Origin of the sequence: Comamonas jiangduensis (assembly GCF_030162955.1) — a bacterium.
GTDB classification, from domain to species: Bacteria; Pseudomonadota; Gammaproteobacteria; order Burkholderiales; family Burkholderiaceae_C; genus Comamonas; species Comamonas jiangduensis.
In genome coordinates this window covers 57,672-170,379 of record NZ_JARXOV010000006.1, presented here as the reverse complement: position 1 = coordinate 170,379, position 112,708 = coordinate 57,672, and the positions used below count along the sequence as shown (strand labels likewise).

Below are 112,708 nucleotides of genomic sequence, written 5' to 3'. Positions count from 1 at the left end.
GTGATGGCGGGCTTGCCCACAATGCGGTCTTTGCGCTCTGCCTTCCACGCAGCCAGCGTGCCGCCTTGGGGGTCAAAGTGGTTGCTGTAGGCCGCGTAGTAAGCCGCCATATTTTGCTGCTCCCACGCTTTGGCCCATGCCAGCACCGCTTTTTCTACCGCTGCCACGGCATGTTGCTGGCGGTCTGGCTGGGCGGTTTCTTTGGCTTTGACGGGCTCTGCAGGTTTGGCAGCTTCTTTGTCCTTGGCAGGCTCTGCAGGCTTGGCGACCGGTGCCGGCTTGGCATCTGCCACCGGCGCTGCTGCGGTTACCACCACAGGGGCGGATGCGGCCGGTGTGGGGGCGGGCGCGGTGGACACGGCTACGGGCTTGTCGGCGGGCGTCCCTGCCGGCGCGGCGGGGGCTGCCACCGGTGCAGCCACGGCAGGTGCTGCAGAAGCAGCCGCCGTGGCCTTCGCGGTTGCAGTAGGTGCTGCGGCAGGGAAAATCTGCTTGATCAGCGACAGCTTGGGCTGCATCGCTTTGCCACTGCCATCCAGTTGCAGCGCCTTGGCATAGGCATCGCTGGCCATGCGGGCATACAAGTCGCCCAAATTCTCATGCGCGGTGGCGTAGCTGGGGTTGGTGCGAATGGCCTGCTCAAGCACTTGGGCAGCTTTGCGCTCTTCGCCCTTGGCCGCGTACACCACCGCCAGGTTGTTATACGGCTCAGGCAGCCCGGGGTAGTCCTGGGTGAGTGCGGTGAATATCTGAATGGCTTGATCGTACTTGCGCTGCTCCGTGGCAATCACGCCTTGCAAAAAACGCATTGGCACATCGTTGGCGTTTTGCTTGAGGTGGTTTTGAGCCCGTTGGGCGGCTTCGGAGAGCTTGCCCTGCTCCAGCAGCTTGGCCACTTCTGCCGTCGGTGATGGCTGCGCCCATGCGCTGCCCACAGTGAACGCCAACGCACAAATCATTCCTGCGGTTGTAACAGGGCGAACGAGGTGTAATGGATTGTTTCGATGGACGAGCATGGAAAGCACGGACGCGAGAGACATGTAGGTACTTTCAACGAACAGTCGAGGGTGTACGAAAAAGGCATTTTCGCCTGTCAGCGCCAGATGCCAAAGTTGAAAATTTTATGCGGAATCAGTGCGCACACCTGCTGTCAGGGGGCTTTTTACGAGTGTGGGGGTGCGTTAAAGCCCGATTGCTGCGGGTGCGCAGCATGGGAAGGGTGGAGCGGTGCTTGAACAACTTGTTACCAGGCGGTTGGCTTTCTGACTGCCAGCACCTTTGATGGACCGTGACAGCCTTCCTTCGTGGCTGGAGGGGCAGGTGGTTGCCCGTATGCGCTGTGCCATGGAGCGGCGGCGCGCAGGCCCCCCAGTGGGTTTATTGCGCGGTGAGCAAGGCGGTTATTTTTTGCAACCCACAGTACACCGCTTGTGCGCGGACTGCCTCGCGGCTACCGCTGAAATGAAACAGCTGGGCGTAGCAGTGCTGCTGATATTTCCAGGCGATCCACACCGCTCCCACCGGTTTGCCGGCCGTAGCACCCCCGGGCCCTGCAATCCCTGTGGTGGCAATGCTGACCTGTGCGTGTGAATGCGCCAGGGCGCCAGCGGCCATCGCTTGAGCCACCTCTTGGCTGACCGCGCCATGCGCTGTAATCAATGCGGCAGGCACGCCCAGCATCTCGGCTTTGGCGGCGTTCGAGTACGTCACAAACCCCCGGTCAAACCAGGTGCTGGAGCCGGGCAGATCGGTGCAGGCGGCGGCCAGCATGCCGCCGGTGCAGCTTTCGGCGGTAGCCAGCATCCAGCCGCGTTGCTGGAGTGCAGCGGCCAGTTGTGCGGTCATTGCACGCAGGGACAAGGCGGTGGTATCCGTCATCGCATCAGTGTTGTCGTCAGCCAAAGAAGTGGCGCCACAGCGCCATGACCATAAGGGTGCAAAACGCGGCTACCAGGTCGTCGAACATGATGCCCCAGCCTCCCCGGGGGCCAAAGCCTTTGAACAGACGGTCGGCCCATTTCACGGGTTCGGGTTTGACTGCATCAAAAAAGCGGAACAGTGCAAAGGCCACCAGCTGACCCCAAAAGCCCATCGGCATGGTCAGCCAGAGCACGATCCACATGGCGACCACTTCATCCCAGACGATGTGGCCCGGGTCGGCCACACGCAGGTGGCGGGCTGTCACGGTGCAGGCCCACCAGCCTGCCATCAGGCTGGCGGCAATCAACCCGCCCATTTGTACGGGTGTCAGCCACAGCTGCAGCACCAAGAAGGCCAGCCAGGCCCACAGCGTGCCCACGGTGCCGGGGGCAACGCGGCCTAGGCCCGAGCCAAAGCCCAAAGCGATGAGGTGGGCGGGGTGCTGCAGCATGAAACGCACGGTGGGGCGCACGGGCGCGGTGGGCGTGGCTGAGGCAGTGGAGCCGTCGCTGGCGCCAGCGCGGTCTGTGAAGCGCTTGGGCTGCACATCGGTAATGGGTTCCATGGCTGGAATTGTAGAAGTCGAGAAGATGCGGGGTGGGGCGGTGCGTGCTGCGCGCCTCAGGCGAAGTGCTCAAACCCGGCAAAGCGCAGCGGCAGTTGCTGGCCGCCGGGCGCCATGACGCGCACACCGCGCTCAGCTTCGATGCGGCCGATGCAGGTCACGGGCACACCTGCCTGGGCGGCGGCTTCGCGCACGGCAGATTGTGCGTCCGGGGGGGCGGTAAAGCACAGCTCATAGTCATCGCCACCGGCCAAGGTACAGGCGTCGATGCGGCTCATGGCCAAGGCCGCCATCATGGGGTGGCGGCGCGCGCGCATCAGGCCTCGGGTGATGTTGGCATCAATGCGTGCGCCGACCTGGCTGGCTTCCAGAATGTGGTTCAGATCACCGAGCAGGCCGTCGCTGATGTCCAGGCAGCTGGTGGCAATGCCGCGCAGCGCCAGCCCTAAAGCCACACGGGGGGTGGGTTGCTCCAGCCGCTGGCGTGCCTGGGCCAGCACGGCAGGCGGCAGCGCGTGCTGGCGCAGCAGGGCATCCAGTGCAATGCGCGCATCACCCAGGCTGCCGCTGACCCAGATGTCGTCATGCACTTGCGCGCCACTGCGCAGCAGGGCTTGGCCTGCGGGCACTTCGCCAAACACGGTGATGCAGATGGTGAGGGGGCCTTGGGTGGTGTCGCCGCCCACCAGTTCGCACTGGTGCTGCTCGGCCAGCGCAAACAGGCCGTCGGCAAAGGCTTGGCACCAGGCGGCGTCTGCGCGCGGCAGCGATAAGGCCAGCGTAAATGCCAGGGGCTTGGCGCCGCTGGCGGCCAAGTCGCTGAGGTTGACGGCCAAGGCCTTGTGGCCCAGCAGCTGGGGGTTCACATCCGCAAAAAAGTGGCGCCCTTCGACCAGCATGTCGGTGGATACGGCCAGTTGCATGCCAGGGGCGGGTGCCAGCAGCGCGCAGTCATCGCCCACGCCCAAGGGCGAGCGGTGCACGGGGCGCTGGAAGAATTTGCGGATGAGTTCGAATTCGCCCATGATAAAAAAGTAGCTGTTAGCGCTTGTGTTTAAAGCATTTCAGGTGCAAATGATGCTGAAGTGATTGTTCTACAAGCGCAAGCAGCTATGCTTTTGGTAAGGTTTAAATGGCTTCTCCACGGAAGCGCCGTGAGGCCTGGCGGCTGACTTCGCCCAGCAACTGTTCTTTGGCCTGGCGTTCGCGCAGCCAACGTGCGTCATTGTGACTGTTTGCCACATCATTGCGAAGCGCTTGCAGCGCGGGGGCTGCGCCGTAGCGTGCGGCGTACGGCGTGATGTGCTCCATGGTTTGCAAAATATGGTCGGACAGCGGCATGTGCTGGCCGCTGCCAGGCTCCACATACACCGCATCCAGCCCAAAGCGGCAGGCTTGAAAGCGGTTGTAGGTGTAGACTAGGTAGTCGTCTTCGGTGGGGGTAAAGGGCTGGGTGTCCAGAAACCACGCGGCCAGCGCTTGCACATAGCCCGCCAGGGCGGCGGCGCGCTCGATGGTCAGCGGGGTGTCGCAGACGCGGATTTCAATGGTGCCGAATTCTGGCTTGGGGCGGATGTCCCAGTAAAAATCCTTCATGCTTTTGACCACGCCGGTGGCGGTCATTTTGTCGAAGTACGCCTCAAATTCTTTCCACGTCAGCACGCAGGGTGCGCGGCCCGATAGGGGAAAGGCAAACACCGAGTTCAGCCGGGCAGAGTCAAACGCCGTGTCCTGCCCCTGCACATAGGGGCTGGAGGCCGACAGCGCAATAAAGTGCGGGATGTAGCGGCTCATGCGGTGCAGCATCAGCAAGGCGGCGTCGGCGTCGGGGCAGCCGATGTGGATGTGCTGGCCGAAGATGGTGAACTGCTTGGTCAGATAGCCGTACAGCGCAGACAGCTCGTGAAAGCGGGCCTTGTCATAAATGCGCTGCTGGTGCCATTGCTGGAACGGGTGGGTGCCGCCGCCCACCACGGCAATATTGAGCTTGTCGGCGCTTTTGACCAGCGCATCGCGAATGGGGCTGAGCTGGCCCAGCACCTCGGCAGCGCTGCGGCAGATGCCGGTGGAGATTTCGATCATGCTGCTCGTCATCTCCGGCACCACGCTGCCGGGCAACTGGTATTTGTCCATCAGGCGCAGCATGTCGGTGGCGTAGGGGGCGAGGTCGTAGTCGTTGGTGTTGACGAGTTGCAACTCCAGCTCAACGCCCAGCGTCAGCGGCTCGGAGTGTTGAAAGGCTTCCAAAGGCATTTTCAGTCTCCGTGGGTGGTTTGAGAGGGAGATGTGCTGACCGCATGCACCGCGCCTTCACCAGCGCGGCGCAAGGCCAGCGTGGCCAGCACGGCACCCAGCAACTCCAGCAGCAAGATGGCCGGCAGCGCCGTGCCTGCAATCGCTTGCGCTGCTTCAGGCGCTGACTGGGCAAACTGTGACGTGATGAGCAGAGCCACGGCGGACATCGGCGTCATCGCACAAGCCACCCACACCGCTTGTCGCCAGCTGGCGCCGGAGCCGATGTTGCCCAGTCCCACGCCCACCGACTTGGCCAGCAAGCGCGCCACGACCAAGGCGATGACGGCCACGGCAATCGCACCACTCCACGATGCCTGCGCCGCCGTGGTGGACACCAGCACGAACATCAGCATGGTCAGCAGTGAAGACGCGGTACCCAACTGGCGCGGCCACGCCCAGGGGCGCTGGTGCAGCTGTTTGAGCAGCATGCCGCCCAGCAAAGCCGCCAGCGGTGCAGAGCCGCCCAAATGTGCGGCGATGACGGTGGCCGCCGCAATCAAGGCCAGCATGAAGATGGAGGTGTTTTCGCTGGTGGGGCTCATCCATTGCAAGGCCAGGCGCATGGCCAGGCACAGCAAGGCGGCCACCGCGACGGACACGCCCAGTACCACCAGCACTGGCGTGATGTCTTGCCACAGTGAGGCGGCAGGTCGGGCAAAAATCTCGGCTTTGGCGCTGCCCAAGGTCAGCGCATACAGGGTGGAAAGGGTGGCCAGCACCATGGCGCGATCGGTGACGGGGCCTACGGCGCGCGTGTCATTGATCACGCGTGCCAGCACCACGGGTGACGCGGCCATGGCAATCAGCGCCAGCGGGGTCGCCGTGGTGGCTGGCACGTCCAGCCAGCGCAAGGTGAAATACACCGCGCCATAGGTTAGCGCGGCTTCTGCCAGGCTTTGCACCAGCACCATCGGGTTGTGGCGGAACCAGCGCAGCGTAATGCGCCCGCCACATTCAAACAGCACGATGGAAACCCCCAGCTCCAGCAGAAAAAGTGCGGGGCCTTGCAGGGGCCAGGCCGTGGCGCTGAAGCCCAGAAAACCTGCCAGGGTGCCTACGGCGGCATAGCCCAGTACCTTGGGCATGTTGAGGTGGCGCTGCAGCAAATAGCCGACCAGCGAGGCCACTGCCAGCAGCAGTGACCAGTGCAAGGTGTCAAAACCTGCGGAGGGTTTGAGCCATTGGGCCCAGAAGTTTGGATCTTCGGTCATGCCTTCATCCTTAGGGGTCTCTCCTTGCGGTGGAGCAGCGCAAGCGCTGGATGGGCACCGCCTGAGTGCCTTAAGGCTTGAAGAAGCTCAAGGGACGTTTGCGCAGACGGTGGCGAATGGCCGCGTAGATGCGTGAACGCTCTACGCCATTGATATTGTGCGCACGCAATGCCATGCGGAATGCCAGATAAAAGCTCACCATCACATTGATGGCGCCGTTGAAGGGCAGCATGGCTACGGCCCACCAGAAGGCGTCGTCATGGATGACGGACCAGCCGAAGGTGGCCCCGGCAACGCCCAATTGGCCGGAGGACAGTGTGACATGTCGCACCTCCAGGCCCAAGCCGAAAAACCCTGCAATCGCCGGCGCAAGCCCCAGCATCAAACCGAGCGAAATATTGGCGGCAAACCCGGAAATATTGTTGCGCCAGAAGATGCTCCAGCGCTTGGCGCGCTGGTTGCCCAGCAGGCGCGTGATGGCGGGGTTGTAGCGCATGGCAGAGTCCAGCCGGTTGAGCACAAACCAGTTTTCCACCCCGCCGGCAATCAGGCTGCTCAAGAAAAGCAAGACGCCTGTAAACGCCGCAAACAGCAGCGATGGGCCCAACAAACTCAAAGCGTCCAGTACTTGGGTGGCATGCGCCGTGTCCAGCGGCGGGCTGCCAAACGCGTAGCGGTAGAGCAAGGCCAAGCCCAGCGCAGCAGGAAAGACGATGAGTACGTTGCCCAGGATGGCCGCCACTTGCGTGCGCGTCAGGTTGGCCACTTCGTCGACAAAGCTGTCTACTGCACCTTGCTCGTTGATGTCTTTGAGCTTGGCGGCCATGGCGGGCGCCGTCATGGCCGGCTGTTTGGTGGCAACGGTGAAGTGCAGCAACTGAATCAGCACAAAGCTGATGGCGTAGTTGATGCCCGCCCAAAAGCCGCCCCAAAACGCCGAAAACGCCAAGGCAGCCAGGCCAAACTTGACCATGGTGGTGACCGACATCACCAAGCCACCGCCCGCAGCTTGGCGCAGCATTTGCAGGTATTCCTTGCTGTTGCGTGTGATGTAGTGCTCACCGGTTTCGGCGCTGCGTTCGGTCACTTTGGCGGCCAGCAGCGAGGTGTTGTTGGCAATCAAGGAACGCAGGCTGCGCCGCTCACGCCCGACGCTGACAAAGCCAGCCAGCAAACGCATGGCATCTTGCTCGGGGTGCGTGGAGGTTAAGCAGTCGAGCAGCTGGCGGATGCGCACAATCCGCGTGCGCAGCTGGCGCACACGGAATACCAGTCCCACGGAGATGCCGTCATCGCCAAAGTGGTTGTACACCGTGCCAATAGCGGCGCGGCAGGCATCCAGGCGCTCGCGCAGGCGCTTTTCGGCGGCGTCCAGGCGCTCGGTGGTGCGCAGCCCGTGCAGCACTTCCACGCGCAGACTTTCCACATCGCGGATCAGGTCATGAAACGCGCGCTGATCGCGGGCTTCATCACTCATGCGCAGGCGCAACTCGGGCGCAAAACCATTGGCCAGAATTTGTCCCGCGCAATAGGTGATGGCATTGAGCAAGGCATGCTGCCAGAAGCTGGCACCTTGGCTGTCGGCAGGCGCCAGCAGTGCGGCCAGGCGCTGCAGCAAAGCATCGGGCAACGCCACCAGCCAGCGCGCATCAAACTCGCGCGGCATGGAAATGGAAAACAGCTCCGAGGCGTCGATGGTCTCTGGCGTGCCGGGCAGCAATTTGTGGCGCAGGCGCTCTGACAGCTCGGTAATCATGGCCGTGCGCGGGGCAAAACCAAAATCGGCCAGCAGGGTGGTGATGTCTACGCGGTCAATAAAAACCAGCCACCACGCGTGCAGGCGCTGGCGCAGTTCGCTGTTGCTCTCAATCGCTTGCACCAAGGCGTCGACACGGCCTACGGCCACCTCGACAGAGGGTTCTGCAGCGCCGATCCACTCCAGCACATGGATCAGCCAGAGATGGCGTTCTGCCAGCTCTGCCTCAGGATTCAATTCCGCGAGCAGGCGCGGCAGGTCATGGGCTTTTCTTGGCATTCAGTGCAATGTGGGGGAGGAGGGCTGGGGAATGGCGTCGGCACTATCGCCGGTGTGGTCGGCATCGAGCACAAACAGCGCGATAGGGGCATCAAAAGTTTCGCCCTCTTCGCTAACGCACACATAGCGCCCTTGCATATGGCCTTGGGGGGTGCGCAATTCGCAGGCACTGCTATAGGTAAAACTCTCGCCGGGCTGCAGCAGCGGCTGACGGCCCACCACGCCCAGGCCATGGACTTCCTGCTGCGTTTGGTTGCCATCGGTGATGAGCCAATGGCGCGCGATGATTTGGGCAGCCATGCGCCCGCTGTTGGTGATCGTGATCGTATAGGCGAAGCGATACAGCCCCTGGTGGGGCATGGATTGCTCGGCGTCGTAGTGCGCTTGCGCTTGGATCAGAAACTCATACATCGGCATATGGCTATGGTAACTGCGACAATTACCCCTCATGAACCCCACCTACCGCATCGCTCCCTCTATCTTGTCAGCTGACTTTGCCCGTTTGGGCGAAGAAGTTCGCAACGTTGTTGCTGCTGGCGCAGACTGGATTCACTTTGACGTGATGGACAACCATTACGTGCCAAATTTGACCTTTGGCCCCATGGTGTGTCAGGCGCTCAAACCCCATGCTGTCACCCCCGACGGCCGTCCCGTGCCCATCGACGTGCACCTGATGGTGCAGCCTGTGGATGAACTGGCCAGCGCGTTTGCCAAGGCCGGCGCGGACTACATCAGCTTTCACCCCGATGCCTCGGCCCATGTGCACCGCAGCATCCAGAACATCAAGTCGCACGGCGTCAAAGCCGGCTTGACTTTCAACCCTGCCATGCCGCTGGATGTGCTGGACTGGGTGATTGAAGACCTGGATCTGATTTTGCTGATGAGCGTGAACCCCGGCTTTGGCGGGCAAAGCTTTATTGATAGCACCTTGCGCAAGGTGGAAGCCGTTCGCAAGCGTATTGATGCCTGCGGCAAAGACATCCGCTTGGAGGTGGACGGCGGCATCAAGGAAGGCAATATCCGTGCGGTCGCCAATGCTGGTGCCGACACGTTTGTCGCCGGTAGCGCGATTTTTGGCAAGCCGGACTACAAGGCCGTGATAGACCAGATGCGTGCCAATTTGGCGGGATGACAGCCCAGCCGGTGGTGAGAGCTGGGGCGTGAGTAGCGCTGGCGCTGCCTAGGCCCTTCTTCCAAGCACCAGCCGCCAAGCCTTCCCGCCGCGTGTGGGAAGGCTTTTTTTACGCCTGCCGTTGTCGGGGCCGCCCGCTAGCGGTAGAGATAATGTGCCGGGCAAGGGCAAGCTGCCCCCATAGGCCGCCGTAGAGTACGGTGGATTTTGAGTGTTTTTGGCCTCTAGCGCTTTCCATTGCTGCGCTAGAAGCTATGGAATTTGAAGTTTATGCGCGTGCAATTTCCCGCAGGGTCCACCTGCAAATTCGTCGAAGTGGATGCAGCCATCGTGGACCTGGATGGCACCATGGTGGACACCATTGGTGATTTCGCAGAAGCCATCACCCGCATGTTGGCCGACCTGCAACTGCTCAACTTGCCCGCCAGCAAGGTCGAACACATGGTGGGCAAAGGCACGGAGCATTTGTTGCGCAGCGTGCTGGCCTATGTGTTGACGCAGTCTGGCCACCCCGCGCAGGGTTTGGAAGAGGCCGTGCAGGCGCTGTTTGCGACGGCACTGGCGCGCTACGAGCACCATTACATCGCGATCAACGGCGCGCACTCTGCCGTGTATGTGGGCGTGAAAGAGGGCTTGCAGGCGCTCAAAGATGCAGGGCTGCGCTTGGCCTGCGTGACCAACAAGCCCATGTCTTTTACGCGCCCCTTGCTGGCGGCCAAAGGGCTGGACGGCTTGTTCGAGCAGGTGTTTGGCGGCGATTCTTTTCCCCGCAAAAAACCAGACCCCATGCCGTTGCTGAAAACCTGCGAGGTGCTGGGCGTCGCGCCCGCCCGCACGTTGATGGTGGGTGACTCCAGCAATGACGCGCAAGCTGCCCGCGCAGCAGCGTGCCCGGTGGTGCTGGTGACCTATGGCTACAACCATGGGCAGTCGGTGCAGGCGGTGGATGCCGATGGCTGGGTCGACAGCCTGGTGCAATTGCAGGTGGCTGCGCAGTAGCTGTTGCGCGCACCGTGTCAGCAGGGCGCTTCAAGCCACGTCACTCTGGGGGTGACTGCTGATAGATGCTATTGATGCTATAGCGCATTTCGATGCAGATGCGGTGTATATGCCGCTGGAACGATGCGGTTTCGTGGGTGTTGCCCGGTATTTTGATTAGGATGTCTGCCTTTCTTCAATGAAGCGGAACTTAATCCAACAACAGCGCCAGTGGGGGAAGCTTTTCGCCCCGGCGCATGCCTTACCGGGAGGAAAACACCATGCAAGGCTTGCACCTGACAGCCGATTTGTACCAATGCGCAGGCGATAGCGCATTGATGCTGGATGCCGATGCGATTGCGTCACTGTGCCAACACCACACCGAGCGTGCGGGGCTCACTTCGGTGGGGGACAAGTGGGTGAAATTCCCGGACTGGCAGGGCCACCCAGGTGGTGTAACGGGCACGATCTTGCTGGCGGAGTCGCACCTGGCAATTCACACTTGGCCAGAGACGGGCAACGTCACCCTGGATGTGTATGTGTGCAACTTCTCGGACGACAACGCCCCCAAGGCGCAGGCGTTGCTGGATGGGGTGATTGCCGCTTATGCCCCCCGGCATGCGGTGCGCCAGCAGTTGTGGCGCGGCGATATTGCGACCGATGGCGTGGGGCAATATCCGTGGGTGATGGAGCAGCTCACTCCCGATACCGCCTTTGGTTTTCGGGCCACCCATGTGCAGCGCCAGCAAACGCGCTACCAAACCCTGGAGATGATGGATACACCCAGCTTTGGCCGCGTGATGCGCTTGGACAACTGCTTCATGACCAGTGAGCGCGATGAGTTTTTCTACCATGAGTGCATGGCGCACCCCGCCGCGGTTGCGCACCCGCACCCCAAGCAGGCGTTGATCATTGGCGGCGGTGATGGCGGCCTGGCCGAGGAGCTGCTCAAACACCGCACCCTGGAGCGGGTGGTGCTGGCGGAGTTGGATGAGGGTGTGATTGCCGCCAGCAAAGCAGGGCTGGAAGCGGTGCACCGCAATGTGTGGGAGGACCCCCGCCTGCATGTGGAGATTGGCGATGGCATGGCCTTCATCGACCACACGTCAGAGCAGTTTGATTTGCTGATGCTGGATTTGACTGACCCAGATACACCGGCCGGCTCTTTGTACGAGACCGCAGCCTTGCAGCGCATGCAGCGGGTATTGGCGCCTGGTGGGGCCTTGGTGCTGCACCTGGGCAGCCCGGTCTTTCACCCCCAGCAAGTGCAGGCCTTGAGCCAGTGCCTGCACGGGCTGTTCCAGCATGTGCGTTGTTATGGCGTTTATGTTCCCTTGTACGGCGCGTACTGGGGGATGGCGGTGTGCTCCGATACCTTGGATGCACAGGCTATTTCCACGCAGGTGGTGCAGCAGCGTTTGCAAGCGCGCGCGGTGGCAGACTTGCAGTACTACAACCCTGCCGTACATGGCGCGCTGTTTGCGCTGCCCACGTATTACGCCCAGCTGGTGAGCGCGGCGTAAAAGGCCGCAGGCCGCTTGGTAGGTGTCGCATGGCCCCTTTGCGGCAGGGGGCCATGCAGTGGCGGATGGTTAGAAGTTTTCCCAGTTGTCGGCGTGCTGCGCAAGCCCCTTGCTGGCGGGGGCTGTAAGTGCTCGTCGCTGCGGGGCAGAGGCGGACACCGGTGATGGTGCTTGCGCCGCCGCTGCGGGCAACGCCAAAGACGACGCCGCGTAATGTGCCAGGCGGAACACCGAGACGGCCTGTACCAACTGCTCTGCCTGGGTCTGCAGGCTGGAGGCTGCCGCCGCACTTTGCTCGACCAAGGCGGCGTTCTGTTGGGTGTTTTGGTCCATCTGCGTCATGGCCTCACCCATTTGGTGAACGCCTGCACTTTGCTCGGCACTGGCTGCGCTGATTTCTCCCACGATATCGTTGACGTGGCGAATGGAGGTCACGACCTCTGCCATGGTAGCGCCTGCGCGATCCACCAAGGTTGAGCCTTGTGCCACGCGCTCCACGCTGGTGGAGATCAGCGTTTTAATCTCCTTGGCGGCTTCGGCGCTGCGCTGCGCCAGGCTGCGCACTTCGCTGGCCACAACGGCAAACCCACGGCCTTGTTCGCCAGCACGGGCCGCTTCTACGGCGGCATTGAGTGCCAAGATGTTGGTCTGGAAAGCGATGCCATCAATCACGCCAATGATGTCGGCAATGCGCTGGCTGGCCTCGTTGATGCCGCGCATGGTGCTGACCACTTCTTGCACCACATGGCCGCCTTGCTGGGCCACCTGGCTGGCATTGACGGCCAGCTGATTGGCTTGGCGGGCGCTGTCAGCGTTTTGGCGCACAGAACTGCCAAATTGCTCCATGGACGCCGCAGTCTGCTCCAGAGCGCTGGCTTGCTCTTCCGTGCGCAGCGACAGGTCGTGATTGCCTTGCGCAATTTCTTGGCTGGCCATGGCCACGCGCTCTGCGCCGCTGCGCACGCCTTGGACGATGTGGGCCACGTTGGTGCGCATCTCCTCCAGACCCCATAGCACGCTGTGGGTGTGGCTGGTGGCCGTCAGCGCGGTGCTGAGGTCTCCTTGTGCCATTTTGTGCGTGATGGCCAGCAGCGCAGATGGCTCGGCCCCCAGCTGCTGCAGGATGCTGCGAGAAATGGCCAACCCGGCGCCCAAAAGCACAAGGGTGGCCAATACCGTGCCACCCAGCACCCATTTCAGGCGGCTGGCGAATGCGGCATGTACGGTGTCGATATACACGCCGGAGCCGATGACCCAGCCCCAGGGCTCAAAGCCCATGACATAAGAGACTTTTTCGACAGGCTCGTCACTGCCGGGCTTGGGCCACAGGTAGCGATGGAAGCCAGCGCCGTCTTTTTTGACAATATTCACAAAGTCGACAAACAGCTGGCGTCCAGAAGGATCGCGATTGCTGGTGACGTCTTGCCCGTCCAGTTGGGGGCGTACGGCATGCATCACCATGCGCGGGTGCATGTCGTTGATCCAGAAGTATTCGCTGCCGCTGTAACGCAGCTTGGAGATGGCCTGCAGCGCGCTGCGCTGTGCTTGCTCTTGGCTGATTGCGCCTTGGACGGCCTGGTCGTGGTAGTTGGCCAAGATGCCGTGGGCGACTTCCACGGTTTGGCGTACGGCACTTTGACGCTCCTGGGTCAGCATGTTGCGTTCGGAGTAGCTCAATCCCAGTGAGATGCTCAAAATGAGTAAAACAGCCAATCCAACCAGCCCTCCCAGCCGGCGGGATACGGTGATGCGATGCAGCAGCGACATGAAATCTCCGAACAGTGTGTGTCAAGGCTGCTTGGCATGGTGGGCAGCTTGTGGTGAAAGTGCGGGTGCACTATGTATTTTTTCTGTGCCCTTGTGTTTGCGCAGACGCAAAACGCGGGGCGAGCGTTTCTAAAAGTCAACAGCCACAGCCCCGTTGTGGGTGGTGGTGAGAGGTGAGGGGCGGCCCTAGTTGCGGTCTTCGCCCAGCAGGGCTTGCTTGAGCTTGGTATCCGCAGGCTTGGGCCCCAGCCAAATGCCCAGCATCGCTTGGTAGAAGGCGGGCTCTGTGAATTCAGACGGCTCGGGTGTGCCATTCACGCTCAAAAGCATGCCTTTGCCAGGAATCCAGTCCAGCGTAAATTTGTCGCCGGTTTTGAGCTCCTTATGTCGGCTGAAGACATCGCTCATACGCATCACACCGGGGATGAGCTTGGAAAACTGCTGCTTGTCCATGTTGTCTTCCATGCCGTGGGCAAACAGCTTGCCGAGTTCGCTGGCGTTGATGTTGCGCAGCATGCTGACACTGACGCGCTTGGCGCCCGGGAGTGCGGCAATTTCTTCCAGCGTGGAGGCTGGTTTTTCCAGGTAGAGCGCAGCGGAATACACCTTGAAAATGGCTTTGGTGCGAATACCCACGCCATTGCGTTGCAGTGCGTGGCCCTGAATTTCTACCGTTTTGGGGTGTACAGCCAGCTCGGCGGGCTCTGTAGCTTGTGCCCAGGCAAGGTTGCCCAAAGCGAGCACTGCAGTGAACGCGCTTGCAATTCCTGAGCGAAACCAGCGCAATGCGGGGGCTGTGGTGGCAGTCTGCATGAGTGTCTTCGTGGGTGGTTGTAATGCGCACGGACGTGCTTTTTGTGAGGGCATTGTGGTAGCTATGCCGGTGCAGTTCAACCGCCGCGCCCCGCTTTCGCGGGAAAACCACTCTAGGGCTTACACCGAGCGACGAAGGGCGCCATCGCCAGCCTTGGTGGCTGCTGGTTGGGGGTGCCAAAAGCATGCGCTACACTTGGGCGCTATGTTCATTCACTACGTGTTCATCACAGGTTGCGCAGACCGGGGAGCCTGGCCCTGGCGTAAGCCTATTGCCATGACCGTTTGATCGCGCCCGCCAAGATGGGGTGCACCCTTGTCCGCCACTGCTGCGGACGGTTTGAATGAATCGCAGCGCCTGCCCACACGATGCCTGCGCAGTGCGTTGCCCCAACCGGGAACCCTGCTCTGTGATTACAGAACTTGAATTCAAAAGCCTGGCCAGCCAAGGCTACAACCGCATTCCTTTGGTGACCGAGGCGTTTGCCGACCTCGAAACCCCACTCTCGCTCTATCTGAAACTGGCCCACGCCCAAGGCGATGGCAAGCACAGTTTTTTGCTGGAATCCGTTGTGGGTGGCGAGCGCTTTGGCCGCTACAGTTTTATTGGGCTGCCTGCGCGCACCTTCTTGCGCGCCAGCGGTTTTGGGGCCCAAGCCAAAACCGAGATCGTGACGGACGGCACGGTGGTGGAAACCCATGCCGGCAATCCGCTGGACTTTATTGCCGAGTACCAAAAGCGCTTTCAAGTGGCGCTGGTGCCGGGCCTGCCACGTTTTTGCGGCGGGCTGGCCGGGTACTTTGGCTATGACGCGGTGCGCTATGTCGAGAAAAAGCTCGAAGCCACCTGCCCGGCCGATACGCTGGGCACGCCCGACATTTTGCTGCTGCTGTGCGAAGAGGTCGCTGTCATCGACAACCTCTCGGGCAAGCTGTACTTCATCGTCTACGCGAACCCCGCGGAGGCTGAGGCTTACAGCAAGGGCAAAAAACGCATGCGCCAGCTCAAAGAGCAGCTGCGCTACTCGGTCAGCGTGCCGCAGATCAAGGGCGGCGACAGCCACCCCGCCGAGCGCAGCTTTGCCAAGGACGACTACCTCAAGGCCGTGGAGCACGCCAAAGAGCTGATTGCGGCGGGCGAATTCATGCAGGTGCAGGTGGGCCAGCGCATCCACAAACGCTATACCGAATCGCCCCTGAGCTTGTACCGCGCGCTGCGTTCATTGAACCCATCGCCCTACATGTATTTCTACAACTTTGGTGATTTCCAGGTGGTGGGCTCCAGCCCCGAAATTCTGGTGCGCCAGGAGCAGGTGGAAGAAGGGCAGAAGATCACGATTCGCCCCTTGGCCGGCACGCGCCCGCGCGGTGCAACGCCCGACAAGGACAAGGCCACCGAGGCGGAGCTGATTGCGGATCCCAAAGAGCGTGCCGAGCACGTGATGCTGATTGACTTGGCGCGCAATGACATTGGCCGCATTGCCAAAACCGGTAGCGTCAAGGTGACCGAAGCCTTTGTGGTGGAGCGCTACAGCCACGTCATGCACATTGTGAGCAACGTGGAAGGCATCTTGCAGGACGGCATGACCAGCATGGATGTGCTCAAAGCCACCTTCCCGGCCGGTACGCTCTCGGGCGCGCCCAAGGTGCATGCCATGGAGCTGATTGACCAGCTGGAGCCGACCAAGCGCGGTATCTACGGCGGCGCGGTGGGGTACCTGAGTTTTGCCGGGCATATGGACATGGCGATTGCCATCCGCACCGGCGTCATCAAAGATGGCAACTTGTATGTGCAAGCTGCGGCGGGGGTCGTTGCGGACTCCATTCCCGAGATGGAGTGGAGAGAGACAGAGCACAAAGCCCGCGCCGTGCTGCGCGCGGCAGAACTGGTGGAAGAAGGGTTGGAGTGATGCGAGCGATAGACAAAGTGAACCACTGCCAGAACATGCAACAAGTGCGTGATGGCGTGAATGCGCTGGACGATATTTTGGTGCCCCTGCTGGTGGAGCGCAGCGGCTACATGACCCAGGCTGCCCGGGTGAAGAACGACGAAAACCTGGTGCGCGATGAAGCCCGCATTCAAACCATCATCGACCGCGTGCGCCCGATGGCGCAGGCGCAGGGCGGCAACCCCGACCTGATGGAGCGCATCTACCGCGCCATGATGGAGTGCTACATCGACTACGAACACCAAGAGCTGGCGCGTTTGCGTGCCGAAGGTCTGCAGCCCCGGAGCCGCGAAGGAGAGCAGGCATGAAGCTTTTGATGATCGACAACTACGACAGCTTTACCTACAACATCGTCCAGTACTTTGGCGAGTTGGGCGCCGACGTAACCGTGGTGCGCAACGATGAAATCACGCTGGACGAAGTCATCGCTTTGGTGGCCGACAAAGGCATTGAGCGCATCGTGATCTCGCCCGGCCCCAGTTCCCCCAAAGAGGCGGGTATTTCGGTGCCTGCCATTGAGCACTTTGCGGGCAAGCTGCCCGTGCTGGGCGTGTGCCTGGGGCACCAGAGCATTGGCGCGGCGTTTGGTGGCGACATCATCCGTGCGGGCCAGCAAATGCATGGCAAGACCAGTGTGATTACGACCGACCAAAAGGGCGTGTTTGCCGACTTGCCCCAGCAGTTCACGGTGAACCGTTACCACTCACTGGTGATCGACAAAAACACCTTGCCCGATTGCCTGGAGATTACCGCCACCAGCGAGGACGGCGAGATCCAAGGTGTGCGCCACAAAACGCTGGCGGTGGAGGGGGTGCAGTTCCACCCGGAAAGCATCTTGACCGAGCACGGTCACGCCATGCTCCAAAACTTTCTGGAGCAGAAATAAGCGATCAGGCCGCGCTGCTTTTCAAGCAGGCGGCTTTTGTTTTTGATAGCTGCAAGCGCTCGCAGTTATTGGTTTCCTAAGCAATAAACATCAAAAACCATTAATTGCCAAGCGCAAGCAGCTTCTGAAAAAGTAGCAAAGGATTTGTCATGACCCAACTCACCGCCCAAGAAGCGCTGCAGCGCACCATCGAGCACCGCGAAATCTTCCACGACGAAATGCTGGAGCTGATGCGCCAGATCATGCGCGGCGAGCTCTCGCCCGTAATGACCGCCGCCATCCTCACCGGCCTGCGCGTGAAGAAGGAAACGATTGGCGAGATCTCCGCCGCCGCCGAGGTGATGCGCGAGTTTTCCAACAAGGTGCATGTGCACGACAAGACCCATCTGGTGGACATCGTCGGCACCGGCGGCGATGGCGCCAACACCTTCAATATCTCCACCTGCGCCACCTTTGTGATTGCGGCGGCCGGCGGCAAAGTCAGCAAGCACGGCGGGCGCAGCGTCAGCAGCAAATCCGGCAGTGCGGACGCGATGGAAGCGCTGGGCGTCAACATCAATTTGAAGCCCGAACAAATCGCTGATTGCATCCGCGATGTGGGCATTGGCTTCATGTTTGCCCCCAACCACCACCCGGCCATGAAGAACGTGGCCCCTGTGCGCAAAGAACTGGGCGTGCGCACCATCTTCAACATCCTGGGGCCGCTGACCAACCCGGCGGGCGCGCCCAACATCCTGATGGGCGTGTTCCACGAAGACTTGGTGGGCATTCAGGTGCGGGCGCTGCAGCGCCTGGGGGCTGAGCACGCGCTGGTGGTATACGGCCGCGATGGCCTGGATGAAATCAGCCTGGGCGCGGGCACGCTGGTGGGTGAACTCAAAGACGGCGTGGTGCGCGAGTATGAAATCCACCCCGAAGATTTTGGCCTGCGCATGGCGGGCACACGGGGGCTGAAGGTGGAGACACCGGAAGAGTCCAAAGCCATGCTGATGCGCGTGCTGCAGGGCGAGCCAGGCCCGGCGCGCGACATCGTCTGCCTGAACGCCGGTGCAGCGCTGTACGCGGCCAATGTGGCGAGCAGCATTGAAGATGGCCTGCAGCGTGCGCAGGCGGCGATTGACAGCGGTGCAGCCCTGAAGAAGTTGGGTGAACTGGTGGCTTACAGCAGCAAGCTCCGCGTCTGAACGCCTGCGCCATGCCGCGTCATCCCCATCCCCCTCTGCGAGATTTGCTGCAGCAGGCACGGACTGAGGCTGAAATCTGGTTACCCGCTTTGCTAAAAAGTGGGCGATCAAGCTGGATCTGGCGAGGTGTACAGCACATAGAGGATGTGCAACTTTGGCTCTATGTGCTGATGGGTCTGAGTGCCGTGATGGCATTCTGGCAGGCATGGTGGCTGAGCGTTGCCCTGGCTGTGGTGACGGTGCTTGTCTTTCGGCGCTGGTATTTGAAAGACCCTGCGCAAGACCACGGCCTGCCGCTGGAGTGGAATGGTTGGCGTATCGTTATCCCGCAGCGTTCGCTGTCGCGCATCGGAGCACCACAGGTTGAAGCGACGCAGCAGATTGATACCTTGTGCCTGGAGCCAGTGGACGCCTGGAGCCTGGGCGTTTTGATGGGGGCTCCACAGGAGCGGCAGGCTATTTATGCCTGGTGCATTGAGTTGCGCCATCGCAGCCGTGGGCCTGTGGCCACGCTGTGTGTGCTGCACAGCGCATCGGCGGCACACGTCGTGTTGCAGGACATCGATGCCCTGGTTGATACGCTGGCACAGCGCCTGGGCATTCGCCGCTCGGGCTCACGACTGCTGCCGCCAAAACGCCGACAATAGACTGCAAGGCGGTCTGCCGCCGTAGCAGGCCTGCCACCGAACACAAGGAAAACACATGTCTGACATTCTGAAAAAAATCTGCGAAGTCAAAGTGCAGGAAGTGGCTGCCGCCAAAAAGACCACAGCGCTGGCCGATGTGCGCCGCGATGCGGAAAGCCGTATCTCCACGCGCGACTTTGTGGGCGCCATCCGCGCCAAGATCGCCAAGGGGCAGGCGGGCGTGATTGCCGAGGTGAAAAAAGCCAGCCCCAGCAAGGGCGTGATCCGTGCCGACTTTGACCCGGTGGACATTGCCCAGAGCTACATGGTGGGCAACGGCAAGATCAGCGCGGCCTGCCTGTCGGTGCTGACGGACCGTCAGTTCTTCCAGGGCGAGCCTGATTTTCTGAAGCAAGCCCGTGCCAGCACGCTGCTGCCGGTGCTGCGCAAGGATTTCATGATCGACCCCTACCAAATTTACGAGTCGCGCGTGATGGGGGCCGACTGCGTGCTGCTGATTGCGGCGTGCCTGGACGATGCACAAATGGCCGAGATGGAGCACATCGCCCACAGCCTGGATATGGCCGTGCTGGTGGAAGTGCACGACGGGGAAGAGCTGCAGCGCGCGCTGAAGTTGAAGACGCCGCTGGTGGGTATCAACAACCGCAATCTGCGCACGTTTGAAGTGGATATCCAGACGTCGATTCAGCTCAAGAAAGATGTGCCGGCCGATCGCTTGCTGGTGACCGAGTCCGGCATCTTGACCCAGGGCGATGTGAAGACCCTGCGCGATGCGGGCATCAACGCATTCTTGGTGGGCGAAGCGTTCATGCGTGCGCCAGAGCCTGGTGAGGCGCTTGCGCAGCTGTTTGCGTAAAGCTTGCAAAATCCCAGTCGGGGTGTGCCATCGGCAGCCGCAGTACGATCAAGGCGGGTGCAGTGCTTCCAATAAAGAAGCGCTTAGCGCTCGCCTTTTCTGGTTTTGAGAGAGAAAGTGTTTTGAAATGACCGATTCATCAGCGCCAACTGCTACGCAATTGATGAGTGCCAACCCCAGCGACTGGCCGGTGGCCCCCAGCTGGCAAGCCACGGTCGACAGTTTTTTTGCCTCCGCCACGGGCGCACAATTGCTGGCTTATTTGCAGCAGCGCTTGGATGCGGGGGCGGTGATTTTCCCCCCGCAGCCGCTGCGCGCGCTGGAGCTGACCGCGCTGGAAGATGTGCGCGTCGTCATCTTGGGCCAAGACCCGTACCACGGCCGTGGGCAGGCGGAAGGGCTGGCGTTTTCCGTCGCGCCCGGTGTGCGGCTGCCGCCTTCGCTGCAGAACATCTTCAAGGAAATGCAGCGTGACCTGGGGGTGCCGTTTCCACCTTTTCCGCAGCCCGGTGGCTCCCTGGCGAAGTGGGCGCAGAACGGCGTGCTGCTGCTCAACACCTGCCTGACGGTGGAGGAGGGGCAGGCTGCGAGCCACAGCAAACAAGGCTGGGAAGTGCTCACGGATGCCATCATTCGCCAGGTGGCAGAACAGGGTCGCCCTACGGTGTTCATGCTCTGGGGCAGCCACGCACAATCCAAGCGCGTGCTAATTCCTGCCGACCGCGGCCATCTGGTGCTGATGAGCAACCACCCTTCCCCGCTGTCCGCGCTGCGCCCGCCGGTGCCTTTTATCGGCAATGGACACTTTGGGCAGGCCAAGGCGTTTCGTGCACAGCATGGCTATTGAGTGGGAGGTGGAACATGTCTGAACCCCAATCTGCTTACATCGTGGGCCCCATCCCCAAGTTGCCACCCAAGTTTGCGCTCATCGTGATGCCATGGCTGATGTCGGGCATGATGTCCGGCATCATCAGCATGGTGAACTTGGTGCGCAGCCTGGGCTTGAGCCAGCAAGCACTGCACGCATGGCCCGGCACATGGCTGCTGGCGTGGGCAGTGGCCTTTCCGACCGTGATGCTGGTGATGCCTGTGGTCAAGCGCATCACGCAAAGGCTGGTGCGGTTGTCTTGACCATGGCTAAGCGTTGAACATCCACGCTTACTCAATACTGGCTAGCAACGGTGTATTGGGCGCTTGCCCAAAGAAGTACAGACGGCCCATGGGCAAGGTCAAACCAATTGGGCTGTACATAAAATAAAAGATGGCACCACGAGCGGCGTGGCATGCTGCGCCAATCCCCAAGGATTGAGCGCGATGCTACCTTTGCATGAGCCTTTTTGGCAGGCGAAGCACTTGCGTGGGCTGCGGCTCTATTGCCGCATTAAAAAAGCGCCCGAAGGCGCTAGGTTATTGACGGTACATGCTTAGTGTTTGAGGCCGAGAGATTGGCGAATTTTTTGGAGTTTGACGGCTTGATCTGGATGCTGGCTGGCGCTACGCAATGCATGGCGAACAAATATAAAAATCAAGATGAGTAAACCGCCAGCCAGTGCTGCCGCAATTGCAATCAAGCTTTTATTAGGTTTGAGCGGTTGTTCTGGTAATGATGGGCGCTGGATAAAACCTGTTTCAGTCAATCCCTCCTCCTGCGCTTGCAAGCCTGAAATCACACTCAAGCGTGTACTGTTAGAAGAGAGTAGTTCGCCGTACAAGCGGGCGTTGCTTTCGCTGCTATTGCCATTTTGCAGGCGTTCGGCAATTTCTTGCTCCAACTTCAGGCCAGAGGCCAGGCGCTCTTTCTCTGCAGCCATACGTGTCTGCAAGCGTTCCATATCTTTGCCCTGTGGGATGGTGAGCGGAAGGGCAATCTGCCAGAGTGCTTGATTGAGTGCTTGTGCGGCCTCAGCGGAATTTCCTTGCGTGGTGAGTGTGAGCAACTGGTCTTGTCGGCCAATACTTACGGCGACCATTTTTTCTAATTTTTTGATCAAACGCCCATCACTCATTGAAGGGTCAATTTGGAGTGATTTGCCTGCTTGGTGTAGCACTGTGGGTGAGCGCAAATAGCTGGCGAGCAAGTCTGGAGCAATGTTTTTTTCTTGTGTTTTAGTGGAATAAACCGATTTGCTTTCGTATGTCGGGGTGAGCAAATAGGCTGCTGCCAGCCCTAACAGGCCACAGAGAACGGGGGTGATTATTAGCAGTTTGATGTTGTCTGCAAGGACCACAAGCAGGTCTAAGAGATCAATTTCATCGTCGTTGCCTAAGCTGGGAGTTATGTCAGGAGTATTCATAGACGTGCCGGGAAAAGTTGGTTGGAATCTATCATTGATCTGGCGAGAAGACTATTTACTTGCCGCGCACGCTCAACCCAATGCTGACCATGCCACACGCAAAAATCACGGCAATGCCGGTCAGCGACAGTTTGTCGGGCACTTGTCCAAAAAACAGCCAGCCCATCAGCATCGCAAAACCAATCTGGCTGTACAGAAACGGCGATACCACCGAGGGTGTGGCATGGGTGTAGGCCTGTAGCAGCAACAGGTGTCCCACGCCGCTGCATGCGCCCATCAGGGCCACGGCCAGCCACATCTGCGTGTGGGGCACACTTTGCCAGACCCAGGGAACCAGCGGGGCGCTGGCCAGAACGGGTAGCCAGGTGGTGTACAGCTGCGTGGTGGTGGGTGGGTCCAGGCGGGCCAAGCGACTGCCCAGCAACTGGTAGGTGGTGCCGCACAGCAGGACGCCCACGGGCGCCAGGGCCATCCAGCCCAGGGGCATGCCGTCTCGCTCAGGGCGCACAATGGTGATGACAGCAAACAGCCCGATGACTAGCAGTGTCCAGCGTGCCGCGCTCACTTTTTCGCCAAACAGCAGGGCGGATGCGACGACGATGAGCAGCGGCCCTGCAGACCAGATGGCCGTGAAGTTGGCCAGCGGCATGCTCTGGATGCAATAGAAGGCAAAGACGGTGGTGAGCACGCCGCTCAGGGCCCGGCCAATCTGAAACTTGGGGTGTTCGGTACGCAAGGCGCGCAGGCCGTGGCGTGGCAGCACCAGTGCGGTGGTGACCAGGGCCTGGGCCACAAAACGCAGCCAGACCACCATCAGCATGGGCAAAAACTGCCCGGCAAATTTGGTGCCGCTGTCCAGCAGGGCAAAGAGTGCGCAGGCGCCGATGGTCAGTGCAATGCCAGTGAGCGCGGCGCGCGCGGGAGAGGTTTGGGGCACAACCCCGGTGGCGCTGGACATGCGGTCCACCCACTTTCTGCAACCAACACATGCCGCTGCACTGGCGGCTCAGTCGAAGCGGCAAGGGGTTGGTGCCCCGCGGTGTCCGGCACCCGCTTGCACCATGCAAGGCGTGCGCGATGGATTGTAGGCAGTGGCACGGTCGCTTGCCGGAGCAAAACGACAAGTCTGTCTTCGGAGTTGGCGCAACGGAACATGACCATGCGGCAAGTATTGAGAATGATTCTCATACAATGCAGCCATCTTTTGACATTGTGCTGGGCCGAACCTCTGACTGCAGAGGCGGCCAAGGAAAGGGAATATGACTGCTGTATGGACGCGCCGCCAAACATGGGGCGCACTGGTGCTTGCTGTGACACTGCCTTTTGCGGCGGCCCAGGCGGCCAGCACGATCAAGGTGCAGGACAACACGGGCGATGTGCAAGTGCCCCTGCAGCCGAAGACGGTGCTGGTGTATGACCTGGGTGCGCTGGACATCATCCAGTCGATTGGCGGTGATGTGCAGGGTGTGCCCAACCAAGCCATTCCCGCATCGCTGGCCAAGTACCGCGATACCGCCAAGTACCCGCCAATTGGCAGCTTGTTTGAGCCTGACTACGAGAAGGTCAAGGTCATGAAGCCCGACCTCATCATTGCAGGCAACCGCACCCTGCCCAAAATTGAAGAACTCAAGAAGTTCGCCCCGGTGTTGGATGTGACCGTCGACAACCAAAACCAGATGGCCCATGTATACCGCAACATTCGTAGCATCGCGGCCATCTATGGCGTACCTGACAAGGGGGAGCAGCAGATCCAGTCGATTGATGCAGCCATTGCCGGGGTGAAGGCCAAGGCAGCGGGCAAAGGTGGCGCGCTGTTCCTGATGACCAATGGCGGCAAGCTGAGCGTCTACGGCCAGGGCTCGCGTTTTGACATGCTGTATTCGGTATTTGGTGTGCCAGCCACCAAGAACAAGATTGCAGTGTCCAAGCACGGGCAGGCCGTGTCCTTCGAATACCTGCTCAAGGCCAATCCTGACTGGCTGCTGGTGCTGGACCGCGATGCCGCCATCGGCAAAGAAGGCGATGCGGCCAAGAGGTTGCTGGACAACAAGCTGGTGCACGCCACCAAGGCCTGGCGCAACCAGCAGGTGGTGTATTTGAATGCCGCCAACTGGTACACGCTGTCCAACTCCGGGCCCACCGCGCTCAAGGAGAACTTGAAGCAGTTGTCCGATGCCTTCTCCCAGTAATCGCACGCCCGCCGGGCGCACTGCGCTGGCGTGGACAGGGGCCCTGGTGGCCCTTTTTGCATTGGCGCTGTGGAGTCTGTCGGTGGGTGTGAGCGATGTGGCGTGGAACACCTGGTGGAGCGACAGCGATGACGCCATGGTGGCCCAGGTGCTGATGTATTCCCGCGTGCCACGCACCCTGGCGCTGATGCTGGCGGGCAGTGCCATGGCGGTGGCAGGCTTGCTCATGCAAATGCTGGCACGCAACCATTTTGTCGAGCCGTCCACCATGGGGACGGTGGAGTCGGCCACGCTGGGCATGCTGGTGTGCATGTTGTTCGCCCCCGATTTGCCCGTGTTTGCCAAGATGGGTATCTCGGCCACCACCGCCATGGCGGGCACGGCGCTGTTCATGGCGGTGCTCTCGCGCATCCGTTTGCGCTCTGCCTGGATTGTGCCGCTGGTTGGCTTGATTTTGGCGGGCGTGATCGAGGCCGCTACCACCTTCTTTGCCTACCAGTACGACATGATCCAGTCGCTGCGCGCGTTCTCTAACGGAGATTTTTCTGTGATTGTGGAAGGTCGGTATGAAATGCTCTGGCTGTCGCTGGGCGTGACGGCGCTGGCCATGCTGGCCGCTGACCGCTTTACGGTCGCAGGCTTGGGTGAAACGTTCGCCACCAACCTGGGCTTGAATTACCAGCGCTTGGTGCTGCAAGGGTTGGTGGTGGTGTCGGTGGTGACAGCCTGCATTGTGGTGACGGTGGGTGCCATCCCCTTTGTGGGCTTGATTGTGCCGAATGTGGTGCGCCTGGTGCTGGGCGACAACGTCCGGCGCAGCGTGCTATGGGTGGCTGCAGCCGGGGCTGCCATGACGCTGCTGTGCGATCTGCTGGGGCGCCTGATCATTGCGCCCTACGAAATTCCCGTGGGTACGGTGATGGGCGTGGTGGGCAGCGCCTTGTTCTTGGTAATTTTGCTGCGCCGCCGTGCGCGGCAGGGGTAAGTGATGGCGCAAGACAATGCTTTGCCCATGCTGTCTGCACAGCCAGTGCAGACGTGCGCATGGTGGTCACGCAGCAGCACGCGCCTGGGGGTGCTGGTGGTGCTGGCCGTCTTGTCCGTGGTGGCGTTCATGACGGTGGGTGTGCAGGCCGACTGGACCTTTGTGCTGCAGCACCGGGGCACCAAGGTGCTGACCATGGTGATGGTGGCCTGTGCGCTGGGCATGTCGACCGTGGTGTTCCAGACGGTGACGCACAACACCATCCTCACGCCGGCGGTGATGGGGCTGGATGCGCTGTACCTGTTTTTGCAGGCGGTGCTGGTGTTGGTGCTGGGCTCGGTCGGGGTGGTGGGCTTGGGCGTGTACCCCAAGTTTGGGCTGGAGATTGTGCTCATGGTGGCGCTCAGCGTGGCGCTGATGCGCTGGCTGTTCACAGGCAACAGCCGCAGCCTGCACCTGATGCTGCTGGTGGGCATGGTCATGGGTATTTTGTTTCGCAGCATGACCAGCTTTGTCATGCGCATGATTGACCCCAATGAGTTCGCCACGCTGCAAGACCGCATGTTTGCCAACTTCAACACCATCCATAGCCAGCTGCTGTGGCCTGCGTTGCTGCTGCTGGCTGTTGGCGCTGCGTATTTCTGGCAACGCCGCCATGTGCTGGATGTGCTGGCGCTGGGGCGCGATGCGGCGGTGAATTTGGGCCTGAACTACCAGCGCCAGGTGTTGCGCCTGCTGGTGTTGATGTGCGCCATGGTGGCCGTCTCTACCGCGCTGGTGGGGCCGGTGACTTTTTTTGGGCTGCTGGTGGCGAATATGGCTTACCAGTGGATGGGTACGCGCCGCCACCAGTGGGTGCTGCCTGCGGCCGTGCTGTGGGGTTGTGTGCTGCTGCTGGCCGGGCAGGTGTTGCTGGAGCGGGTGCTGGGCTTTAACTCCGCCCTGTCGGTGGTGGTGGAATTTGTCGGCGGGTTGGTGTTCATCTACCTGCTGGTGCGCAAGGGTAAGCAATGATTGAGACACGCCAAGTGGTCAAGCGCCACGGTCGCCATACGGTGTTGCACGGGGTATCGGTGCAGATTCCGCAGGGGCAGTTCACGGCCATCATCGGCCCCAACGGCGCGGGCAAAAGCACGCTGCTGTCGATGGTCAGCCGTTTGGATGTAATCACCTCCGGCAGCGCCCTCGTGGCGGGTCAGGATGTGGCCAAAACAGCGAGTGATGCACTGGCCAAGGTCATGGCCATCTTGCGGCAGGACAACCAGTCTGCCCTGCGCCTGACGGTGCGTGATCTGGTGGGGTTTGGCCGCTTTCCGCACAGCCAAGGCCGCATGACGGCGCAGGATGTGCGCCATGTGGATGAGGCACTGGCGTTTCTACAACTGCAGGCACTGGCGGACCGTTATCTGGACGAGCTCTCGGGGGGCCAGCGCCAGCGTGCCTACATTGCCATGGTGCTGTGCCAGGACACGCCCTACATCCTGCTGGATGAGCCGCTCAACAACCTCGATATGGCGCATGCCGTGCGCATGATGCAGCTGCTGCGCCGCATGGTGGACGAGCGCGGCAAAACCGTGGTGGTGGTGCTGCACGACATCAACTTTGCCAGTTGCTACGCCGACCACATCATCGCCATGAAAGAGGGGCGTGTGGCCCACGAAGGCCCGCCCGCCCAGGTGGTGCAGGACGAGGTGCTCAGTGGCCTGTACGAGATTGACGTGAGCGTGCACGAGGTCAGGGGCCAGCGCTTGTGCCACTACTTTGCGTGACGTTGGATGGATGCATGCTTTTTGAAAAAATGAGCGCCTAGCGCTCATGTAAAAAGGACTTCAAGGTGAAAACACTTTGAAGTCCTTGATTGTTAAGCGCTGGAGGCTATGTTTTTTAGCAGGCCTGCATGGAGGCCAGCATTGCTTAGCGGCGGCGCTCCAGCAGCATGGAGTCGCCATAGCTGAAGAAGCGGTACCCGTGGGCAATGGCGTGCTGGTACACATCCATGATGTGCTTGTAGCCCGCAAACGCACTCACTAGCATCATCAGCGTGCTCTTGGGCAGGTGGAAGTTGGTGATCAGGCAGTCCACCACGCGGAACTCAAAACCGGGGGTGATGAAGATGTTGGTGTCGCCCGAAATCTGGCCGGTGCGCGCCCAGGACTCCAGCGTGCGTACGCTGGTGGTGCCCACGGCAATGATGCGACCGCGACGCTGGCGGCAGCGCTCCAGCGCGGCCAGGGTTTCGAGGGGAATGTTGTACCACTCGCTGTGCATCTGGTGCTCGGCCAGGTTCTCGGTCTTCACCGGCTGGAAGGTGCCCGCGCCCACGTGCAGCGTCACGGCGGCGGTCTCCACACCTTTGTCTTTCAGCGCGGCCAGCACCTTGTCGTCAAAGTGCAGCGCAGCCGTGGGTGCGGCCACTGCACCGGGGTGGCTGGCAAACACGGTCTGGTAGCGTTCGGTGTCTTCGGCTTCGTCGGGGTCTACCTCGGCGTTCTGGTTGCGCTCGATGTAGGGCGGCAGCGGCAGGTGGCCAAACTGGTCCATCAGCTCCCAAGGCGTTGCACCGTTGGCACCGTGCAGCGCAAAGCGAAACAGCGGGCCATTCTCATCAGGCCAGCGGCCCAGCAAGGTGGCATCAAAACCACCCTTACCCAAACCGCCGTGCAGGTGCACCTTGGCACCGGGCAGCGGTTTTTTGCTGACCTTCATGTGGGCCACGACTTCGTTGTCTTGCAGCACACGCTCAATCAGCAACTCCAGCTTGCCGCCGCTGGCTTTCTCGCCAAACACCCGGGCCTTGACCACCTTGGTGTCGTTGAACACCAGCAGGTCGCCTTCATGCAGCAGATCGGGCAAGTCTTTGAAGATGCGGTCGACCAACTCCGGCGCCCGCGCATCCAGCAGGCGGGAGGCGCTGCGTTCGGCAGCCGGGTGTTGGGCAATCAGGTGCTCGGGGAGCACAAAGTCAAAATCACTGAGGGTATGAGCGCGGGGGCTGAGAGACATGCGTGTTCTTGAGGGCCTGACAAGCCCGTTCCAAGGTAAAACCAAAGGCAAGGATTCTCGCAAATCTGTGGCTGTGGTTGCAGCAAGTCGCAGCGAATGTCCCTGCTGGTACTGGGTAACCCTAGTGTCTGTGCCGACAACCTTTGATGCGCATCACGACCGGGTGCAATCGGCGTTCTTACACTTGATTACATACCACGGCCTGTCGTTTTTTTATTTATCCAAGGCATTGAGCATGGACACCGCATTTGTATGGGATCAGCATTTCGTCACGGACCTGGATTCCGTGGATGAGCAGCACCATGCGCTGGTGGACTTGTTCAATGAACTCAGCCGGGGCCTGTTCTCCAAGCGCAGCGATCGTGAAGTGGTGCTGGCCGATACCTATGCCCGCTTGCTGGCCTACACCGAGCATCACTTCCAGGAAGAAGAAGCGTTGATGCAGACATTCGGCGTGGATCCCCGCCATGTGGAAAGCCATCGCTGCATGCACCAGCAGTTTGTGGAGCAGGTCATCATGCTGTGGGCGCAGCGCACCACCATGTCCGACCCCGCCACCACCTTGGTGGGCTTTTTGACTTCTTGGCTGGGGCTGCATATTTTGGGTATTGATCAGTCCATGGCGCGGCAAATCAAATCCATCCAGGACGGGATGCTGCCCGCAGATGCCTACGACAAAGAGCGTGGCAACCACGACAACGGCACGCAGGCCTTGCTGAAGATGATTGGCAAGCTGTATACGGCGCTGACATCACAAAACGCCCAACTGGCGCTGGCCAACCAAACGCTGGAAGCGCGCGTGGCGCGCCGCACCAAAGAGCTGGAAGCAGCCAACACGCGCCTGAAAGCGCTGTCCAATACCGATGCTTTGCTGGGGATTGCCAACCGCGCGCACTTCAATGAGCGGCTGGAGCAAACCTGCGCCATGGCGCGGCGCAGTGGCCGACCGGTGGGCATGGTGCTGATTGATGTGGATTACTTCAAGCGCTACAACGACCGCTATGGGCACCTACAAGGTGATGCCTGCTTGCAGGCCGTGGCCAAGGCCATTCAAAGCGGCGCCCACCGCGAGACCGATCTGGTGGCGCGCTATGGCGGGGAAGAGTTTGCCGTGATTTTGCCGGACACCACCATGGAAGGCGCGATGGCCGTCGCACAGCGCATGGTCGATGCGGTGCAAGCGCTGGGGCTGGAGCATGAGAGCTCGCCCATCGCGAAGGTAGTAACCATCAGCGCGGGGGTGTTTAGCCAGGTGCCCACGGGTGCCGGCGCCAAATTGCTGGTGCGTGAGGCCGACGAGGCCCTGTACCGCGCCAAAAGTGCCGGGCGCAACTGCGCCATGCAGGCAGAAACGGCCGCCGCTGGCGAAGCCTATGCGCCCTGAGCAGTGCTGGTAGGGCTATCGGTGGGGCGTTGCCCAGGCTGGTGAGTGCTTGCGCAGGCAGGCGGTTCGCGCTGCGCTCCATCTGCAACGCTGCAATCCCCCATGCCTGACATGATGGGCTTGTGCTGATGACGTGGGCGTGTGCACAGCCGCCGTATGCGCATGCCCGCAAGGCGATGGAGGGCGTTAGGCCGCGCTGGCTGCGGCTTTTTGCCACAGGGCTTCCAGATTGGTGAAAGGCCATTGTGTGGGGTCTTCGCTTGCCACGATGCGTTCCTGGGGCAGTTTGTTCAGGTCCAGCAGCTTGGCAGGCTGCAGCATGCGCTGCGCGGTGATGTCATAAAACGCCACCACATGCGGGGTGGAGATGCTGTTTTCCGCAGGCGCGCAGACCACCCCCAGCAAGCCCGAGTGCAGGCGCACCAGACTGCCGATGGGATACAGGCCAATGGTTTTGACGAAGGTTTCGAAAATGTGCGCATCCAGGTGGGCGGGGCACCACTGCGCCATACGCTGCAGGGCCACACCTGGCGACCACCCTTGTTTGTACGGGCGGTTGGAGGTGATGGCGTCGTACACATCGCAAATGGCTGCCATGCGGGTAATGGGGCGCAGGTCTGGCGCGGACAGCCCATGGGGATAGCCTTTGCCGTCCATGCGCTCATGGTGGTGCAGGCAGGCTTCCAGCACCTCTTCGTCTTCCACCACGCCCTGCAGCATGACGTAGCCTTTGACCGGGTGCTGCTGCATGTGCTTGAACTCTTCGTCGGTCAAGGCACCAGGTTTGTTCAGAATTTCCAGGCGGGAATGTGACTTGCCCATGTCATGCAGCAGCCCGGCCATGCCGGCTTGCCGCACTTGCGCGGCATCCATGCCCATCTTGCGGGCCAGCGCCACCATCAGGCCGCACACGGCCACGCTGTGCATATAGGTGTAGTTGTCGGCGGTTTTCAGCCGGGCCACGCTGATGAGGGCATTCGGGTGGCGCTCCACCGAGTTGCATACGGCGCTGACCAGTGTGTCTGCTGTATTCAGGTCCACGGCCTGACCCATGCGTGCTTCGCTGAACATGTGCAGCACGGCGTCGCGCGCCTCCTCGCACAGGGCGGCGGCACGCTGCAACTCCTGCCCCAGCGTTGCCGGGGTGGTGTCGTATGTGAAGGCTGCAGGGGGCGTGCTGGCAGTGCTGCTGTCGGGCACATCTAGCCCACGGCTGGTGTCAATCCACACCTCTTGCACGGCCCCGGCGCGCAGCTTGTTCAGAATTACCGGTTTGTCGACGATAAACGAGGTGCGCCAGAAATCATGCGACAGCCATGATCCACACAGGTCGTGGACATACATACCGATCTGCAGATGCTCTATAGGAATTTTTTTCAGCATAAATGCGCGCTTGACAGGGAAAGCAACGTTTAGAAACGTCTTGGCGCATGTTAGCCTTTTCGCCGCCGACAGGTGTTTTGCAACCCTCAAAGATTCATGCCGTCCTCAACCTCTCCCTCTGCCAAAAAGGCTGCGCCCAGTCCCGCTCAGCAAACCATGCACAAGCTGGGGCTGGTGCGGGACATCGACTTGGTGCTGCATTTGCCGCTGCGCTATGAGGACGAAACCAAGATCACCTTGCTGCGCAATGCCCGCGATGGCGACACGGTGCAAATCGAAGCCACGGTGACGCAGTGTGAGGTGCAGTTGCGCCCACGCCGCATGCTGAAGGTGACCGTGGACGATGGCACAGGCACCTGCGTGCTGACGTTTTTCAGCTTTTACCCATCGCAGCAAAAGACCATGGCGGTGGGGACACAGCTGCGCATTCGTGGCGAAATCAAAGGCGGCTTTTGGGGGCGGCAGATGATGCACCCGGCCTTCAAAGTGGCTGGGGGAGAGCTGCCCCAGGCCTTGACGCCGGTCTACCCCACAGCGGCAGGGTTGCCGCAGCCGTACTTGCGCCGTGCCATTGCCAGCGCCATGCAGCGTGTGCAGTTGCCGGAAACCTTGCCACCAGATACCCCTCCGCCGGTGATGAACTATTGGGGTGAAAATGGGCTCCAGCCCTTGATGGGATTGCGCCAGGCGCTCGCTTTCTTGCACCACCCAACACCCGATGTGGCTTTGGCGACCCTGGAAGACCATTCCCACCCCGCGTGGCAGCGGCTTAAGGCTGAGGAGCTGCTGGCACAGCAGTTGTCGCAATACCAGGCCCGGCAAGAGCGCGCGGCATTGCGGGCCCCCGTGTTGCAAGTGCCTGTGGCAGAGGCGGGGCATTCGACACTGGTGGAGCAGTTTTTGCAGCAACTGCCGTTTGGATTGACGGGCGCGCAGCAGCGTGTGTGCCGTGAAATTGCCCAGGACATGGCACGCCCCATGCCCATGCACCGCTTGCTGCAAGGCGATGTGGGCTCGGGCAAAACCGTGGTGGCAGCCATGTCGGCCATGGTGTGCATTGCCTCGGGCTGGCAGTGTGCCTTGATGGCGCCCACCGAAATTCTGGCGGAGCAGCATTTCGCCAAACTGGTGGGCTGGCTGGAGCCGCTGCTGGAGCCTTTGGGCAAAAAAGTGGCCTGGCTGTCGGGGGCACAAAAAAAGAAAGAGCGTGCTGCCATGCTGGAGCTGGTGGCCAGTGGTGAAGCTGCCTTGGTGGTGGGCACGCACGCCGTTATCCAGGAGCAGGTGCGATTTCACAACCTGGCGCTGGCCGTGATTGATGAGCAGCACCGTTTTGGTGTGGCGCAGCGCCTGGCCTTGCGCCAGAAGCTGGCGCACCAGGGGCTGGAGCCGCATTTGCTGATGATGAGTGCCACGCCCATTCCCCGCACGCTGGCGATGAGCTATTACGCCGACCTGGATATCTCGGTGATCGACGAGCTACCGCCGGGCCGCACGCCCATCGTCACCAAGGTGATCTCCGACAGCCGCAAAGACGAAGTCATTGCCCGCATCGGTGCGCAGGTGGCCGCCGGTCGGCAGGTGTATTGGGTGTGTCCGCTGATCGAAGAGAGCGAGACGCTGGACTTGTCGAATGCCACGGCCACGCACACCGATCTGAGCGAGGCACTGCCCGGCGTGACAGTGGGCCTGCTGCACTCACGCATGCCACAGGCTGAGAAAAAGGCCGTGATGGAACTGTTCACGGCCGGCATCATGGGCGTGCTGGTGTCAACCACGGTGATTGAGGTGGGTGTGGATGTGCCCAATGCTTCACTCATGGTGATTGAGCACGCCGAGCGCTTTGGCCTGAGCCAGTTGCACCAGCTGCGTGGGCGGGTAGGGCGTGGGGCTGCTGCATCTGCCTGCGTGTTGCTGTATTCCGTCAACGACAACGGGCGCTTGTCCGATACCGGCAAGGAGCGCCTGCGCGCCATGGCTGAGACCAACGATGGCTTTGAAATCGCGCGGCGTGACCTGGAAATCCGTGGCCCCGGAGAGTTTTTGGGAGCGCGTCAATCGGGCGACGCTTTGCTGCGGTTTGCGGATTTGGACAAAGACATTGCTCTGCTGGAATGGGCCAAAGCGCTGGCGCCCCACATGCTCCAGCGCTATCCCCATTTGGCGCAGCAGCACATCCAGCGCTGGCTGGGGACCAAAGCAGAGTTCCTCAAGGCGTAGGACAAGCGCGGAAATGACCCATGCCCCAGCATGTGCATGCAGCGGATTCGGTACATTCGATTACACCCATGCAAAATAGCTGGTTGTTCACCGGTAGACATATTCAACATCCATGACGCTCACTGAACTGAAATACATTGTCGCCGTCGCGCGCGAAAAGCACTTTGGGCGTGCCGCAGAGGCTTGTTATGTCTCGCAACCCACGCTGTCGGTGGCTATCAAGAAGCTGGAAGAGGAACTGGACGTCAAGATTTTTGAGCGCAGTGCCGGGGAGGTGTCGGTGACGCCTTTGGGCGAATCCATTGTGCGTCAGGCGCAAAGCGTGCTGGAGCAGGCCGCGGAAATCAAAGAAATTGCCAAGCGTGGCAAGGACCCGTTGTCCGGCGTGCTGACCTTGGGTGTGATCTACACCATTGGCCCCTATTTGCTGCCGGAACTGGTGCGCCACTCCATCAAGATGACGCCCCAAATGCCGCTGATGCTGCAAGAGAACTTCACGGTCAAATTGCTCGAAATGCTGCGCACCGGTGAAATTGACTGCGCCATCCTGGCTGAGCCATTCCCCGATACGGGATTGGCGATGGCGCCGCTGTACGACGAGCCCTTCATGGCAGCGGTGCCCAACACCCACCCTTTGGCGCAGCAGGAGTCGGTGACAACCACCGAGCTGAAAAACGAAACCATGCTGCTGCTGGGCGCAGGGCATTGCTTCCGCGACCATGTGCTGGAAGTCTGTCCCGAGTTCGCCCGTTACGCGAGCAACGCCGAAGGCATTCGCCGCACATTTGAAGGCTCATCGCTGGAAACCATCAAACACATGGTGGCTGCGGGCATGGGCGTGACGTTGGTGCCGCGCCTGTCGGTGCCTGCGGATGCATTGACCACCCAGCGCCGCCGCACCTCGGATGACCCGCACATCCGTTATTTGCCAATTCGCAGCGAAGATGGCGTACCCACACCCAGCCGCCGGGTAGTGCTGGCCTGGCGTCGCAGTTTTACGCGTTATGAAGCGATTGCTGCATTGCGCAACGCCGTCTATGCCTGCGAGTTGACTGGGGTGCAGTTGCTCACCTGATTCAGCACCTTGGGTTGCTCAGCCCCTGAAACCATCGCGGCGGCCGACTGCAGTTTGAACGCAGGGTCATGCGCTACATTAGTTATTACGGCGTAACCATGTGATGCGCCAACTTGTTTGGCTGCATCGGTTTGTATGACTGAGGAGAAGTACTATGGCGAAAGAAGCGAAAAAGCAAACGGTCAAAATTGCACCCGCAGCAGCGGCCATGCCCATCAAAATTGGCATCAGCGCCAAAGACCGAGAGCTGATTGCGGAAGGTCTGTCGCGTCTGCTGGCAGACACGTACACACTCTATCTGACCACGCACAACTTCCACTGGAACGTGACCGGCCCCATGTTCAACACGCTGCACACCATGTTCATGGGGCAGTACACCGAACTGTGGAACGCCGTCGATCCTGTGGCCGAGCGTATTCGCTCGCTGGGCCACTTTGCGCCCGGCTCGTACGGTCAGTTCGGCAAGCTGACCAGCCTGCCCGATGTGCCCGCAACGCCGCCCAAGGCCAACGAGATGATCCGCATCTTGGTCGAAGGTAACGAAGCCGTGGCGCGCACGGCGCGTGAGCTGTTCCCGCTGGCCGACAAGGCCAACGACCAGCCTACGGCCGACCTGTTGACCCAGCGCCTGACCGTGCACGAGCAAAACGCCTGGATGCTGCGCTCCCTGCTGGAAGAATAAGCAGCCCGACTGTCCCGCGCGCTCTGAAGGCGCGGGCAGCTTCAGCCACCCACCACAACGCCCGCCGCCAGCGGGCGTTGTGCATTTCGCGCGACAATTTGCCCATGACCACTTCGACCACCCATTCCGCAGCCAGCGCTGCACTTCGCTCCAAGCTCGCGCTCTACCTGGACCTCATCCGCTGGAATCGTCCTGCTGGCTGGCTGGTGTTGGTGTGGCCAACCCTGGCGGCGCTGTGGGTGGCGGCTGAAGGTTTTCCGGGCTGGCATTTGCTGCTGGTGTTTGTGTCGGGCACGGTGCTGATGCGCAGTGCGGGCTGCACCATCAACGACATTGCAGACCGTGACTTTGACAAACATGTCAAGCGCACCACGCAGCGGCCCATCACCAGCGGGCAAATCAGCGTGAAAGAAGCTGCACTGGTGGGGCTGGTGCTGACCTTGGTGGCGTTTGCGCTGGTGCTGACCACGCGCTGGGAGGCTGTGGCCTGGTCGGTGCCTGCGGTGATGTTCACCATCCTCTATCCGTTTACCAAGCGGTTTTTTGCCATGCCGCAGGCCTTTTTGGGCATTGCATTTAACTTTGGCATCGTGATTGCTTTTGCCGCAGTGACGGGCGATGTCGGGGTTACGGCGTGGGTGCTGTGGCTGGCCAATATGTTCTTGGTACTGGCTTATGACACCGAATACGCGATGGTGGACCGCGATGACGATTTAAAAATTGGCATGAAAACTTCCGCCATCACGCTGGGCCGTTTTGATGTGCTGGGCATCATGGCCTTTTTTGTGCTGTGTCTGGGGCTGACCATTTTGGCTGTCTTGCCCTATGGCCTGGGCTGGCCTTTCTGGCTGGGCATGGCCCTGGCGACGGCGCAGGTGGTGTGGCACTTCACGCTGATCAAGGCGCGTACCCGCGAAGGCTGCTTTGTTGCCTTCAGCAAAAGTCACTACATTGGTATGACGATTTTTGCCGGAATTGCCCTGGGTTTTGCCCTGCGCTGAGGCGCTGCAGCAAAGGTACCTGAGCGCAGTGGCGCAGTTTTTTAGGGACGCAGGACGATGCAACGCAGACATTGGCTGGGCGCAGCGGCAGGGGCCACAGCGTTGGCGGCCACAGGAGCCAGCATGACCATCAGTCAGACATGGGATAGCGCGGCCGCGCAAGCGGGTATTACGGAGCTCAGGCCTTCGAGCCGCATGCCGGTGCTGTTTGTGGGGCATGGCAGCCCCATGAATGCGATAGAGGACAACGCTTACCGCCAAAGCTGGCAGCAGTTGGGCCAGAAGTTGCTGACCCAGGTGGAGCGCCCGCAACTGGTGTTGTGTATTTCTGCGCACTGGATCACGCAAGGCAAGGGCGCATGGCTGACCGGCATGGCGCAGCCCAGAACCATCCATGACTTTGGCGGTTTTCCGCATGCGCTGTTTGACCAGCAATACCCCGCACCGGGCGCGCCCGTCGTGGCCCGGCAGCTGGCAGCCGAGCTGCACCACCCGCATAACCAGCAGCCGCTGGGGGTGGACACCGACGAGTGGGGGCTGGACCACGGCACTTGGAGCGTGCTCAAGCCCATGTTTCCCGATGCCAGCATCCCCGTGGTGCAACTGAGCATCGACTACAGCCGCCCGCCTGCCGAACACTTTGCGCTGGGGCAGCAGCTGCACACGCTGCGCGAGCGTGGCGTGCTGATTGTGGGCAGTGGCAACGTGGTGCATAACCTGCGCGCCTTGCAGCGCACCCAGTCACCGTTGCAGGCGTATGACTGGGCCATCGAGTTTGACCAGATGGTGGCGGAGCATGTGGACCAGGGGAACTTGGCGGGGCTGAGCGACTTTCAGCAGATGGGGGCGGTGGCGCAAATGGCCCATCCCACGTACGACCATTATTTGCCGCTGCTGTATGCCGCAGGCGCGGTGGGCAAAGAAGAGCGTGCACAGCATTTCAACGCTGACTTTCAGATGGCAGCCATTTCGATGCGTTCGATGCTCTGGGGCGCTTGAGCCCATTCCCCGCAGGCCTGTACCAAGGTGCCGGCCACGGTCATGAAAAAGCCCTGCAGCGTTTGCTGGCAGGGCTTTCGTGATGCGGCAGATGGCTTACTTGCCGAACTCTGCGGCCAGTTCCTTGGCGCGGGTTTCGGCCTTGCGCAGCGCGGCGATGAAGTGCTGGGGCAGCCCAGCCTGCTGCATGTGGGTGATGGCCGCGTAGGTGGTGCCGCCCTTGCTGGTGACGCGCTCGCGCAGCACGCTGGCAGGTTCGTGCGAGCGGGCCGCCAGCTCCGAGGCGCCCTGGAAGGTGGCAATCGCCAGCTGGTAGGACTGCGCAGCGGTCAGCCCCATATCGACACCGGCTTGCGTCATGGCTTCCAGGAACAAAAACACATAGGCCGGGCCAGAGCCTGACAGCGCGGTCACCGCGTCCAGCTTGTCTTCAGCATCTACCCACACCAACTGGCCCGTGGTGCCAATCACGCGCTCGATCAGGGCTTGGCCTTCGGCGTCCACCTCGGGGCGGGCAAACAGCCCCGTCATGCCTTTGCCCACCAGCGCGGGCGTGTTGGGCATGGCGCGCACGATGCGGCCCGTGCCCAGCCACTGGGCAATGCTTTCGGTGGTGATGCCGGCGGCCACGCTCAGGTGCAGGGCGCTGGCGGTGTGGGGCGCTGCAGCGGTCGCCGCTTCTTTGAAGGTTTGGGGTTTGACGGCCCAGACCACCAGATCGTGGCCCGCCAATGCGGCGGTGGCGGCGGGCAGGGCGTCAATGCCGAACTTGGCCTGGAGGGCAGCGCGCGCGGCGTCGAATGGTTCGACCACGGTGATGCTGTCGGAGGGCAGGCCGCTGGCAATCAGGCCGCCGATGATGGCGCTGGCCATATTGCCGCCGCCAATGAAAGCGATGCGGGGTGAAGGTGCTTGGCTCATACAAATGCTTTCTAAAAATAAGAGCTGCTAGCGCTTGATTGGTAAGGATTTCAACGTGTTTTCTATCTAAAACTCTTTGAAATCCAGCGCTGGCAGCTCTTTTTAGGGGAGTGGTTGGGCTTATGGCGTGGTGGTCTGGCGCACGGCACGCTCCCAGCGCGCCATCAACTCATCGGCGCGGGCTTTGTCCATGGTAGGCACAAAGCGTCGCTCTGCCTTCCACAGCGACGACAGCTCTTCCGTGCTTTGGTAGACGCCGCTGGACAAACCAGCCAAGTAGGCCGCGCCCAGGGCGGTGGTCTCCACGCAGGCCGGGCGCACCACGGGAATGCCCAGCAAATCGGCCTGGAACTGCATCAGCAGGTTGTTCACGCAGGCGCCGCCGTCCACGCGCAACTCGCTCACCGCCGCGCCGCCGTTGGCGACCGCATCGCGGCTCATGGCCAGCAGCAGGGCAGCGCTCTGGTAGGCGATCGACTCCAGCGCCGCACGTGCAATGTGCGCCAGGGTGGTGCCGCGCGTCAGGCCGGTGATGGAGCCACGTGCATCGGGCTCCCAATACGGCGCGCCCAGACCGGTGAAGGCTGGCACCAGCATGACGCCACCGCTGTCAGGCACGCTCTCGGCCAGTTGCTGCACCTGGCCGCTGTGTTCAATCGCCTGCAGGCCGTCGCGCAGCCACTGCACCACGGCGCCACCGACGAACACGCTGCCTTCCAGCGCAAACTGGGGCGTGGCGCTGGGCTGGGCGGCGCTGGTGGTCAGCAGGCCGTTGGCCGAGGTCTGGAATTGGCCGCCGGTGTGCATCAGCATGAAGCAGCCCGTGCCATAGGTGTTCTTGGCCATGCCCGCTTTGAAGCAGGCCTGACCAAACAGCGCGCTTTGCTGGTCGCCGGCCACGCCGCCGATGGTGATGGGGCCACCCAGCACGTCCTCGGCCGTGCGGCCAAAGTCGGCGGCCGAAGGCAGCACCTCGGGCATCAGGCTGGCGGGAATGTGCAGCAGGGCCAGCAGGTCGGCATCCCACTGGTTGGTGTGCACGTTAAACAGCATGGTGCGGCTGGCGTTGCTGACGTCGGTGACGTGGCGCTGCCCGCCAGTGAGCTGCCAGATCAGCCAGCTGTCCACGGTGCCAAAGGCCAGCTCGCCACGCTCGGCGGCTTCGCGCGCGCCGGGCACGTGGTCCAGCAGCCACTGCAGCTTGGTGCCTGAGAAGTAGGCATCGATGCGCAGGCCGGTTTTCTGCAGGATGGTGTCGCTGTGGCCGGCTTCACGCAGCTGCTGGCAGGTGGGTTCGGCGCGGCGGTCTTGCCAGACGATGCCGTGGTGGATGGGCTGGCCCGTCTTGCGGTTCCAGACGATGGTGGTTTCGCGCTGGTTGGTGATGCCCACGCTGCGGATGTCGCTCGCCTTGAGCCCAGCCTTGGCCAGTGCGTCGCGCGCCGTGCCCAGCTGCGTGCGCCAGATTTCGTGGGGGTTGTGCTCTACCCAGCCGGGGCGAGGGTAGATCTGGGGCAGCTCCTGCTGGGCGGAGGCGACGATGCGGCCTTGCGTGTCAAACACGATGGCGCGGGAGCTGGAGGTGCCTTGGTCCAAGGCGAGCAGGTAGTTGGTCATAGGAGGTCTTGTGCAATCACAAATTCAAGACAAAGCGTGTCGGTGACTTGGCGCGCAGCAGCGGTTTACTCGGCCACCACGCACTGCACTTCGGCCTCTTGCAGCAGATGGGCAAAAGGCTCGGGAGGGGGAGTGTCCGTAAACAGGCGGTCAATCTGCGCAAGACTGGCCAGCTCCACCATGGCTTGGCGGCTGAATTTGCTGTGGTCAGCGGCCAGCCAGACTTCACGGGACTGCTGAATGATGGTTTGAGCCACTTTCACCTCGCGCAGGTCGTAGTCACGCAAGGTGCCATCGGACTCAATGGCCGAGATGCCAATGATGGCAATGTCAACCTTGAACTGGCGCATAAAGTCCACGGCCGCTTCGCCGATGATGCCGCGGTCACGCGTGCGCACCACGCCGCCCGCCACAATCACTTCGCAGTCGGCATTGCTGCTCAAAATCGCAGCCACGTTCAGGTTGTTGGTGATAACGCGCAGGCCTCGGTGGTGCAGCAGGGCTTTGGCGATGGCCTCGGTGGTGGTGCCAATATTCAAAATCAGCGAGCAGCCATTCGGAATGGCTTGGGCAACGGCTTTGGCAATGCGCGCTTTGCCGTCAGCGTTGAGCGTTTCGCGGCGTGTGTGCGCGAGATTCTCTACCGTGGCACTGGGGACGCGCACGCCGCCATGAAAACGCACCAGCAATCCTGCTGCGGCGAGCTTTTGTACATCGCGGCGCACGGTTTGCAGCGTCACCCCCAAGGTGTCTGCCAGCTGCTCCACAGTGGCCGATTGCAAATTGCGTACTTCTTCCAGTAATTGCAGCTGGCGGGGGTTGTTGTTGCTATTCACAGAGTGCCCAGAGTGAAAAAGAGAAGGTGAATGATCGTAAAACCGAAATCAAAATAATGGAAATCGAAAAAAACCAATCACAAACGAACAAAAAAGATGACAATGTATGCTAGTGCTGGCATTAGCTTGCTGGCAACACGGCATAGCCTTGCGCTGACGCGCACTGTGCCAACTATTGACTACCCTCAGACACTTGCCCTGTCCTGAAGCACTATGACGATTGCCACTACGCCTTTGACCACAGATCGCGCCGAGTTGTTGGCCCGTTTGTCCCAGTCTGAAACTTACGACCTGCTCATTATCGGCGGTGGAGCCACCGGTTTGGGCACCGCAGTGGATGCCGCCGCACGCGGCTTCAAAGTGTGCGTGCTGGAGTCGCATGACTTTGCCAAGGGCACCTCCTCGCGCGCCACCAAGCTGGTGCACGGAGGTGTGCGATATCTGGCGCAGGGCAACGTCGCGCTGGTGCGCGAAGCGCTGCATGAGCGCACTACGCTGCTGAACAACGCGCCGCACCTGGCGCAGCCGCTGGCTTTTGTGATGCCGTCGTACAAACTGCTGGATACGCCTTTCTATGGCGCGGGCCTGAAGATGTACGACGCATTGGCCGGCAAAGATGGCCTGGGGCGCACCGAATTTCTGAGCAAGGACAAGACTTTGCGGCTGCTGCCGACGGTGCGTACCGACCACCTCAAGGGTGGCGTGAAGTACTGGGATGGACAGTTTGACGATGCCCGTTTGGCTTTGGTGCTGGCGCGCACCGCAGCGGCCAAGGGCGCGCTGCTGGTCAATTACTGCCCTGCCAAGGAGCTGCTGCATACCGATGGCAAAGTCTCTGGCGTGGTCTGCGAAGACGCAGAAACCGGCACCCGCTACGAAGTCCATGCCAAGTGTGTCGTCAACGCTACTGGCCCTTGGGTGGACTTGTTCCGCCAGCAAGATGCGCAACTGCTGGGCAAGCCCGTCAAGCCCATGGTGGCGCCCAGCCAGGGTGTGCACGTGGTGGTGGATCGTGAGTTTCTGCCCACTGACCATGCGCTGCTGGTGCCCAAGACAGCCGATGGCCGCGTGCTGTTTGCCGTGCCATGGCTGGGTAAAGTCATTCTTGGCACCACCGACACCCCCCGCCACGACCTGGCGCGCGAACCCCAGGCGTTTGAGGAAGAGATTGAATTCATCCTCAAGGAAGCGGGCAACTACCTGTGCCGCCGCCCCACGCGCGCCGATGTGCGCAGCATCTGGGTGGGCATGCGTCCCCTGGTCAAGCCTCAAGACGATGATGGCGAGAACACCAAGAAAATCAGCCGTGAACACACGGTGATGACCAGCAAGTCGGGCCTCGTCACCGTCACGGGTGGCAAGTGGACCACTTACCGCGCCATGGCCGAAGATGTGCTGCAAGAGTGCTTTGAGCAGCGCCTGCTGCCCGCGCGTGCAGGGGGTGTGACCGTGCACATGCCGCTGGTGGGAGCGCCCAAACCTGCGCAGGTCAAGCATCGCCTGAACGCCGCGCAAGGCGAGCACATCTACGGCACCGAAGCTGCGGCGGTGCACAGCCTGCCCGGGTCCGACAAGTTGCTGGCCGAAGGCTTGAGCGAGGCCATGGTGCGCTTTGCAGCGCGCTATGAATATGCACGTACGGTAGAAGATGTGCTGGCACGCCGCAGCCGCCTGCTGTTTCTGGATGCGCGCGTGGCCGCCAGCGTGGCGCCCCGCGTGGCAGAAATCCTGGCGCAAGAGCTGCCCGGCGTCGATGTCAAACTGCCCGACTTCTTGGCGCTGGCGCAGCAATATCTGCTGACTCCCGCCTAAATTCGAGGGCATGGGTGCAACGAACAAGCGCTAGACACTTCGGAAAAAGAAGCTGTCAGCGCTTGTTTAATAGTACATTTAAATAAAAAATTGTTTGAAATCAAGGTGCAGTCTGCGTAAGTAGCTATCCTTTTAGATGTCCGTGAAGGCTTTGACGCATCCCTTGCGAGGTGTGGTGGTTTTTGTGGGCTAAGCAGTTGACGCGCAAGGAAATTCTTGCGATAATCTTCCTCTTCACGTGTAAAAGCGTGGAACTATCTGCCCAGCGGGAAGCCTTTTGGAATGGTCCAGAAGGTGGACGACGGGCCCAAGACTGACCGGCTGCTTGTTCGGCCCTTGAGAAGTTCTCTGGGGCTGTCCGTGTCTGCTGGAGCAAGTTGGGAATATTGAAATGATCCAAACAGAATCTCGTTTAGAGGTTGCCGATAACACGGGCGCGAAGTCTGTTCAGTGCATTAAGGTACTGGGCGGTTCTCATCGTCGCTACGCTAGCGTTGGCGACATCATCAAAGTGAGCATCAAAGAAGCCGCTCCCCGTGGCCGCGTCAAAAAAGGCGAGGTTTACAGCGCAGTGGTAGTTCGTACAGCCAAGGGCATCCGCCGTGGCGACGGCTCTTTGGTGAAGTTCGATGGCAACGCTGCCGTTCTGCTGAACGCAAAGCTGGAGCCTATCGGCACTCGTATTTTTGGCCCTGTGACACGTGAACTGCGTACTGAAAAGTTCATGAAGATCGTGTCCCTGGCACCTGAAGTTCTCTAAGGAAGCACCATGAACAAGATTCGCAAGGGCGACAAAGTCATCGTGCTGACCGGCCGTGACAAGGGTAAGCAAGGCGTAGTTGCTTCGCGCAAGGATGATTCGCACCTGGTGATCGAAGGCGTGAACCTGGTGAAGAAGCACGTCAAGCCAAACCCCATGAAGGGCACCACCGGCGGTATCGTGGAAAAGGCTATGCCTATCCACCAATCCAACGTGGCTATCTTCAATGCAGCGACTGGCAAGGCTGATCGCGTGGGCATCAAGGTGAACGCCGACGGTACACGTGTTCGCGTGTTCAAGTCCAATGGCGCTGAAATCACCGCCTAAGGAGTAACACATGGCACGTTTGCAAAAACTGTATCGCGAAAAAATCGCGGCAGAACTGAAAGAAAAGTTCGGCTACACCTCCGCTATGGAAGTGCCCCGTCTGACCAAGATCACCCTGAACATGGGTGTGAGCGAAGCCGTGGCTGACAAGAAGGTGATGGACAACGCTGTGGCTGACCTGACCAAGATTGCTGGTCAAAAGCCCGTGGTGACCAAGGCCAAGAAGGCTATCGCTGGTTTCAAGATCCGTGAAGGTCAAGCAATTGGCTGCATGGTGACCCTGCGTGGCGTTCAAATGTACGAATTCCTGGACCGTTTCGTCACCGTGGCTCTGCCTCGCGTGCGTGACTTCCGTGGTATTTCGGGTCGCTCGTTCGACGGCCGCGGCAACTACAACGTTGGCGTTAAAGAACAGATCATCTTCCCTGAAATCGAATACGACAAAGTGGATGCTCTGCGTGGTCTGAACATCAGCATCACGACAACGGCGAAGAACGACGAAGAGTGCAAGGCACTGCTCGCAGCGTTCAAATTCCCCTTCAAGAACTGAGGTAGCGCATGGCTAAGAAAGCTTTGATCGAGCGCGAACTGAAGCGCGAAAAACTGGCTGCGAAGTACGCTGCCAAGTACGCTGAATTGAAGGCAATCGCCGGTGACGCTAAGCGTTCCGACGAAGAGCGTGATGCAGCCCGTCTGGGTCTGCAAAAGCTGCCCCGTAATGCCAACCCCACTCGCCAACGTAACCGTTGCGAAATCACAGGTCGTCCACGTGGCACATTCCGTCAATTCGGTCTGGGTCGCGCAAAGATCCGTGAATTGGCCTTTGCTGGTGACATCCCCGGTGTCACCAAGGCTAGCTGGTAAGCAAGCAGGAGAGATACAAGATGAGCATGAGTGATCCTATCGCCGACTTGCTGACCCGTATTCGCAACGCCCAAATGGTGTCCAAAGCCACCGTGTCGGTTCCTTCCTCTAAGGTGAAGGTTGCCATCGCACAAGTGCTGAAGGACGAGGGCTATGTTGACGGTTTTGAAGTCAAGACCGAAGACGGCAAGTCTGAACTCGTTATTACCCTGAAGTACTACGCCGGTCGCCCTGTGATCGAGCGTATCGAACGTGTAAGCCGTCCTGGCCTGCGCGTGTACAAGGGCAGCAACGCAATTCCTCAAGTCCAAAACGGCTTGGGTGTGGCCATTGTTACCACTCCTAAGGGTGTGATGACAGATCGCAAAGCACGTGCTACCGGCGTCGGTGGCGAAGTGCTGTGCTATGTGGCCTAACGGACATTAAGGAGAAATACTGAAATGTCTCGCGTAGCAAAAGCAAATGTGACCATCCCCGCTGGCGTGGATGTGTCTTTGACTGCTGACACCATCAAGGTGAAGGGCAAGGGCGGTGAACTGTCTTTGGCTCTGAACGCTTTGGTAGCAATCAGCAACAACGACGGCAAACTGTCGTTCGCACCTGTTAACGATTCCCGTGATGCTGATGCACTGGCCGGTACTTTCCGCCAGCTCGTCAACAACATGGTGAAGGGTGTAACCGAAGGCTTTGAAAAGAAGCTGAGCCTGATTGGCGTGGGTTACAAGGCCGCTGTGCAGGGCGCTAAGCTGAACTTGAACGTGGGCTTCTCGCACCCTGTGCACTTTGAAGCCCCTCAAGGCATCACCATCACTACCCCCACTCCAACTGAAGTTGTGATCAAGGGCGCAGACCGCCAAGTGGTAGGTCAGCTGGCCGCTGAGATTCGCGCCGTTCGTCCTCCCGAGCCTTACAAGGGCAAGGGCATCCGCTATGTGGATGAGAAGGTCGTGATCAAAGAGACCAAGAAGAAGTAAGGAGCTGCAATATGTTGACCAAGAAAGAGCAGCGTCTGCGTCGTGCACGCCAAACACGTATCCGCATTGCACAGCAAGGCGTGGCGCGTTTGAGTGTGAACCGCACGAACCTCCACATCTACGCCAGCGTCTTCTCCGAAGATGGCACCAAGGTGTTGGCCACAGCTTCGACAGCCGAAGCTGCTGTGCGCGCACAACTGGGCGCCGCAGGCAAGGGTGGCAACGTGGCTGCCGCTACACAAATCGGCAAGCTGATTGCCGAGCGTGCTAAGGCTGCCGGCGTTGAGAAAGTGGCTTTCGATCGCGCTGGTTTTGCATACCACGGCCGCGTGAAGGCTTTGGCAGAAGCCGCTCGCGAAGCGGGCCTGCAGTTCTAAGCGGAGCGGACAAAAATGGCAAAGTTTTCCCCCAAAGTGCAAGACGAAGGTCGTGACGACGGTCTGCGCGAAAAAATGATTGCGGTAAACCGCGTCACCAAGGTTGTGAAGGGTGGTCGTATTCTCGGCTTCGCAGCACTGACCGTAGTTGGCGACGGTGATGGCCGCATTGGCATGGGCAAAGGTAAGTCCAAGGAAGTACCTGTGGCCGTGCAAAAGGGCATGGAAGAGTCCCGTCGCAACATGATGAAGGTGTCGCTCAAGAGCGGCTCCATCCACCACTCTGTGATGGGTCATCATGGTGCAGCCCGCGTGGAACTGCACCCAGCTCCCAAGGGTACCGGTATCATCGCCGGCGGCCCCATGCGCGCTGTATTCGAAGTCGTTGGTATTACCGACATCGTGGCCAAGAGCCACGGTTCTTCGAATCCTTACAACATGGTTCGCGCCACACTCGATGCTTTGAAGAATTCCACAACCCCTTCGGAAGTGGCTGCAAAGCGCGGCAAGTCGGTTGAAGACATCTTCACCGCCTGATCGGAGTCCAGCACATGACAACACAACAAACTGTCAAAATTCAGCTGGTTCGTAGCCCCATTGGCACCAAAGAGTCGCACCGTGCGACTGTGCGTGGCCTGGGTCTGCGTAAGCTGAATAGCGTCAGCGAACTGCAGGACACACCTGAAGTACGCGGCATGATCAACAAAATCGCCTACTTGGTGAAGGTTCTGTGAAAGGATTGATGATGGAACTCAATAGCATCAAGCCAGCAGCAGGCGCCAAGCATGCTCCACGTCGCGTGGGTCGTGGTATCGGTTCTGGTCTGGGTAAGACCGCCGGCCGTGGTCACAAGGGTCAAAAATCGCGTTCGGGTGGCTACCACAAGGTAGGCTTCGAAGGCGGTCAAATGCCTTTGCAACGTCGCTTGCCTAAGCGTGGCTTCAAGTCCATGACTCTGAAGTTCAACGCCGAAGTGACTTTGGCTGCTTTGGAGCAACTGGGTCTGGCGGAAGTCGACGTCGCAGCACTGAAGCAAGCAGGTCTGGTAGCTTCCAACGCCCTGGTGGTGAAGGTTATCAAGAGCGGTGAGTTGACCAAGGCTGTAAAGCTGAACGGCATTGGTGCCACAGCTGGCGCCAAGGCTGCCATCGAAGCTGCCGGTGGCAGCATCGCCTGATTAAGTTCTGAAAGAGACATCCGTGGCTACTAGCGCAGCTCAAATTGCAAAAACCGGCAAGTTTGGTGACTTGCGTCGCCGACTGGTTTTTCTGTTGCTTGCGCTGGTCGTATACCGCATCGGGGCCCATATCCCCGTGCCCGGCATCGACCCAGCGCAGCTGCAGCAGCTGTTCAATGGCCAGCAGGGCATTCTCAACCTGTTCAATATGTTCTCGGGTGGAGCGCTTTCGCGCTTCACAGTGTTCGCACTGGGGATCATGCCGTACATTTCGGCATCGATCATCATGCAGCTAATGACGTATGTCGTTCCTACATTTGAACAACTGAAGAAGGAAGGTGAGGCGGGGCGTCGCAAGATTACCCAATACACCCGCTACGGCACTTTAGCCTTGGCACTTTTCCAGTCGTTGGGTATTGCCGTGGCTTTGGAAAGCTCTCCAGGACTGGTGCTGGATCCAGGTTTCGGCTTCCGCATGACTGCGGTGGTGAGCCTGACTGCTGGCACCATGTTCCTGATGTGGCTGGGCGAACAGATTACTGAACGTGGTCTGGGCAACGGCATCTCCATCCTGATCTTTGCTGGTATTGCCGCAGGCTTGCCCAGCTCGATTGGTGGACTGCTGGAGCTGGTTCGTACCGGTGCCATGAGCATCCTGGCTGCGATCTTCATTGTCCTCGTTGTGGCAGCCGTGACGTATTTCGTCGTGTTTGTCGAGCGTGGTCAACGTAAGATCTTGGTGAATTACGCGCGCCGCCAAGTTGGCAACAAGGTGTACGGTGGTCAGTCTTCGCACTTGCCACTGAAGTTGAACATGGCGGGTGTAATCCCTCCCATCTTCGCTTCGTCGATCATCTTGCTACCAGCAACCGTGGTGAATTGGTTCAGTGCAGGGGAATCCATGCGCTGGTTGAAGGACATTGCAGCGACGCTGACCCCAGGTCAGCCGATTTATGTGATGCTCTACGCCGCCGCAATCATTTTCTTCTGTTTCTTCTATACAGCACTCGTGTTCAATAGCCGCGAGACAGCTGATAATCTGAAGAAAAGTGGTGCTTTCATCCCAGGCATTCGTCCCGGTGACCAGACTGCCCGCTACATTGACAAGATTCTGGTGCGTTTGACACTGGCTGGCGCCGTCTACATCACATTCGTGTGTTTGTTGCCAGAGTTTCTGATCCTGAAGTACAACGTTCCGTTTTACTTTGGTGGGACATCGCTACTAATTATTGTGGTGGTGACTATGGACTTCATGGCGCAAGTGCAGAACTACATGATGTCGCAGCAGTATGAGTCCCTTCTCAAGAAGGCTAACTTCAAGGCATCAGGTCACTGAGATATGAAGGCCATTCCTTTTGGGTAAAACCAGAAGGAATCCAACAACAGCAAGTATGAGTGCTCTACATTTTTTCGCGGTCACAGGCAGTGCCCAGGTCGAAAAAGTGAATACGGATGCAAAGTTTTAGGAGAATGAAATGAGAGTTTCGGCTTCGGTCAAGAAAATCTGCCGCAACTGCAAGATCATCCGCCGCAAAGGTGTGGTGCGCGTGATCTGCACAGACCAGCGTCATAAGCAGCGCCAGGGCTGATTGAAAGTATTAGAGGACTAATATGGCACGTATTGCTGGTATTAACATCCCGCCCCACAAGCATGCTGAAATCGGCCTGACCGCCATTTACGGCATCGGTCGTACGACTGCTCGCAAGATCTGCGAAGCTTGCGGTATCGAGTACTCCAAGAAGGTTAAAGACCTGACTGATGCTGATCTGGAAAAGATCCGTGACCAGTTGAACGGCATGACCTTGGAAGGCGATCTGCGTCGCGAAACCACCATGAACATCAAGCGTTTGATGGACATTGGTTGCTACCGCGGTTTCCGTCATCGTCGTGGTCTGCCTATGCGCGGTCAACGTACACGCACCAATGCCCGTACTCGCAAGGGTCCTCGCAAAGGCGCAGCGGCACTGAAGAAATAAGGGATTGAGAGATCACTATGGCTAAGGCACAAAACAACGCTGCTGCGCGTGTACGTAAGAAAGTTCGTAAGAACATTTCTGACGGTATTGCACACGTGCACGCTTCGTTCAACAACACGATCATCACCATTACCGACCGTCAGGGCAATGCTCTGTCGTGGGCTTCCTCGGGTGGCCAGGGCTTCAAGGGTTCGCGCAAGTCGACTCCTTTCGCAGCCCAGGTTGCATCGGAAGTGGCAGGTCGTGCTGCTATCGAACAGGGCATCAAGAACCTGGACGTAGAAATCAAGGGTCCCGGTCCTGGCCGCGAATCCTCGGTTCGCGCCTTGGGTGCTCTGGGTATCCGTATCACTTCCATCGCGGACGTGACGCCGGTACCACATAACGGCTGCCGCCCTCAAAAGCGTCGTCGTATTTAATTTTTGTAAGCCCACCGCCACCCGGGTTGTTTTTGGCACCCCGGGTGGCTCCCGTGTGTAAGCACGGTAGATGAATCAAAGGAAACTCAAGTGGCACGTTATATCGGTCCTAAGGCCAAACTCTCCCGCCGTGAAGGCACCGACCTGTTCCTGAAGAGCGCTCGTCGCTCGATCGCGGACAAGGCCAAGTTCGACACCAAGCCCGGCCAGCACGGTCGCACATCCGGTCAGCGTACGTCTGACTACGGTCTGCAACTGCGTGAAAAGCAGAAGGTCAAGCGCATGTACGGCGTGCTGGAAAAGCAATTCCGTCGTTACTTCGAAGCTGCTGACCAGAAGAAGGGCAACACCGGTGCGAACCTGCTGGGTCTGCTGGAAACTCGTCTGGACAACGTGGTCTACCGCATGGGCTTTGGCTCTACACGTGCTGAAGCGCGTCAGATGGTATCCCACAAGGCAATCACTGTGAACGGCCAGTCCGTGAACATCCCCTCCTACCTGGTGAAGGCTGGTGACGTGATTGCTGTGCGTGAAAAGTCCAAGAAGCAAGCCCGTATTGTTGAAGCCCTGCAATTGGCTCAGCAAGTGGGCTTCCCCGCTTGGGTGGAAGTGAGCCTGGACAAGGCTGAAGGCACCTTCAAGCAAGTGCCTGACCGCGATCAATTCGCAGCCGACATCAACGAATCCCTGATCGTTGAGTTGTACTCGCGTTAATCGTAGTTTCGGTTGAGCGATCAACCATCCCGTTCCTAAACCGCGAGGCATCGCGGTTTAGGTGCTTCACCAGCCTTACCGGTGTAACGAGCCGGGGGTATTGAGAGGAAGTCTGCATGCAAACAAATCTGCTGAAACCCAAGACGATTAATGTTGAGCAGCTTGGCCACAACCGTGCCAAGGTGACGCTGGAGCCTTTTGAGCGTGGCTATGGCCATACGCTGGGTAACGCCCTGCGCCGCGTTTTGCTCTCGTCCATGGTGGGTCATGCAGCGACGGAAGTCACGATTGCTGGCGTGCTGCACGAGTACTCGTCCATCGATGGCGTGCAAGAAGATGTGGTGAACATCCTCCTGAACCTGAAGGGCGTGGTGTTCAAGCTGCACAACCGTGACGAAGTGACTCTGAGTCTGCGCAAGGATGGCGAAGGCGTAGTGACTGCGCGTGACATCCAGACTCCCCACGACGTTGAGATCATCAATCCTGACCACGTGATCGCCAACCTGTCGCAAGGCGGCAAGCTGGATATGCAAATCAAGGTGGAACAGGGCCGTGGCTATGTGCCAGGTAACGTACGCCGCTATGGTGACGAGTCGACCAAGTCGATCGGCCGTATCGTGTTGGACGCATCGTTCTCGCCCGTTCGTCGCGTGAGCTACACCGTGGAATCTGCACGTGTGGAACAGCGCACCGACTTGGACAAGCTGGTTGTCGAAATCGAAACCAACGGCGCTATCAACGCTGAAGACGCAGTGCGCGCATCCGCCAAGATCTTGGTGGAGCAACTGGCTGTGTTCGCTCAGTTGGATGGCGAGTTTGGCGAAGGTGGCATCTTGGGTGGTGGTAGCAACAGCCGCGCTAACGCTCAGACGTTCGATCCGATCTTGCTGCGTCCTGTGGATGAGCTGGAACTGACCGTACGCTCCGCCAACTGCCTGAAGGCAGAGAACATTTACTACATCGGTGATCTGATCCAGCGCACCGAGAATGAGTTGCTGAAGACGCCTAACTTGGGTCGCAAGTCGCTCAACGAAATCAAGGAAGTTTTGGCTTCCCGTGGTCTGACCTTGGGCATGAAGCTCGAAAACTGGCCACCAGCAGGCTTGGAAAAGCGTTAATTCGCTAGCCAAGCTATAATCGCTGGCTCTTGACCTGAGAAGGTTAGGAGCCAGTTATTTTTACACAAGTGCACCGAGCGGTACCTGATCCGGCCACTCGACCAAACTATCTGAAAAGGAAAGCACCATGCGTCACGGAAATGGCCTGCGTAAACTGAATCGTACTTCTTCGCACCGCAAGGCGATGCTGCAGAACATGATGAACTCTTTGATCGAACACGAAGCGATCAAGACCACCGTGCCTAAGGCCAAGGAACTGCGCCGCGTGATCGAGCCCATGATCACTCTGGCCAAGGTGGACACCGTGGCTAACCGCCGCTTGGCGTTCGACCGTCTGCGTGACCGCGACAGCGTCACCAAGTTGTTCAACGTGCTGGGCCCCCGCAACGCAAAGCGTCCTGGCGGCTACACACGCATCTTGAAGATGGGTTTCCGCGTGGGCGACAACGCTCCTATGGCGTTTGTTCAATTGGTGGAACAAACCGAAGAAACTCAAGCAGCAGAATAAATCTGTGCTATAATTTTTGAATACCGCGAGGTGGAGCAGTCTGGTAGCTCGTTGGGCTCATAACCCAAAGGTCGTTGGTTCAAATCCAGCCCTCGCAACCAAATCAAAAACCCTGTTGAAGCAATTCAACAGGGTTTTTTGTTGGCGAATTTTTGAATCATTCAAGCTGGGCTTGGCATTCATCCTCCTAGCGAATGAATACTGTGGCCCGTATGCGGGTTTCTTCTGGCTTTTGCAGCGCTGCACGCCAAGGGCGCGCTATAATTGATGCATATCGCGAGGTGGAGCAGTCTGGTAGCTCGTTGGGCTCATAACCCAAAGGTCGTTGGTTCAAATCCAGCCCTCGCAACCAAATTAAAAGCCCTGTTGAAGCAATTCGACAGGGCTTTTTTGTATGCTGCTTTAACTGTTTTAATAAAAATATAGAGCGCTTAGCGCTTGCCCCACAAGGCTTTCAATGCCAAAACCTATTGAAAACCTTGTAAATCAAGCGCTAGTAGCTCACGAAAATTCAAGTTCGCTGCGTCTGGCTCAAGGCCTTGCATTGCTCAGCAGCTTCTCCAGCACATCACGCAAGCCGAACATGGCCTGTTGAAAGCAGGAAATGTCGCGCTGCAGGCGTGCGGTAGGGACCAGCAGCATCAGGGCGTAAGGGCCGCGGTAGGTGTTGATGGCGACGGCAATCGCGCTGACGCCCAGCACCACATCATCCATATCTTGTGCAAAACCTTGTGCCCGCACCTGCGCCAGCTCTTGCAGCAGTGCTTGGGGTGTCGTGGTGTGGGGCTGCTCTTCGCGCGCCAGCCACTCCAATACGGTAGCGTCGTCCATGCGCGCCAGCAAAGCTTTGCCCGCTGCGGTGACGTGCAGCGGCGGTGCGATGCCAATTTGCGGCACCACGCGCAAAGGCTGCTCTCCCACAAAGGATTCGATGATGCGCAGCTTGTTCAGGTTGAGGCTGGCGAGGCACACCGTTTCCTGCAGTGACAGCGACAACTGCTCGGCATAAGGCTTGATGACGGACACCACATCGGCATTGCTTTGATAGAGCATTTGCCCCAGTGCGGGGCCCAAGCGAAAACCCGAAGCCCCTGCGGGCTCTACCAGGTGCTCTGCCGCCAGCGCATTGATGATGCGCTGCACGGTGGAGCGCGGTAAATCCACCGCGCTAGCAATGGCTGCCAGGCTCATGCCGCAGGGCAGGCCATGCGCGCTGAGGGTGCGCATGATTTTGCTGCTGCGCGCAATCACTTGGATGCCGCCGTGTTGGCGTTCATCCGCGTCGTCGACAGGGTGATCGGTCATGGGCTGTCTTTGTTCAGAAGTCGGAGGAATGGTCAAGTTCCGAGCTTATCGCCTTCGGTGCCAGCAGGGTTGAAAGAGGACAGTTGCATCGATTCTTAACCATATATTGATACACTGAACCGCAATGCAATACAAAGGACGGCGTTTTTGCCTGAAAACGCCGTCCTTTTGTCGTCTCAACCTATATCTGCCAGCAATTAGCTGGCGTTGGCAAGGAGTGTGATTTCATGAGCGTGAAGCTTTTCAATGCAGCGCGTACGGCATGGACCGTGGCGGCTGCGGCCATGTTGGTGGCCTGTGGCGATCCTGCGGGGCCGCAACCGGGCGCGCAAGGGCCAGCAGCCGTGGGTGTCTATACCGTGCAGGCGCAGGCCGTGGCATTGACCACCGAGCTGCCCGGCCGTGCAGTGGCTTCGCGCGTGGCGCAGGTGCGTCCGCAGACCAGCGGTATCGTGCAAAAGCGTTGGTTTGAAGAGGGCAGCATGGTCAAGCAAGGCCAGGCGCTCTACCAAATTGACCCGGCCACCATGAATGCGCAGTTGGCCAAAGCGCAGGCACAGTTGCTGAGTGCAGAAAACTTGGCCCGGCGCTATGAGGTGCTGCGTGCCAAAAATGCCATCAGTCAGCAGCAATACGACGATGCCATGAGCGCATGGCGCAATGCGCAGGCGGATGTAGAGCTGGCGCGTATCGATACCGTCTATGCCAAGGTGCTCTCGCCGATTGCAGGGCGAATTGGCCGCTCCCTCGTGACGGAAGGCGCACTGGTCACCCAGGGACAGTCGCAAGAAATGGCCACGGTACAGCAGCTGGACCCGATCCACATCGATATGCAGCAGTCCATGGCCGACATCCTGCGTTTGCAAGCAGAGAACGCTCAAAGCGGCGCCAAGGGCAATGCCAAGGTGCGCCTGGTTCTGGAAGACGGCAGCATTTATCCGCTGCAAGGCACGCTCCAATTCAGCGAAATGCAGGTGGATGAGAGCACAGGCTCTGTCACCTTGCGCGCGACGTTTGCCAACCCCGATGGGCTGCTGCGACCTGGCATGTTTGTGCGTGCACAGGTGCAAACCTCCACACGGGATGCTGCGCTGCTGGTGCCCCAGCAAGCCGTATGGCGCAATACCCAGGGCCAGGCCATGGTGTGGGCGGTGGGCGACGACAAGATCGCCAAGGCACGCCCTGTGAATGCAGTGCGAACCGTGGGCAATACATGGCTGGTCGAAGGCGGTTTGCAAGCCGGGGAGCAAGTGATTACCGAAGGCCTGCAAAAGCTGCGTGGCGAAATGCCTGTGAACCCGGTGCCAGCCCAGAATGTGGGCATCGTGACGGACTTGTACGCCCCTGCGCCTGCTGTAGCGCCTGCGGGCCAAGGCGCCTAAGGAAACGCCATGTCCAAGTTTTTTATCAACCGTCCCATTTTTGCGTGGGTGCTGGCGATGGTGGTGATGCTGGCAGGTGCCTTGGCCATCAAGGCTTTGCCCGTCAGCCAATACCCCGATGTGGCACCACCTGCGATTGCCATTTCGGTCACTTACCCCGGTGCTTCCGCCCAAACCGTGCAAGACACGGTGGTGCAGGTGATTGAGCAGCAGCTCAACGGGCTGGATAACCTGCGCTACATCACCTCGTCCAGTGAGTCGGACGGCTCCATGCAAATCGTGGTCACCTTTGAACAAGGCACCGACCCCGACATTGCCCAGGTGCAGGTGCAAAACAAGCTGAATCTGGCCACCCCCATGCTGCCGCAGGAAGTGCAGCAGCAAGGCATTCGTGTCGCCAAATACCAGATGAACTTCATGCTGGTGGCCGGCTTGGTGTCGGAAGACGGCGCCATGAACAGCGAAGACTTGGCGGACTACATTGCCTCCAACATCCAAGACCCGGTCTCGCGCACCAAGGGTGTGGGCGACTTCACCTTGTTCGGCTCGGCCTATGCCATGCGCATCTGGCTGGACCCGGCCAAGCTCAATGCCTACCAACTGACCCCCACTGATGTGATAGCTGCCGTCCAAGCCCAGAACGTGCAGGTCTCGGCAGGGTCTCTCGGCGGGCTGCCCACCCTCAATCACCAGGTGCAGTTGCAAGCTACGGTGCTGGGCAAAACGCGCATGAAGACGGCGGATGAATTCCGTGAAATCATGCTCAAGGTCAACCCCAATGGCGCGCAAGTGCGCCTCAAAGACGTGGCCGATGTAGCGCTGGGAGGCCAGTTCACGGCCATCTCCAGCAAGTACAACGGCCAGCCCTCTGCAGCTTTGGCATTGCGCTTGGCGACGGGTGCCAACGTGCTGGAGGCCGTAACCGCTGTGCGTGCCACGATTGCCAGCCTGGAGCCCAACTTCCCGCCTGGCGTGAAGGTGGTCTACCCGTATGACACTGCGCCGGTGGTGCAGGTGTCTATCGACTCGGTGGTGAGCACCCTGGTCGAAGCGATTGTGCTGGTGTTCCTGGTCATGCTGCTGTTTTTGCAGAGCGTGCGCGCCACCCTCATTCCTACGCTGGCCGTGCCCGTGGTGTTGCTGGGCACTTTCGGCGTGCTGCTGGCAGCGGGCTTTACCATCAACTTGCTGACCATGTTTGCCATGGTGCTGGCAATTGGCCTGTTGGTGGACGATGCGATTGTGGTGGTCGAAAACGTCGAACGCTTGATGCACGACGAGCACTTGTCCCCCAAGGAGGCCACCCTCAAATCCATGGGCCAGATCTCCGGCGCGCTGGTCGGTATTGGTGTGGTGATTTCCGCCGTTTTTGTGCCCATGGCGTTCATGGATGGCTCCACCGGTGTGATTTACCGCCAGTTCGCCATCACGATTGCGGTGGCTATGTCGCTGTCGGTGCTGGTGGCGTTGGTATTTACGCCCGCGCTGTGCGCCACCATCTTGAAAGCACCTGTGCCGGGCAAAAAGCCCGCCAAGTTTTTTGCATGGTTCAACCGTGTGTTCAACGCAGGTGCCAGCGGCTATGCGATTGGCGTGGAAGGCATCTTGAAGCGCAGCAAGTTCTTCTTGGTGATCTATGTGCTGCTGCTGGCCGCGCTGGTGGCCTTGTTTGCCCGCATTCCCACGGCCTTCTTGCCCGAAGAAGACCAGGGCACGATGTTTGTGCAAGTGCAACTGCCACCGAACGCCACCGCCGCGCGCACCGATCAGGTGCTGCAAGCCGTGACTCAGCATTTGCTGGAGAACGAGCAAGACACGGTCCACAGTGTCATGTCGGTGAACGGCTTTAACTTTGCGGGCCGTGGCCAAAACTCGGGTCTGCTGTTTGTGGAGCTGAAACCGTTTACCGAGCGCACCAGTGCACACCAGCACCTGAAGGCATTGCATGGCCGCACCTGGGGCTTTGTCAGTCAGTTGAACGATGCGATGGTCATCCCCGTCATTCCGCCGGCGATTGTGGAGCTGGGCAATGCCACGGGCTTTGACTTTTTCTTGCAAGACAACGGCGGTGTCGGCCACGAGGTGTTGATGCAGGCGCGCAACCAGCTGCTGGGCATGGCGGCGCAAACGCCGCAACTGGCGATGGTGCGCCCCAATGGCTTGTCGGATGAGCCGCAGTACCAAATCGAAATCGACGAGGAAAAGGCCCGTGCGCTCAAGCTGAGCCTGAGTGACATCAATGCCACCATGTCGATTGCCTGGGGATCGGCCTATATCAACGACTTTATTGACCGTGGCCGTGTGAAGAAGGTGTTCCTGCAAGGGCAGGCCGCATCGCGCGTGGGGCCGGACGACTTTGCCAAGTGGTTTGTGCGCAATAGCGACGGCAAGATGGTGCCCTTCAGCACCTTCGCCACGGGCAAGTGGGTGTACGGCCCGGCCAAGCTGGAACGCTACAACGGCGTCTCGGCGGTGCAAATCGTGGGGGGCACCGCGCCCGGCGTGAGCACGGGGGAGGCCATGAAGATCGTGGAAGGCCTGGCCCAGCAATTGCCTCCGGGTGTGGACTTGGTGTGGACGGGGCTGTCGTACGAAGAAATCAAGGCCGGCAACCAAAGCACGTGGATCATGGCGCTGTCCATGTTGATTGTGTTCCTGAGCTTGGCGGCTTTGTACGAGAGCTGGTCGATTCCCTTCTCGGTGATGCTGGTCGTACCCCTGGGTATTTTGGGCGCGGTGCTGGCAACGCTGGGCCGCGGGTTGACCAACGACGTGTTCTTTCAGATTGGCATGATTACCACCATGGGCTTGGCGGCCAAGAACGCCATCCTGATTGTGGAGTTTGCGCGGGAGCTGCATGAGCAAGAAGGCAAGCCATTGTTTGAAGCTGCCGTAGAAGCCGCCCGCCTGCGTCTGCGCCCCATCATCATGACCTCGATGGCCTTTGTGCTGGGCGTGGTGCCCCTGGCTTTGGCTACGGGCGCATCCAGCGGCAGCAAGCATTCGATTGGCACCAGCGTGGTGGGCGGTACCTTGGCGGGCACCTTCCTGGCCATCTTCTTTGTGCCTTTGTTCTTCTATGTGGTGGCCAGCGTAGTGGCGCGTTTTCGCAAAAGCCCACCTGCGGCTGTCGTAGCCACCCATGCCTCTGGCGAGGAGTCCCACGCATGAAATTGCACACCCTGACTGGCGCCTTGGCGCTGGCGGGGCTGTTGAGCGCCTGCTCCATGGCCCCGACCTATGAAACCCCCGCGGCCCCTGTCGCTGCAAACTGGACGGTGTCTGCAGGCACTCCAACTGCCAGCACCGATGCCACTGGCGTTGCGCCCGTGCAATGGCAAGCCTTCTTTGGCAATGCGCCACTGCGTGAAGTGATTGCGCTCACGCTGGAGCACAACCGCGATTTGCGCGCTGCCGCCTTGAATGTGCAGGCCTACCAGGCCCTGTACCGCATCCAAAAGGCCGACAGCGCACCCACCATCGGTGCGCAAGTGGCGGCCTCGCGCCAGCGCACACCGGCCGATGTGGCCCAGGCCCCCGATGCCGTCACCGCCAGCACCTACACCGGCGGCGTGGGGCTGGTGTCGTACGAGCTGGACTTGTTTGGCCGCGTGCAAAGCCTGAATGAGCAAGCCTTGCAGCAATATCTGGCGATGGACAGCACGCACAAGGCCACGCAGCTGAGTTTGGTGGCTGCTGTCGCCAGCGCATGGCTGACCTGGCAGGCCGACCAGCAAATGCTGGACGTGGTCAGCCGCACCCTGGCAGCCAATCACCAGGCACTGGAGCTGATCGTGGCGCAGGTTGACCACGGCATTGCCACCGACTTGCAGCGCCACCAGGCGCAAGCCGCCGTAGACAGCGCCCGTGCCCAGCTTGCCCAGCTCACCCGCGCTGTGGCGCAAGACCTGAACGCGCTGCAAACCTTGGTAGGCACGGAGTTGCCTGCGCATGTGCGCGATGCCGCCTTGCCTGCGCAAGATTGGCAGTTGGCCGATGTGCCGGTAGGCTTGCCCGCCCAGGTGCTGGCCCAGCGCCCCGACATCTTGGCGGCAGAGCAGCAGCTCAAAGCCGCCAACGCCCACATCGGTGCTGCGCGCGCAGCGTTTTTCCCCAGCATCTCGCTCACCGCCAGCGCAGGCGCGGCCAGCACGGAGTTGTCGGGCCTGTTCAAGGGCGGTGCGGGGGCATGGAGTTTTGCACCGCAAATCAACATTCCCTTGTTTGCGGGCGGCCGCCTGCAGGCCAGCTTGGACTACGCCACGCTGCAAAAAGATGTGCGTGTGGCGCAGTATGAAAAAGCCATCCAAACTGCCTTCCAGGAGGTGGCCGATGGTTTGGCGGCCCGCACCACCTACGTCGATCAGCGAGAGGCCAGCCAGCGTTTGGTGAAAACTTCTTCTCAGTACTTGGAACTGGCCCAGCTGCGCTATGACGCGGGCGTGGATGCCTATCTGACTGTGATTGATGCGCAGCGCAGCTTGCTGAGTGCCGAGCTGGGGGCGGTGCAAACGGCTTTGCAGCAGGCGCTGGCGCAGGTGTCGCTGTTTAAGGCCTTGGGTGGCGGAGTGCTGGAGCCAGCGCCTGCCGCGTGATGGGATGGTTGCGACGAACTGAAAACTTCTTTTCAGGTGTTGCAATCGAAGCCACTCCGGGCAGTGTTCTGGGGTGGCTTTTCTTTGAGAGGTATTTTTGGTATGTAACGCTTGTCGGGTAAGCGTTGCTAGCTATTTTTATTGTGATGGGAGTGGGGCGGCAGAGGCTGGAGCCGCACTTCGGCGGAACGCACTGCGCGCTTACAGCGCTGCGTTCCAACAGACCGCCGCAAACATGCGAGCTGTGCCACGCAGGTGGGGTGCGACGCTTATTAGCACCTGCCTTGGGGCCGTGCCCAGCGACCTTTCGGCTGCTTGGCGCAAGGCTTCAGCGCATTTCACCCAGTCTTGCGCCCAAGCAGCCATCCACATTGCTGCCTTATTGCGCCAGCAGCCAACCTCCAGCGGCGGTTAAAAGCACCACCAGAACAGGCGACAACCTTGCATGAACGAGGAGTGCAAACGCGAAGAGCGCCAAACCAAAGTCGGCTTTGGATTGAATCGCGCTGGTCCAAACGGGGTCATAGAGTGCGGCTGCCAAGATGCCGACGACAGCCGCGTTCACCCCAGCCATCGCTTGTTGCACGCTCACTCGCATGCGCAGAAACTCCCAGTAGGGAAGTGCGGCCATGACGAGCAAGAAGCCGGGCAGGAAGATGGCAAACAGCAACGTCAAACCACCTATCCAGCCGCCCATGGGGGCCGGCATGATGCTGCCTAAATACGCCGCAAACGTGAACAAGGGGCCGGGAACAGTTTGTGTCGCCCCGTAGCCTGCAAGAAACGCTTCATTCGAAACCAAGCCCGTTGGCACCACGCTGGCTTGTAGCAACGGTAGCACTACATGCCCCCCCCCAAACACCAAGGCACCGGCTTGGTAAAAATCGCTGAATGCCTGCACCACAGGTGAGCCCGTCATGGAGCTGATTGGCGGCAAGAGAAATAGCAGTGCGCTAAAAACGCCCAGCAGCAAGACACCCGTAGCCTTCCCCTTTGCATGCGGGTGATGCAGGGCTGGGGGCTGGGCATCCACACGCACCAGCTTTAGTCCGGCCACACCCCCAATGAGAATGGCGAGTATTTGGCCGAGCGATGAGGGCAGCGCAACAGCGATGAGGGTGGCGACCACCGCAATCCATGCACGAGTTTTGTCCGGGCACAAACTCTTGCTCATGCCCCAGACGGCTTGCGCAACGATGGCAACTGCGGCAATTTTGAGGCCATGGATTGCGCCTGATTGCGCCAGCGCCGCCCACTCGGAGATACCCAGCGCAAAAAGAATCAGTGCCACAGCAGAAGGCAAGGTGAAACCTATCCACGCAGCGATTGCACCCAGCCAGCCACGCTGCCCGAAGCCCAAGGCCATGCCGACTTGGCTGCTCGCTGGGCCAGGCAGGAACTGGCACAGCGCCACCAGGTCAGAGTAGCTTTTGTCGTCGAGCCATTTGCGCCGGCCTACGAACTCCTCGCGGAAATAGCCCAAATGGGCTGCAGGGCCGCCAAAAGAGGTGAGTCCAAGCTGGAAAAAAGCCAGAAGAACTTCAAGCACACTGGCTTTTTGACGGGTCGTTGGCGGTGAAGGAGTACGCATGGTGATGGATTGTCCATCCATACGCTGAAATCTAGGAAAGCCTGCTGCAGGCCATGGGCGGCCGTCCACTCTTCACGTTGCACACCACCTCAGGCGCTGATGGATGCGCTGCAAGGACATCCCCAAGCTGACACAATGGCGCCCCTTTGTTTGATAGGGCAGCTTTTAAAAAAGAAGCTGCTAGCGCTAGTCAAAGAAGGCTTTGAGATAGATAAGTATCTGAAAAGCTTATTTCACAAGCGTTGGCAGCTCTTGTTTTTGGTGCTGCCAGTGTAGAGAGTTTTCAGAATGCAGATGCTTCCCCAGACCACCTTGGGCATTGACTTTGGCACGTCCAACTCCGCCATGGCGTGGCGCGCAGCCGGGCAGACTGCGCAGTTGGTGCCCCTGGAAGGCAAGGCGGCTGCCATGCCCACGGCCTTGTTCTTCCACTACGAAGACCGCAGCACGCACTACGGGCGCGATGCCATGCAGCAGTATTTGGCGGGGGAAGAGGGGCGTTTGATGCGCTCGCTCAAAAGCCTGCTGGGCAGCAGCTTGCTGCAAGACAAAACCGCCGTGCACGGCAAGCTGGTGAGCTACCAAGACATCATTGCCATGTTCTTGCAGCATTTGGCGGCGCAAGCGCAGCAGCACATGGGCGGTCTGCCCGAGCGCGTGGTGCTGGGCCGCCCCGTGCATTTTGTCGACGGCAACCCCGAGCGCGACGCGCTGGCGCAGGCTTCGCTGGAAGCGGCGGCGCATACCGCAGGTTTCAAGGAAGTGGCTTTTCAGCTGGAGCCGATTGCGGCGGCGCTGGACTACGAGCAGCGCCTGAGCGCAGAAGCGTGCATTTTGGTGGTGGACATTGGCGGTGGTACGTCCGACTTCACCGTGGTGCGCTTGGGCCCGCAGCACGCGGGCAAGCGTGACCGCACGCAAGACATTCTGGCCACCACGGGCGTGCACATTGGCGGCACCGACTTTGACTACAAGCTGAACGTGGCCGAAGTGCAGCCCTTGCTGGGCTTGGGCCACCACGGCCCCAGCGGGCGTGAGGTACCTAGCCGTGTGTTTTATGACCTGTCCACCTGGCACCTGATTCAGTGGCTGTACACCGCCAAATCCATGCGCGAGGTGCAAGCCCTGCGCAGCGACTTTAGCGACCGCAACTTGCACGCCCGCCTGATGCGTGTGCTGGAAGCGCAGGCCGGGCACCGCCTGGCCGATGCGGTGGAGCAGGGCAAGATCACGGCATCAAGCACTGCTGCCGATGCACGGCTGGAGCTGGGCTGGATTCAAGCTGGTTTGGCCGCGCAAATCACTCCTGAAGGTTTGGCGCAGCACCTGCAAGCGCAATTGGCGGATGTGGTGCAGTGTGCGCAGGAATGTGTGGCGAACGCGGGGCTGCGCAAGGAGCAGATTACGACGCTGTATTTGACGGGGGGCTCGTCCGCGTTGCAGACGCTGCGCGATGCGCTGGCGGTGGCGTTCCCGGCTACGCCACAGGTGGCGGGGGACTTGTTTGGGGGCGTGGCCTCGGGCCTGGCTTACGCCTAAAACCATAGCTGCAAGCGCTTGATGGATAAGCGCTACAGGCTAAAAAGGCTTGAAGCCGTTTGGTGGGTTTCAAGCCTTTTTGGAGGGGTGATGTGTGGGCGTGTGGGCAGCGCCGGTTTGTCGCCCCGCCGGGCAAGACCCGGCCCCTGCAGTCCAAGGTGAAGCACAAGCCAGGAAGCCGCAAGGCTTAAGCGTCTTCGCCCTCACGCTTGATCTCCAGCGCCCGGTCATACAAGGTGTTGCGATTGCCGCCTGTAATCTCTGCGGTGAGCTTGACGGCCGTCTTGGTTGGCAACTCCGCCAGCAACAGCCGCAGCACCCGTTCGGCTTCGCCGTTTTCTTGCTGCACCTCCACCGGGTGCAAGACCACCACAAACTCGCCTTTGCTGCGGTTGGCTTCGGCATCCAACCAGGCCGCCACATCCACGGCGGCGTGCGTGGTGATTTGTTCAAATTGTTTGGTGATTTCGCGTGCCAGCGTGACCTTGCGCACACCCAGCACGGCCAAGGCTTTGGCCATTTCCTGGATGCGGTGGGGTGCCTCCAGCAGCACGGTGCAGCGCGGCTCCGCAGCCAGCTTGTGCACGGCAGCTTGGCGCTCGGCGCTCTTGGTGGGCAAGAAACCCGCAAACACAAAGCCGCCATCGGTGTGCCCGGGCGGCACACAGCCCGCCACGCTGATGGCACTGGTGATGCTGCTGGCACCGGGCAGCGGCATGGCGCGCAGGCCTGCTGCGGCCAAGGCCGCGCACAGGCGTGCGCCGGGGTCGCTGACGCCGGGGGTGCCCGCATCGCTCACATACGCAATGCGCTGGCCTTGTTGCAGGCGGGCAATGATGCCGGCTGCGGCCTCTGCCTCGTTGTGCTGGTGCACGGCCAGCAGCTGGTGGCCGGGGCGCTCCAGCCCATAGCTGCGCAACATGCCTTGGGTGTGGCGCGTGTCCTCGCAGGCAATCGCATCCACCATTTGCAGCACATGCAGGCTGCGCAGCGAGATATCAGCCAGATTGCCGATGGGCGTTGCCACCACATACAGCACACCTTGCGGATAATTTTGGGAGGCAGCCGCGTCGCGTGCTGCTGTCAATGCCGAAGCGAAAGAGGCGCTCAATGTTCTTCCTTGGGAAAAAGCCACAACCAGGCGTCAGCGGCACGACCACGGCACGTGGCCAAGCTGCTGAAGACCAAGCCTTGGCCTATCTGCAGGCGCGAGGCCTGCGTTTGCTTGCCCGCAATTATCGAACGCCCGGGCGCGGAGGGGGCGAGATCGACTTAATCCTGCAAGAAAGCAATGGCACGGTGGTGTTTGTGGAGGTGCGCAGCCGCAGCAGCACCGGCTTTGGCGGGGCGGGCGGCAGCATCAGCGCGGCCAAGCGCCAGCGTGTGGTGCTGGCAGCCCAGCATTGGCTGCTGCAGCATGGGGCAGGGCAGGCATGCCGCTTTGATGTCGTATTGCTGGATGGCGCGCAACTCGAGTGGCTGCCTGCCGCGTTTGATGCGGGGTGAGGGCTGGTGCCATGGGTTACAGCACGTTGCAGGAACTTTGCGGGCAGGATGCACACCTATGCAGTGTTAACCGAACGCTACAAAAATCGATAAGGCACGCAGGTATCATTCCTACCCCATGCTTGAGCAACAAATCCAACAACACTTCATAGACAGCGCAGACTTGAAATACCAGTCTGCGCAGTCACTGAGCTTGCCAATTTCTGCGGCGGTGCAGGCCTTGCTGGCGTGTATTACCGGCGGCGGAAAAATCTTGGCCTGCGGCTCTGGCGCCTCTGCCAGCCAAGCACAGATGTTTGCCAGCCTGTGTGTGAGTGGCTTTGAACGCGATCGCCCTGAGCTGGCGGCTGTGGCCCTGACGTCAGACAGCGGGTTCCTGGGCTCGCTATCGGGGGCAGCCAACTTGTCGAACCATTATGTGGCGCGGCAAGTGCGTGCTTTGGGGCAGGCCAGTGATGTGCTGCTGCTGATTTCGGTCAGTGGGCAAGAAAACAGCATGGTGGAGGCGGTGGATGCAGCCCATGAACGCGACATGATGGTGGTGGCGCTGACCGGCCACACCGGCGGTGCTTTGGCAGGCCGCATGCGCGAGACGGATGTGCTGATTTGTGTGCCGCATGAGCGTCCAGCACGCGTGCGCGAAGTGCACGATTTGGTGCTGAACTGCTTGTGCGACGGCGTGGACACCCAATTACTTGGCGAACAGGAGATGTAATGAAAGAGCAATGGCGTCGAACAGGTTGGGCCGTGGTGGCAGCCGCAACGCTGATGGGGGGCCTGACAGCGTGTGTGCCGTTGCTGGTAGGTGGGGGCGCAGTCACGACAGCGTTGGTGGCCTCGGACCGTCGCACTTCCGGCATGTACCTGGAAGACACACGCATTGAGCAAGCAGCAGCGTCGCAGATCCGTTCCGTGGTGAAGCAGGATGAACGCGTCAGCGTGACCAGTTTCAATCGCTTGGTGCTGCTCACGGGCGAAGTGCGCTCTGCGGCTGTGAAGGCTGAGATTGAGCGCGCGGTGGCAGGCGTGGAGAATGTGCGCAGCGTGGTCAACGAGCTGGAGGTGGTGCCGTTTATCTCTTCCATCACCCAGCGCAGCAAAGATACGTTCATCACCAGCAAGGTCAAGGCTAGCATTTTGGATGCCAAGGACTTGCAGGCCAACACCATCAAGGTAGTGACGGAGATGAATGTGGTGTATTTGATGGGGATTGTGACGCCCCGTGAAGCCAAGCGTGCGGCAGAAATTGCCCGCGGGGTGAACGATGTGCGCAAGGTGGTGCGGGTGTTTGAAAACGTCTCTGAAGAAGAGCTGGCGTCGTACCGCACACGCCAAGACGAGGCGCCTGTAGAGCAAGATCCTGCCGCGCAGAATTGATGACACTTGGTGTGCAAACCGCATAAAAAATCCCGGCACTGGCCGGGATTTTTTATGCGAAAGCTGCAGCTAAAGCCCTACATGATGCGGAAGTGCTCAGTGCCGGCTGCGAGGTCGATGTTGTGCGCACGCTTGCTGTGCAGCTTGATTTGCAGGCGCAAATCGTTGACGGAGTCTGCATTGCGTAGCGCGTCTTCGTACATGACCGCACCGCTTTCGTACAGGTCAAACAGCGACTGGTCAAAAGTCTGCATGCCCAGTTCACGGCTCTTTTTCATGATCTCCTTGATCTCCACCACATCACCCTTGGCAATCAGGTCCGAGATCAGCGGGGTGTTGAGCAATACCTCCAGCGCCGCCACGCGCCCTGTGCCGCCTTCTTTGGGCAAGAGACGCTGTGAAATCATGCCGCGCAGGTTGAGCGACAAGTCCATCAGCAGTTGTTCGCGGCGCTCTTCCGGGAAGAAGTTGACGATGCGGTCTAGCGCCTGGTTGGCATTGTTGGCGTGCAGCGTGGCCAGGCACAGGTGGCCGGTTTCGGAGAACACGATGGCGTGTTCCATGGTTTCGCGGTCGCGGATTTCGCCCATCAGGATTACGTCGGGCGCCTGGCGCAGCGAGTTCTTGAGCGCCGCCTCCCAGCTGTCGGTGTCCAGACCCACTTCGCGCTGGGTGATGATGCAGTTTTTGTGCGGGTGCACGAACTCGATCGGGTCTTCCACCGTCACGATGTGGCCTTGCGAGTGTTCGTTGCGCCAGTCCACCATGGCTGCCAGCGACGTGGATTTGCCCGAGCCCGTGGCGCCCACAAAGATGCACAGGCCCCGCTTGGTCATGGCCACTTCTTTGAGCACCTGGGGCAGTCCCATGCCGTCGATGGTGGGGATGCTGGCCGGAATGGTCCGCAGCACCATGCCAACACGGCCTTGCTGAATGAAGGCGTTCACGCGAAAACGGCCAATCCCTGCAGGCGAAATCGCAAAATTGCATTCCTTGGTGCGCTCAAACTCTGCGACTTGCTTGTCGCTCATGATGGAGCGGGCAAGCGACAAGGTATGCGCTGCCACCAAGGGCTGTTCCATCAGGCGCGTGACCTTGCCGTCGACCTTGATGGCGGGCGGAAATTCGGCGGTGATGAACAAGTCACTGCCCTTGCGGGAGACCATGAGCTTGAGCAGATCGTTGATAAATTTACTGGCCTGATCGCGTTCCATATTGCTCTTTCCAAATACCTGTAGGGGCTCAACCGGGGAAGTTTTCCGGAGATTTGGCCTTGCTGCGTGCCTCTGCCGCGCTGATGAGGTTGCGGCGCACCAAATCCGTCAGGTTCTGGTCCAGCGTCTGCATGCCCACATTGCTGCTGGTCTGGATGGTCGAATACATCTGTGCCACTTTGCCTTCGCGAATCAGGTTGCGGATGGCGCTGGTGCCAATCATGATCTCGTGCGCTGCAACGCGGCCATTGCCATCTTTGGTTTTGCACAGGGTCTGCGAAATCACGGCCTGCAGCGACTCCGACAGCATGGCGCGCACCATTTCTTTTTCTTCGGCAGGGAAGACGTCGATGATACGGTCGATGGTTTTGGCAGCGCTGGAGGTGTGCAGCGTGCCAAACACCAAGTGGCCGGTTTCTGCCGCGGTCATCGCCAGGCGTATGGTTTCCAGGTCACGCATTTCGCCCACCAAAATGCAGTCGGGGTCTTCACGCAGTGCAGAACGCAAGGCAGCGGCAAATGAATGGGTCATGGGCCCCACTTCGCGCTGGTTGACCAGGCATTTTTTGGAGTCGTGCACAAACTCGATGGGGTCTTCCACCGTCAGAATGTGGCCATGGTCGTTGTGGTTGAGATAGTCCACCATGGCGGCCAGGGTGGTCGATTTACCCGAGCCCGTGGGGCCGGTGACGAGCACCAAGCCGCGTGGTTTCATAGCCAGTTCCGCAAAAATTTTGGGCGCGTTCAAGTCTTCGAGCGTCAAAACTTTGCTGGGAATGGTACGGAAAACGGCCGCTGCGCCGCGGTATTGGTTGAAAGCGTTTACACGAAAACGTGCCAGGCCTGCAATCTCGAAGGAGAAGTCGACCTCCAGGTTTTCTTCATAGGCCTTGCGCTGGCCGTCGTTCATGATGTCGTAGACCATGGCGTGCACGGCTTTGTGGTCCAGTGGCTCTACATTGATGCGGCGCACATCACCGTGCACCCGAATCATGGGGGGCAGACCTGCGGAGAGGTGCAGGTCGGACGCCTTGTTCTTAACGCTAAAAGCCAGCAGGGTGGTGATGTCCACAACAGATCTCCCTCTCGAATGCCACCTCAATGCAGTGCCTCTTGAGGGCAGCTTGATGGAAGTAGCTGGTTGGTTTGGTACGCTTCGAAAGATTATGACCACGATTGCCAGCAAGCTCCAAAGCGTTCGCGCTCAGATTACCGATGCATGTCAAAAGTGCGGCAGGCAGCCCACAGAAGTGACTTTGCTGGCGGTATCCAAAACATTTCCCGCAGAGGCGGTGCGTGAGGCAGCCTTGGCGGGGCAGCGCGCATTTGGCGAAAACTACATCCAGGAAGGGGTGGAAAAAATCGCCGCCGTGCAGGCAATGGCCGATGTACCTCCTTTGCAGTGGCACTGCATTGGCCCGATTCAAAGCAACAAGACCAAACTGGTCGCCCAGCACTTTGACTGGGTGCATACCGTGGATCGCGAAAAAATTGCCCAGCGGCTGGATGCGCAGCGGCCTGAGCATTTGGCGCCGCTGCAAGTGTGCATTCAGGTGAATGTGGATGGCGGGGAGACCAAATCGGGCTGCTCCCCCGAGGAGGCGCTGGCGCTGGCGCAGTGCATTGCGGCGCTGCCCAGACTGCAGCTGCGCGGGGTGATGAGTATTCCTGATCCGCTACCCTCACACGATGCCATGCTGGCCGTCCACCGCAAGGTGGTGGCCGTGTTTGACCGTATTCGCGCTGCGGGGATCGTGGGGTTGGAGCAGTGGGATACGGTGAGCCTGGGCATGACTGCAGATATGCAGATGGCGATTGCCGCAGGCAGCACCATGGTGCGGGTGGGCAGCGGTATTTTTGGAGCCCGCGACTACAGCAGCCAGGCCTGAGGCTGCAGGTGTCCAGCCTGCGAGATGGTTTTTGATATGGCACAAGTGGCATACGCATCGGCATATGCGGGGTATACCAAAGTCACGAGCTTGCTCGCGCTGCAAAAAGTGCCGTGCTAAGCTGATTTTTATAGCAAACAGGCCGCATCGCGGCCTTATTAAATTTTGGAGAAACCATGCCTGGACTTTTGCCCGATATCGATCCTGATGGACTGCTGGAATTTTCGGTGGTCTACACCGATCGCGCGCTCAACCACATGTCCAAACGCTTTACCGGCGTAGTGCAAGACATTCTGGGCACGCTCAAAGAGGTCTACCACGCCCACACCGCAGTGCTGGTGCCGGGCAGCGGCACCTTCGGCATGGAGGCCGTGGCGCGCCAGTTTGCCAACGGGCAGAAGGTGCTGATCGTGCGCAACGGCTGGTTCAGCTACCGCTGGACGCAGATTTTTGAGGTTGGCAACTTCGGTCTGGGCGGTGGTGCCGTGGTCTGCAAGGCGCGCAAGCAGGGGGCCGGCAGCCAGGACCCGTGGGCGCCATGCGCCGCGCAAGACGTGGCCGCCACCATCCGTGCCGAAAAGCCCAAGGTGGTGTTTGCCCCGCACGTGGAAACCGCCAGCGGCATCTTGCTGCCCGACGACTACATCCGCACGATTGCCGATGCCGCGCACGAAGTGGGCGCCCTGATGGTGCTGGACTGCGTGGCTTCCGGCGCGATGTGGGTGGACATGGTCAAGACTGGTGTGGACGTACTGATCAGCGCACCGCAAAAGGGCTGGAGCAGCTCGCCCTGCTGCGCCATGGTGATGCTGTCCGAGCGCGCCCGCCAGGCCATCGACGGCACGCAAAGCTCCAGCTTCTCCTGCGATTTGAAGAAATGGATGCAGATTGCCGAGGGCTACGAGAAGGGCCAGCACGCCTACCACACCACCATGCCGACCGATGCGCTGGTGCGCCTGCGCGACGTGATGCTGGAGACCCGCGCCTATGGGTTCGACAAGGTGCGCCAGGAGCAGATCGAGCTGGGCACCAAGGTGCGTGCGCTGCTGGAGACACGCGGCTTTCCGAGCGTGGCGGCCGAGGGCTTCAAGGCCCCCGGCGTGGTGGTCAGCTACACCACCGATCCCGGCATCCAGAGCGGCAAGAAATTCCTGGAGGTGGGCTTGCAGACCGCGTCCGGTGTGCCCCTGCAGTGCGATGAAGGTGCGGACTTCCAGACCTTCCGCATCGGGCTGTTTGGCCTGGAAAAATGGCATAACGTGGATCGCACGGTGGGCCATGTGCGTGCCGCCCTCGATGCCATCGGGGTAGCGCCTGCCAAGGCGTAATCCCTTGTTTATGATTGAATGAAAGCGTTCTGATGATGAAGCAATGGTTTGTTTTCGCTGCCGCCAGCGTGCTGGCACTGGGCAGCGTACACGCAGCACCTGAAACCACGGCCAGTGGTTTGGTCTATGAAACGATCAAGGAGGGCAGCGGCGCGCAGCCCAAGGCCACCGATACCGTGCGGGTGCATTACCGCGGCTGGTTCCCGGACAGCGGCAAAGAGTTTGACAGCTCCATCGCCCGTGGCCAGCCCATCGACTTTCCCCTGAATGGCGTCATTCCCTGCTGGACCGAAGGAGTGCAGAAAATGAAAGTTGGCGGCAAAGCCAAACTGACTTGCCCCGCCAGCATCGCCTACGGCAGCCGTGGCGCAGGTGGCGTGATTCCACCGAATGCTACGCTGAATTTTGAGGTGGAACTGCTGGGTGTGAAGGGCAAGTAATCCATAAAAACGTAGCAGATAGCGCAGGTTAAATATAGCTTTCAATGTGAAAACTATTGGAGATGCTTATTAGATAAGCGCTGGCAGCTATTTTTATGGAGATGCGGGGGCAAAAAGGGAGGCTTGAAGCCTCCCTTTTTAATGGCTTGAGTTCAGAGTTAGAACTCGTAAGTACCGGAAACCCACAGGCGGCGGCCTTCTTGTGGGTTGCGATAGCGGTTGCTGTAAGCAGTAGTCATAGCGCCACGGTTCATGTACTGATACGAGCCATAGTCAACAAAATTTTTGTTAAACAAGTTGTAGATGGCTGCGTTGAAGGTCAGTTGTTTGCTTGGCTTGTAACTTCCGCCAATGTGGAATTGCGTAAAGGCTTTGTAGTCGCCCAAGGCTTGTGCCGCAGCCGCAGTTGCGGCATCGGAAGAGTTTGGGTTGCCACGATATCTCTCGCTGCGGTATTCAGCACGGGCCCATGCACTCCATTGCGTAGAAGGCTTCCAGTCAAAACGTAAGTTGAACGCATGCTTGGGTGTGTCAGTCAGCGGCTCTCCCTTGTTTTCCCCACTCTTTTGCTCGCTTTCGGTGTAGGTGTAGTTGGCACTGGAGCTCCAAGCGGAGTTGATGACATAGCGTCCATTCAGCTCAATACCACGCGTAACGGCTTCATCAATGTTGATCGACTGGCCGAACTCTGCAATGCTTGGCCAGTTACCTACGTTGATACAGTTGGGCTGGTTGGGCAGGCTTGTATAAGTACAGTTCGGGCGTGGATCGCCTGAAGCGATCTTGTCTTTAAACTCGTTGTTAAAGAGCGTGATACCGCCGGAGAAGCGCTGCGCATCGTCGAATTGGAAACTCAATTCAGTGCTGCGGCTTGTTTCTGGCGTCAGGTCTGGGTTGCCGATCAGCGGCAATGCGCCTTGTCTTCCGAATCCATTGATACCTGGCGACAACTGTTCTACGCGAGGAGTTTTGTAGCCTTCGCTGACACCACCTTTAACCGTCCAGAAAGAGTTCGCCTTCCATGCACCGTAAATGCGTGGGCTGAAGTGGCTGCCGAATTCGCTGTGGTGGTCATAACGGCCACCCAAGGTCAACTTGAAGCTGTCGGTCAAGCTCCATTCGTCCTCGGCAAACAATGCGTGCTGCTTAAAATTCCACTTGCCAGTGGTCGAGACACCATCGATCATTTCCACTTGCATGTACTGGCCACCTAAGGTTGTCAAATGATTGCCCAAAGGCATGACTACCTTGGAGTCCAACACTTTGCTAGTGGTTTCCAGTTGACGCGGCAAGCCACCGCCCGACAGTCCAGCGCCAGTCAGCGTCGTTGGATTGATTCGGCCAATGGTTTCTGTTTTGTTTTCCATGTAGCTGGTATCCCACACCCCAAAGGCGTAGCGGCCAGTGTGCGAGAGCGACCATTGGTCACGGTTGTACTTCTGTTCTTTGGTGTAACCGCCCGCAGCACCCAACGTGCCCATCTGGCCCTTGGAGTTGTCGTAACGCTGGCGGCCAGACTCCACATCCAAAATGATGTCGTGCTGGCGATTGGGTGTCAGGGACAGGCGAACGCCCAACGTATTGATCTCAGACTTGACCGGGTTGGCTGCCATTCCGGGCGTCACTTCTGCACCCAGGTCATCTAAGTAAGTGATGTCGGCGGATTCGCGGTTGGCATTGCTACCGCGCAAGGCTAAGCCGAGCACATCTTGCTTAATAGGGCCGCTGAGGTAGAACTTGCCGCCATACGTATCACCAAAAGAGGACTCTTCTTGGAGTGAGCCGTCCAACGTGATGGAGCCACCCCAGGTCTTGCTGACCTTGCGGGTGATGATGTTGATCACGCCGCCCATGGCATCGGAGCCGTACAGCGTGGACATAGGGCCACGAATGACTTCAATACGCTCAATTGCTGAAACGGGAGGAATGAAGCTGGTTTGTGTGCCGCCAAAGTCGTTGGGCGTAACGTTGCCAGCGGCATTCTGGCGACGGCCATCAATCAGGATCAGTGTGTAATCCGCTCCCATACCGCGAATGCTGATGTTCGGGCCACCGGTTTTATCGGTTCCCGCTCCGACATCTACACCTTCCACGTCTTCCAGTGCCTGCGCCAAGTTGCTGACACGCTTTTCTTCCAGCTGTTTGCGGGTGATAACGGTAATAGACGCAGGCGCTTCCTTGATGTCTTGCTCAAAACCCGAAGCGGAAACCACCACTTCGGACAGTGTTTGGCTGGCTTCTTGTGCGGCAGCAGATGCGCAAGCTGCAGCAGCCACTGCGAGCAGCGTAGGCTTGATGTAGAACACAGGTGATTTTTTAGACATGGCAAAACATGCCAGCAGTGCTGGCATTCAGACAGGTTAGAAAACGGTGAAGAGCCGCAGCCGCCGTATCGCGGGCATGGGGGCTGCGATGTCCTTGTTATGAATTTTTGGGTGGACGTGAAGTGCACCGATTATTGCACTTGGTAATGCTACTTATTCTCATTAACTTAAACTTCTGTGCAATTTGTAGCGCAAAACAAACGCGCCGGGGGGAGAGCGCAACTGCTGTGGGGTGTGCCTAACCGTTTTGCTTCGGCTGTGTTTTCTGGCCACTGCGTAGCTTGCATGGATGACCCGCCCAGTGCGCTGGGGACGGGCGGTCGTTACATATACCGAAACTGGAGTGCAAGCCATGATGTGCACCGCAGCCAAGCTGCTGTTGCGCGGCGTGCTCCTGTTTTTTGGGATGGCCGTTTGCCTTGGCCCAGCTTGCGCATTGTCTGCTGGTGGCGCAGCAGACGATGCGCAAGACCAGCAGGTGGAGCGCAGGCTGATCGGTACCGTACCCTGTGCTGGGTGTTGAAGCAGACGAAAGTCGTCGCGGTTTACGCTGCGCCTTCGGCCTTGCTGCCATCCGCGTTGTCTTGCTCGGCGACGGCTTGTTCATCAGCCAGCAAATGCGTGCCAATTTGCTTCCAGGCTTTGGCGGCATCGTGCTCTCCGGCAAAGTGGTGGCAGCTGGCTGCTGTCATGGCGATGCGGCCATTTTCGGGCGCCAAGTCAAACGCCAGCTCGCATTGCGCGGCGGCGTTGCTCCACATCACCAGGGCGTTGCTGGATTCTTCTTTTTGCAGCGCGTAGGCCTCGGCCATCCAGGCCTGTGCCAGCCGGAAGGCCGCTTGGGCATCGCCGCCATCGAGCTGGTGGGCGTGGAAGAAATGCTTGCCCGCCTGCTGCCACAGGGCGCGCGCTTGCTGAAAATCTACCGTGGCGGCTTGCTGGGCCTGCGCGACCAAGGTGTTGCCTGCTTGCAGGTGTTCTTCAAAGCTCAGTTCAGTCATAAGGTGGGCGCAACCATCTGCATAAAATCGGCATTGTGGCGCGGAGCCGGAAACAAAGGGGCGTGGCGGCCTTTTTACAGCGGCAGCCAGCGCCGCCAAAAATGGAGGCGACTGGGCGCCGGTGGTGCATGGGCGCCAAACTGCTGCAAAAGTCTTTGCAGGTCTGCGCGCTGTTGCTGCTGTGCGGCTTGCAGTGGCGTGATGCTCCCCAGTTCGGCGGGCAGATTGGCGTCGGCCCCATGCTCGAGCAGCGCGCGCACCACATCGGTATGGCCGTTCAAGATGCTGATGACCAAGGCGGACATCATCGCCTCGGGGTGCTGGTAGTTCACATCCACCCCTTCACGCAAGTGAAAGCGTACGCAGTCCACATCGCCGCGCTCTGCGGCGTAGTACATGTCTTTCCAATCACCCCCAGCACTGGCCATGGCGCCTCCTAGCAAATAGCGAATGTCTCACTGTAGAGCAGGGCCTTGGGGGGCGAAAACTGGGTTTTTGCCCATGCAGTCCCATGGCGAAAAACTGTGCCGAATGGGTCGTGAGCAAAAACGGGTTGCACAGCAAAAGCGATCGGCTGAAAGAAAAATGCCTGCAAAGAACTTTTCATCACGATCATTGCGCGGCCTTGCAGGCTGCAAAAAAACCAGTGATACCCCACGTCTTCGATGGCGATTGCACCGCTCTGCAGCCTGGCGGTTTGCGCACTAGGATGACTGTTTTTCGGGTTAACCCTGAATTGCCTTCAGTCAGACGGAAAGTACAGCGTGAGCATCATTCTTCAAACCCCGGTGACAGGCCCTGCCGCATGGCGCGGTGACGACTTGGCGGGCGACACGACGTGGATTCACCACCTCAGCGCGCAAGCCATTGCTGCGCTGGATGCGGCCTTGGCCCATTTGCAGCAGCAGGGCTTGGCGTTTCCCAACTTCACGCAAGCGGACTTTCCGCTGCCCGCGTTTTTCCGGGCCGAGCTGGCGCAACACGCCGACACGCTGGAAAACGGCCGCGGTTTTGTCCTGCTGCGTGGTTTGCCCGTAGCGCGCTATAGCGATGAGCAGATCAACGCCATCTACTACGGCATTGGCCTGCACCTGGGCCAGCCTGTGCGGCAAAACCCGCGCGGTGACCTGCTGGGGCTGGTGATGAATGTGGGCGACGAAACTCAAAAAACCACCCGCGTGTACGAAACTAACAGCTACCTGCCCTACCACACCGACCCTTCCGACGTGGTGGGCCTGCTGTGCGTGCGCAAAGCCAAAGAGGGGGGGCTCTCCAGCTTGGTGAGTGTGGGCGCCATCTACAACGAAATTTTGCGCACCCACCCAGAGTTGCTGGGCCTGTATTACCGCCAGTGGTACTGCGCCAACCTGTGCGAAACCGGTTCCGAGCCGGGCCTGACCCCCATCTTCAGCTACCACCAAGGCAAACTCACGTGCCGTTACCTGCGCCAGTACCTGGAGCTGGGCCACGAAATGCGCAATCTGCCGCTCACCCCCGTCGAAGTGCAGGCGCTGGATGTGTTCGACCAAACCATGCACATGCCTGCGTTGCGGCTGGACATGATGCTGGAGCCCGGCGACATGCAGTTTGCCAACAACTACGCGGTGCTGCATTCGCGCAATGGGTTTGAAGACCATGACGCGCCGCAGCAGCGGCGCAAGCTGCTGCGCCTGTGGCTGAAGATGCCGAATGCGCGAGCGCTGGCACCCGAGTTCCCGGGGCGCAATGGGTTCGCGGCACCGGCAGCATATAAATAAAAAAGAGAGCAGCTAGCGCTTTTTGTAAGAGGCTTTCAGCATCTATAAATGCTGAAAGCCTCTTTGCATATGCGCTAACTGCTCTCTTTTTAATGGGGTGCGATGCGATGGATGCTGAGTAGTGATGAGCTGCATCGAACGCATCGACCGCGTTAAATGTTTACTGCACTGGCACCAGCAGAGCGGGCATTCCGAACTCTTGCAGCTTGGCATCGCTGCGTTGGAAGTACTGCGACCAGAAATCTTTCAGTGCAGCCATGGTCTTTGGGTCGCGGTAGATGCCGCTGTCTTTGGCGGAGCCTTTGCTGTTGGCGTCTTGCACCAGACCAGCACCTAGTACAAATACGCGTGCGCCAGCCAAGTCCGCCAGCATGCCTGCAGACGCTGCTTTTTGCAGCTCAGTGTTGGCGTTGAGTGAACGCACGTTGCGGTTGGCGTAGAAGCTGCTGACGCCAGAGTTCTCCAGCATGTCAGAGACCAAGAACAAAATCTTGGAAGGCGCGGGCGACTGTTTGATGCGCGCAGACATCTCTTTGACGCTGGCCATCACATCGGACTTGGCATAGTCCGCACTGATGCCGGCCATGGCTTGCTGCAGCGCTGTGGCAGCTGCCTTGCGCACATAGTTTTGTTGGCCGGTCAGACAAGCATCTAGACTGCGCAGCACTTTCACACCCACGCTGCTGCGTGTTGCTTCAGGCAGGGGTACCTCCAAGGTGCCGGCAGAGAGCAGTTCCAGATAACGCCCTTGGCCAAACGAAGAGAAGGTGGCAATCGAATAGGCCGTGCCCGGCTGGATGAGGCGGCCTGCGTTGTCCATGACGGATTTTTGCAAGCTGGCATCCAGCGGCGTAGTCTGGTCTAGCAAGATGAACACTTCACGCTCAGGCGCTGGCGCGGCCATGGGCAGCTTGTTGGCTGCGTAGCAACTGGGCACCGAGTTGATGGTGCTGGCCATACTCCAAGATGCCGCACCCCACAGGGCCGTGAAAATGCATGTTTTCAGCAAATTCATGACTCTTGCCTTAGAACAGGTCATTGACGACAGCTTGGTTGGCGGCGGCCTCACGTGCTGCCTTGCGCTCCTTCAGCCAGGACAGCAGTTCGGGGTGCTTGCGCATGCTGTCGGGCAGACTCAAGAAATATGCTTTCTCTGCTTCTGTGTCGTTGTTCATGGCCTGCATGGCAGCCAGTACATCGGCAACGGTCAGTGCTGGCGATGCCTGAGCTGCAACGGAAACTGCTGCGGGCGCTACAGATGCTACGGGCACTGGCACAGCAGGTGGCACTTGGGCCGTAGTTGCAGCGATAGGGGTACGATCGGCAACGATTGGGTCAAAGTTGATTTGGCTGTCTTCGCGGTCCTTGAGGCGTTGTTCGCGCAGGTAATCGTCAAAAGAGTTGCGCAATTCCAGTTTGGTGTGCGATTTGCTTTCAATGCGCTGTTGCAAATCCTTCAAACGGCCATTGACCATGTCACGAAGTGGGCGGAAGTAAGCTAAATAGTCTTCGTAGGTAGAAAAGCCGCCCAGGCCGTTAAACGCTTTTTGCGATTCGCGACCTGCAAATTCGTACTTGTAGCCTGCCCCCATACCCACGATTTGTGTGATCACAAAGATGAAGCCCAGCATGGCAAATGCAGCCAATCCTTCGCTGGAGACGGCATCCAGCGCTTCATTTTGGGCTTTGCTGTCCGCATCTTGTTGAGACGCTTGCACTTCGGTGGGTAGAACCAGGGTGTCAAAGGGGTTGCCAGAACTTGCAGCCGCTTGTGCCTGCACGGTATGGCCCGTTGTTTCACGGATCAGCTCGCTTTCCATGTTTTTCACGCGCATGTAGGTGGACACCACAGCGATAAATGCAATCGCGATGATGGCAATAATGCCGCCGGCATAGCTGCCCACGTCGTGCGAATGCTTGCCCACGCGGTTAATAGTTTGCTTGAAGTCTGGATCTTTGGAGTCCACCGATTGGTCCATATTCAAAGACACGGTGCTGACGGAATATTCATCGCTACCGCGTTCTTTGTAACGGGCGAAGCACGAACGCAGCAAGGAAGTGCGGTAGTACTGGTGACCAGCAAAGTGGGTCAGTGCCACTAAAATCACGCACAACACCAAAACGATGGCAAACATCAGCAAAGTGTGGGTGTTGGCACTGCCTTCACGGGCCATCCAAGAGCCCAACAGGTAAGAAAATCCCAAGCCTTCGGCAATCACCAGCACAACCAGCAGTGTCCACACAAAAAATGGTGTGGGCGAGCGGCCCAAATCAGCAGCCTTGCGCAAGTATTCAATACGCTGATTGAACATATCGCGTGTCATCAAATTCACAAAAGGCTTATAGCTGGCACACAGTTTTTCTTCAGAGCGCAACCAGCCGGGTGTTCCTTGGGTTTTATCTTTAGACAGGCGTGCAATATGTCCAATGACTGGGAATGTGACACAAAAATCTACTACCCATAATTTAAAGCGATTGTTGGAAATATAAGCCATAAATACCAGTGCCACTGCCATCAGTGTACCTATGGCAACTATATTTTTTGTTATGAAATCTATAATGTTTTCCATTTTTATTCCTGTTGTAATGTTTGATTATTTATTTTGCCAGGCGTGGCGAAAAATCTTTTTGGAAATAATCACCTTGGCCGGGGTAAATCAGATTTCCGCTGCTGGCAGTGGTTGCTTTTTGGTGTGGAATCAAGATGTCCATACACTGCACTGGCCCCGCAGAGAACACACGATAAAGCAGCCCATTTTTGCCCATATAGGCGTTGACTTCGGGCTTGCTAGTGAAATCTGCTCGTGCCTTGGCGTCACCTTGGTAGTCGCGATAGACCAGCAAATCAGGATTGCGCGCAGGCACAGCGCCATCGCGCAAAACGGCTACGTGGTTGAGTGCCAGTAAGTGGCCGTTGACACTGGCCACCCAACTGCTGTCATAGACGCCGGGCAAGTAGTCCGTGGTGCGCAGCTTGTCGGTGCGCAGAGACTTCACGCCCCGCGCAACGCGTGGGCGGTCTTGCAAGCAACTAAGCAGGCCTGCGGCCTCATCGGCCTGAGCTGTCGAGATGATTGAAAACGTGCTACTGGGCGCTGCGCCTCCCAGTGCTAGCACGACCGGGCGTCCGTTGACGGGCGTACCGCCAAAGTCCACTGCACCCGGTTTGATATTGGTGCGCGTTATGCTGGCTTCGGGGGCCGGAGCAGTGCGTGCAGGCGCTGAGGGTGTAACCAGCGTCACTGCGGGCGCAGCATGCGCTGATGGAGCGATGATGTGCGGGTGGGCGCTGGTGGTGGGCGACGGGACGGTGACCGCCTTTTGGACGCTGTTCTTATCAGCTTGGGCTTTGCCTGCTGCGCGCGGTTTGGCCGTGCTGGTGCTTACCGTTTTTTGCTGCTCTGGCGTAGCTTCACGGTAGAACGCAGTGTTGGTGCGGCGGCCGCCAGAGAGGTAGTTGTCAAAAGCGGTGTCGTCGCTCAAATCCAGAATTTCTACCCGGCGGTTGCGAGTACGGCCAGCTTCATCGATATTGTTGGCTATAGGGAGCGTCTCTCCGGCACCTTGGTAGAAGATTTGGCTGCGATCAAACCCTTGGCTGGCAAAAATTTCAGCCACTGCACGGGCGCGTGCTTCAGACAGTTGCGCGTTCTGTGCAGATGAACCCGTGTCATCGGTGTGCCCCACCAACAAAATGCGCATTTTTTGCGTACGCTCACGCGTGGCCGCTGCATTTTTTGGATCCGGTGACGGCATGTAGCTCTGGGCAATCGCTTTGAATGCTTCTGTACCGCTGGAAGTGAGTTTGGCGGAGCCGACTGCAAATTGCTCACTGTTATCACGCACGGAAACACTCATCCCTTTTTTGCTGCTGTTTTTATCTGCCTGCACTTCATTGATATCGTCTACCTGCATATCAATTTGGTGTTTTTTGGCTATTTTGTATAAATCACAGCGGCGACGATCAATATCATTTCCAATTAATCCGCCTAACAAACCTCCTACGGCAGCACCAACTACCATACCTGTTTTATCACCACCTAATACTTTTCCTAAAATAGTTCCACCGACTACACCCACTGCTATACCAATATTTCTGGAATTATTAGAGCAAGGGTCTTCGCTAGCAAAATTATCTTTAATGATATTTCCACCGCTTTGCGTGGTTTGGCAGCCTGTTGCGGTCAGTAAAATAGCTGCAGCAGCAGTAATTTTAATACGGCGAGATATATTATTTTTATAATAAATTTTTCGTGAATTCAGCGATTTATTGCTTGTCATTGCCATGTGATTTTTAATGATGATTTTGCTGCAATGTAACAAAAAAACTTAGAAATAACAACTTATTACCAAGGGTTGATTGGAGTGTGAGCACTTGCAATTAATTGATGCTTAGATGGCTTTGCGTACGCATGACTTTCAGCACCGGCTCAAGCGCTAGCTCGATAAAAAAATATCTGTTTGGAAGGGGCTGCCTGCAGCTGCTTCAGCAGTTGCAGGCTGGGTGATGCCAGGGTGTTGGGCCATACCGCGTGAAGTGCGCGGGGGCGTGGTGGCGGCTTAGCTCCACCGCAACAGCCCTTATGTGCCAGCCGTACTCACGCGCGGTGCGATGTTGCCAGACCTTCCAGCAGCTTGGCAAAGGGCATGGGCTTGGCAAACAGCCAGCCTTGTGCCAGTTGCACCCCCCGCTCACGCAGATACTGGGCTTGTGCGGGGGTCTCGACCCCCTCGGCAATCATGGTCAGATTCAGCGACTTGGCCATTTCTATGATGTGCGGCGCCACCTGGCTGGAGGCGGAGTCTTGGCCCATGGTGTCGACGAAAGATTTGTCGATCTTCAGGTAATCCAGATCGAACTTTTCCAGATACGACAGGCTGGAGTAGCCGGTGCCAAAGTCATCAATCGCGACGTAGATGTCCAGCGACCGAATCTCGCTCAGGATGCGTTGGACGATGTCCGCCTTCATCAGGCCGCGCTCGGTGGCTTCCACCATCAGATTGCCGGGGCGCGCACCAATTTTCTGGCGCAGGCGGGCCAGCTTTTCCACCGTGGCGTGCGACTCCAGATCGGCCGTCGACAAATTGATGGCAATGTGAAAGTCTGGGTAGCGCGCAAAAAAGTGCGGTGCATCGTGGCCCACCATCGCGATAACCTGCGCGGTGATGTCGCGGATCATGCCCGTTTCCTCGGCGGCCTTGATGAACACATCCGGCGGCACCATCTCGCCGGTGGGGCGCAGCCAGCGGATCAGCGCTTCGGCCCCCACCCACTGCCCGGTCTGCAAATCGACAATGGGCTGGTAGTGCAGCACGAACTCTTTGCGCTTCAACGCGACTTTGAGTGCCCCGGTCAAGGACAGTTGCTGCCGTGCCAGATGCAGCACGGCCAGCGCCAGCAGGGTGCCTGCGAGCACCCCGACGGGCACGAGGATGGCGGCCATGCGGTACAGGCCTTCATCGACCTTCACCACGGGCACCGCCACATAGGAGGCAAATTCAAACTTGCCGGAGCGGCGGATGACCACAAAGTTGTCTTTGTCGACAAACTGCACCTGCTGCGCATTGCCCAGTCGCTCCAGCCACTGGGGCTCCCACTTCCCGCGGCTGACGATGACGCGCTGGGCCGACAGCGAATACAGCCCCAGCGACATGTGGGCATCATCGGTAAACACATCCAGAAAGGTTTTGGGCAGGATGATGACGACATAGCCTCTGGCTCGGGGTGCCAGGATCAAAAACGATGAACCCGGCAGCGTCGGCAGTTCATGGGCTGACCACACCTTGGAGCCCAGGGGCGTGACAAACGTGGGCTCTCCCAGATAGATGTTGTGCCGCCCGAAGGCGGTGCACTGCAGCACGTTGTCTTGCACATAGCCCACCGCTTGGATCTGGTCGGACTGCAGCTTCAGCGTACCCATCAGGCGCAGGCTCTCGAGCGAACAGGGGTCCGACATGCCAGCGCGAGCCAAGGTGGCAGTGATGCGCTCCATCTGCTCAATGCCCTCACTGCTTTTGCGCAACACCTCCTTGGCGACCGAAGCGGTGAAATCAATCTGGTTGCTGAGATTGAGTTTCCAGGCCCAGTAGATGGAAAACACAATGGGGAGGGCAACGGCCAGCAGGCCGGCACTTACGGCAATCCAGAAGGCCTTCCTCTTGCCTGTGCCTGGGACATGGCGTACTAAGCCGGTATCACCCATATAGCTCCTTGAAAACCTCTGCCACCGTGCCAGCAGCAGGCATGAAGGACTCGCGCAGTGCGCGAGCGGGTCAGCACCCACAAACCATTATGTGTAAATCAGGGCGTGCGCACTACCGCGCTTTCATGGATGCTGTGGACGGGCGGTTGGCGTCTGCATGGATTTTGAAAAACATAGCGCTCAGCGCAAGTTCATACTGGCGTTTGGGCCATTTTTATCCGTAAAAAAAGGCTTTGCAGCACTGCATGGAATGCAGGACTGCAAAGCCTGTGGCGCTGCGTGTAATCGCTTAGAAACGCGGCAAATCCGGGTGACTGATTTGCCCGCCGCGCACCAGCATCTTGCCGTATTCGGCACAGCGGTTGTGGGTGGGAATGACCTTGCCGGGGTTGAGCAGCCCTGCGGGGTCAAACGCTGCTTTGAGCGCAAACATCTGCAGGTTCTCTTCGGTGGTGAACTGGGTGCACATGGAGTTGAGCTTTTCAATGCCCACGCCGTGCTCGCCCGTCACCGTGCCGCCCATGGCCACGCTGGTCTCCAGAATGTCGGCGCCAAACAGCTCACAGCGGTGCAGCTCGTCGGGGTCATTCGCATCAAACAAGATCAGGGGGTGCAGATTGCCGTCGCCCGCGTGGAACACGTTGGCGCAGCGCAGCTGGTACTTCTTTTCCATCTCCTGGATGGCCAGCAGGATGTCGGCCAAGCGCTTGCGCGGAATGGTGGAGTCCATGCACATGTAGTCGGGGCTGATGCGGCCCGACGCCGGGAAGGCGTTTTTGCGGCCGCTCCAAAAGCGCATGCGCTCTTCTTCGCTGTTGCTCACGCTGATGGCCGTGGCTCCGGCAGCGCGCAGCACATCGCTCATGCGGCCGATTTCTTCTTCCACTTCTTCGGGGGTGCCGTCGGACTCGCACAGCAAAATGGCTTCGGCTGTGAGGTCGTAGCCGGCTTTGACAAAGTCTTCCACGGCGGCGGTCATGGGCTTGTCCATCATCTCCAGCCCGGCGGGGATGATGCCGGCGGCGATCACGGCGGCCACGGCATCGCCGGCTTTGCGCATATCGTCAAAGCTGGCCATGATGCAGCGCGCCAGCTGGGGCTTGGGGATGAGTTTCACGGTGACTTCGGTCACCACGGCGAGCATGCCTTCGCTGCCGATCATGGCGGCCAGCAGGTCGTAGCCGGGGGTGTCCAGCGCATCCGAGCCGAATTCGACCGGGTCGCCCTCGATGGTGAAGCCTTTGACCTTGAGGATGTTGTGCACCGTCAGGCCGTATTTCAGGCAGTGCACGCCGCCGGAGTTTTCGGCCACGTTGCCGCCGATGGTGCAGGCAATCTGGCTGCTGGGGTCTGGGGCGTAGTACAGGTTAAACGGGGCGGCGGCCTCGCTGATGGCCAGATTGCGCACGCCGCATTGCACGACCGCGGTGCGGCTGTAGGCGTCGACATTGAGAATCTGGTTGAACTTGGCCAGCGACAGCGTCACGCCCATGGCGTGGGGCATGGCGCCGCCGGACAGGCCGGTGCCCGCGCCGCGTGCCACCACGGGCACGTTGATGGCGTGGCAGGCTTTGAGCACGGCTTGCACCTGCGCATAGGTTTCGGGCAGGCAGACCACCAGCGGGCGCTGGCGGTAGGCGGTCAGGCCGTCGCACTCATAGGGGGTGGTGTCTTCGGCGTTCCACAGCAGGGCATGGTCAGGCACATGCTGGGACAGGGCTTGCACCACCTCGGCTTGGCGGGCAGCACGTTCGGAAAGGCTGGCGGTTGTCATGGGCAATGACTGTAGGGCAAGCCTGGGCGGTGCGCTGTGATTTTTCTTGCAAGCCTGTGTGAAAGCGCCACGCTGGTGGCGCAGGGTGCAACTAAAAAAATAGCTGTTAACGCAGTCGGTATAAGCGTTAGCAGCTATTTTTGCTTACATGGTTTGCGCCACCCATTCGGCGAAGGCTTTGCATTCCCAGCGGTCCATGGTGCCGGTACGCCAGCACAGGTAGTGGGCGTGGGGGCTGGGGATTTCCAGGTCAAACAGGCGCACCAGGGTGCCGTTGTCCAGCCACGGCGCGCCCAGTTTCAGGCGCACGGGGGCCACGCCCATGCCTGCGGCGGCGGCGTCGCACAGCAGGCCCACGTCGTTGAACTGCGAGCCCTCGGTGGGTTCGGCCCAGTCCAGCCCGGCGGCGAGGAACCACGGGCGCCACGACTCCAGCGGGCTGCGCAGCAGGGGCAGCTCTTGCAGGTTTTCGGGTTTGGTGATGGGGCCGTGCTGGCGCAAAAAGGCGGGTGAGGCGACGGGGGTGTACACATCGCGCGCGATTTCCAGGTGCTCCACGTCGGCGTAGTGGCCCACGCCGTAGCGCACCATCAGGTCGGCATCTTCGGCCACCACATCCAGCAGCGGGATGGCGACTTGCAGCGTCAGATCAATTTCGGGGTGCGCCTCGGTGAACTGCGCCAGCCGCGGAATCAGCATGCAGCGCGCAAAAGTGGGCGTGACGGCAATTTTCAGGCGGGTGCGGCCACTGGCCACCGGGTGATTGGGAAAGCATTGCAGCGCGCCCAGGCCTTCGCGCACTTGCTGCAGGTACTTTTGCCCGTCGGTGGTGAGGGAGAAATCGGTGCGGCCAAACAGCTGGGTGCCCAGCACCTGTTCCAGCTGGCGCACGCGGTGGCTGACGGCGCTGGGGGTGACGCTGAGCTCTTCGGCCGTCAGCGTCACGCTGCGCAGGCGCGCCAGGGCTTCAAAGGTCAGCAGACATTGAATGGGGGGAATGCGCCGCGCCGATCGGCTGTCAAAAAAACGGGTGGGGCGTTGGCCGTTGTTGCGTGGAGTTGACATGTTCGGTACCGCGGGCGGGGTGGAGGTGCTTAGGATGCTCTGTTTTTAGAAGCTTCTAGCGCTTGTTATTACTTATTTTCAGTATGTAATCAATGCGAAAACAAGAATCAACGAGCGCTAGCTGCTTTTAATTAAAGAGCAGTGCCATTTAGCGGAAGACCACCGTTTTGTGACCGTTCAAGATCACGCGGCGCTCACTGTGCCACTTCACGGCACGGGCCAGCACCTGGCTTTCGGTGTCCTGGCCGCGGGTGGTGAGGTCTTCCACGGTGTCGGTGTGGTCAGCGCGGGCCACGTCCTGCTCAATGATCGGGCCTTCGTCCAGGTCTGCGGTCACGTAGTGAGCGGTCGCTCCGATCAGTTTCACGCCACGGTCGTGCGCTTGGTAGTAGGGCTTGGCACCCTTGAAACTAGGCAGGAAACTGTGGTGAATGTTGATGGCACGCCCCGATAGTTTTTGACACAAGTCATTAGAAAGTACTTGCATATAGCGGGCCAGTACCACTAGCTCTGCGCCTTCCGCCTCGATAATCTCGAACTGCTTGGCTTCGGCCTGTGCTTTGGTGGCAGCAGTGACGGGGATGTGGTGGAACGGGATGTTGTGGCTGGCCGCGAGTTGGTAGAAGTCGCGGTGGTTGCTGATGATGGCCTTGATGTCGATCGGCAACTGGCCTGAGCTCCAGCGGAACAGCAAGTCGTTGAGGCAGTGGCCCTGGCGGCTGACCATGAGCACGGTCTTCATGCGCTCGGCATTGGAATGCAGGCTCCACTTCATGTCATACGTTGCAGCCAGCGTGGCGGTGGCTGCTTTCAGCGCAGCAATGTCGGAGCTTTCGCAGGCGAATTGCACGCGCATGAAGAACAGGCCGGTGGCACTGTCGTTGTATTGGGAAGCTTCTTCAATATTGGCGCCTTGCTCCAGCAGGAAGCCGGAGACGGCATGCACCAGGCCACGGCGGTCAGGGCAAGAAAGAGTAAGGATATAGGCTTGGGTCATAGCACAGCGATTGTCGCAGCATGGCCGGGGGCTAGAGGGAATTGAGGAAATACATGCAACAAGAGGACGCTGTCCCACGCTTGGCGCCTTTACGTGCATTGCTGCTGTATCTGGTGACTGGCTTGCTGTGGTTTGGTGCGGGCGACTTCATCATGCCGCTGCTGGTAGAAGACCGGGAGCTGTACATCACGCTGCAACAGGCACAAGACTATATTTTTGTGGTGGCCTCTGGCTGCCTGGCGGGATGGTTGGTGCGGCGCACCATGCGTGCGGAGCAGTACCGTGTGGCTGCGCGCCAGGAACTGGTCAAAAGCGAAGAGCAGCTGCGTTTGGCCTTGGATGGCAGCGGCAGCGGGATGTGGGACTGGGACATGGTGCGCAAATGCCATACCTTCTCGCAAGGCATGGCCAGCATCCTGCGTTACCAAGGCGATGACTTTGGCCGGGACTTCCATTTCCGTGCCCGCCTGCACCCCGAAGACCGTGCTGCAGTCGGTGCCGAGGTGCGCATGGCGCTGCGGACGGGCGCACCGTTTGTGGTCACAGCGCGCTTGCAAGGCTTTGATGGGGAATACCGCTGGTATGAGGCACGCGGCACGCGCCACGTGGATGACAGTGGCAAGCTGGTGCGTTTTTCCGGGATTATTTCGGACAAAACCCAGCAGCGCCAAGAAGAAGAGCGCTTGCGCTTGGCCGCCACCGTGGTGGACAACACGGCCGAAGGCATTGTGGTGACGGATGCGTACAGCAATATTTTGTCGACCAATGCGGCATTTTCACGGCTTTTGGGCTATGAATCTTCTGAGTTGCTGGGTAAGCGCCCCTCGGCTTTCAAGTCGGGGCGGCACGACAAAGCGTTTTATGACGAGATGTGGTCCAGCCTGCACCTGACCGGGCACTGGCGCGGAGAGATCTGGAACAAGCGCAAGAACGGCGAGATTTTTCCCGAGCGCATGTCGCTGAGCGCCGTCAAGGACGAGCACGGCAGAACCACCCATTACGTATGCATGTTCACCGACATCTCCCAGGAGAAGCAGCGTGAGGAGCAGCTGCAGTTTCTGGCACACCGCGACGCGTTGACGGGCCTGTCCAATCGCGCCTGGTTCAGCCAGGAGCTGGCGCGCTCCGTGCAAGCGGCGCAAGTGCGCAGTGAAAAGATGGCGGTCATCCTGTTGAACCTGGACCGCTTCAAGGACGTGAACGACAGCTACGGCCACGCCGTGGGTGACGAGGTGTTGCGTCACATCGCGCGCCAGGTGCAGTCGGCGCTGCGGCCGGGCGACCTGATCGCGCGCATGGCGGGCGATGAAATCGTGGTGCTGGCCCACCAGCTGACGTCTTGCGAAGATGCCTCGGATATTGCGGAGCGCTTGATCCATGCTGCGGCACAGCCCTGGAAGTCGCCCGATGGCTTTGCGGTGGTGGTGAGTGTGAGCGCCGGAATCTGTTGCTATCCGCAGCACGCGCAGACGGCGGCACTGCTGGTGCAGGGTGCGCATGCCGCAGTGTATGGCGCCAAGCAAGGCAAGGGCGGCAGTAATTTGTGGTGCTTCTTCAATGAAGACATGACGCAGGCTGCGCGTGAGCGAATTGCACTGGAATCGCGCTTGCGCCACGCCTTGGCGCAAGGGCATTTGCAGATGTTCTACCAGCCCCAAATTGATATTGCGACCGGCAATATTGTGGGCTGTGAGGCTTTGATGCGCTGGCTTGACCCCGTGGAGGGCATGATCTCCCCGGCACGCTTCATCCCTGTGGCGGAGACTTCGGGGCTGATTGGCCCGTTGGGCGAATGGGCGCTGACCGAAGCCTGTCGCCAGGCGCAAGCGTGGAGCAGTCAAGGGCTGCCTGCGATTTCGATGGCAGTCAATGTCTCGCTGCACCAGTTTTTGCTCACCGACATCGTTGGCTGCACGCGCAAGGCGCTGGAGAGCTCGGGCTTCCCAGCGGTGTGCCTGGAGCTGGAGATCACCGAAAGCGCACTGGCAGAGCGCCCCGATGAAGCGTTGAATGTGTTGCGCAACCTCAAGAGCCTGGGTCTGCGCCTGGCAGTGGATGATTTTGGTACCGGTTATTCATCGCTGGCGCACCTCAAGCGCTTTCCGATTGACCTGCTCAAAATTGACCAGAGCTTTATCCGCGATATTCCCAACAGCCCCGACGACATGGCCATCAGCCATGCTGTGATTGCCATGGGCCAAAGCATGGGCATGGAAGTGCTGGCCGAAGGCGTGGAAACTGCTGCACAGTTGGAGTTTTTGCGCCAGCATGGCTGCAACCTTTACCAAGGCTATCTGTGTAGCAAGCCATTGCCGAGTGCGGAGTTCACACGTTTACTGGAGCGAGAGCAGCACCGGCAGCAGCAAGTCGCTGGAGGCAACAAGTACTTGTGACATCTGATGGGGTGCAGCACCTTGCCGCGTGCAAAAAAAGAGGCCCTGTAGGCCTCTTTTTTGTGAAAGACACAGTGTGATTAATGAATCAAGACAGGGTTTTGTGCCAGCTGTGCATAGCGCTCCAGCGTGTCTTCGACCTCTTCTTCGCTGGGAGAGTTACGCTGCCACTCGTGAATGACTTGTTGAAAGAGTTCAGCCCAAGATCCATCCAGATAGACCTCTTTGCCCGAGCGTTTGTCGACGATTTCAAAACCGTGGCGAGGCAGCGCGGGCGCGGGGGTTTCCCCGTCAGCCAGCATCACTTCTGCAGGCAAACCCAAATCAGGCTTGAGATGGAGCACCACAAAAGAATCCGAGTCATAAAGCATTTGCATGGTGGCCCTCCTTTCTTGTCTGCCTGACAGTGCCTGCGAAGTCATTACATGAAGGCGTTATCGACAGTTTCAAGCCGCATGACGAAATGCATGCCAGGCCAGTATTCCATGAATAGGCAAACCGTGTGCGGGCACCCCGTCAGTGGGGCTTAAGGGTTGCTGTGGGACGTGAGCTTGAGGTCCAGCTCATCGCGTCCGCCGTCTTCCACCATGCGAATGCGTACCGGCAGGTAACCCAGGCTGGGCGCAATCCACAAGGCCGATTGCACGCCCTCGGCATCATTGCTGTCGGAGTTGTGCTCCAGCTTGATGGCCGCCATGCGCCCTGCAGGCAAAGCGAGGTTTTCTGTGCCGCGGACCGTAAATGTCCAAGGGGCGACGCGGCTGGTACTGGCGGCTTGCACCGTGATGCGCGTGCCGGCTGGATAGGCCTTGGGCGCTGCAGCCAGCATGCCCGCTAGCTGAAAAAACACACTCATGCGGTCTTGCGTGCCGGGCACCAAGGGGGCGGGTTCACTGCCACGGCTGAAGCGGATTTGACCTGCTTGCGCATCAAATGTGGCGCTGTTTTCTTTGCGGCTGCGGTCCAAGAAGATTTCTGGGCGCAATCCGTTGGCATTGATCGCGCCCACACTGGCCTGACGGCGGCTGCCCAGTACCGGAATTTGCACTTCCTGCGAGGCTTCATAGCGCTGGCCTTGCGGCAGCCAGTCCAGCTGGGCCTTGGTTTGATAGGGCAGGTTTTTGAACTTGCCCTGCACCGTAAATTGCATGCGTGCCGCAGCGGGCGCTTTCCACGCCAGTGCGCTCACCACCGGCTTGCCTTGCGCGTTACGCACTTCAATCGGCGCGGCGGTGGTTTGCGCTTGCAGCGCGCCTGCACTCAAGGCCAACGACAATGCAAGGCCGCTGGGGGCGCTGCGCAGTGCAGCGCTCCACCGTAAAAAACGTGATGGCATAGGTGAACCTTAGAATTTGCGGGATTACACCGTGGACGGTGTGCCAGTGCATGCCGTCCACCCCAGTTCTCCTATTTTGGCAGTAGCCCGCTGTGGCTGCTGCGGTATGGCCCTAGCGCCTACAACTCTTAGCCCATGAAACTTGCTACTTACAAAGATGGCTCCCGCGATGGACAACTGATCGTGGTGTCGCGTGACCTGCGCCTGGCCTGCTATGCCACCGGCATTGCTTCACGGATGCAGCAGGTCCTGGACGACTGGAGTTTTATGGCGCCCCAATTGCAGGACGTGTACACGCAGCTCAATGCGGGCAGAGCCAAGCATGTTTTCGCATTCGATGCCTCGCAGTGCATGGCACCGCTGCCGCGCAGCCATCAATGGCTGGAAGCGGCGGCCTATCCTTCCCACTTGGCGTTGACGCAGCCACAATGGCCGCTGAGTGTGACCGAGCCGACGATGCGCCAAGGCGCGGGCGATAGCTTGGTGGGAGCCTGTGATGAAGTGGTCTTGGGCAGCGCAGCCATGGGGATCGACTTTGGCGCGGGTTTGGCGGCGGTGACAGCGGATGTGCCCATGGGCGCGTCCGCAGAACAGGCTCTATACGGCATTCGATTGCTGATGTTGAGCAACACTTTCAGCTTGCGCCAGCTCATGCCCAGCGCACCCGGCCATGCGTGGGGCAATGTGCAAAGCTGGCCTGCGGTGGGCTTGAGCCCGGTGGCCGTGACGGTTGATGAACTGGGCGATGCGTGGCGCGGTGGCAAGGTGCATTTGCCCCTGCACACCAGCTGGAATGGGCGCAAGGTAGGCATGTGTGACGCGGGGGAAGATATGGCGTTTCACTTTGGCCAACTGATTGCGCACGCTGCCAAAACACGCACGGTGCATGCTGGCAGCATGGTGGGAACAGGGGTGGTGAGCAATGTGGGAGCCACCACCGGAAAAGCCTCCTCACGGCGCACCGATTGGCCCAAGGGCTATCACAGCATTGCTGAAAAGCGCGCGATGGAGTTGCAACAAAGCGATGTGGCCAGCACCGGCTATTTGCAGTTTGGCGACACGGTGCGCGTTGAAATGAAAAACAAAGACGGGCTCAGTATTTTTGGTGCCATCGAGCAAACCATTGTGTCCCCGTTGGGCGAGGGTAGCAGCGCGTCTTAAGCATCAAAATGCCTTCTGGCGCTTTCTGGATAAGCGCTGGTAGCTCATTTTTTAGATGTTTCAGGGTTGCTGCTGTGGGCGCTGCTGGCGCGCATTGATATTGATGCCTTGGCTGTGTCCCGTGTACAGGGGTGCTGTCGCTGCTGATGCGTGTTGTGGCGTGTGGGCTTGGGCAGCTGCGCTCAGTCTTGGAGGACGAAATCCATCACGTCGCCGTTGGGCTCTTCCATGTGAATGCGCACCGGCGCATAGCCTTGTGTGGCATCCAGCCACAGCAGCGCTTGCTCTGCCTCACCAGCGGGTGGAATGCGGCGCAGGCGCAGCGTTGGTGTGGCTCCACCGGGCAAATCTAGTATTTCCGGCGCTTGTACTTCAAAGGTCCATATCTGCATGCGGCGTGAGCCCAGGGTGGGAACTTGCAGGCGTGTGCCAGCGGCACGCAGGTCTGGCGTGCTGTGCAAGATTGCAGCCAGCTGCAAGAAAACACTCAGGCGGTCTTGCGTGCCGGGGCCAATCGGCGTTGCCGGTTGCAGGGGCGTGAACGACGCTTGCTGCACCTCCCAGTCCAGTGTGACGGAGCGTTTTTTGGCAAAGCGGCGATCGGTAAATTCCATCGGCTGCAAGCCCAGGGGGGTCAGCAGTCCTTGGCTGGTTTGCTCCATGGAGCCTAAGAGGAATGCGCTGATGCGCTGCCGCGCTTGGTAGCGGTTGCCGTCGATGTGCCACTCCAGTTCTGCTTGGGCGTGGTATTGCATGCCTTTGACAAAACCTGCCACCTGAAAGCGTAGCAACTTGTGCTGCGCCAGCGTAGAGCCATCGGAGGGCAGCGCCAGTGTGACGGGCGCGCCTGCTGCATCTTGGACATGCAGGCGCGGGCCGTTGCTTGCGCTGTGGGCGGCGACAGCGCTGGCGGCGGGATCTTCAGCTAGCGGCAGCTCTTCAGCCTGTGGCGGCAGCGCCGCCTGCGCATCTGGTGCGTTGCTAGTGGCGGTCAGCGCCGTGGCGGGGGCTGACGAGGGGGCATCCACTATCGGGGTTTTGGAGGGCGCCGAGGGTGCCTGTACGGTTGGGGCCCTTGGTTTGGGGGGCGTCGACGTCAGAGGGCGTACCACGGGTGCAGGGGCAGCCGCTGGACGGGGGGGCAGCAGTGGAATCCAGACCGCTTCCAGCACATTCGGGGTGTCTGCAGAGGATTGGAGGGGTGTCGCAGACCCGAACCAGGGGCTGAACAGCAGCGCCCAGTGCGCCACCGCCACCAGCGCAGTCATTCCCACCACAAGGCGCTTTGACATGGTGCTATCAATCCAAGGCCTGGTGCCTGCGCAGGGCCAGGCCCCCCATCGCCAGGCGGATGGCTGACCCGCAACTGCCGAGTGCACAAAATGCCGGAACGCCCCAGAGGCGCATATTCCAGGCAAACCAGCTCGGGCCAATGCCTCCAATGAAAGCACCAGCCCCCACGGCCCAAGACAGCAGCAGGCGCAGTGTTGGGGGAATATCTTCCGTCTTCATGGCTTTGAACCGCCATGCCATACCGGCAGGCATGGAGATGTGGGATTTGCGTGCCACGTCCATGCACGCTCGCATGGTGCAACCCAGGCACAAGGAGCCGTTGCCACGGCGGGCGATCGAGCGCTCAACCGCGACTTCCCGAACATCAACAACGGCGGCATGCAGCATAGGCCTCTCAGCGTGGGTCAATGCCATCCAGCATAAACCCTTCGAGGCAGTGTTGCGGGTTGCGGTGGGTGACACGGTGGCGGTGGATCAGCTGGGATAGACCTGTACCTGGTTGCGCCCGGCATGCTTGGCGGCGTAGAGCATGTCATCCGCCTGTTTGAACACGATGGTCTGGCTGGGGCTGCAGTGTGGCCAGTGCGAAACCCCCACCGAGATCGTGATGTGGCCGACCACAGGAAGCTCGGTAATTTCAGCCAGATTGCGCAAACGCTCTGCCACTTGCGCGGCATCTGCCAGTGAGGCTTTGGGCAACAGCAGCAGAAACTCTTCGCCGCCGACCCGGCAAGGCACATCGTCTGCCCGGCAGACGTCGCGCATTTGTGCTGCCAACTGCTTGAGCACCATGTCGCCCACGTCATGGCCGAAAGTGTCATTCACGTGTTTGAAGTGGTCGATATCGATCGCCACCACCGCAAACGGAATGTCGTGGCTTGCAAAGCGGGCCAAAGCCGCATCGATGTGGCGGCGGTTGCCCAGCCCCGTCAAGTGATCGGTCGAGACGTCTTGGCGCAGCTGGCTCATGTTCTGGTGCAGCAGGCCCAGGCCAACCAGCATGGCTTTTTTCAGCTCTTGCGCTTCGTAGTACCACGATTGCACGGACTGAATGGTTTGGGCCGTGTCGGCGCGGTCCATGGTGTGTGCGCCATTGGCCAATTGCCGCAAAGGCTGGGCAATACGCCGAGAGCCCCACCAGATCACAAGCAGCAGCACACAGGTCAGCGGCAGTGTTTTGTAGAGCATGGTACGCATCAGCGTATCCAGAGGGGCCAATGTGGCCTGCTGGGGCCGCTGTGCGACGATGCCCCAGCCAGAGGTGGGCACTTGGGCAAAGCCTGCCAGCATCGCAGTGCCTTGGCTGTTGACTACGGCAGCGTAGCCTGAGTCGCCGGAGATCACCCGGTCAATCACGGTATTGCCCGTGATGATCTGGCCCACACGGTCGGGGTTGGGGTGGTAGATGATGCGTTTGGACTTGTCCACCACGTACAGGTAGGAGCCATCCGCATAAAAATGCGTGCCCAACAGGCGGTTGAGCATGCTTTCTTGCTTCAGATAGATGCTGCCACCGATGGCGCCCAGGTATTCGCCGCTGGGCGAAAAGATAGGGTGCGAGATGAAAACAATCAGGTTGCCTGCCGCAGACATAAAGGCCTGGCTAATGACGGTGCTGCGTGTGCGCAAGGACTCTTGCACGGCTGTGCTGTCAAGCATACGGCCTTTGATCTGCAGTGCCTCCGGTGACGTTGCGAGGACGATGGCTTGCGGGTTGTAGATGGTCACCGAGTTAAAACTCTTGGTTTGCAAGCGCAAACGTGTCGCTTCCTGCGTCAGCATGGGTTCATCCGCCATGTGGTCTGCCAGGAGCTGGGCGGTGTAGCCTAACTGCTGCAGGGCTGACTGCAAAAAATCATCGGTGCTTTGGGCCAGCTTGCGGGCATAGGCCGCGTTGCTCTCCTGGGTAGTATCGATCAACTGCTGGCGTTGAACGGTGTAGCCCGCATAGAAAGTATTGGCAAAAGGCAGCAAAGCGCTGCACAGCGTCAGCACCAAAATCAGTCGGCGTAAATTCATAGCAACACAGCAGCGGCGCAGGCCTGCCGTCAACCCATCCAAAGCGATCTATCGGTTTCCGCATTGCGGCGATAGGCGCAAACGGTCTTGGCGCGAAGGGACTGACGGTGGTGACAGAAGGACTTGCGCAGTGCGGTAATTATTGACCGCTTGGTTGCTGCAGTGTGTCGGTTACTTGCGACGAAGCGCAGGCTATCGTTGCGCGATGCGGCCCTGCATGCATCGGCATGCAGGGTAGGTAGGCCTCGTGCAGGGGCAGAGGGTCAGTATTCGATACAAATCTTGCCAAAATGCTGCCCACTGTGCTGGTGGCGGAAGGCGTCGGCCAGTTGTTCCAGTGGATAGCTGCGGTCAATCACCGGCCGCCAGGTGAATTGCTCCAGTGCACGCACCATGTCTTGCTGGTGCTCACGGCTGCCCACGATCAAACCTTGGAGCGTTTGCTGCTTGGCCATCATCTCGGCGCTAGGAATGCTGCCTGCAAAGCCGGTGAGCACGCCAATCAGGGCAATGTGGCCACCTACGGCGCAGGCGCGGATCGACTGTGCCAAGGTGCCGGGGCCACCCACTTCCACCACGATGTCGGCACCGCGGCCCGCCGTGGCAGCTAGCACGGCATTGCCCCATTCAGGAGTGGTCTGGTAGTTGATGACCACGTCAGCCCCCAAGGCCTTCAAGCGCTCGGCCTTGGCGGCGCTGGATGTGGTGGCGATGACGCGTGCGCCCATGCTTTTGGCCATTTGCAACGCAAAAATGGAGACGCCGCCGGTGCCCAGCACCAGCACGGTATCACCGGCTTGCAAGCGGCCATCGACGACGAGGGCACGCCAGGCGGTCAGGCCTGCCGTAGTCAGTGTGGCCGCTTCGGCGTGTGACCAGCCTTGGGGCGCATGGGTGAATGCCGTGGCAGGCAGGGTGACGCACTCCCGTGCAAAGCCATCCACACCATCTCCGGGCACGCGTTGGAAGTCGGAGGGCATGCGCTTGCCTGCCTGCCATTGCGGAAAAAACGTGGAGACCACGGCATCGCCCACGGCGAATTCGGTGACGCCTGCGCCCACCGCCGTAACCACGCCTGCTCCATCGGCCATGGGGATACGGCCGTCCGCCGTGGCATTGGGCAGGGTGGCAACCAGCAGGTCGTGGTAGTTGAGTGAGCTGGCGTGGATACGCACCTGGATTTCACCGGCTTGCGGTGCTGCCGCTGCGGGCAAGGTGGTCAGGTGCAGGTGGTCTAAACCGCCGGGGGCGGACAGTTGCATGGCTTTCATGGTGTGCTTTCTTGCGGGTAAGACATGGTGGGCTGCGCATGGTGCGCGGAACTGGCGTTTCAGGCCAGTACCAACATATTTGTCAGCTAGTATTAAAAATGTAAGTAACGCCTGCTTGGCAGGCGTTGCGCTAGCTTGTGCAGCGCACATCACCACAGAGTGGGTGCGCGGGAGTCCCTATGAAACGGTTGAGTAGCAAAAGCGGTTGTGCCGTAGAGGTCACGCTGTCGGTCATGGGTGGGACATGGAAGCCCATCATCCTTTTTCACCTCATGCATGGGCCCAAGCGTTTTGGGGAGCTGGGGCGGTTGATTCCGGGTATCACGCAGCGCATGCTGACCTTGCAGCTGCGTGAGCTGGAAGACGCCGGGATTGTGTTGCGCACGGTCTATGCCCAAGTGCCGCCCCGCGTGGATTACGCGCTGACGCTGCTGGGGCATTCGCTGCAGCCGGTGCTGGTGGCGTTGCGGGACTGGGGCAATAGTTACGCCCGCAGCCAGGGGCAGGAGTCAGATATGTCTGCCGATGGTCAGGCAGATCACACAGATATTGAGCAAAAATGCCTCTGAGGCAATGTGAGTATGCGCAGGTAGCTATTAAATTTTATATTGCGTGACGCAGCAGCGCGCACGCTGAGCTGCGGAGTGAGGCATGACCCAGCCCGCAGACGGGCGCAGCGTGCGGGCTGAGGAACGTGTGTGCAGGGCTTATGGGCCAGCGGTCAAGGTCACGCAGCAGAGGGCAGTCGGCGGCCCTCAGGGCTGGCGTTCTACCTGCACCGCACAGTCGTAGAACGCCGGTGCGCGGCCGATGTCGGTGAGCTGCTGGTGGGTGAGTTCGTTCACATTCGTGCCATTGGCACCATCCTTGCGCCACCAGATGCCCAAGCCCACCACCACGCCCTGGCGCGCGCGCCCGTTCACGGCGGCATGGCAGACGTGGGCGCCACGGGCGTTGAAAACGCGCACCAGATCGCCATCGGCAATGCCGCGTGCCGCCGCGTCAGCGGGGTGGATTTCCAGCTCCGGCCGGCCTTCGATGTGGCGCAGGGTTTTGACGTTCACGAAGGTGGAGTTCAAAAAGTTGCGTGCCGGTGGCGAAATCATTGCCAGCGGGTAGCGCTCACTCTGCATTTCATAGTTGCTCAGGTAGTCTGGAAGCGGGTTGATGCCCATTTTCTCCAGCGCTGGGCTGTAAAACTCGCACTTGCCCGAAGGGGTGGCAAAGCCGCCTTGTGCAAACGGCGCATCGGGCAGAGATTGCTGTGCAAAGCCGTGCTGCAACAGCTGTTCAAAGTCGATGCTGCTACCCTCCAGGGCCTGGCGGCACAAGTTTTCGTCATGGTCGTGAAAGTGGGGGGCGGCAAAGGCTGTGTCGTAGCGCGCCATGTGGGCGGCCAGTTCACGAAAGATCTGGGTGTTGCTCTTGGCCTGCCCCACCGGAGCAATCGCCGGTTGGTTGAGCAGCACGTCGGTGTGGCCGTAGCTGGTGTGGATGTCCCAATGCTCCAGCTGTGTGGTGGCGGGCAGTACATAGTCCGCGTAGTCGGCGGTGTCGGTCAGAAAGTGTTCCAGCACCACGGTAAACAGGTCTTCGCGGGCAAAGCCTGCGGCCACTTGGGCAGATTCCGGGGCCACGGCCACCGGGTTGCTGTTGTATACCACCAGTGCCTCAATGCGGGGGGCTTGGGTGTCCAGCAGTGCATTGCCAATCGTGCTCATATTGATGGTGCGCGGGCGGCGCTCCCCCAACAGCTGCGGCATGTGCAGGCGCGCGCGCTGGACGGGGGCATTGGACGATGTGGACAGCAGCAGCCCGCCGGCACGGTGGCGCCAGGCACCCACCAGCGCGGGCAGGCACGCGATGGCACGCACGGCATTGCCCCCACCACGGGTGCGCTGCACACCGTAGTTCAGCCGGATGGCGGCGGGCTGGGTGGTGCCGTAGTCGCGCGCCAGTTGCGTGATTTGCGCCACGGGCAAACCGCAGACCTGGGCGGCACGCTCGGGCGGCCATTGCAGCGCGCGGGCTTTGAGTGCTTCCCAGCCCTGCGTGTGCTGGGCGATGTAGTCGTGGTCCAGCCAGTCGTGCACGATCAACTCGTGCATCAGCGCCAGCGCCAGGGCCGCATCGGTGCCTGGCAGCAATTGCAGGTGCTCATGGCATTTGTCAGCGGTCTCGGACTTGCGCGGGTCAATGCACACCAGCTTGGCACCGTGGCGCTTGGCCTCTTGGGCGATGCGCCAAAAGTGCAGATTGCTGCCAATGCTGTTGCTGCCCCAGATCAGTATCAGCTTGCTTTCGGCAAAAAACTGCACATGCATGCCCAGCTTGCCGCCATAGGTGTGCAGCAGCGCCTCGCTGCCCGCACTGGCGCAGATGGTGCGATCCAGCAGGCTGGCACCCAGCTGGTGAAAAAAGCGCCGGTCCATGCTTTCGCCCTGCACCAGTCCCATGGTGCCTGCGTAGCTGTAAGGCAAGATGGCCTCGGGCTGGCGCTGCGCAATCGCATGCAGGCGCTGCGCAATGTCGCTCAGGGCTTCGTCCCAGCTGACCGGGGTGAACTGCCCGCTTCCTTTGGGGCCGATGCGCTTGAGGGGTGTGCGCACGCGCTCGGGGTGGTAGGTGCGTTCGGCGTACTTGCTGACCTTGGCGCACAGCACACCGCCGGTCATGGGGTGGTTGGCGTTGCCCTGCACTTTGGTGGCGACACCGCCCTCTACGGTCGTGACGAGTGCGCAGGTATCAGGGCAGTCGTGGGGACAGGCGCCAAGAACGGTGGTGGCAGTCATGGTGGTGCGTTGCAAAGCCAAGAATTGGAGAATGCAGATTTAAGCATGTGCCACATGCGCTGCGTGGCACAGCGCGTGCACTTGGTGTGGTTTTGTCACGTTCGCCCCGTCGCAGGCTGCCTTCGGCGAGCCGCCCACCGAGTGCGCGTCACCGATCACCGCTACGGTGCTGCCTTGGATGCAAGTACGGCGTGGGATGGTTGGAAGCTAGTGCGCTGCGCAGCCCTCAACACGGCGCGCAAAGCTGTGGTTTGAATGTTTAGAACGATCGTACTTTTTTGGCAAATTTTGGCTACACTGCGCCGATACCAACCATAAGGAGACCGTCGCATGTCCGACCTCAATGCTACGTTTGAAGAAGCTGTCAAAAACTCCACCGCGCTGAGCGAGCGCCCCGACAATGCCACGTTGCTGAAGATTTACGCGCTGTACAAACAAGCCACCGAAGGCGACAACGAGGCCAAGAAACCCAGCTTTACCGACATGGTGGGCCGTGCCAAGTGGGACGCGTGGGAAAAGCTCAAGGACACCACGCAGGACGAGGCCAAGCAGCAATACATTGAGTTGATCAACTCGCTGCGCTGATCGTCAGCAGCGCGAACAGCGCCAGCAGGCACAAGGTTCTACGCAAAAAAGGCAGCCGCAAGGCTGCTTTTTTTCGTGGCGCATGGGGGTGATCAAAAGCTAAAAGCAATAGCTGCCCGCGCAAGCAAAACAATGGTTTCGGATATAAAACTATCTGAAACTGTTTAAATGCATGCGCTAGCAGCTATGTTTTTATGCAGGCTGCACCATCTCATCGAATTGTTCGTTGAGCTTGGCTTCGATTTTGTCTTGGAACATGGCGGCCAAAAAGCCCAGCTCCGCGTCGAGCTTGAGGTGGCTGGCGCTCACGTGCAGCTGGCCTTGCATGCCGTTGCCGTCAAAGTGCAGCACATCGGATTGCGCGCCAGCTTCATAGCGGCATTGCACACCGAATTTGGCATGGGCTTTTTCAGCCCAGGTCTGGGCATGTTGACGGGCGGCGGGCAGACCCAGCGTGTGCTGGCGTTCAATGGTGATGTGGGACACGGGCCAAATCTCTGAAGACGGGGGACAAAGGCGTGCATCATAAAAGTCCGCTTGGCCCAGGCATGGGCAAGGGCTGAATACACTTAGGGTTTGGTTTTGACGGGGCAGGCGTAGCGCTATGGATTTTTTGACGTGGATTATTGTGGGCTCGATGGCGGTGTATGTGCTGCAAGGCATAGAGCACCGCCGCCGTGTGCGCTTGCTGGGCGCGCACCTGGCGCCGACGCAGGTAGAAAAGCTCATGGGTGGCTTGATCGAAGGCTATATGCGTGCGCTGGATGAAAAAGATGCCGAGCGCAGCAAGCAGGTGTGGGCCATTTTGGACAACAGCGAAAAAACCCTGGCCGACCAGCTCCAGCGCCTGTCGGAGACGTTTGCCCAAGAAAAAGCCGAAGACACGCGGGTGAGCACCTTGCCGCTGGCACTGCCTTATTTTGACCGCCTGATGCCATCACACACCTTTGACATGCGCGAAGCCTTGCGTCTGCACGCCAAAGCCGTGCGTGCAGCGTGTGCCCCGGATGATGTGGACCTGGCAACGCGCAAGCGCATGGCCTTCACCATGACGGCTGAGCTGCTCTTGCTGCAGCACACTTGCCACTGGTTTTGCAAAACCCGTACCATTGCCTCCATGCGCCTGATGGCGCGCCAGAAAACCCCGTATGAGCAGGTGCTCAAATCGGTTGCACCCAGCACTTTGCAGGCCTACCAGCGCTTGATTGGCAAGGGGTGACAGCGGCGAAGCTGCGGCGGGCCGCCTCTTAAAAACCACAAAACACGCGAATCGGGAAAATTCCTGTCACGCCTGCGTGCAACGGCGTATTGACGCAGCGCATGGGCTGTCCCAAAAATAGCTGGCATGAACAACATGCTTGCCGCACTGGAGCGCCGACTGGCTGCACTCCCTGTCAGCGTGACCGTGGACTTGCCCAGCGGCCAGCGCATTGGCCCCGAGCACGCTCAGGTGCGTGTGACCTTGCGCTCGCCAGCCGCATTCATGGCTTTGGCGCAGGGCCAGATCGGCTCGCTGGGCGCGGCGGTGGTGGAAGGCTGGGTGGACTTGCAAGGCAGCATGCGCAACGTGATGGCGGTGGCCAACGGCCTGCTGCAAACCGATCCTTTGCGGGGCAATGCCAGTTGGTGGTCGCAGGCCATACAACGTGCCCGCTCCATGGCCTTGCACACGCTGGAGCGCGATGCCCAGCAGGTACAGTTTCACTATGACCTGTCCGATGACTTTTATGCGCTGTGGCTAGACCCCCGGCGCGTGTATTCCTGTGCCTATTACCGCGACGCAGCGATGACGCTGGCACAGGCCCAAGAAGCCAAGCTGGATCACATCTGCCGCAAACTGGCGCTGCAGGCGGGCGAGCGATTTCTGGATATCGGCTGTGGCTGGGGTGGTTTGATTATTTGGGCGGCGCAGCACTATGGCGTCAAAGCCAAAGGCATTACCTTGTCACGCAACCAGTACAACTATGTGAGCCAGCGCATTCAGGAGCTGGGGCTGGAGGCGCAAGTGCAGGTTGAGCTGTGCGACTACCGGCAGATGGCAGACCAGCCTTTTGAAAAAATGGCGTCGGTCGGCATGTTTGAGCATGTCGGGCACGCCAACTTGGCCGAATACTTTCGCACCGTGCGGCGTTTGTTGCAGCCCGGGGGCATGGTCTTGATCCACGGTATTACCGCCGGGGGCACGCACAACCGCGAATTGGGCGCAGGCATGGGGGAGTTTATCGAGCGCTATATCTTTCCCGGCGGAGAGCTGGTGCACGTCAGCGCTGTGTTGCACGCGATGGCCGAGGCGGGGCTGGAGATGGTGGATACTGAAAACCTGCGCCCGCATTACGCGCGCACGCTGTGGGCATGGTCGGACGCCCTGGAGTCACAACTGCCTCAGGCACAACACATCCTGACGGCCCAGACCGACGCCGAGCGTTCTGACCGTGCTTTGCGTGCCTACCGGCTGTATCTGGCAGGCTCTGCGATGGGGTTTGAGCAAGGGTGGATGGGGCTGCATCAAATGTTGGTCATCCACCCCAGTGGGGATTTGGTGCAAGGCGCTTTGCGTGGCGCACAATCGAATTACCCTTTTCAACGGCAATACATGTACAAAGGATAAGAACATGGCATACACCTTCCAATCGCGTGCAACTGCAGACCTGATCATGCTGAAGGCTGCGGCAGAACAGATATTGAAGCTGTTGGACAAGCCTTTGCATGAAGCTGGCATTTTGACGGTGGAGCAAATTCCCGCTGCCTTGGCGACGCTGGAAAAGGCAGTGCTGGAGGACGATGCACGCCGCCAAGCGATCAAAGAGGAGATGGACGGTGTGGGCGAAAGCTCCAAGGAACAAGAGTCTGCCGCGGCAGCAGACTCCGCCAAACTGGGGCCGGTGAGCCTGCGCCAGCGCGTGGCCCCCTTGGCCGATATGCTGCGCCGCAGCGCTGCCGAAGGCAAACCCGTGACGTGGGCGGCACCGAAATAAGCCCGTTGCAGCAGTGCCGTATGGGCGCTGCGTGCATGTCGGCATAAAAAAACCGCCCGTGGATACATCCACGGGCGGTTTTTTTGCGCCAGGCCCCTCAGTGGCCTAGCCAAGCCAAAGAGGTGTGCTTAGTCCGCGAACTGGCCTGCAGCCTTGATGACCTTGCCCCAGCTCTCGATTTCCTTGGCCACAAACTTCTTGTGCTCAGCGGGCTCTACCCGGTTGTCAGCCACCACCACGGCGCCCAGGCCTTCTTGCTTCTTGATGAAGTCAGGATCTTTGACCGCCGCCTTCAGTGCGGTGTTGAGCTTGGCCAGCACGTCAGCAGGTGTGCCCTTGGGGGCATACAGGCCGTGCCATACGGTCACGTTAAAGCCCTTCAAGCCCGAGGAGTCTAGCGTTGCCAGATCCTTCAGAGCAGGCGCTTTCAGCTTTTCCAGCGTGGTCACGCCGTAAGCCTTGACCTTTTTCGCTTCGATCTGCGACGAAGTATTGGTGGTCTGGTCGCACATCAGATCGATGGTACCGCCCATCAGGTCGGTGATGGCAGGTGCTGCACCCTTGTAAGGCACGGTGGTCATTTGCACATTCAGCGCGCTTTGGAACATCAAGCCGCACAGGTGGCCCGCAGAACCCAGGCCCGAGTGGCCAATGTTGACCTTCTCTTTTTCCTTGTTGATCCAGGTGCGCAGTTCGCCGAAGTTATTGGCTTCCAGGGTGGGGCGGCCAATGACGGTCATGGGCACATCGTTGACGATGCCCAGGAACTCAAAGTCGTTGAGCACGTTGAACGGCAGCTTGCGGTACAGCGAAGGCATGGTGGACATGCCGATGTGATTGAGCAGCAGCGTATAGCCGTCGGCTGGGGCACGCGCCACCTTGGCGGAGCCAATGGTGCTGCCTGCGCCGGCAACGTTTTCAATCACTACGGTAGCGCCGCCCAAAGGCTTGCGCATAGCTTCTGCCAAATCGCGGGCGACGCGGTCGGTGGGGCCGCCTGCCGAGAAGGGCACCACGATCGTGACGTTTTTACTGCCGGGGAAATCTTGCGCCACCGCGCCCAAAGAGGCGGTTGCAGCAGCCAATGCAATGGCAGCAATACGGAAGGATGGGGTCATGGTGAATCTCCTGATGCTTGTCGTAGCTTGTTGGTTTGTTGGGGATGCGATCCTAGGAACTCAGCGAGCAGATGCACCCCCGTGCAATCCCTGATTGGCACGAGAAAAATTCTAAGAAAGGAAATTGCTTGCGGTAGGTCAAAAAGCGGTGAATCGTGATTGCTAGCAATGTCTGTAACAAAAAGCAGCAAGATCAGCTAAAAGTTTTTATTTTTATGGTTTTGAGTGATTGCAGATGGGGCGCTGCAATGGTTCGCTTCAAGTTTTTGCAAGGGTGTTTTTTGCAAGGGGCGGCCATTTTTTGTATGGCGCAACCCACTTTTTGCGATGTGAAATTAAGAGTAGCTTCTGGCGTCCTCAATCACCTTGCCATCGTTGGGCAGGCTGCCGGGGGCGACCAGTTGAATGTCGGCGCGCAATTTGGTGACATCGCGCACAGCCTCGCTGATGAGCTGTGCCAGCCCTTCCGATGTCTCTGCACTTTCCACCAGTAACGTCATGGTGTCGCTGGCCATCTCGCCACTGACCACCAAACGTGCTTTACCGACCTGGGGGAAGCGCTTGGCCACTTCAGAGACCTGGCCTGGGTGCACAAACATGCCGCGCACCTTGGTGGTCTGGTCGGCACGGCCCATCCAGCCTTTGATGCGCTGGTTGGTGCGGCCTGTGGGGCAGGTGCCGGGCAGGATGGCGGACAGATCGCCCGTGCCAAAACGAATCAGCGGGTAGTCGGGGTTGAGGCTGGTGATTACCAGCTCGCCCACCTCGCCTTCCGGGACGGGGTCGCCCGTGCCGGGACGCACGATCTCGACGATCACGCCTTCATCCAGCACCAGGCCTTCGCGGGCTTCGGTTTCGTAGGCAATCAGGCCCAGATCGGCGGTGGCGTAGCACTGGTAGCCTTCAATGCCGCGCGTGCGCAGCCAGTCACGCAATGAGGGGGGAAAGGCTTCGCCGCTCACCAGTGCCTTGCGCACACTGGGCAGGGCAACGCCGAGGCTTTGGGCTTTTTCCACAATCAGTTTGAGAAAGCTGGGGGTGCCGATATAGCCTGCGGGGCGCAGCTCCGCCATGGCCTGCACTTGCTGCTCGGTCTGGCCGGTGCCGCCGGGGAAGACGGTGCAGCCGATGGCGTGCGCGCCCGTTTCCATCATGGAGCCTGCGGGCACAAAGTGGTAGCTAAAGCAGTTGTGCACCAGCTCGCCCGCGCGAAAACCTGCGGCATAAATGGCACGGGCCATGCGCCAGTAATCGGGGCGGGCACCTTCGGGCTCATAAATGGTGCCGGGGCTGGCAAACACGCGCGGCATCTGAGGGCCAAAGACTTGCGTGTTAAAGCCGCCAAAGGGCGTGCTGGCGCGCTGTGCCTGCTGCTGCGCCAGCAGTTCGTATTTGCGCGTGACGGGCAACTGTGCCAGGGCCGCGCGGTTGTGAATTTGGGTGGCGTCCACCCCGGCCAAGATATGGGCGAACGCAGGCGAATGCGCTTGTGCATGCGCAATTTGCACGGGCAGGGCTGCCATCAAGGCGGCTTCGCGGGCCTGCGGTGAACGTGTTTCCAGTGCGTCGTAATGCGCGGACATGTGGTGTGCTCCCTCTGGCTGCGGTACTGGGTGCCCGCAGCAGTGCGTGAATATCAAACGGTTTGCAATCAGGCCAACCAGCGTTTGCGGCGCTTGTAGCTCTTGACGTCCTTGAAGCTCTTGCGCTCGCTGCCACCTACGCCCAGATAGAACTCTTTGACGTCTTCGTTGTTGGCCAAGTCGCTGGCTTTGCCATCCATCACAATGCGGCCGCTTTCCATGATGTAGCCGTAGTCGGCGTACTTCAGGGCCATATTGGTGTTTTGCTCTGCCAGCAAGAAGGTGACTTTTTCTTTGCTGTTGAGGTCTTTGACGATGTGAAACACCTCGTCGACGATTTGCGGCGCCAGCCCCATGGAGGGCTCATCGAGCAGCACCATGCGCGGGTTGCTCATCAGTGCGCGGCCAATGGCACACATTTGCTGCTCACCGCCCGAGGTGTAGGCCGCCTGGCTGGTGCGGCGTGTTTTCAGGCGCGGAAAGTAGTTGTAGACCTTCTCCAGATTGGCGGCAATCTCGCCCTTGTCGGTGCGGGTGTAGCTGCCTGTCATCAGGTTTTCTTCGATGGTCAGGTGGGCAAAGCAGTGGCGCCCTTCCATGACTTGCACCACGCCGCGCTTGACCAGCTCGGCCGGTGAGAGGTTGGCAATTTGCTCGCCTTCCAGCGTAATGCCGCCCTTGGTGACTTCGCCGCGCTCGCCCTTGAGCAGGTTGGAGATGGCGCGCAAGGTGGTGGTTTTGCCTGCGCCATTGCCGCCCAGCAGGGCGACGATGCTTTGGTGGGGCACCTGCAGGGAAACGCCCTTGAGCACCAGAATCACGTGGTTGTAAATGACCTCAATGCCATTGACTTCCACCAAAGGTGTCGTGGCGGCAGGAGTGGAAGAGGGGTTGTGGGTTTCGGTCATGCCAATCACCTGATTCATCAATTAAGATAGCTGTCAGCGCTTGCTGTGTAAGCGCTAGGGTCATTTTTCTTTGTGAAGCTAGCCCCCTGTTTGCAGCCCGGCTGCCGGTGCTGCACACAGGGGTGGGGCTGCAGGGATTAGCTGCAGCTACGCACTTGGATGTTTTTGTCCTTGGCGTACTTGTCGGCGTATTCCTTGACCAGTGGGTCGATCAAGGTCTTGTCGGCCTGGTACCAGTCCGATGTCACAACCCACTTGCTGCCGTTCCACTGCGCAATGCGGGCCCAGTCGGTGCCCAGGTGGTTGTCACAGCTGGTTTTGAAGGGGCGCAGCATCTTGCCAAAACCCAACTCGTTCAGGCGCTCCTGGGTCAGGTTCAGGTTCTCCATGCCCCAGCGGATTTGCTCGGGCGTCATGACCTTGCCCTTGCCATATTTTTCTTGCGCCGCGCGAATGCCTTCGACTTGCAGCATGGCAATCATCATGCCGCGTGTGTGTGCCAGTGCGCCCAGTTCCTTGGCATCGCTGGCGGCGCCTTGGCCCTTGTCATAGAGCATGGCCTTGACTTCGTCGTGCACCTTGTCGCGCTCGGCTGTGTTGTGGATGGTGACGGTGTTGTAGCCCTTGGCGCCGTCAATGCCCTTGACGTCGTGGTCAGAGCCGCCCCACCAGATGGCGTACATCTTCTCGCGCGGGAAACCGGTGGCTTGTGCCTCGCGGATGGCCGTGGGCGTCATCACACCGGCAGACCACAGAATCACGTAGTCGGGGCGACCTTGGCGAATTTGCAGCCAGGTGGCTTTTTGCTCCACACCGGGCGCGGTCACAGGCAGCAAGCTCAGCTCGAAGCCTTCTTTGGCGGCACGCTTTTGCAGCAGTGGAATGGGCTCTTTACCGTAGGGAGAGTCGTGGTAGACCAAGGCAATTTTCTTGCCTTTGAGGCTGCCCTTTTCTTTCTTCAAGATGTCTTGAACGATGGAGTCCGCAGCCGTCCAGTAGGTACCCAGCAGGGGGAAGTTCCACTCAAACACACGGCCATCCACCGACTGCGACAGGCCATAACCGGGGGTGACCACGGAGACTTTGTCGATGGGCGCTTTTTCGGTCACGGCAAAGGTGATGCCGGTGGACTGGGTGTCAAAACCTGCAGCACCGCTGCCCTTGCCTTTGAGGCGCTCATAGCATTCCACCCCACGGCTGGTGTCGTAGGCGGTTTCGCACTCTTCATAGGCGATTTTCACGCCATTGATGCCACCTTTGACGTTGACCAGCTTGAGGTAGTCCAGCTTGCCGTCGCCCCATGGAATACCCAGGGGGGCGAACTGGCCCGTACGGTACGAAAGCAGCGGCACAAATTGCTCCTGCGCCTGCGCACTCGCGCTGGCGGCAAAGCCCATACCCGTCAATGCGAGCAAGGTGGCCGCTGTCAGATGGTTGAATTTCATGCTTGTCTCCTGTGGTGGATGAAATGCCCGGAGGGAACATGGCATGCACACCCCCGTGCACACGCCATGGTTTCTGCGCAGAGTTGCCGTGCCCACCGCCCTCTTCTGTGGAGGGCTGGATGGCACGCTGGGCTCTTATTTGCAGTCGGTGCGGCGGGAAATTTTCTTTTCCGCCAAATACTTATCGCCATGCTCCTTGACCAGCGGATCAATCACGCTCTTGTCGGCCTGGTACCAGTCCGAGGTGTACTTCCAGTCCTTGCCGTCCCAGGCGTACACGCGGGCGCTGCTAGAGCCCATGTGGTTGGCGCAGGAGGTCGCCAGCGGCTGCATCACGCCCTCAAAGCCCAGCTCTTTCAGGCGGTTGGCATCCAGCTTCAGGTTTTCCATGCCCCAGCGCACTTGCTCGCCGGTCATGACCTTGCCCTTGCCAAACTTCTCTTGCGCTACGCGCACGGCTTCAATGGCCAGCATCTGGGTGATCACGCCGTGCACATACAGCACTTCGCCCACTTCGTTGCGTGCGCCCGTGCCTTGCTTGGCGTCATGCACGTGCTTGAGGATGTCTTGCATGACCTTGGAGCTGGTGCCGTGGCTGTACAGCGACAAGGCGTTGAAGCCCTTGGCGCCTTCGCCGACGTCACGCACTGCAGGCTCGGTGCCGCCCCACCAGATGCTGTACATCTTCTCGCGCGGGAAGCCGGTGGCCTGCGCCTCTTTCAGTGCGGTGGTGTTCATCACCCCCCAGCCATACAGCACCACGTAGTCGGGGCGGTTTTGGCGCACTTGCAGCCAGGTGGATTTTTGCTCCACACCGGGTGCGGTCACGGGCATCAGCTGCAGGGTGAAACCATGCATCTGCGCACGCTTTTCCATCAGTGGAATTGCGTCTTTGCCAAAAGGACTGTCGTGGTAGACGTAGGCAATTTTTTTGCCTTTGAGCTTGTCCAGACCGCCGGCTTGCTTGCCAATGTGCTGAATCAAAATGTCAGCACCGGTCCAGTAGCTGCCCAGGAAGGGGAAGTTCCACTGAAAGGCGCTGCCGTCCTGGGAGAAGGACAGGCCGTAGCCCTGGGTCATCAGCGGGATTTTGTCGACGGGCGCTTTTTCCGTCAGCGCAAAGGTGATGCCAGTGGCCAGCGGCTCGACCACAGCCACGCCGGGGCGGGTTTTCAGGCGTTCGTAGCATTCCACCCCGCGGTCGGTGGCGTAGGCGGTTTCGCACTCTTCGAAAGTCAGCTTGACGCCGTTCACGCCGCCGTCGCGGGCGTTGATCATCTTGATGTAGTCCACCTTGCCGTTGGACCATGGAATACCGTAGGCCGCGTAAGCGCCGGTGCGGTAGGTCAGCTGGGGAAAGAACTGCTCAGCGGCTTGTGCCGCAGCGCTGGACACAAAGCCAGCACCTGCTGCTGCCAGCGTGGCACTCAGAATCAGACGTTGCATATTCATGGGGGAATGTCTCCTCGTGGTGAAAGTAATGACGCTTGAAATCAGAGCTGCTTGCGCTTACGAATCAATGGTTTCAGATGGTTTTGATGCTGAAAACCTTGTTCCATAAGCGCTGGCAGCTACTTGTTTAGCAATTGCTGCTTAGTGCGGGAAGGGCCACACGCGCATCTTTTGCTTGCCGGTAGACCACAGCTTGGCGATACCGTGCGGCTCCACAATCAGGAACCAGACGATCAGTGCGCCGAAGATGATGAATTCCGCGTGCGAGATGCCGGCGGTAGAAATCGACATGCCAAACAGGCTGGCCAGTGCAGGCAGCACCAGGTTCAGCACAATCGGCAGCACCACGATGAAGGCCGCGCCAAAGAAGCTGCCCATGATGGAGCCCAGGCCGCCGATGATCACCATGAACAGCAGCTTGAAGGAGATGTCCACCGAGAAGGCGGCGGGCTCCCACGCGCCCAGGTGCACAAAGCCCCACAGCGCCCCGGCCACACCAACGATGAACGAGCTGACCGCAAACGCGGAGAGCTTGGCGTACATGGGGCGAATGCCAATCACGCTGGCGGCCACGTCCATGTCGCGAATCGCCATCCACTCACGGCCAATCGCACTGCGCACCAGGTTTTTGGCCAACAGGGCCAGCACCACCAGGACGGCCAAACAGAACAGGTACTTGGACTGGGCCGACTGAATGGCCATGCCAAACACTTCCAGGTTGTTCACCGACACGGAGCCCGAGGGCGAGTCATTGGTGAACCACTTCACGCGCAGGAACATCCAGTCGCTGAAGAACTGTGCAGCCAGCGTGGCCACTGCCAGATACAGGCCTTTGACGCGCAGGCTGGGCAGGCCAAACAAAATGCCAAAGAAGGTGGCGCACAGGCCGCCCAAAATCAGCGCGGGAATCAGCGGCATATCGGGCACACGCGCCACAAAGTTGTAGGCGCCGTAAGCCCCCACCGCCATGAAGGCGCCGGAGCCCAGCGAGATCTGGCCGCAGTAGCCCACCAGAATGTTCACCCCCAGTGCTGCCAGCGACATGATGACCAGCGGGGTCAAAATGGCGAGGTAGAAATAGTCGGTGGCAAACATGGGCACCACCAAGAACGCCACCGCAATCAGCGCCCAGATGGCGATCTTGTCTTGCCGGATGGTGAAGATTTGCTGGTCAGCGCGGTAGCTGGTTTTGAACTGACCGTTTTCACGATAGAACATGGTTGTTGTCTCCTGATGGCTCTATGGGTTGGACCGGTCAGACACGGTCAATAATCTTCTCGCCGAACAGCCCTTGCGGACGGAACAGCAAGAACACCAAGGCCAGCACATAGGCGAACCAGATTTCGATACCACCGCCCACATAGGGGCCCAGATACACCTCGGACAACTTCTCGCCCACACCGATGATCAGGCCGCCGATGATGGCGCCGGGCACCGAGGTCAAGCCGCCCAAAATCACTACGGGCAGTGCGCGCAGCGCGACGGTGGTGAGCGTGAACTGCACGCCCAATTTGGAGCCCCAGATCATCCCGGCCACCAAGGCCACCACACCGGCCACACACCACACAATCACCCAGATGCGGTTGAGCGGAATACCGATGGATTGCGCGGCCTGGTGGTCGTCGGCCACTGCGCGCAAAGCACGGCCCGTGCTGGTTTTCTGGAAGAAGATGGACAGTGCCGCCACCAAGCACGCCGCAATCACGGCGGCGATGACGTCTTCCTGGTTGATCATCACGCCGCCGTCAAACACGCTGTCCAAAATGAAGACAGGGTCTTTGGGCATGCCGATGTCGATCTTGTAGATCTCGCTGCCAAACAGCGTCTGGCCCACACCTTCCATGAAGTAGGTGATGCCCAGCGTGGCCATCAGCAGCGTGGCGGCGTCCTGGTTGACCAAGTGGCGCAGTACCAAGCGCTCAATCAGCCAGGCGCTGATGAACATGATGCAAGCGGCCAAGACAAAGGCCACCACATTGGCGAAGATCTTGTTGTCAATGCCCGTCCACTGCGGCACCCATTCCGCAAAGCGCGCCATGGCCAGTGCGGCAAACAGCACCATCGCACCTTGGGCAAAGTTGAAAACGCCGGAGGCCTTGTAGATCAGCACAAAGCCAAGTGCTACCAGCGCGTAAAGCATGCCTGCCATCAGGCCGCCAGACAGAGTTTCTAAAAAGAATGCCATTGCGTGTCTCCCGTGTTCCGTTGCATTAGTGGCTGGTGCCCAGATAGGCACGGATCACGTCTTCGTTGTTGCGCACTTCGTCGGGGGCGCCATCGCCAATCTTCTTGCCGTAGTCCAGCACCACGACGCGGTCCGAGATGTCCATCACCACGCCCATGTCGTGCTCGATCAGCACGATGGTGGTGCCAAACTCGTCATTCACGTCGAGGATGAAGCGGCACATGTCCTGCTTTTCTTCCACGTTCATACCGGCCATGGGCTCGTCCAGCAGCAGCACTTGCGGCTCCATCGCCAGCGCACGGCCCAGGTCCACACGTTTTTGCAGGCCGTAGGGCAACTGGCCCACGGGCGTCTTGCGGAAGGCCTGAATTTCGAGGAAGTCGATGATGTGTTCGACAAACTCGCGGTGCGCAATCTCTTCTTTCTCGGCAGGCCCCCAGCGCAGAGCCTGCATCAGCAGGTTGCTCTTAATTTTGAGGTTGCGGCCGGTCATGATGTTGTCGATCACGCTCATGCCTTTGAACAGCGCCAGGTTCTGGAAGGTACGGGCCACGCCCATCTCTGCCACCTGGCGGCTGTTCATGTGGTCAAACTTTTTGCCGCGGAAGGTGATGGAGCCTTCCGAGGGGGTGTACACGCCGTTGATGCAGTTGAGCATGGAGCTTTTGCCTGCGCCGTTGGGGCCGATGATGGAGCGGATCTCGTGCTCTTTGACGTTGAACGAGATGTCCGTCAATGCCTTCACGCCACCAAAGCGCAGGCTGATGTTCTGGATGTCCAAAATGACATCGCCAATCTTTTTGTCTGTCATGGCTGCGGTTCTTTCGTTCTGGGGGTCAGGCAGCGGTGCGTGATGCTGGGAAGCGCCGTGCATCCTGAATTTGCAGCGTGGCGCTGACACTGCCTGTGCGGCCATCCTCGAACTTCACCTGGGTTTCGATGAACTGCTCGGTCTTGCTGCTGTAGAGCGCATCAATCAACACCCCGTACTTTTCGGCAATGAAGTTGCGGCGCACTTTGCGGGTGCGGGTCAGCTCATCGTCATCGGGGTCCAGCTCCTTGTGCAGCACCAAAAAGCGTGCAACTTGGGTGTCTGACATGCCAGCCTCGGTGGCCAGGTCGGCATTCACCTGCTGGATGCACTCATTGATCAGTTCCAGCACCTTGGATTTGGATGCCAGATCGACATAGCCGCCGTAGGGAATGCCTTGGCGCTCGGCCCAGTTGCCCACGGCCTCGTAGTCGATATTGATGAAGGCACACACCTGATCGCGGCCATTGCCAAAGCACACAGCCTCCTTGATGTGCGGGAAGAACTTGAGCTTGTTCTCGATGTAGTTGGGCGCAAACATGGCGCCGGTGTTGGTTTTGCCCACGTCTTTGGCACGGTCGATGATGCGCAGGTGCCCGTCTTCATCCAGCACGCCGGCATCGCCGGTGTGGAAGTAGCCGTTTTCATCAATCACTTCGGCCGTGGCGTCAGGGCGCTTGTAGTACTCCTTGAGCACCGAGACGCCCTTTACCAGCACCTCGCCGTTGTCGGCAATCTTCAGCTCAATGCCGGGGGCTGCCTGGCCCACCGTGTTGAGCTTGACCTGGCCATTTTTCTGGATGCAGACATACGCACAGGTTTCCGTCTGGCCATACAGCTGCTTGAGGTTGATGCCGATGGAGCGGAAGAACTTGAACAGATCCGGGCCAATCGCCGCGCCTGCGGTGTAGGCCACGCGAATGCGCGACAGACCCATCACATTGCGCAAGGGGCCGTAGATCAACAAATCGCCCAGGCCGTATTTGATGCGGTCCAGCATTCCCACGGGTTTGCCGTCCAGAATGTCTGCCCCTACGCGTTTGGCAAGGGTCATGCATTTTTCAAACAGCCATTGCTTGGGTTTGGCGGCGTCTTCCATGCGGATGGAGACGGAGGTCAGCATGCCTTCAAACACCCGGGGTGGCGCAAAGTAATAGGTAGGGCCAATCTCACGCAGGTCGATATTGATGGTGCTGGCCGATTCGGGGCAGTTGATGGTAAAGCCCGCCACCAACCATTGGGCTACGGAGAACAGGTGGTCGCCCACCCAGGCAGGGGGCAGGTAAGAGATGACGTTGTCGCTGGGGTTCAAGCCATCGACTTCAACCCCCCCTCGGGCGGAGCCAATAAAGCTGGCATGCGTTTGGCACACACCCTTGGGCTTGCCGGTGGTGCCGGAGGTGTAGAGGATGACGGAGACATCCTCTGCCTGGACGGCGTTGGCCATGGCTTCCCATGCGCCGGGGTGGTCACGGTCCCATGCTTGGCCCAATTGCTTGAGCTGTTCGGTGCTGATGAGCCCCGGCTCGGTGTATTTGCGCAAGCCACGAGGATCGTCGTAGATGATGTGCTGAATGCTGGGCACGGTTTCGCGCACTTCCAGCAGCTTGTCGACTTGCTCTTGGTTTTCGGCAAACGCAAAGGCAATGTCTGCGTCTTGCATCACAAAACACATCTCTTGTGCGACTGCGTCTTGGTACAGCGGAATGGGCACGGCGCCGATGCTTTGTACGGCCACGAAGCCCATGTACAGATGGGGGCGGTTGTCACTGATAAAGGCCAGATTTTGGCCTTTGGCCAAGCCCAGCGCGGCCAGCCCACAAGCCATATGGCGCACGTCCTGGGCTACTTTCGCCCAAGTCCAGGTTTGCCAGATGCCGTATTCCTTCTCGCGCAGAGCCGCAGCGCCCGGCCTTTCGGCAGCATGCTGAAGTAGCAGGTGCGGAAATGTTGTTGCCATTGCAGATCCTCAAAGTTTCATTCAACCAGGAGCTAAATGAACGAGCGGCCAAAAGAGCGCGTCAAGTTCACGAACTAAATTCATCGTAGGCAGCACTTTGACGTTTTCTTGTCTTTGCAACGACTTTCTCGGGAAAGACCTAATCGGGTTTTTACGCGTGCTTTGTCGTCATATGGCCTCTTTTTGTGTGCATTTGATTTGCATCAGGGCCTGGTGCGCAGAGCGGCTTGCTTTGTCGTGGCAAACCCCATTGCCACGACAAAGCTGCCGCGCACATGCTTGCGACTTATGAGCCCCAGCACTTCCTTGTACCAACGTCGACGTGTCGCAACGCCTGAAGAAATCGAAGCGATTCCGTGGATGCATTCATTGCTGCCCCGCGAGCGCGAGCGCGCCATTTCCGCACTGCAGGTCACGCCTGCATGTGCCGGGGAATATGTCTGCCATGCAGGCCGTACCGTGACGTACTGGCTGGGGCTGATTGATGGCTTGCTCAAAATGAGTGCCGATAACGCCGATGGCCTGACCATGACGTTCACCGGTGTGCCGCCGGGCGGCTGGTTTGGGGAGGGCACGTGCATCAAGCGCGAGCCGTACCGCTACAACATTCAGGCACTGCGCAAAAGCCTGATTGCGGGCATCCCGCTGGATACCTTCCAGTGGCTGCTCGATAACTCATTGGGCTTCAACCGCTTCATCATGAACCAGCTCAATGAGCGGCTGGGCCAGTTCATTGCCGCGCGTGAAATTGACCGCA

108 protein-coding genes and 2 tRNA genes (2 of these 110 only partly in view) are annotated in these 112,708 nt (G+C 59.5%); 60 read left to right on the top strand and 50 right to left on the bottom strand.

The features are described 5' to 3' along the window. The 8 genes from QEP12_RS07125 to apaG form a co-directional block, all read right to left on the bottom strand. Positions 1 to 947, bottom strand: the 5' portion of a protein-coding gene (locus QEP12_RS07125; RefSeq protein WP_284213805.1) for a YybH family protein. It extends 166 nt beyond the left edge of the window; 947 of the gene's 1,113 nt are visible here — the first part of the coding sequence; it begins with the start codon at positions 945 to 947; its stop codon lies beyond the left edge, outside the window. A 430-nt stretch (positions 948 to 1,377) separates the two neighbouring features. Beyond that, complete coding sequence (locus tag QEP12_RS07120; RefSeq protein ID WP_431308071.1) at positions 1,378 to 1,878, bottom strand: CinA family protein; 501 nt, start codon at positions 1,876 to 1,878, stop codon at positions 1,378 to 1,380. Positions 1,879 to 1,894: 16 nt separating this feature from the next. Further along, on the bottom strand, positions 1,895 to 2,371 hold the full coding sequence (locus QEP12_RS07115) for a phosphatidylglycerophosphatase A family protein (RefSeq protein WP_284213829.1): 477 nt from the start codon (positions 2,369 to 2,371) through the stop codon (positions 1,895 to 1,897). A gap of 170 nt (positions 2,372 to 2,541) precedes the next feature. Further along, positions 2,542 to 3,510 carry a thiamine-phosphate kinase gene (thiL, locus tag QEP12_RS07110; protein ID WP_284213804.1) on the bottom strand — a complete coding sequence of 323 codons (969 nt, stop codon included), beginning with the start codon at positions 3,508 to 3,510 and terminating at the stop codon, positions 2,542 to 2,544. A gap of 103 nt (positions 3,511 to 3,613) precedes the next feature. Then, positions 3,614 to 4,738, bottom strand: coding sequence for a YbdK family carboxylate-amine ligase (locus QEP12_RS07105; RefSeq protein WP_284213803.1), 1,125 nt, complete (start codon positions 4,736 to 4,738; stop codon positions 3,614 to 3,616). Between the two features lie 2 nt (positions 4,739 to 4,740). After that, complete coding sequence (locus QEP12_RS07100) at positions 4,741 to 5,991, bottom strand: cation:proton antiporter (protein ID WP_174862300.1); 1,251 nt, start codon at positions 5,989 to 5,991, stop codon at positions 4,741 to 4,743. 70 nt (positions 5,992 to 6,061) lie between these two features. Then, positions 6,062 to 8,026 carry a site-specific recombinase gene (locus QEP12_RS07095; protein WP_284213802.1) on the bottom strand — a complete coding sequence of 655 codons (1,965 nt, stop codon included), beginning with the start codon at positions 8,024 to 8,026 and terminating at the stop codon, positions 6,062 to 6,064. Further along, positions 8,027 to 8,443 (bottom strand): Co2+/Mg2+ efflux protein ApaG, encoded by a 417-nt coding sequence (gene apaG, locus QEP12_RS07090; RefSeq protein WP_174862301.1) that lies wholly within the window; start codon positions 8,441 to 8,443, stop codon positions 8,027 to 8,029. A gap of 31 nt (positions 8,444 to 8,474) precedes the next feature. Between apaG and rpe the strand changes: the two genes are divergently transcribed. The 3 genes from rpe to speE all read left to right on the top strand — a co-directional run bounded on the left by rpe (position 8,475) and on the right by speE (position 11,659). Beyond that, positions 8,475 to 9,158 carry a ribulose-phosphate 3-epimerase gene (gene rpe, locus QEP12_RS07085; RefSeq protein WP_174862302.1) on the top strand — a complete coding sequence of 228 codons (684 nt, stop codon included), beginning with the start codon at positions 8,475 to 8,477 and terminating at the stop codon, positions 9,156 to 9,158. Positions 9,159 to 9,428: 270 nt separating this feature from the next. Continuing rightward, entirely contained in the window at positions 9,429 to 10,157 is a 729-nt protein-coding gene (locus QEP12_RS07080) for a phosphoglycolate phosphatase (RefSeq protein WP_174862316.1), read from the top strand. Positions 10,158 to 10,417: 260 nt separating this feature from the next. Further along, positions 10,418 to 11,659 carry a polyamine aminopropyltransferase gene (gene speE, locus QEP12_RS07075; protein ID WP_174862303.1) on the top strand — a complete coding sequence of 414 codons (1,242 nt, stop codon included), beginning with the start codon at positions 10,418 to 10,420 and terminating at the stop codon, positions 11,657 to 11,659. 69 nt (positions 11,660 to 11,728) lie between these two features. Here speE and QEP12_RS07070 read toward each other — a convergent pair whose 3' ends face one another. Both QEP12_RS07070 and QEP12_RS07065 read right to left on the bottom strand, forming a co-directional pair. Further along, positions 11,729 to 13,426 carry a methyl-accepting chemotaxis protein gene (locus QEP12_RS07070; RefSeq protein ID WP_284213801.1) on the bottom strand — a complete coding sequence of 566 codons (1,698 nt, stop codon included), beginning with the start codon at positions 13,424 to 13,426 and terminating at the stop codon, positions 11,729 to 11,731. Between the two features lie 186 nt (positions 13,427 to 13,612). Next, a complete protein-coding gene (locus QEP12_RS07065) occupies positions 13,613 to 14,239 on the bottom strand; it encodes a chalcone isomerase family protein (protein ID WP_174862305.1) in 627 nt (208 codons plus the stop codon). A 410-nt stretch (positions 14,240 to 14,649) separates the two neighbouring features. On the opposite strand from QEP12_RS07065, the gene trpE reads away from it, so the two are divergent. The 8 genes from trpE to QEP12_RS07025 all read left to right on the top strand — a co-directional run bounded on the left by trpE (position 14,650) and on the right by QEP12_RS07025 (position 20,892). Further along, on the top strand, positions 14,650 to 16,149 hold the full coding sequence (gene trpE / locus QEP12_RS07060) for an anthranilate synthase component I (RefSeq protein ID WP_284213800.1): 1,500 nt from the start codon (positions 14,650 to 14,652) through the stop codon (positions 16,147 to 16,149). Continuing rightward, entirely contained in the window at positions 16,146 to 16,496 is a 351-nt protein-coding gene (locus tag QEP12_RS07055) for a chorismate mutase (protein WP_174862306.1), read from the top strand. The genes trpE and QEP12_RS07055 overlap by 4 nt, the downstream gene beginning before the upstream one ends. Beyond that, entirely contained in the window at positions 16,493 to 17,074 is a 582-nt protein-coding gene (locus QEP12_RS07050; RefSeq protein ID WP_174862307.1) for an anthranilate synthase component II, read from the top strand. Before QEP12_RS07055 ends, QEP12_RS07050 begins: the two co-directional genes overlap by 4 nt. 149 nt (positions 17,075 to 17,223) lie before the next feature. Then, the gene (trpD, locus tag QEP12_RS07045; RefSeq protein ID WP_284213799.1) at positions 17,224 to 18,258 is read left to right on the top strand and encodes an anthranilate phosphoribosyltransferase; all 1,035 of its coding nucleotides are present in this window, start codon (positions 17,224 to 17,226) and stop codon (positions 18,256 to 18,258) included. 146 nt (positions 18,259 to 18,404) lie between these two features. Beyond that, on the top strand, positions 18,405 to 18,905 hold the full coding sequence (locus QEP12_RS07040; RefSeq protein WP_174862308.1) for a hypothetical protein: 501 nt from the start codon (positions 18,405 to 18,407) through the stop codon (positions 18,903 to 18,905). A 55-nt stretch (positions 18,906 to 18,960) separates the two neighbouring features. Next, positions 18,961 to 19,761: an indole-3-glycerol phosphate synthase TrpC gene (gene trpC / locus QEP12_RS07035; protein ID WP_284213798.1), complete on the top strand. Its 801-nt coding sequence runs from the start codon at positions 18,961 to 18,963 to the stop codon at positions 19,759 to 19,761. Positions 19,762 to 19,888: 127 nt separating this feature from the next. Then, complete coding sequence (locus QEP12_RS07030; protein WP_284213797.1) at positions 19,889 to 20,608, top strand: uracil-DNA glycosylase; 720 nt, start codon at positions 19,889 to 19,891, stop codon at positions 20,606 to 20,608. 14 nt (positions 20,609 to 20,622) lie between these two features. Continuing rightward, entirely contained in the window at positions 20,623 to 20,892 is a 270-nt protein-coding gene (locus QEP12_RS07025) for a DUF2798 domain-containing protein (protein WP_284213796.1), read from the top strand. Positions 20,893 to 21,185: 293 nt separating this feature from the next. Here the strand turns inward: QEP12_RS07025 and QEP12_RS07020 are convergent, their stop codons facing one another. Both QEP12_RS07020 and QEP12_RS07015 read right to left on the bottom strand, forming a co-directional pair. Beyond that, a complete protein-coding gene (locus tag QEP12_RS07020; protein ID WP_284213795.1) occupies positions 21,186 to 22,055 on the bottom strand; it encodes a Wzz/FepE/Etk N-terminal domain-containing protein in 870 nt (289 codons plus the stop codon). 55 nt (positions 22,056 to 22,110) lie between these two features. Next, positions 22,111 to 23,013 (bottom strand): DMT family transporter, encoded by a 903-nt coding sequence (locus QEP12_RS07015; RefSeq protein WP_174862311.1) that lies wholly within the window; start codon positions 23,011 to 23,013, stop codon positions 22,111 to 22,113. 301 nt (positions 23,014 to 23,314) lie between these two features. On the opposite strand from QEP12_RS07015, the gene QEP12_RS07010 reads away from it, so the two are divergent. The 4 genes from QEP12_RS07010 to QEP12_RS06995 are packed head-to-tail and all read left to right on the top strand — an operon-like array spanning position 23,315 to position 26,998. Then, on the top strand, positions 23,315 to 24,244 hold the full coding sequence (locus QEP12_RS07010; RefSeq protein ID WP_174862312.1) for a siderophore ABC transporter substrate-binding protein: 930 nt from the start codon (positions 23,315 to 23,317) through the stop codon (positions 24,242 to 24,244). Further along, complete coding sequence (locus QEP12_RS07005; protein WP_284213794.1) at positions 24,228 to 25,229, top strand: ABC transporter permease; 1,002 nt, start codon at positions 24,228 to 24,230, stop codon at positions 25,227 to 25,229. Before QEP12_RS07010 ends, QEP12_RS07005 begins: the two co-directional genes overlap by 17 nt. A 3-nt stretch (positions 25,230 to 25,232) precedes the next feature. Then, positions 25,233 to 26,243 carry an iron chelate uptake ABC transporter family permease subunit gene (locus tag QEP12_RS07000; RefSeq protein ID WP_431308070.1) on the top strand — a complete coding sequence of 337 codons (1,011 nt, stop codon included), beginning with the start codon at positions 25,233 to 25,235 and terminating at the stop codon, positions 26,241 to 26,243. Continuing rightward, entirely contained in the window at positions 26,240 to 26,998 is a 759-nt protein-coding gene (locus tag QEP12_RS06995; protein ID WP_174862313.1) for an iron ABC transporter ATP-binding protein, read from the top strand. Before QEP12_RS07000 ends, QEP12_RS06995 begins: the two co-directional genes overlap by 4 nt. Positions 26,999 to 27,143: 145 nt before the next feature. On the opposite strand, the gene queA is transcribed toward QEP12_RS06995, so the two are convergent. After that, positions 27,144 to 28,232 (bottom strand): tRNA preQ1(34) S-adenosylmethionine ribosyltransferase-isomerase QueA, encoded by a 1,089-nt coding sequence (gene queA, locus QEP12_RS06990; RefSeq protein ID WP_284213793.1) that lies wholly within the window; start codon positions 28,230 to 28,232, stop codon positions 27,144 to 27,146. A gap of 235 nt (positions 28,233 to 28,467) precedes the next feature. Here queA and QEP12_RS06985 point away from each other — a divergent pair, with 235 nt between their 5' ends. Beyond that, the gene (locus tag QEP12_RS06985) at positions 28,468 to 29,616 is read left to right on the top strand and encodes a GGDEF domain-containing protein (RefSeq protein WP_284213791.1); all 1,149 of its coding nucleotides are present in this window, start codon (positions 28,468 to 28,470) and stop codon (positions 29,614 to 29,616) included. A 186-nt stretch (positions 29,617 to 29,802) separates the two neighbouring features. Here QEP12_RS06985 and QEP12_RS06980 read toward each other — a convergent pair whose 3' ends face one another. Then, positions 29,803 to 30,999 carry a cyclic di-GMP phosphodiesterase gene (locus QEP12_RS06980; protein WP_174862315.1) on the bottom strand — a complete coding sequence of 399 codons (1,197 nt, stop codon included), beginning with the start codon at positions 30,997 to 30,999 and terminating at the stop codon, positions 29,803 to 29,805. A 96-nt stretch (positions 31,000 to 31,095) separates the two neighbouring features. On the opposite strand from QEP12_RS06980, the gene recG reads away from it, so the two are divergent. From recG to ygiD, 5 genes are all read left to right on the top strand, one after another. Beyond that, positions 31,096 to 33,219 (top strand): ATP-dependent DNA helicase RecG, encoded by a 2,124-nt coding sequence (gene recG, locus QEP12_RS06975; RefSeq protein ID WP_284213790.1) that lies wholly within the window; start codon positions 31,096 to 31,098, stop codon positions 33,217 to 33,219. A 112-nt stretch (positions 33,220 to 33,331) separates the two neighbouring features. Next, complete coding sequence (locus tag QEP12_RS06970; RefSeq protein ID WP_219163042.1) at positions 33,332 to 34,294, top strand: LysR substrate-binding domain-containing protein; 963 nt, start codon at positions 33,332 to 33,334, stop codon at positions 34,292 to 34,294. A 154-nt stretch (positions 34,295 to 34,448) separates the two neighbouring features. Next, positions 34,449 to 34,976, top strand: coding sequence for a Dps family protein (locus QEP12_RS06965; protein ID WP_174862318.1), 528 nt, complete (start codon positions 34,449 to 34,451; stop codon positions 34,974 to 34,976). Between the two features lie 104 nt (positions 34,977 to 35,080). After that, a complete protein-coding gene (gene ubiA, locus QEP12_RS06960) occupies positions 35,081 to 35,977 on the top strand; it encodes a 4-hydroxybenzoate octaprenyltransferase (protein ID WP_284213789.1) in 897 nt (298 codons plus the stop codon). A 123-nt stretch (positions 35,978 to 36,100) separates the two neighbouring features. Then, complete coding sequence (gene ygiD / locus QEP12_RS06955; RefSeq protein WP_174862323.1) at positions 36,101 to 36,976, top strand: 4,5-DOPA-extradiol-dioxygenase; 876 nt, start codon at positions 36,101 to 36,103, stop codon at positions 36,974 to 36,976. 96 nt (positions 36,977 to 37,072) lie between these two features. On the opposite strand, the gene proC is transcribed toward ygiD, so the two are convergent. From proC to QEP12_RS06940, 3 genes are all read right to left on the bottom strand, one after another. Beyond that, positions 37,073 to 37,897 carry a pyrroline-5-carboxylate reductase gene (gene proC, locus QEP12_RS06950; protein WP_174862320.1) on the bottom strand — a complete coding sequence of 275 codons (825 nt, stop codon included), beginning with the start codon at positions 37,895 to 37,897 and terminating at the stop codon, positions 37,073 to 37,075. 120 nt (positions 37,898 to 38,017) lie between these two features. After that, entirely contained in the window at positions 38,018 to 39,514 is a 1,497-nt protein-coding gene (gene glpK / locus QEP12_RS06945; protein WP_174862321.1) for a glycerol kinase GlpK, read from the bottom strand. Between the two features lie 65 nt (positions 39,515 to 39,579). Further along, positions 39,580 to 40,350: a DeoR/GlpR family DNA-binding transcription regulator gene (locus QEP12_RS06940; RefSeq protein WP_219163038.1), complete on the bottom strand. Its 771-nt coding sequence runs from the start codon at positions 40,348 to 40,350 to the stop codon at positions 39,580 to 39,582. 213 nt (positions 40,351 to 40,563) lie between these two features. Here QEP12_RS06940 and QEP12_RS06935 point away from each other — a divergent pair, with 213 nt between their 5' ends. The 20 genes from QEP12_RS06935 to QEP12_RS06840 all read left to right on the top strand — a co-directional run bounded on the left by QEP12_RS06935 (position 40,564) and on the right by QEP12_RS06840 (position 51,729). After that, positions 40,564 to 42,162: a glycerol-3-phosphate dehydrogenase/oxidase gene (locus QEP12_RS06935; RefSeq protein WP_284213785.1), complete on the top strand. Its 1,599-nt coding sequence runs from the start codon at positions 40,564 to 40,566 to the stop codon at positions 42,160 to 42,162. Positions 42,163 to 42,553: 391 nt separating this feature from the next. Continuing rightward, positions 42,554 to 42,922 carry a 50S ribosomal protein L14 gene (rplN, locus tag QEP12_RS06930; RefSeq protein ID WP_042417471.1) on the top strand — a complete coding sequence of 123 codons (369 nt, stop codon included), beginning with the start codon at positions 42,554 to 42,556 and terminating at the stop codon, positions 42,920 to 42,922. 9 nt (positions 42,923 to 42,931) lie between these two features. Beyond that, positions 42,932 to 43,249 carry a 50S ribosomal protein L24 gene (rplX, locus tag QEP12_RS06925; protein ID WP_174862324.1) on the top strand — a complete coding sequence of 106 codons (318 nt, stop codon included), beginning with the start codon at positions 42,932 to 42,934 and terminating at the stop codon, positions 43,247 to 43,249. 10 nt (positions 43,250 to 43,259) lie between these two features. Next, a complete protein-coding gene (rplE, locus tag QEP12_RS06920; RefSeq protein WP_003050507.1) occupies positions 43,260 to 43,799 on the top strand; it encodes a 50S ribosomal protein L5 in 540 nt (179 codons plus the stop codon). 8 nt (positions 43,800 to 43,807) lie between these two features. Continuing rightward, positions 43,808 to 44,113, top strand: a complete 306-nt coding sequence (gene rpsN, locus QEP12_RS06915) for a 30S ribosomal protein S14 (protein WP_042417459.1) — start codon at positions 43,808 to 43,810, stop codon at positions 44,111 to 44,113. A 20-nt stretch (positions 44,114 to 44,133) separates the two neighbouring features. Continuing rightward, on the top strand, positions 44,134 to 44,529 hold the full coding sequence (gene rpsH / locus QEP12_RS06910; RefSeq protein WP_174862325.1) for a 30S ribosomal protein S8: 396 nt from the start codon (positions 44,134 to 44,136) through the stop codon (positions 44,527 to 44,529). Positions 44,530 to 44,553: 24 nt separating this feature from the next. After that, positions 44,554 to 45,087 carry a 50S ribosomal protein L6 gene (gene rplF / locus QEP12_RS06905; RefSeq protein WP_174862326.1) on the top strand — a complete coding sequence of 178 codons (534 nt, stop codon included), beginning with the start codon at positions 44,554 to 44,556 and terminating at the stop codon, positions 45,085 to 45,087. Between the two features lie 11 nt (positions 45,088 to 45,098). Further along, the gene (rplR, locus tag QEP12_RS06900; protein WP_174862327.1) at positions 45,099 to 45,464 is read left to right on the top strand and encodes a 50S ribosomal protein L18; all 366 of its coding nucleotides are present in this window, start codon (positions 45,099 to 45,101) and stop codon (positions 45,462 to 45,464) included. A 15-nt stretch (positions 45,465 to 45,479) separates the two neighbouring features. After that, the gene (rpsE, locus tag QEP12_RS06895; protein ID WP_174862328.1) at positions 45,480 to 46,001 is read left to right on the top strand and encodes a 30S ribosomal protein S5; all 522 of its coding nucleotides are present in this window, start codon (positions 45,480 to 45,482) and stop codon (positions 45,999 to 46,001) included. A 14-nt stretch (positions 46,002 to 46,015) separates the two neighbouring features. Further along, positions 46,016 to 46,198 (top strand): 50S ribosomal protein L30, encoded by a 183-nt coding sequence (gene rpmD / locus QEP12_RS06890; RefSeq protein ID WP_003050517.1) that lies wholly within the window; start codon positions 46,016 to 46,018, stop codon positions 46,196 to 46,198. Between the two features lie 11 nt (positions 46,199 to 46,209). Then, positions 46,210 to 46,641 (top strand): 50S ribosomal protein L15, encoded by a 432-nt coding sequence (gene rplO / locus QEP12_RS06885; protein WP_174862334.1) that lies wholly within the window; start codon positions 46,210 to 46,212, stop codon positions 46,639 to 46,641. Between the two features lie 22 nt (positions 46,642 to 46,663). Further along, positions 46,664 to 47,977 (top strand): preprotein translocase subunit SecY, encoded by a 1,314-nt coding sequence (gene secY, locus QEP12_RS06880; protein ID WP_219163036.1) that lies wholly within the window; start codon positions 46,664 to 46,666, stop codon positions 47,975 to 47,977. A gap of 139 nt (positions 47,978 to 48,116) precedes the next feature. Next, entirely contained in the window at positions 48,117 to 48,230 is a 114-nt protein-coding gene (gene rpmJ / locus QEP12_RS06875) for a 50S ribosomal protein L36 (RefSeq protein WP_003050535.1), read from the top strand. Between the two features lie 22 nt (positions 48,231 to 48,252). Then, positions 48,253 to 48,618 (top strand): 30S ribosomal protein S13, encoded by a 366-nt coding sequence (gene rpsM / locus QEP12_RS06870; RefSeq protein WP_219163035.1) that lies wholly within the window; start codon positions 48,253 to 48,255, stop codon positions 48,616 to 48,618. A gap of 17 nt (positions 48,619 to 48,635) precedes the next feature. Next, entirely contained in the window at positions 48,636 to 49,037 is a 402-nt protein-coding gene (rpsK, locus tag QEP12_RS06865; RefSeq protein ID WP_174862330.1) for a 30S ribosomal protein S11, read from the top strand. Between the two features lie 90 nt (positions 49,038 to 49,127). Then, positions 49,128 to 49,751 (top strand): 30S ribosomal protein S4, encoded by a 624-nt coding sequence (rpsD, locus tag QEP12_RS06860; RefSeq protein ID WP_219163034.1) that lies wholly within the window; start codon positions 49,128 to 49,130, stop codon positions 49,749 to 49,751. 116 nt (positions 49,752 to 49,867) lie between these two features. Beyond that, a complete protein-coding gene (locus QEP12_RS06855; protein ID WP_174862332.1) occupies positions 49,868 to 50,869 on the top strand; it encodes a DNA-directed RNA polymerase subunit alpha in 1,002 nt (333 codons plus the stop codon). A 127-nt stretch (positions 50,870 to 50,996) separates the two neighbouring features. After that, positions 50,997 to 51,377, top strand: coding sequence for a 50S ribosomal protein L17 (rplQ, locus tag QEP12_RS06850; RefSeq protein WP_284213781.1), 381 nt, complete (start codon positions 50,997 to 50,999; stop codon positions 51,375 to 51,377). A gap of 24 nt (positions 51,378 to 51,401) precedes the next feature. Beyond that, positions 51,402 to 51,478 (top strand) — tRNA-Met (locus QEP12_RS06845). A gap of 174 nt (positions 51,479 to 51,652) precedes the next feature. Next, positions 51,653 to 51,729: transfer RNA gene (locus QEP12_RS06840), tRNA-Met, on the top strand. A gap of 179 nt (positions 51,730 to 51,908) precedes the next feature. On the opposite strand, the gene QEP12_RS06835 is transcribed toward QEP12_RS06840, so the two are convergent. Continuing rightward, positions 51,909 to 52,682, bottom strand: coding sequence for an IclR family transcriptional regulator (locus QEP12_RS06835; protein WP_284213780.1), 774 nt, complete (start codon positions 52,680 to 52,682; stop codon positions 51,909 to 51,911). Between the two features lie 227 nt (positions 52,683 to 52,909). Here QEP12_RS06835 and QEP12_RS06830 point away from each other — a divergent pair, with 227 nt between their 5' ends. The 3 genes from QEP12_RS06830 to QEP12_RS06820 are packed head-to-tail and all read left to right on the top strand — an operon-like array spanning position 52,910 to position 58,659. After that, complete coding sequence (locus tag QEP12_RS06830) at positions 52,910 to 54,064, top strand: efflux RND transporter periplasmic adaptor subunit (RefSeq protein ID WP_284213779.1); 1,155 nt, start codon at positions 52,910 to 52,912, stop codon at positions 54,062 to 54,064. A gap of 9 nt (positions 54,065 to 54,073) precedes the next feature. After that, positions 54,074 to 57,235 (top strand): efflux RND transporter permease subunit, encoded by a 3,162-nt coding sequence (locus QEP12_RS06825; protein ID WP_284213778.1) that lies wholly within the window; start codon positions 54,074 to 54,076, stop codon positions 57,233 to 57,235. After that, on the top strand, positions 57,232 to 58,659 hold the full coding sequence (locus tag QEP12_RS06820) for an efflux transporter outer membrane subunit (RefSeq protein ID WP_284213777.1): 1,428 nt from the start codon (positions 57,232 to 57,234) through the stop codon (positions 58,657 to 58,659). The genes QEP12_RS06825 and QEP12_RS06820 overlap by 4 nt, the downstream gene beginning before the upstream one ends. A 379-nt stretch (positions 58,660 to 59,038) precedes the next feature. Here QEP12_RS06820 and chrA read toward each other — a convergent pair whose 3' ends face one another. Further along, a complete protein-coding gene (gene chrA, locus QEP12_RS06815) occupies positions 59,039 to 60,250 on the bottom strand; it encodes a chromate efflux transporter (protein ID WP_246253941.1) in 1,212 nt (403 codons plus the stop codon). A 288-nt stretch (positions 60,251 to 60,538) separates the two neighbouring features. Here chrA and QEP12_RS06810 point away from each other — a divergent pair, with 288 nt between their 5' ends. Next, the gene (locus QEP12_RS06810; RefSeq protein WP_284213776.1) at positions 60,539 to 61,789 is read left to right on the top strand and encodes an Hsp70 family protein; all 1,251 of its coding nucleotides are present in this window, start codon (positions 60,539 to 60,541) and stop codon (positions 61,787 to 61,789) included. Positions 61,790 to 61,976: 187 nt separating this feature from the next. On the opposite strand, the gene rsmI is transcribed toward QEP12_RS06810, so the two are convergent. Continuing rightward, complete coding sequence (rsmI, locus tag QEP12_RS06805; RefSeq protein ID WP_284213775.1) at positions 61,977 to 62,900, bottom strand: 16S rRNA (cytidine(1402)-2'-O)-methyltransferase; 924 nt, start codon at positions 62,898 to 62,900, stop codon at positions 61,977 to 61,979. Here rsmI and QEP12_RS06800 point away from each other — a divergent pair. The 3 genes from QEP12_RS06800 (at position 62,900) to QEP12_RS06790 (ending at position 64,672) form a co-directional block, all read left to right on the top strand. Beyond that, positions 62,900 to 63,295 (top strand): YraN family protein, encoded by a 396-nt coding sequence (locus tag QEP12_RS06800; protein WP_174862360.1) that lies wholly within the window; start codon positions 62,900 to 62,902, stop codon positions 63,293 to 63,295. The genes rsmI and QEP12_RS06800 overlap by 1 nt on opposite strands. A gap of 118 nt (positions 63,296 to 63,413) precedes the next feature. Then, positions 63,414 to 64,010, top strand: a complete 597-nt coding sequence (locus tag QEP12_RS06795; protein ID WP_284213774.1) for an SIS domain-containing protein — start codon at positions 63,414 to 63,416, stop codon at positions 64,008 to 64,010. Next, positions 64,010 to 64,672 (top strand): BON domain-containing protein, encoded by a 663-nt coding sequence (locus tag QEP12_RS06790; RefSeq protein WP_174862361.1) that lies wholly within the window; start codon positions 64,010 to 64,012, stop codon positions 64,670 to 64,672. Before QEP12_RS06795 ends, QEP12_RS06790 begins: the two co-directional genes overlap by 1 nt. A 77-nt stretch (positions 64,673 to 64,749) precedes the next feature. Here QEP12_RS06790 and QEP12_RS06785 read toward each other — a convergent pair whose 3' ends face one another. Both QEP12_RS06785 and QEP12_RS06780 read right to left on the bottom strand, forming a co-directional pair. Then, on the bottom strand, positions 64,750 to 65,886 hold the full coding sequence (locus QEP12_RS06785; protein ID WP_284213773.1) for a PilT/PilU family type 4a pilus ATPase: 1,137 nt from the start codon (positions 65,884 to 65,886) through the stop codon (positions 64,750 to 64,752). Positions 65,887 to 65,914: 28 nt separating this feature from the next. Further along, positions 65,915 to 66,958 (bottom strand): type IV pilus twitching motility protein PilT, encoded by a 1,044-nt coding sequence (locus QEP12_RS06780; RefSeq protein ID WP_174862365.1) that lies wholly within the window; start codon positions 66,956 to 66,958, stop codon positions 65,915 to 65,917. A gap of 94 nt (positions 66,959 to 67,052) precedes the next feature. On the opposite strand from QEP12_RS06780, the gene QEP12_RS06775 reads away from it, so the two are divergent. The 3 genes from QEP12_RS06775 to QEP12_RS06765 all read left to right on the top strand — a co-directional run bounded on the left by QEP12_RS06775 (position 67,053) and on the right by QEP12_RS06765 (position 69,543). After that, positions 67,053 to 67,775: a YggS family pyridoxal phosphate-dependent enzyme gene (locus QEP12_RS06775; protein WP_284213772.1), complete on the top strand. Its 723-nt coding sequence runs from the start codon at positions 67,053 to 67,055 to the stop codon at positions 67,773 to 67,775. Positions 67,776 to 67,951: 176 nt separating this feature from the next. After that, entirely contained in the window at positions 67,952 to 69,103 is a 1,152-nt protein-coding gene (locus QEP12_RS06770) for an aminotransferase class V-fold PLP-dependent enzyme (RefSeq protein ID WP_284213771.1), read from the top strand. Positions 69,104 to 69,138: 35 nt separating this feature from the next. Then, positions 69,139 to 69,543 (top strand): FKBP-type peptidyl-prolyl cis-trans isomerase, encoded by a 405-nt coding sequence (locus QEP12_RS06765; protein ID WP_284213770.1) that lies wholly within the window; start codon positions 69,139 to 69,141, stop codon positions 69,541 to 69,543. Between the two features lie 158 nt (positions 69,544 to 69,701). On the opposite strand, the gene QEP12_RS06760 is transcribed toward QEP12_RS06765, so the two are convergent. From QEP12_RS06760 to QEP12_RS06745, 4 genes are all read right to left on the bottom strand, one after another. Beyond that, positions 69,702 to 71,867, bottom strand: coding sequence for a TonB-dependent receptor domain-containing protein (locus tag QEP12_RS06760; RefSeq protein WP_284213769.1), 2,166 nt, complete (start codon positions 71,865 to 71,867; stop codon positions 69,702 to 69,704). A 545-nt stretch (positions 71,868 to 72,412) separates the two neighbouring features. After that, entirely contained in the window at positions 72,413 to 72,868 is a 456-nt protein-coding gene (locus QEP12_RS06755) for a hypothetical protein (protein ID WP_284213768.1), read from the bottom strand. A 74-nt stretch (positions 72,869 to 72,942) separates the two neighbouring features. Then, positions 72,943 to 73,296 carry an ankyrin repeat domain-containing protein gene (locus QEP12_RS06750; protein ID WP_284213767.1) on the bottom strand — a complete coding sequence of 118 codons (354 nt, stop codon included), beginning with the start codon at positions 73,294 to 73,296 and terminating at the stop codon, positions 72,943 to 72,945. 8 nt (positions 73,297 to 73,304) lie between these two features. Then, positions 73,305 to 73,484: a hypothetical protein gene (locus QEP12_RS06745; RefSeq protein ID WP_174863928.1), complete on the bottom strand. Its 180-nt coding sequence runs from the start codon at positions 73,482 to 73,484 to the stop codon at positions 73,305 to 73,307. 148 nt (positions 73,485 to 73,632) lie between these two features. Here QEP12_RS06745 and QEP12_RS06740 point away from each other — a divergent pair, with 148 nt between their 5' ends. Then, positions 73,633 to 74,625 (top strand): TauD/TfdA family dioxygenase, encoded by a 993-nt coding sequence (locus QEP12_RS06740; protein WP_174863930.1) that lies wholly within the window; start codon positions 73,633 to 73,635, stop codon positions 74,623 to 74,625. Positions 74,626 to 74,785: 160 nt separating this feature from the next. Here QEP12_RS06740 and QEP12_RS06735 read toward each other — a convergent pair whose 3' ends face one another. From QEP12_RS06735 to purU, 7 genes are all read right to left on the bottom strand, one after another. Then, positions 74,786 to 75,640, bottom strand: a complete 855-nt coding sequence (locus QEP12_RS06735; protein ID WP_174863931.1) for a hypothetical protein — start codon at positions 75,638 to 75,640, stop codon at positions 74,786 to 74,788. A gap of 10 nt (positions 75,641 to 75,650) precedes the next feature. Further along, positions 75,651 to 76,958, bottom strand: a complete 1,308-nt coding sequence (locus QEP12_RS06730) for a hypothetical protein (RefSeq protein ID WP_284213766.1) — start codon at positions 76,956 to 76,958, stop codon at positions 75,651 to 75,653. 265 nt (positions 76,959 to 77,223) lie between these two features. Further along, complete coding sequence (locus QEP12_RS06725; protein WP_284213765.1) at positions 77,224 to 78,912, bottom strand: OmpA family protein; 1,689 nt, start codon at positions 78,910 to 78,912, stop codon at positions 77,224 to 77,226. A gap of 311 nt (positions 78,913 to 79,223) precedes the next feature. Continuing rightward, positions 79,224 to 80,828, bottom strand: a complete 1,605-nt coding sequence (locus QEP12_RS06720; RefSeq protein WP_284213764.1) for an EAL domain-containing protein — start codon at positions 80,826 to 80,828, stop codon at positions 79,224 to 79,226. Positions 80,829 to 81,117: 289 nt separating this feature from the next. After that, a complete protein-coding gene (locus tag QEP12_RS06715; protein ID WP_284213763.1) occupies positions 81,118 to 82,602 on the bottom strand; it encodes an FAD-linked oxidase C-terminal domain-containing protein in 1,485 nt (494 codons plus the stop codon). A 144-nt stretch (positions 82,603 to 82,746) separates the two neighbouring features. Then, positions 82,747 to 83,667 (bottom strand): LysR substrate-binding domain-containing protein, encoded by a 921-nt coding sequence (locus QEP12_RS06710; RefSeq protein ID WP_284213761.1) that lies wholly within the window; start codon positions 83,665 to 83,667, stop codon positions 82,747 to 82,749. Between the two features lie 148 nt (positions 83,668 to 83,815). Next, on the bottom strand, positions 83,816 to 84,664 hold the full coding sequence (gene purU, locus QEP12_RS06705) for a formyltetrahydrofolate deformylase (RefSeq protein WP_174862348.1): 849 nt from the start codon (positions 84,662 to 84,664) through the stop codon (positions 83,816 to 83,818). A 53-nt stretch (positions 84,665 to 84,717) separates the two neighbouring features. Here purU and QEP12_RS06700 point away from each other — a divergent pair, with 53 nt between their 5' ends. Continuing rightward, positions 84,718 to 87,057, top strand: a complete 2,340-nt coding sequence (locus QEP12_RS06700; protein ID WP_284213759.1) for a putative bifunctional diguanylate cyclase/phosphodiesterase — start codon at positions 84,718 to 84,720, stop codon at positions 87,055 to 87,057. Positions 87,058 to 87,137: 80 nt separating this feature from the next. Here QEP12_RS06700 and QEP12_RS06695 read toward each other — a convergent pair whose 3' ends face one another. After that, complete coding sequence (locus QEP12_RS06695; RefSeq protein ID WP_174862347.1) at positions 87,138 to 87,434, bottom strand: BTH_I0359 family protein; 297 nt, start codon at positions 87,432 to 87,434, stop codon at positions 87,138 to 87,140. A gap of 149 nt (positions 87,435 to 87,583) precedes the next feature. Continuing rightward, positions 87,584 to 88,393, bottom strand: coding sequence for a DUF3108 domain-containing protein (locus QEP12_RS06690; protein ID WP_284213758.1), 810 nt, complete (start codon positions 88,391 to 88,393; stop codon positions 87,584 to 87,586). A gap of 135 nt (positions 88,394 to 88,528) precedes the next feature. Between QEP12_RS06690 and QEP12_RS06685 the strand changes: the two genes are divergently transcribed. Then, positions 88,529 to 89,554 carry a fumarylacetoacetate hydrolase family protein gene (locus QEP12_RS06685; RefSeq protein ID WP_284213757.1) on the top strand — a complete coding sequence of 342 codons (1,026 nt, stop codon included), beginning with the start codon at positions 88,529 to 88,531 and terminating at the stop codon, positions 89,552 to 89,554. Between the two features lie 182 nt (positions 89,555 to 89,736). Here the strand turns inward: QEP12_RS06685 and QEP12_RS06680 are convergent, their stop codons facing one another. The 4 genes from QEP12_RS06680 to QEP12_RS06665 form a co-directional block, all read right to left on the bottom strand. Next, complete coding sequence (locus QEP12_RS06680; RefSeq protein WP_284213755.1) at positions 89,737 to 90,846, bottom strand: DUF3108 domain-containing protein; 1,110 nt, start codon at positions 90,844 to 90,846, stop codon at positions 89,737 to 89,739. A 7-nt stretch (positions 90,847 to 90,853) separates the two neighbouring features. Continuing rightward, positions 90,854 to 91,234, bottom strand: coding sequence for a hypothetical protein (locus tag QEP12_RS06675; RefSeq protein WP_284213754.1), 381 nt, complete (start codon positions 91,232 to 91,234; stop codon positions 90,854 to 90,856). Positions 91,235 to 91,321: 87 nt separating this feature from the next. Beyond that, positions 91,322 to 92,866 carry a sensor domain-containing diguanylate cyclase gene (locus QEP12_RS06670; RefSeq protein ID WP_284213753.1) on the bottom strand — a complete coding sequence of 515 codons (1,545 nt, stop codon included), beginning with the start codon at positions 92,864 to 92,866 and terminating at the stop codon, positions 91,322 to 91,324. A gap of 263 nt (positions 92,867 to 93,129) precedes the next feature. Then, entirely contained in the window at positions 93,130 to 94,137 is a 1,008-nt protein-coding gene (locus QEP12_RS06665; protein ID WP_284213752.1) for a zinc-dependent alcohol dehydrogenase family protein, read from the bottom strand. A gap of 179 nt (positions 94,138 to 94,316) precedes the next feature. On the opposite strand from QEP12_RS06665, the gene QEP12_RS06660 reads away from it, so the two are divergent. Further along, the gene (locus tag QEP12_RS06660; RefSeq protein ID WP_284213751.1) at positions 94,317 to 94,706 is read left to right on the top strand and encodes a winged helix-turn-helix transcriptional regulator; all 390 of its coding nucleotides are present in this window, start codon (positions 94,317 to 94,319) and stop codon (positions 94,704 to 94,706) included. Between the two features lie 186 nt (positions 94,707 to 94,892). Here QEP12_RS06660 and QEP12_RS06655 read toward each other — a convergent pair whose 3' ends face one another. Then, complete coding sequence (locus tag QEP12_RS06655; RefSeq protein ID WP_284213750.1) at positions 94,893 to 96,929, bottom strand: molybdopterin-containing oxidoreductase family protein; 2,037 nt, start codon at positions 96,927 to 96,929, stop codon at positions 94,893 to 94,895. A gap of 330 nt (positions 96,930 to 97,259) precedes the next feature. Between QEP12_RS06655 and QEP12_RS06650 the strand changes: the two genes are divergently transcribed. Continuing rightward, complete coding sequence (locus QEP12_RS06650; RefSeq protein WP_284213749.1) at positions 97,260 to 97,514, top strand: acyl-CoA-binding protein; 255 nt, start codon at positions 97,260 to 97,262, stop codon at positions 97,512 to 97,514. Positions 97,515 to 97,706: 192 nt separating this feature from the next. Here QEP12_RS06650 and QEP12_RS06645 read toward each other — a convergent pair whose 3' ends face one another. Further along, positions 97,707 to 98,000, bottom strand: coding sequence for a polyhydroxyalkanoic acid system family protein (locus tag QEP12_RS06645; RefSeq protein ID WP_174862340.1), 294 nt, complete (start codon positions 97,998 to 98,000; stop codon positions 97,707 to 97,709). 118 nt (positions 98,001 to 98,118) lie between these two features. Here QEP12_RS06645 and QEP12_RS06640 point away from each other — a divergent pair, with 118 nt between their 5' ends. The 3 genes from QEP12_RS06640 to QEP12_RS06630 all read left to right on the top strand — a co-directional run bounded on the left by QEP12_RS06640 (position 98,119) and on the right by QEP12_RS06630 (position 100,489). After that, positions 98,119 to 98,733 (top strand): hypothetical protein, encoded by a 615-nt coding sequence (locus QEP12_RS06640; RefSeq protein ID WP_174862339.1) that lies wholly within the window; start codon positions 98,119 to 98,121, stop codon positions 98,731 to 98,733. A gap of 126 nt (positions 98,734 to 98,859) precedes the next feature. Beyond that, a complete protein-coding gene (locus QEP12_RS06635; protein WP_174862338.1) occupies positions 98,860 to 100,122 on the top strand; it encodes a class I SAM-dependent methyltransferase in 1,263 nt (420 codons plus the stop codon). A gap of 4 nt (positions 100,123 to 100,126) precedes the next feature. Continuing rightward, on the top strand, positions 100,127 to 100,489 hold the full coding sequence (locus QEP12_RS06630; RefSeq protein WP_219162998.1) for a DUF1840 domain-containing protein: 363 nt from the start codon (positions 100,127 to 100,129) through the stop codon (positions 100,487 to 100,489). A 128-nt stretch (positions 100,490 to 100,617) separates the two neighbouring features. Here QEP12_RS06630 and QEP12_RS06625 read toward each other — a convergent pair whose 3' ends face one another. The 9 genes from QEP12_RS06625 to QEP12_RS06585 form a co-directional block, all read right to left on the bottom strand. Continuing rightward, complete coding sequence (locus tag QEP12_RS06625) at positions 100,618 to 101,607, bottom strand: tripartite tricarboxylate transporter substrate-binding protein (protein ID WP_284213748.1); 990 nt, start codon at positions 101,605 to 101,607, stop codon at positions 100,618 to 100,620. A gap of 335 nt (positions 101,608 to 101,942) precedes the next feature. Further along, positions 101,943 to 103,190, bottom strand: coding sequence for a phenylacetate--CoA ligase family protein (locus QEP12_RS06620; protein ID WP_284213747.1), 1,248 nt, complete (start codon positions 103,188 to 103,190; stop codon positions 101,943 to 101,945). Between the two features lie 68 nt (positions 103,191 to 103,258). Then, the gene (locus tag QEP12_RS06615) at positions 103,259 to 104,098 is read right to left on the bottom strand and encodes an ABC transporter ATP-binding protein (RefSeq protein WP_219162995.1); all 840 of its coding nucleotides are present in this window, start codon (positions 104,096 to 104,098) and stop codon (positions 103,259 to 103,261) included. A gap of 137 nt (positions 104,099 to 104,235) precedes the next feature. Beyond that, positions 104,236 to 105,543: an ABC transporter substrate-binding protein gene (locus QEP12_RS06610; protein WP_284213746.1), complete on the bottom strand. Its 1,308-nt coding sequence runs from the start codon at positions 105,541 to 105,543 to the stop codon at positions 104,236 to 104,238. Positions 105,544 to 105,678: 135 nt separating this feature from the next. Then, a complete protein-coding gene (locus QEP12_RS06605; protein ID WP_219162993.1) occupies positions 105,679 to 106,995 on the bottom strand; it encodes an ABC transporter substrate-binding protein in 1,317 nt (438 codons plus the stop codon). Positions 106,996 to 107,136: 141 nt separating this feature from the next. Continuing rightward, positions 107,137 to 108,213, bottom strand: a complete 1,077-nt coding sequence (locus QEP12_RS06600) for a branched-chain amino acid ABC transporter permease (protein WP_284213745.1) — start codon at positions 108,211 to 108,213, stop codon at positions 107,137 to 107,139. A 37-nt stretch (positions 108,214 to 108,250) separates the two neighbouring features. After that, positions 108,251 to 109,180 (bottom strand): branched-chain amino acid ABC transporter permease, encoded by a 930-nt coding sequence (locus tag QEP12_RS06595; RefSeq protein WP_174862371.1) that lies wholly within the window; start codon positions 109,178 to 109,180, stop codon positions 108,251 to 108,253. A gap of 25 nt (positions 109,181 to 109,205) precedes the next feature. Continuing rightward, positions 109,206 to 109,991: an ABC transporter ATP-binding protein gene (locus tag QEP12_RS06590; RefSeq protein WP_219162990.1), complete on the bottom strand. Its 786-nt coding sequence runs from the start codon at positions 109,989 to 109,991 to the stop codon at positions 109,206 to 109,208. Positions 109,992 to 110,016: 25 nt separating this feature from the next. After that, on the bottom strand, positions 110,017 to 111,951 hold the full coding sequence (locus QEP12_RS06585) for an AMP-dependent synthetase/ligase (RefSeq protein WP_284213744.1): 1,935 nt from the start codon (positions 111,949 to 111,951) through the stop codon (positions 110,017 to 110,019). Between the two features lie 288 nt (positions 111,952 to 112,239). Between QEP12_RS06585 and QEP12_RS06580 the strand changes: the two genes are divergently transcribed. Next, positions 112,240 to 112,708 carry the 5' portion of a Crp/Fnr family transcriptional regulator gene (locus tag QEP12_RS06580; protein ID WP_174864011.1) on the top strand. 287 nt of this gene lie beyond the right edge of the window, so only the first 469 of its 756 coding nucleotides appear in the window; the start codon lies at positions 112,240 to 112,242; the stop codon falls past the right edge of the window.

Coding starts and splice junctions, on each gene's coding strand:
- QEP12_RS07120 (WP_431308071.1), bottom strand. CDS start 1,878: ATGACGGATACCACCGCCTTGTCCCTGCGTGCAATGACCGCACAACTG.
- QEP12_RS07115 (WP_284213829.1), bottom strand. CDS start 2,371: ATGCTGCAGCACCCCGCCCACCTCATCGCTTTGGGCTTTGGCTCGGGC.
- thiL (WP_284213804.1), bottom strand. CDS start 3,510: ATGGGCGAATTCGAACTCATCCGCAAATTCTTCCAGCGCCCCGTGCAC.
- QEP12_RS07105 (WP_284213803.1), bottom strand. CDS start 4,738: ATGCCTTTGGAAGCCTTTCAACACTCCGAGCCGCTGACGCTGGGCGTT.
- QEP12_RS07100 (WP_174862300.1), bottom strand. CDS start 5,991: ATGACCGAAGATCCAAACTTCTGGGCCCAATGGCTCAAACCCTCCGCA.
- QEP12_RS07095 (WP_284213802.1), bottom strand. CDS start 8,026: ATGCCAAGAAAAGCCCATGACCTGCCGCGCCTGCTCGCGGAATTGAAT.
- apaG (WP_174862301.1), bottom strand. CDS start 8,443: ATGCCGATGTATGAGTTTCTGATCCAAGCGCAAGCGCACTACGACGCC.
- rpe (WP_174862302.1), top strand. CDS start 8,475: ATGAACCCCACCTACCGCATCGCTCCCTCTATCTTGTCAGCTGACTTT.
- QEP12_RS07080 (WP_174862316.1), top strand. CDS start 9,429: ATGCGCGTGCAATTTCCCGCAGGGTCCACCTGCAAATTCGTCGAAGTG.
- speE (WP_174862303.1), top strand. CDS start 10,418: ATGCAAGGCTTGCACCTGACAGCCGATTTGTACCAATGCGCAGGCGAT.
- QEP12_RS07070 (WP_284213801.1), bottom strand. CDS start 13,426: ATGTCGCTGCTGCATCGCATCACCGTATCCCGCCGGCTGGGAGGGCTG.
- QEP12_RS07065 (WP_174862305.1), bottom strand. CDS start 14,239: ATGCAGACTGCCACCACAGCCCCCGCATTGCGCTGGTTTCGCTCAGGA.
- QEP12_RS07050 (WP_174862307.1), top strand. CDS start 16,493: ATGAAGCTTTTGATGATCGACAACTACGACAGCTTTACCTACAACATC.
- trpD (WP_284213799.1), top strand. CDS start 17,224: ATGACCCAACTCACCGCCCAAGAAGCGCTGCAGCGCACCATCGAGCAC.
- trpC (WP_284213798.1), top strand. CDS start 18,961: ATGTCTGACATTCTGAAAAAAATCTGCGAAGTCAAAGTGCAGGAAGTG.
- QEP12_RS07030 (WP_284213797.1), top strand. CDS start 19,889: ATGACCGATTCATCAGCGCCAACTGCTACGCAATTGATGAGTGCCAAC.
- QEP12_RS07025 (WP_284213796.1), top strand. CDS start 20,623: ATGTCTGAACCCCAATCTGCTTACATCGTGGGCCCCATCCCCAAGTTG.
- QEP12_RS07020 (WP_284213795.1), bottom strand. CDS start 22,055: ATGAATACTCCTGACATAACTCCCAGCTTAGGCAACGACGATGAAATT.
- QEP12_RS07015 (WP_174862311.1), bottom strand. CDS start 23,013: ATGTCCAGCGCCACCGGGGTTGTGCCCCAAACCTCTCCCGCGCGCGCC.
- QEP12_RS07010 (WP_174862312.1), top strand. CDS start 23,315: ATGACTGCTGTATGGACGCGCCGCCAAACATGGGGCGCACTGGTGCTT.
- QEP12_RS07005 (WP_284213794.1), top strand. CDS start 24,228: ATGCCTTCTCCCAGTAATCGCACGCCCGCCGGGCGCACTGCGCTGGCG.
- QEP12_RS07000 (WP_431308070.1), top strand. CDS start 25,233: ATGGCGCAAGACAATGCTTTGCCCATGCTGTCTGCACAGCCAGTGCAG.
- QEP12_RS06995 (WP_174862313.1), top strand. CDS start 26,240: ATGATTGAGACACGCCAAGTGGTCAAGCGCCACGGTCGCCATACGGTG.
- queA (WP_284213793.1), bottom strand. CDS start 28,232: ATGTCTCTCAGCCCCCGCGCTCATACCCTCAGTGATTTTGACTTTGTG.
- QEP12_RS06985 (WP_284213791.1), top strand. CDS start 28,468: ATGGACACCGCATTTGTATGGGATCAGCATTTCGTCACGGACCTGGAT.
- QEP12_RS06980 (WP_174862315.1), bottom strand. CDS start 30,999: ATGCTGAAAAAAATTCCTATAGAGCATCTGCAGATCGGTATGTATGTC.
- recG (WP_284213790.1), top strand. CDS start 31,096: ATGCCGTCCTCAACCTCTCCCTCTGCCAAAAAGGCTGCGCCCAGTCCC.
- QEP12_RS06970 (WP_219163042.1), top strand. CDS start 33,332: ATGACGCTCACTGAACTGAAATACATTGTCGCCGTCGCGCGCGAAAAG.
- QEP12_RS06965 (WP_174862318.1), top strand. CDS start 34,449: ATGGCGAAAGAAGCGAAAAAGCAAACGGTCAAAATTGCACCCGCAGCA.
- ubiA (WP_284213789.1), top strand. CDS start 35,081: ATGACCACTTCGACCACCCATTCCGCAGCCAGCGCTGCACTTCGCTCC.
- ygiD (WP_174862323.1), top strand. CDS start 36,101: ATGACCATCAGTCAGACATGGGATAGCGCGGCCGCGCAAGCGGGTATT.
- proC (WP_174862320.1), bottom strand. CDS start 37,897: ATGAGCCAAGCACCTTCACCCCGCATCGCTTTCATTGGCGGCGGCAAT.
- glpK (WP_174862321.1), bottom strand. CDS start 39,514: ATGACCAACTACCTGCTCGCCTTGGACCAAGGCACCTCCAGCTCCCGC.
- QEP12_RS06935 (WP_284213785.1), top strand. CDS start 40,564: ATGACGATTGCCACTACGCCTTTGACCACAGATCGCGCCGAGTTGTTG.
- rplN (WP_042417471.1), top strand. CDS start 42,554: ATGATCCAAACAGAATCTCGTTTAGAGGTTGCCGATAACACGGGCGCG.
- rplX (WP_174862324.1), top strand. CDS start 42,932: ATGAACAAGATTCGCAAGGGCGACAAAGTCATCGTGCTGACCGGCCGT.
- rplE (WP_003050507.1), top strand. CDS start 43,260: ATGGCACGTTTGCAAAAACTGTATCGCGAAAAAATCGCGGCAGAACTG.
- rpsN (WP_042417459.1), top strand. CDS start 43,808: ATGGCTAAGAAAGCTTTGATCGAGCGCGAACTGAAGCGCGAAAAACTG.
- rpsH (WP_174862325.1), top strand. CDS start 44,134: ATGAGCATGAGTGATCCTATCGCCGACTTGCTGACCCGTATTCGCAAC.
- rplF (WP_174862326.1), top strand. CDS start 44,554: ATGTCTCGCGTAGCAAAAGCAAATGTGACCATCCCCGCTGGCGTGGAT.
- rplR (WP_174862327.1), top strand. CDS start 45,099: ATGTTGACCAAGAAAGAGCAGCGTCTGCGTCGTGCACGCCAAACACGT.
- rpsE (WP_174862328.1), top strand. CDS start 45,480: ATGGCAAAGTTTTCCCCCAAAGTGCAAGACGAAGGTCGTGACGACGGT.
- rpmD (WP_003050517.1), top strand. CDS start 46,016: ATGACAACACAACAAACTGTCAAAATTCAGCTGGTTCGTAGCCCCATT.
- rplO (WP_174862334.1), top strand. CDS start 46,210: ATGGAACTCAATAGCATCAAGCCAGCAGCAGGCGCCAAGCATGCTCCA.
- rpmJ (WP_003050535.1), top strand. CDS start 48,117: ATGAGAGTTTCGGCTTCGGTCAAGAAAATCTGCCGCAACTGCAAGATC.
- rpsM (WP_219163035.1), top strand. CDS start 48,253: ATGGCACGTATTGCTGGTATTAACATCCCGCCCCACAAGCATGCTGAA.
- rpsK (WP_174862330.1), top strand. CDS start 48,636: ATGGCTAAGGCACAAAACAACGCTGCTGCGCGTGTACGTAAGAAAGTT.
- QEP12_RS06855 (WP_174862332.1), top strand. CDS start 49,868: ATGCAAACAAATCTGCTGAAACCCAAGACGATTAATGTTGAGCAGCTT.
- rplQ (WP_284213781.1), top strand. CDS start 50,997: ATGCGTCACGGAAATGGCCTGCGTAAACTGAATCGTACTTCTTCGCAC.
- QEP12_RS06835 (WP_284213780.1), bottom strand. CDS start 52,682: ATGACCGATCACCCTGTCGACGACGCGGATGAACGCCAACACGGCGGC.
- QEP12_RS06830 (WP_284213779.1), top strand. CDS start 52,910: ATGAGCGTGAAGCTTTTCAATGCAGCGCGTACGGCATGGACCGTGGCG.
- QEP12_RS06825 (WP_284213778.1), top strand. CDS start 54,074: ATGTCCAAGTTTTTTATCAACCGTCCCATTTTTGCGTGGGTGCTGGCG.
- QEP12_RS06820 (WP_284213777.1), top strand. CDS start 57,232: ATGAAATTGCACACCCTGACTGGCGCCTTGGCGCTGGCGGGGCTGTTG.
- chrA (WP_246253941.1), bottom strand. CDS start 60,250: ATGCGTACTCCTTCACCGCCAACGACCCGTCAAAAAGCCAGTGTGCTT.
- QEP12_RS06810 (WP_284213776.1), top strand. CDS start 60,539: ATGCAGATGCTTCCCCAGACCACCTTGGGCATTGACTTTGGCACGTCC.
- QEP12_RS06800 (WP_174862360.1), top strand. CDS start 62,900: ATGTTCTTCCTTGGGAAAAAGCCACAACCAGGCGTCAGCGGCACGACC.
- QEP12_RS06795 (WP_284213774.1), top strand. CDS start 63,414: ATGCTTGAGCAACAAATCCAACAACACTTCATAGACAGCGCAGACTTG.
- QEP12_RS06790 (WP_174862361.1), top strand. CDS start 64,010: ATGAAAGAGCAATGGCGTCGAACAGGTTGGGCCGTGGTGGCAGCCGCA.
- QEP12_RS06785 (WP_284213773.1), bottom strand. CDS start 65,886: ATGGAACGCGATCAGGCCAGTAAATTTATCAACGATCTGCTCAAGCTC.
- QEP12_RS06775 (WP_284213772.1), top strand. CDS start 67,053: ATGACCACGATTGCCAGCAAGCTCCAAAGCGTTCGCGCTCAGATTACC.
- QEP12_RS06770 (WP_284213771.1), top strand. CDS start 67,952: ATGCCTGGACTTTTGCCCGATATCGATCCTGATGGACTGCTGGAATTT.
- QEP12_RS06765 (WP_284213770.1), top strand. CDS start 69,139: ATGAAGCAATGGTTTGTTTTCGCTGCCGCCAGCGTGCTGGCACTGGGC.
- QEP12_RS06760 (WP_284213769.1), bottom strand. CDS start 71,867: ATGTCTAAAAAATCACCTGTGTTCTACATCAAGCCTACGCTGCTCGCA.
- QEP12_RS06755 (WP_284213768.1), bottom strand. CDS start 72,868: ATGACTGAACTGAGCTTTGAAGAACACCTGCAAGCAGGCAACACCTTG.
- QEP12_RS06750 (WP_284213767.1), bottom strand. CDS start 73,296: ATGGCCAGTGCTGGGGGTGATTGGAAAGACATGTACTACGCCGCAGAG.
- QEP12_RS06745 (WP_174863928.1), bottom strand. CDS start 73,484: ATGATCGTGATGAAAAGTTCTTTGCAGGCATTTTTCTTTCAGCCGATC.
- QEP12_RS06735 (WP_174863931.1), bottom strand. CDS start 75,640: ATGAATTTGCTGAAAACATGCATTTTCACGGCCCTGTGGGGTGCGGCA.
- QEP12_RS06725 (WP_284213765.1), bottom strand. CDS start 78,912: ATGGCAATGACAAGCAATAAATCGCTGAATTCACGAAAAATTTATTAT.
- QEP12_RS06720 (WP_284213764.1), bottom strand. CDS start 80,828: ATGGGTGATACCGGCTTAGTACGCCATGTCCCAGGCACAGGCAAGAGG.
- QEP12_RS06715 (WP_284213763.1), bottom strand. CDS start 82,602: ATGACAACCGCCAGCCTTTCCGAACGTGCTGCCCGCCAAGCCGAGGTG.
- QEP12_RS06710 (WP_284213761.1), bottom strand. CDS start 83,667: ATGTCAACTCCACGCAACAACGGCCAACGCCCCACCCGTTTTTTTGAC.
- purU (WP_174862348.1), bottom strand. CDS start 84,664: ATGACCCAAGCCTATATCCTTACTCTTTCTTGCCCTGACCGCCGTGGC.
- QEP12_RS06700 (WP_284213759.1), top strand. CDS start 84,718: ATGCAACAAGAGGACGCTGTCCCACGCTTGGCGCCTTTACGTGCATTG.
- QEP12_RS06695 (WP_174862347.1), bottom strand. CDS start 87,434: ATGCAAATGCTTTATGACTCGGATTCTTTTGTGGTGCTCCATCTCAAG.
- QEP12_RS06690 (WP_284213758.1), bottom strand. CDS start 88,393: ATGCCATCACGTTTTTTACGGTGGAGCGCTGCACTGCGCAGCGCCCCC.
- QEP12_RS06685 (WP_284213757.1), top strand. CDS start 88,529: ATGAAACTTGCTACTTACAAAGATGGCTCCCGCGATGGACAACTGATC.
- QEP12_RS06680 (WP_284213755.1), bottom strand. CDS start 90,846: ATGTCAAAGCGCCTTGTGGTGGGAATGACTGCGCTGGTGGCGGTGGCG.
- QEP12_RS06675 (WP_284213754.1), bottom strand. CDS start 91,234: ATGCTGCATGCCGCCGTTGTTGATGTTCGGGAAGTCGCGGTTGAGCGC.
- QEP12_RS06670 (WP_284213753.1), bottom strand. CDS start 92,866: ATGAATTTACGCCGACTGATTTTGGTGCTGACGCTGTGCAGCGCTTTG.
- QEP12_RS06665 (WP_284213752.1), bottom strand. CDS start 94,137: ATGAAAGCCATGCAACTGTCCGCCCCCGGCGGTTTAGACCACCTGCAC.
- QEP12_RS06660 (WP_284213751.1), top strand. CDS start 94,317: ATGAAACGGTTGAGTAGCAAAAGCGGTTGTGCCGTAGAGGTCACGCTG.
- QEP12_RS06655 (WP_284213750.1), bottom strand. CDS start 96,929: ATGACTGCCACCACCGTTCTTGGCGCCTGTCCCCACGACTGCCCTGAT.
- QEP12_RS06650 (WP_284213749.1), top strand. CDS start 97,260: ATGTCCGACCTCAATGCTACGTTTGAAGAAGCTGTCAAAAACTCCACC.
- QEP12_RS06640 (WP_174862339.1), top strand. CDS start 98,119: ATGGATTTTTTGACGTGGATTATTGTGGGCTCGATGGCGGTGTATGTG.
- QEP12_RS06635 (WP_174862338.1), top strand. CDS start 98,860: ATGAACAACATGCTTGCCGCACTGGAGCGCCGACTGGCTGCACTCCCT.
- QEP12_RS06630 (WP_219162998.1), top strand. CDS start 100,127: ATGGCATACACCTTCCAATCGCGTGCAACTGCAGACCTGATCATGCTG.
- QEP12_RS06625 (WP_284213748.1), bottom strand. CDS start 101,607: ATGACCCCATCCTTCCGTATTGCTGCCATTGCATTGGCTGCTGCAACC.
- QEP12_RS06620 (WP_284213747.1), bottom strand. CDS start 103,190: ATGTCCGCGCATTACGACGCACTGGAAACACGTTCACCGCAGGCCCGC.
- QEP12_RS06615 (WP_219162995.1), bottom strand. CDS start 104,098: ATGACCGAAACCCACAACCCCTCTTCCACTCCTGCCGCCACGACACCT.
- QEP12_RS06610 (WP_284213746.1), bottom strand. CDS start 105,543: ATGAAATTCAACCATCTGACAGCGGCCACCTTGCTCGCATTGACGGGT.
- QEP12_RS06605 (WP_219162993.1), bottom strand. CDS start 106,995: ATGAATATGCAACGTCTGATTCTGAGTGCCACGCTGGCAGCAGCAGGT.
- QEP12_RS06600 (WP_284213745.1), bottom strand. CDS start 108,213: ATGTTCTATCGTGAAAACGGTCAGTTCAAAACCAGCTACCGCGCTGAC.
- QEP12_RS06595 (WP_174862371.1), bottom strand. CDS start 109,180: ATGGCATTCTTTTTAGAAACTCTGTCTGGCGGCCTGATGGCAGGCATG.
- QEP12_RS06590 (WP_219162990.1), bottom strand. CDS start 109,991: ATGACAGACAAAAAGATTGGCGATGTCATTTTGGACATCCAGAACATC.
- QEP12_RS06585 (WP_284213744.1), bottom strand. CDS start 111,951: ATGGCAACAACATTTCCGCACCTGCTACTTCAGCATGCTGCCGAAAGG.